The organism is Holophagales bacterium (genome assembly GCA_016719485.1).
Taxonomy (GTDB): Bacteria; Acidobacteriota; Thermoanaerobaculia; order UBA5066; family UBA5066; genus UBA5066.
Genome location: JADJZB010000023.1, coordinates 114863 through 230205, shown reverse-complemented (window position 1 = coordinate 230205; position 115343 = coordinate 114863). Strand labels below are relative to the sequence as shown.

The window sequence follows — 115343 nt, the reverse complement described above, 5'->3', positions numbered from 1 at the left end:
GTCGCCTCGCTGCCGCTCTGGTTCGCGCGGGGCTTCCGGGAGTCGGCCGGCTTCCTCTTCCGCGAGGACCTCGACTGGATCCCCTCCCTCGGCGTGAGGTACTCCCTCGGCGTCGACGGGATCGCGGCGCTGCTGATCCTCCTGACGACGCTCCTGTCGGTCATCTCGATCTACAGCTCGTACACCGCGGTGAAGACGCGGGAGAAGGAGTACTACGTCTTCCTCCTCCTCCTCGAGACGGGAATGATCGGGGTCTTCTGCGCCCTCGACTTCTTCCTCTTCTACGTCTTCTGGGAGGTCATGCTCGTCCCGATGTACTTCCTCATCGGGGTGTGGGGCGGACCGCGCAAGCTCTACGCGGCGATCAAGTTCTTCCTGTACACCCTCTTCGGGTCGGTGATCATGCTCCTGGCGATCATCGCCCTCTACTTCTTCAACACGACCGGCTTCCTCGGCTGGAAGGGTCTCGGCAACGCCCCGTCGTTCGACATCCTCCACTTCCACGAGATCGCGCCCCTGATCCCCGCGGACCTCTCGCTCTGGCTCTTCTGGGCCTTCTTCCTCGGCTTCGCGATCAAGGTCCCGATGTTCCCGTTCCACACGTGGCTGCCCGACGCGCACGTCGAGGCCCCCACGGCCGGCTCGGTCATCCTCGCCGGCGTCCTCCTCAAGATGGGGACGTACGGGTTCCTGCGCTTCTCGCTCCCGATCTGCCCGTCGGCGTCGGCCACCTCGTGGGTTCAGATGACCGTGGTCGTGCTGTCGATCGTCGGCATCATCTACGGCTCGATGGTCGCGATGGTCCAGAAGGACATGAAGAAGCTGGTCGCGTACTCGTCCGTGGCGCACCTCGGCTTCGTGATGCTCGGACTCTTCGCGTTCAACAACGCGGGGATGCAGGGCGGCGTGATCCAGTCGATCAACCACGGCCTCTCGACGGGCGGGCTCTTCCTCCTCGTCGGGATCATCTACGAGCGCCGCCACACGCGGCAGATCGCCGACTTCGGCGGGATCTCGCAGGTCATGCCGATCTACGCGACGCTCTTCATGATCGTCCTCCTCGCGTCGATCGGTCTGCCGCTCCTGAACGGCTTCGTGGGCGAGTTCACGATCCTCGTGGGCGCGTTCCTGGCCGACTGGAAGTGGGCGCTCTTCGCGAGCCTCGGCGTCGTCCTCGGCGCGGCCTACATGCTCTGGCTCTACCAGCGCGTCTTCTTCGGCGAGCTGAAACACGAGGAGAACAAGGCTCTGCAGGACGTGAACCTCCGCGAGATCCTCACCCTCGTTCCTCTCATCGTGGCGTGCGTGTGGATCGGCGTCTACCCGAAGCCCTTCTTCGCGATGACGGCGCCCGCCTCGGCGAAGATCGTCGCGGCCGTCGAGAAGGCGCGCGGCGGAGGAGAGGTGCGGATGGCCGACTCCGTTGCCGTGCCGGTCCCCGCGGGCGTCGTTCCCGCGGCTGTCGCCCCGGCGGCCGTCGTCAAGGGGAACTGAACCGTGGCCCTCCCGTTCCCGCTCTCGGACCTGCTGGTCATCCTGCCCGAGCTCGTCCTGACCGAGCTCGCGCTCGGGATCCTCCTCTGGGCGACGGTGGTCAAGCGGGAGAAGGAGAGGGTGCTCGCGTGGGCGTCGCTCGCGTCGCTCGCGATCACGGCAGCCCTCATCCCGGTCGCGGTCCACGTCGCAGGCTCGCTCCCGCGCGCCGCCTTCGGCGGGATGTTCACGCTCGACGGCTTCGGGATCTTCTTCAAGGTCCTGACGCTCGTGGCGGCCGCCGTGACGATCCTCTTCTCGCTCCGTTTCGTCGGGACGTCACCCTACCCGGGCGGCGAGTACTACGCCCTCCTCCTCCTCACGACGGTCGGCATGCTCTTCATGGCGTCGGGGACGCACCTCGTGTCGATCTACATCGCCCTCGAGCTGATGGCGCTCTCGCAGTACGTCCTGGCGGGCTACTTCAAGCGCGAGACGAAGTCGATCGAGGCCGCGGCGAAGTACTTCGTCCTCGGCGCCTTCTCGTCGGGCGTCCTCCTCTACGGCCTCTCCCTGGTCTACGGGGCCACGGGGACGCTCAGCCTCGCCGGCGTCTCCACGGCGCTCGAGACGTCGCCCCGCTCGGGCCTGCTGATGGTCGGCGTCGTCCTCACGGCGAGCGGCATGCTCTTCAAGATCGCCTCGGCGCCGTTCCACGTCTGGGCGCCCGACGTGTACGAGGGGGCCCCGACACCGGTCTCGGCCTTCTTCGCCGTCGGCCCGAAGATCGCGGCCTACGCGATCTTCGCCCGCATCTTCTTCGCCGGCTTCGGCCCCCGCGCCGACGACTGGGCGCCGATCCTGGCGGCGTCGGCCGCCCTGACGATGGTCGTCGGGAACGTCGGCGCCCTGATGCAGAAGAACGTGAAGCGTCTCCTCGGCTACTCCTCCATCGGGCACGCCGGCTACGCCCTCCTCGGTCTCCTCGCCTACAAGGCCGGGGGCGCCGCCGGCCAGCCGGATTCGTTCGGCCTCTGGGCGGTCATGATCTACCTCTCCGCCTACCTCCTGATGACGTTCGGGGCCTTCGGCCTCGTCGTCCTCCTTGAGGCGAAGGGCTACGCAAGCGAGAGCGTCGACGACTTCAACGGCCTCTGGAAGAGAAACCCCTTCGCCGCCGGGGCGATGGTGGTCTTCCTCCTCTCCCTCGCCGGCATTCCACCGACGGCGGGGTTCGTCGGGAAGTACTTCCTCTTCTCGGCGGCCATCAAGGCGGGCTGGCCGGTCCTCGCCCTGCTCGGCGTCCTCATGTCGGCCGTTTCGCTCTTCTATTACTTCCGGATCGTGCGGGCGATGTATTTCGTGGAAGGGGAGGGCGAGCTGCACTGGCGCGAGGAGCCCGCGGTCGCCGTCGCGGTCGGGCTCTGCTTCGTCGGGACGCTCGCCATCGGCGTGATGCCGCAGCCTCTCGTGGCGCTCGCCAAGGCCTGCCTCCTCCCGTAAGGAGACCATGCCCGAGCCGGGGAGGACGCCTGATCCGAACGTCCGCCTCCTCGGCGACGTCCTGAGCTTCGGCTGGGTCCTCCCCGCCTGCCTCGCGGCGGGCGGGGGCCTGGGCTGGCTCCTCGACCGGTGGCTCGGGAGCTTCCCGGCGGCGACGGCCGTCTTCGGGCTCCTCGGCTTCCTGGGGGCGCTCCGGCAGCTTCTCCGCGAGGCGGACGCCCTGGAAGGCCGCCGGAAGCCGCCGGCCGGGCCCGCGGGGGGACCCCGCGGAGCGGGATCGTGAGCCTGGCCATTCCCGCCGCGGAAAGGCGGGTCTTCCGCGCGGCGACGGCCGCAGCCCTCCTCGGTGCCCTGCTCCTCGGGACCTTCGGAATGTTCCGTGAGGCCGCCGCCTTGACGGCTGGAGCAGCCGTGGCTATCGTCTCGGGCCTCTGGTTGTCGGACGTGGCCGGGAAACTGCTCGTTCCCCGTCCACGGGCGGCCACCCGGTACGACTGGAAGTTCGTGGTTCGCGCCCTGCTCCGCTATGCCTTCGTGGGCCTCGCGGCGTTCGGTTCGGTCCTCGCCTTCCAGGGCGAGGTCCCGTGGCTGCTCGGAGGGTTCTCCGCGGTCGTCCTCGGGGTTCTCGTCGAGGGGTTCCGGGGAGTCGCGGCCGGCCGGTCCGAACCAGGAGAAGAGGAAGACGGAACGACTCCCCGGGGGTGAGATGCAGCACCATTACTCGATCCTGTTTGGCCCGGTCAACGCGCTGCTGACGAAGATATTCGGCTCGCCGGAGAATGCCCCGTCGTGGTGGCTGCACGGTGTCACGATCGGCGGAGTCCACATCGGCGGGATCGCGCCGGTCGACCACGCCACCGGTGCGGCGGCCGGATGGGTGCCGGACCACGTGATCATGGCCTTCCTCGTCTTCCTCGTCTTCGCGATCGCGCTGCCGATCTTCGCGAGGAAGTACCGGAGCGACGTGCCGGCCGGGACCCAGAACGTCCTCGAGGTCTTCGTCGAGTTCCTCAGGGGCCTCATCAAGGAGAACATCCCCCACAGCGGCGAGAAGTACCTGCCCGTGGTCGGGGCGTTCTTCTTCTTCATCGCGGCGTCCAATCTCATCGGACAGATCTTCGTCCTGCAGCCGCCGACGTCGAGCCTGAACACGACGTTCGCCCTGTCGCTCTCCTGCCTCGTCTTCTTCAACGGTGCCGGGGTGAGGGCGCACGGGCTGATGGGCTATCTCAAGACGTTCGCGGGACCGAGCGCGGCGCTCGCGATCCTCGTCTTCCCGATCGAGATGATCGGGAACCTGGCGCGGGGACTCTCCCTGGCGATGCGTCTCTTCGGGAACATCTACGGCGAGCACACGGCGACGAACCAGTTCGTGCAGCTCGTGCCGCTCCTCGTTCCGATGCCGATGAACGCGCTCGGGATCTTCGGATCCTTCCTCCAGGCCTACGTCTTCACCCTGCTGACCACCGTCTACATCGGGGGCGCCATCGCCCACGAGCACTGATCCGCACTTCACCGAACCCGAAAGGAGCCCGAACGAAATGATCAAGAAGCTTCTCCCCGCCGCCGCGGTCGTCGGCCTCGCCCTCCTGCTCCCGAACCTCGCCCTCGCGCAGGAGGCCGCCAAGGCCACCGGCGGCGGCGTGGGCTGGGGCCACCTCTCAGCCGCCCTCGTCCTCGCCATCGGCGCGGCCGCCGGAGCCACGGCCCAGGGCCGCACGGCCGTCGCGGCCTGCGACGGCATGGCGCGCAATCCCGGCGCCGCCGGACAGATCCGCGGCATCGCCTTCCTCGGCCTCGTCCTCATCGAGTCGCTCGTCATCTACACGCTCGTCATCGCCTTCCTCCTCTACGGGAAGTGACCCGGCGGGCCCTCGAGGCCCGGACCGAGCAAGGCCCCGGCGGTGCGCCGGGGCCTTGCCGTTCCCCAGGGAATCCGGAGGGCCCCTTCGAGCGTTGAGGTACTGATGGCCCTCTTTCGCTTCCGTCTCAGCCCGGCGCCGAAGGCTTGGGATTTTCGCTCGGGGGACCTGCCGTACGCGGACGCCCTTTTCGGCACCGCCCTGCGCCTGACCCGGAATCGGCAGGACGCCGAGGACCTCCTGCAGGAGACCTACCTCCGGGCCTACTCCCACTACGACGGCTTCCGGGAAGGGACGAACCTCAAGGCCTGGCTTTTCCGGATCCTCAAGAACGGGTTCATCAACGGGTACAGGCAACGCAAGGCGGGCCCCCGCGAGGTCGATCTCGAGAGGGGCGGAGCGTCCTTCGAGTCCGCCCTCGAGGACGTCACCCCGCCGGCGCCGACGCCCGAGGACGACCTGCTCGACCGGACTCTCGACGGCGATGTCGCCCGGGCGCTCGGGTCTCTTTCGGAGGACTTCCGGATCGTCGTCGAGCTCGTCGACCTCCAGGACTTCTCGTACCGCGAGGTGGCCGACATCCTCGAGATCCCTCTCGGTACCGTGATGTCCCGCCTCTATCGAGGCCGCAGGCTCCTCGAGGAGGCTCTCCTCTCGTACGGGCGTCGCAGGGGCTACTTCGGCGCCGGCGTGACGCCAGGACGGACCCGGCTCGCCACGAAGACCGGCGGCAGCGAGTCGCGCGACACGACGGAATACCGCGTCCGGCGCCGACGTTAGTTTCCGCAGGAGCGCCCTTCCGGGCCCGCCACCATGGACTGCGAAGCCGCCGAACCCCTCATCGAAGCGCTCTGTGACGACGAGCTCGACGTCGCAGCCGCGGCGAGCCTTCTCGCGCATCTCGAAAGCTGTGCCGGATGTGCGTCCCTTCGCCGGGAGGTGGAGACGCGGAAGGCCGCCGTGCAGGAAGCCCGGCCGATCGACCGGCTTCCGGACGAGGTGAGGGCCCGGCTCGTCAGGCAGGTGGGGCGTAAGGCGCCTTCGCGGCGGAAGGCGTCCTGGGCCGTCTCGACGGGGCTGGCTGCGCTGGGCCTCGTCGCCGGCGGCGTCGCGGGAGGTTTCGTCCTGAGGCACGTTCCGCCCCGGCCACCGGCCCTCGCCGACCTGCCCGTCGTCCGGGAGGTGGCGGGAGAGGTCTTCTGCCTGCGCTGCGCCCTCGCCAGCCTCTTTCCCGACACGCCGGTCCTGGACCAGCGGCACCTGCCCGTCCTCCGGACCGACGAGGGAGAGGTGATCACCCTCCTCGACGGGCCGGTCACCGAGGCCGCTCTCGCGAGGAAGGGTTGCGCGGGCCGGCGGGTCGTCCTCACGGTGCGGCTCTACCCGGTGCAGGAGATTGCCGAGGTCCTGTCGGTTCGCGCGGTCGGCCCTTCCTCCGTGCCGCCGCCCCGCGACGCCGTGACCGCGGCGGCAGCGCGCGTGGCCGCCGCGCCGCGCTGATCGGGCTGGTCTAGACTGGGCGGCGTGGTGCAAGAGGAGACCGGCCGCCTCGTCCTGACGCTCTCCCTGGCGGCCGGAGGCGTTGCCTTCACCGCCGGAGCCGCCGCGTCGCTCGCCGCGGCCTGGGCGGCCTCGGGTTTCGGCAGCCCCCTGGAACGGGTCGTCGTTCTCGACGTCGGCATCGCGGCCTCGGCCGTCGCGGGCCTCGTCGCGGGGGCTCTCGTCGCGGTCCTTTCGCAGCGGCCCGTCGTCCGCCTCTCGCGTGCTCTCGACGCGGCCCGCCAGATGGCCGAAGGAGACTTCGCCTCCAGAGCCCCGGAGGGAAGCGATCTCGCCGGCCGGGTCGGACGATTCCTGAACGCCGTCACGGGACGGGGCGCACAGCTGCTTTCCTCGGTGAAGCGCGAGCACGTCCAGCTGAACCGCCAGGTCTCGGTCCTGCGCGCCGCGTCGATCCGCAACCGCGAACGCGCCGCTCAGGAGCGGACGCGGCTCGCGAGCGCCGCGTCCGCCGTCGGAGGGCTCGACGTCACGATCCGCGCCATCGCGGAGAGCGTCGAGACGCTCGCCGCCGGCTCGGAGGAGACTGCCGCGGCCGTCGCCGAGGTGGATGGCTCCCTCACGCAGCTCCTGGCGCGTTCCGAGGGCCTCCTGTCCGGCTCGACCGAAGGGGCCGACGCGGCGATCTCGCTCGCCGAGGGCGCCGCCGTCCTCGACGGGACTCTCAGCGCGCTCGCGAAGAGGGCCGAGGAGCTCGCGGAGGCCTCGATTCGCAGCGAGAAGGCGCTCGAGAGCGTCCTCGGCTCGGCGCGCGAGGCGACGGGGCACGCGGCCCACGTCGCGACGGAGGCGCGGTCGGGCCGGGCCATCGTGGAGGAGGCGCGGGACTCCGTGGCGGCGATCCGCGTCTCGGCCGGTACGGTCCGGGAAGCGGTCGGGCGGGTCGAATCCCGGTCGAAGGAGGTGGGGAGGATCCTCGAGATGATCGAGGACATCGCCCGCCAGACGAACCTCCTCGCCCTGAACGCCTCGTTCCTGGCGACCCGGGCGGGGGAGCACGGCCGCGGGTTCTCGGTCGTCGCCACCGAGATCCGGCGCCTGTCGGAGCGGACCTCCGAGGGCGCCCGCGGGATCGGCGCCCACGTCTCGGGGATGCGGGACGAGGTGGACGCCGCCCTGGCTGCCGCGGACGAGGAAGGGCGCCTCGTAAAGCGAGGGGTCGAGACGGCGACGCGGGCCGGGTCCGCGCTCGCGTCCATCGAGGCCGCTGCGGCGCAGGCCGAGGAAGCGGTCTCGGCGATCCGCGAAGTCTCGAGGGCCCAGGCGGCCACGGTGGCGGGCACCGCCGCCTCCGTCGCCGAGGTGCGCGAGGGGCTCCGGGCGCTCGCCGAAGAGGGCCGGCGAAACACCCGGGAGGCCGAGCGGATCCGCGAGCTCGTCGGCCGCGTTCGCGACCTCGCCGGGTTCGTCGAGAGGACGGTCCAGGAGCAGAAGGGGGCCGCCGGACAGATCGCCGTCGCGGCCGAGCGATCGGTCGGCCTGATGCGCGACATCCAGGACGCCGTCGGGCGCCAGACCGCCGACAGCCACCGCCTCCTGTCTCTTCTCGCGGAAGTCGAGGGGATGAGCCACGAGACGCTGGCCTCGGCGTCCTCCGTCGACGACGCCACGGCCGCGCTCGAGACGCTCGCAGGCTCGCTCGAGGACGAGGTCGGGCGCTTCCGGGTCGACGTGGAGCTGCGCGCCTCTTGACGCTCTCCCGGGTCCTCGCGTTCCGCGCGGCCGGCGTGGCCTGCGCGGCCGACCCTGCGGACGTCGAGAGGATCCTGCGGCCGGGCCGGCTCCTCCCGGCGCCCGGCGCGCCCGACTGGATCGCCGGTCTCGTCGCGGGGCCCCGGGGACTCCTGGCCGTCATCGACGTCGGCCGTCGCCTCTTTCCGTCGCTTTCGGGAAGTCCCCCGCGGGACCTCCTCGCCGGGACTTTCGACGGCGTTCCCGCCGCCCTGGGCGCGGACGAGGTGGAGGGGATCCTGCCTGTGACTGCGGACGAAGTGCCGCCGCCGGAAGGCCTCTCTCCCGGCGTAGCGGCGTGCCTGAAGGGGGTCGTCGTCGCCGGGGGCGAGCGCCGTCTCCTCCTCGACGTCCGCCGCCTCGTGGCGGGAGACGTCGAGGTCGCCAGGGTCGTCGAGGTCGTGGAAGCCGCGACGCGCGCGGCGGGTCAGATCGGGAGCGTGTCGGCGGAGCGGCGCGACCAGTCGTCGTAGAGGAGCCCCAGGACGACGACGTCGTGCCTCTGGCCGTGCGCGAAGACCCGGCTCTTCAGGACCCCCTCCTCGACGAATCCGAGGCGCCTCATGACGGCCCGGGCTGCGGTATTCCCCGCCGCCACGAATGCCTCGATCCGGAGGAGCCCGCGGTGGAGGAAGAGGTAGGAGACGAGGGCCCTGTGGGCGTCCGTCCCGAAGCCCTTGCCCCGTTCGGCCGGCTCGAGGATCGTGGCGGAGATCCGGGCGACGCGTGAGTGAAGGTCCACCTCGTCGACGCCGGCGAGGCCGACGCGCCGCCCGGCGCGATCCTCGATGACGAGACGGGTGAAGTCCTCCGCGAGGAGTCCGTCCTGCTCGAACCGGCGCCGGAGGCTCTCGGCCTCACCGATGAAAAACGGCTCGAACTCCCCGAATGCCGAGGGCTTGCCACAGGCGGTGACGATCCAGTCGAGGTCCTCGGACCGCGCGGGACGGAGGCGGACGACGGCCCCCGCGAGCACTACATCCTCTCCGGAATCGGGACGCCGAGGACGCCGAGGACGTCGTCGAGCGTGGACTGGACGAGCTGGATCGCCGCGCGCCGGGTCCTCCGGCTCTCGTCGTTCTCGGCCTGGAGGATCGGGTGCGTGTGGTAGAGGTGGTGGAACGCCGTGCAGACGGCGAGAGCGTGCCGGACCAGCAGCGAGACCTCGAGCGTCTCGGCCGCCTTCTCGAACGTCTCCAGCGTGCGCCCGCAGGTCCTCACGACGTCCCAGAGACCGTCGTCGAAGTGGGCGGCGTCGAGGGTGGCGACGGAGGCGGCCTCGGCCTCGTCGAGGCGGCCCGGGAAGCCCTTCTCCTCGAGCTTCTTGAAGATGTTCGCGGTTCTCACGGCGGCGTACTGCAGGTACGGCCCCGTGTCCCCTTCGAAGGCGAGGGCGTCGTCGAAGTCGAAGGCGATGACCTTGTTCCGCGAGAAACGGGTCATGTAGACGCGGAGGGCGCCGATGGCGATCGCCTCGGCGCGGGAGAGATCGACGGGGGCTCCCGGCTCGCGGGCGAGGATCTGCTCGAGCGCCTTCTCGACGAGGCGTTCGACGAGGTCGTCGGCCTTGACGCCGAGCCCCTTGCGCCCGGACATCTCGAGGTAGGCCTTGCCCCGGTCCTCGTCGGAGAGAACGACGCCGAGCGCCTCGGCGGATCCCGGGGTCAGTGCGACCATCTCGTAGGCGAAGTGGACCGAGCGGTCGGCCCCGTCGGCGAACCCGGCGCGCCGGACGGCCTCCTTGACGACCTTCTGCGGGTACGACTGCCTCACGTCGATGACGTTGATGACCGCGTCGCCGCTCCCGTACCGGCCCTTCGCCTCCGGGTCGGCCCCTTCGGCGTCGGGGCGCGTCCGGTAGAGGGGCGTCACGCCGTCGGAGGCGACGAACTCCGGCCCGCCGAACGGCGTGACGTACGGCGTCACCTCGTACTCGAAGTCGATCCCGAGGACGCCGAGCTTCCAGAGCTGGTACGCGACGTCCTTTCCGGTGTAGGTCACGGTGCCGTTCGACCGGACGAGGACCTTGTCGGCGTCCTCCATCCCCTCGAAGTCCTTCGCCCCCTCGAGCTTCATGACCCAGCAGCCGGCGTTCTTGCCCTCGGTCTCGAGCTGGGTGGCGCCGGCCGCCTTGAGGAGCTCGAACGCCCTCGCCCAGAACTGGCGCCCGAGGATGTCGCTCTCGCGCGGAAGGAGGTCGTAGGAGACGCCGATCCGCTCCATCGTCTTCAGGTGGCAGCGGACGACCGCCTCGGCGAGGCGGGCAGCGAGCGCCGCCGTCGCGTGCTCCTCCTCGGACATCTCGTGCCCGAGGGCGGCGCCTTCGATGGCGTGAAGAGTGCCCTTCCGCCTCTCCTCGAGGGACGGGTCCGCGGCGTAGCTGCGCGTGACGAGGGCATAGAGGTCCCAGGTCAGGTCGCCGAGCCGCCGGGCGCTCACGCCGGGCGCGTCGTCGGGAAAGGCGGCGAGGATCTCGCGGATCTCCCCGGCGAGGCCGGCCGCTCTCTGGGGCTCGGCGAGGTCGCCGGGGTGCTCGAGACCGACGACGACGTCGGCCACCTGTACTCCGGTGTCGTCGAGGTAGTTCTGGACCTCGACGCGCCTGCCGAGCCGGCGGAAGACGTGGACGAGGACGTCGCCGAGGACGGCGTTCCTGAGGTGCCCGATGTGGGCGGCCTTGTTCGGGTTGATGTTCGTGTGCTCGACGATGACCTTTCCGGCAGCCCCCGCCACCGCCGGGGGCGCGACGAGCATCGCGGCGAGGGCCTTCGGGCGGTCGAGGAAGAGGTTCACGTAGCCGCCCCCTTCGACGGTGCGCCGCGCGACGATCGGCGGGAGCACGAGCGCCGGGGCGAGCTCCTCGGCGATCTTCCGCGGGGGGCGCCGGAGGACCTTGGCCAGCTCGAAGGCGATCGGCAGCGCGAGGTCGCCGTGCTCGACCTTCGGGGGGGTCTCGATGACGAAACGCGGGGGCTCGACGCCCCAGAGGCGGCGGCAGGCGTCCTCGACGGCGGCTTCGACTTCTCTCTTCAGACCAGGGATCACGGCAACCTCGCTCGGAAGCGTTCGGGAGGGAACGCGCGCGGGCCAGCCCGCGCACAACCCTCTATTTTCGCACGCCGCCCCTCCCGGCTAACATCGCACCGTGGAAACGCTCATCCGTCGCGAGATCCTCGTGAACGCCGAGCCGGCCCGCGTCTTCGGCGCATTCACGGACGTCGGGGAGCTGCTGTCCTGGTTCGCTGACGGCGCCGTCGTCGGGCGCCGGGCCGGAGGCAACTGGGCGATGGGCTGGTACGCCGACGAGGCGTCGGACGAGGGCTACCACGTCCTGGGCACCCTCGACGTCTACGAGCCCCCAACCCGCCTCGTCGTTCGCGACCTCACGTTCTCCACGCCGGAAGGGGACCGGTGGGAGGGCATGGCGCTCTCGGTGACCTTCACGGCCGAGGGCGCAGGGACGCGCGTGACGGTGGTTCAGGACGGGATGGGGCACGGGGCGTCGTGGGATGGTTACGTCGCCGGGCTCGGACCCGGCTGGGAGAGATCTCTGGCCGACCTGCGCGCCTGGCTCGAGGAGGGCCGGAAGCTCCCCGGGCGATGACGCCCGACGCGCCGGGACCGGTCCGTCGACTCGACGCGGGCGCGCCGGCGGCGGCCGGAAGGCGATGCGCGGGGTATTCTCTGACGCGCTTCCCATGAACGCCCGTCCCGCCGTCCTCGCCGCTCTCCTCGCCGGCGCTCTCGCCGCCTCCGGTTGCCGCTCGAGCTCGCCGGGAACGGCGCTGCAGCTCTCGCCGGAACGCTGGCGAGCGGCCGTAGCCGCCCGGGGCGTCGACCCGGGAGACGTGCCGATGCCGATGTACGTCTCTCCCGAGATCCGCCTGGTCGCAGAGCAGCTCGCCGGCCCGGGAGACGACCGCGAGCGCCTGAGGCGCCTGCAGGCCGCGCTCCTCGACCGCAAGAGCTATGCCTTCGAGTACGACACGATCGCCACCTTTACCGCCTCCGAGGCGTTCGCCGCGAGGCGGGGCAACTGCGTGTCGTTCACGAACCTGTTCATCGCCTTCGGCCGCGCAATGGGGATCCCGCTCCAGGCGGGGCTCGTCTTTCGCCGGGCGCGGAGCGAGCGCGAGGGCGACCTCGTCATGGTCTACAACCACATGGTCGCGGTCCACCCGAAGGGGCGCACCAACACCGTCTACGACTTCTACATGACGCGCGACGGGACTCCCGTCGACCTGCGGCTCATCGACGACATCGCCGTCGCCGCCATCTCTGCGAGCAACCGGGGGGTCGAGGCGCTCCGTGCGGCCGACCTCGAGAAGGCTCACGTGCTCCTGGAACGCGCGACGAAGCTCGACCCCACCCTCCCCGACCTGCTCTCGAACCTCGGCATCGTGAAGTGGCGCCAGGGGGACACGGACGGGGCGCTCGCCACCTTCCGCCAGGGGCTGGCGATCGACCCGCACCGACCGGCGCTCCTCCACAACCTGGCGGCCCTCTACATCGAGCAGGGGCGCCGGACCGAAGCGCGCGCCGCTCTCGCCGCCGCCAGCACCCGCGACGCGTCTTCCTACCTCTTCGTCGTCCAGGGGGACCTCGAGCTCGCCGGGGGGAATCCGAAGGAGGCCCTGAAGGCCTATCGCCGGGCGCACCGGGAGAACCCGAAGCTCGTCGAGCCGCTTCTCGGGATCGCACGGACCGAGAGGGCGCTCGGAAACGACGCGGCGGCCCGCCGGGCCCTCCGGAAGGCCGAGAAGCTCCGCCCGGACGACGCGCAGGTGCGCTCGCTCCTCGAGGGGCCCTGATCCGAAGCCCCAGAACCCGGAACGCGTAGGTGGCCCCCCTCTGGGGTATAGTTCCAAGGATGCGCCGGTTCCGGCGAACTCCCCCCGAAAGGACCACGCGGATGAGAAAGCTGCGGCTTCTTGCGACCCTCGTCCCGCTCGTGGCGCTCGCTTTCCCCGCGGCCGCCCAGCTGGAGAAATTCAAGGATTGGGACAAGTCTCCCGAGTTCACCCTCTACGCCACCGAGGACGAGCAGAACGCCTGGAAGGGCGTGAAGTCCGACGAGGAGGCGCAGAAGTTCTACAACCTCTTCTGGGGCAAGCGTCACCCCAACTACCAGACGACCGCCCAGAACGTCTTCCGCGCCCGGTTCGACGCCCTCGTGGCGAAGGCCGACGAGCTCTTCCCGCTCGGGAAGCCGGGTGAAAAGCGGTTCCGGCGGGGGGCGCTGACCGAGCGCGGGAGGGTGCTCATCCTCCTCGGGCCGCCCAAGGCGATGGCCTCGAAGGTCCAGTCCGCGCTCGCGGCGCCCGGGGGCATGGGGTCCGAGGAAGGCGAGGGCCGGTTGCTCGGCGCGGGTGGAAGCGGGACGACGGTCCTGACCCAGTTCCAGTACGAAAAGGAACAGCTCCCGGAGTGGGCCGGCCTGAAGTCGCTCGTCCTGACCTTCACGACGGACCAGACGGTGCTGTCCGAGTCGGTCGACAAGCCCTCGGACGTGAAGAAGGTCCAGAAGAAGGCGGTCGCGGCGGCCCTCGTCAACCCGAAGATGACCGAGCCGCCCGTCTACAAGACGCGCGAGGAGCACGAGGCCGAGCAGAAGGCCGCGGCGGAAGCCGCGGCCGAGGCGCTCAAGGGCCCGGTCCTCTCGGCGCCGGTTCGCGCGTCGCTCGAGGCGCTCATCGGCAAGGAGCCGCACGGAGACCTCGGGACCCTCGCGCTCGCGTTCGGCGACAAGGCGACCCAGCTGATGATCCAGCTCGCCGTCCCGGGTGCCGTCGTGGCGTCCGCAGCCCCGGCCGCTCCGGCCGATCCGGCCGCTCCGGCAGCCGCTCCCGCCCCGGCGATGAAGGTCGCCGTCCTCGTCAAGGGCAAGGACGGCAAGGACGCGGCCCGCCGCGAGGAGGCCGCCGTCCTCCAGAAGTCGAAGGGCGACTTCTTCGTCGACTACGCCCTTCGGGTGGAGCCCGGCGACTACGACGTCGCCATGGTTCTCCTCGACGCCTCCGGCGCGGAGAAAGTCTCGGCCCACCGGCCCGTGACCGTTCCGGCCCTCCCGGCCGAGCTCGGAGTCTCGCAGCTCCTCCTCGCGTACAACGACATGCCCTTCGACGGCGCCAAGGGCGACGAGCCTTTCGTCTTCTCCGCACGCAAGTTCGTCCTCCGGGGCGACAACAAGCTCCTGAAGACCGACGGGCTCGCCTACGTGGCGCGGCTCTACAACCCCGCTGTCGACCCCGCGACGAGAAAGCTGAACCTGCGGCGGTCGATCTCGATCAAGCCCAAGAGCGGCTCTACGATCGACGTCCCCCAGCCCCCTGACGAGCCGATGGCCGTTCCGGAGCAGCAGGGGATGTCGACCGCTCTCGTGCTCGACCTGGCGGGTGCCATCGTCGACGTCAATCTCGGAGACTACTTCCGCCCGGGTGAATACACCCTGATCCTCAAGGTTACCGACGTGGTGGCTGGCAAGACCGTCGAGGCGAGGGCCCCCTTCACCCTCCTCGCCCCGCCGCCGACTGCGGCTCCGGCGGCCAAGGGCCCGGCGCCGAAGGCTCCGGCACCGAAGAAGTAAGCCCTTCACGGGTTCCGAAAGACAGGAAGGCCCCGGCGTGCGCCGGGGCCTTTTCGTCGATGGGACGGACCGGGAGGTCCGTTACTCGACCCGGAGATCGACGGAGGTGAGCGCCATGCGGCCGGAGGCGACGTCCCGGACGCTCGCCACGAACCGGATGTTGCCCTTGGCGGTCTTGAGCTGGCTGCGGTGGACGAACGCCTGGCCGCGGGCCTTCTCCCAGTCCCCGGCCGGAATCGTCACGATCACCTTCTCGGGCTTGATCGTCGACCTCGCGCCCGTGTCCTCGGCGGCGGCAAGCGTCACCTCGACGACGGCCTTCCTCGCTCCGCCCTCGTCCCGGAACGTCAGCTCCGCCATCGGAACCTCGACCTGCCAGGGCGCCACGCGGCGGCCCGGCCCGCCCTTGCTCTCGAGGGCGCCGATCCGGAGCGTCGCCGCGAAGTCGCCGATCGCACCGGGGGTCAGCAGTGCCATCTCCACGCGGTCGATCGCGGCCTCGTCGGCCGTCTTGGCCCCGAAGCCGGTCCGCGCCCGCACGACGACGCCCGGGCGGGACGTGCGCACCTCGACCTTCCGGGTGCTCTTGCCGGGAACTCCGCCGAGAGTGACACCCACGGAGTAGTAGCTGCTCGCTTCCCGGTAGACGCGGTCGAGATCGGCGCGGAAGACGTTACGGTTCTCCACGAGCGAACCGCCCGTGTCGCTCGAAAGGGCCACCATGGAGTCGCGGAAGTTCTGCGTGCGAAAGAAGGGGTTCACGGCCGGCGGCAGGGACTGGGAGGCGTCCCCCTCGGCCACGAGCCCCTTGGCGTCGAAGACCTGGATGGTGATTCCGGAGCTGTTGGCCCGCGCGAGGACCTTTCCGAGGTCGTCGCCGATGTCCTGTTCGAACTGGGTGAGGGAGGACGGCCCGTACGCCTGGCTCAGCGTCTGCCCGGGGTACCACTCGTAGCCGTTCGTCACCAGCAGGAGTGTCCGCTTGCCGGAGCGTGCCGCGAGGGCGGAGACGCTGCGCGCGAGCTCGGCGAGGGCGGCCCTCTCCCGCGTGGCGGCCTGGGCCGACCAGCTCCGGAGGATCGACCCGCGCGACCGGGGGCTGGAGAGTCTCAGCTCCTGGATCGTCTGCCTGTACTGCGCGTCCCACGAGAGCCCCGCGGGGGACGCCTTCTCGAGGCGCGAGAGGCCTCCCAGGAGGTCTTCCTTGCTGTTCGTGAAGGGGACGAGAACGCGCGTCGAGCCGGTGTACGAGACGATGGAGGCCCGGTCGGAAGGGGAGAGGCGGAGGACGAAATCGCGCAGGCCCTCGATGACGGAGACCCGCTGCTGCGGAAGAAGGCGATCGTCGTCGAAGTAGACGAGGAACTGCCGCGGGACGTACGTCTCCCCGCCATCGGCCTTCAGCGTGTCGAGGACGAGGTCGGGGGAGGCGGTCGCCAGGTCCGGGCCGTGAACCTCCCCGGCCTCGATGCGTGCGAAGTAGTCGATCGGAACCGGCTTGCCGTCGACCCTCACGACGAAGTCCTCCTTCGTCAGGTCGGTCACCGGTCGGCCGTCCTTCGTCGCGACGACGTCGAGGTCCATGGCCGTGACCTCGACGGCGGCGCGCACACCCGTCGTGAGGGGTGCGGGAGGGGCGTCCGCGCCGCCCGCGAGGCCGGCAGGCCCGAGGAGGAGCGCGAGAACGAACGGGAGGAAGCGTGTACGGGCAAACATGAGTGACCTCCGTTGAAAAGTACGGTGCGGCACGGACCGCGGATCAGAGCCCGAGAACGTCGCGAAGCGCCGCGGCATCCTCCGCGATCTTCTCGGCCAGGCGGTCGTCCACGGCGAGGGAGGAGTAACGGTCGGCGAGCTCCGGGTCTTCGCTCGTCCATTCCCGTCCGACCTGCTCGGCAGCGACCATCTGCTTCGCGAAAAAGACCAGTTGCTCGGCGACGGGACTTCGGCTCGAGACCAGACCGCTCGAGCCGAGGACGTCGGCGAACGGCGCGGGGAGATTCACCTTCCGTGCCAGCACCCGCCCGCACGTGGGGCGGAACCAGGAGAGCGCGGCGGCGCGGAAGGGACCGGGCTCGAAGTCCTCGGCGAGGAGCAGCTTGAGCAGCTCGTAGCTGCCGAGAGGCTCGAGAAGCGCGAGAGTCCACGCGACGCCGGGGTCCTCTCCGGTGGCCGGCGCCACGTGGGAGGCGGCCACTGCAGTGGACACCGCGGCCCGCCGGAGGGCCCTCTCGAGACGCTCCCGCGTCGAGATGGTGGGGGCCTCCTCGGCGGAGAGGAGCTCGAGGAGCCTGCGCAGCGCTCCCGGGCCGATCGCGGCGACCGCGTCGTGGACCGTCGACAGGAGACCCCTCGCGGGAGTGCGCAGCGCGTTTCCGAGGAACAGGACGTCGAGCGTGAGGAACGGGTCGGCCGCGGCGAGGCGGACGACCTCCTCTCCCTCGGCGCCGGCCGCGAGCGCGGCGCGACAGCGTTCCGCGGTGTCGGCGAACAGCGGAAACGGGCGGAACGGTTGCCCGAGCGTGAAGGCGACCTTCTCGGAGAGTCGCCCGAAGACGACGAAACGGTCCCTCCAGACGGCGGCGGACGGGTGCTCGAGCCCGAGCCCCTCCGAGACGGAGAAAAACGCGAGCGCGACGGCCTGCGGGGAGAAGTCCATCTCCGCCTCCCGGGGCTCGCCCGCGGCTTTCCTGGCCGGCGGGCGGGTGCGGGCCGTGTCGTCGATCGAGCGCGCTCCCTCGAGGGCGAGGACCTGGCCCCTCAGGGAGAGCTGGATGCGAAGGAAGTCCTCCGTTGCGACGGAAGGGTCGTAGACGAAGTCGGCACCCCTCCAATGAAAAAGGTCCAGGAGGATCTGGAGCGCGAGCTGCTCGACTGCGGCGGCGAGCTCCTCTCGCGGAAGGAGCCCGCAATCGAGGACGAGCCGCGTCAGGCTTCGCCCCGTCAGGAAGCTGTCGGCGAGGACCTCGTAGACGGCCGGCTCGGGGAGGATCCCTCGCGACGCCAGGTACGTGCCGAGGCGCTCGTCGGGGCGAAGTGAGGACACGAAGACGATCGCGCCGTCCTTCAGGTCGATCGTCCGCCGGTCTTCCCCGCGCGAGATGGTGACCCGCCCGGAGAGCCGGTTGATCTCGAGCCACTGAAGGAGGTCGGCGAGCGAGAAGGTATCGAGTGTACCGTTGAGCGTTTTCGGCACCGCTTCTGCAAGTGTGACACGAAGCGCCGGATGGAGCGCGGCGGAGAAGACCCGGGATGCGGCGCGAGGCCAATGGAGAAGGTGTCTCGCGGGGTGTCCGATCGGAGCTTTTCAAACTAGCATTGGGGCATGTCCACCACGAAGACCGACGCCGTCACCACCTCGGGGATCCCTGTCCGCGCCTCCTACGCCCCGGGAGACGTTCCCGCGGGCTGGGACCCCGGTGCACCCGGCGCGTTTCCGTACACGCGGAGCGCGCAGGCCGGCGGCTACCGCAAGAAGCTCTGGACCATGCGGCAGTACGCCGGGTTCTCCACCGCGAAGGACTCGAACGCGCGCTACCGCTACCTCCTCGCCCAGGGGCAGACCGGCCTTTCCGTCGCCTTCGACCTCCCGACCCAGATCGGCTTCGACTCCGATCACGCGCTCGCCCGCGGCGAGGTGGGGCGCGTCGGCGTCGCCATCGATTCGATCGAGGACATGGAGACGCTCCTCGACGGCATCCCGCTGGACGAGGTGTCGATCTCGATGACGATCAACGCCACGGCGTCGATTCTCCTCGGCTTCCTCCTGGCCGTCGCGCGGCGCCGCGGAACGGACTGGAAGAGCCTCACGGGAACGATCCAGAACGACATCCTGAAGGAGTACGCCGCGCGGGGAACCTACGCCTTTCCGCCGAAGCCGTCGATGCGCCTCATCACCGACATCTTCGGCTTCTGTGCGCAGGACGTCCCGCGCTGGAACACCATCTCCATCTCGGGGTACCACATCCGCGAGGCCGGCTCGACCGCGGTGCAGGAGGTCGCGTTCACGCTCGCCGACGGCGTCGAGTACCTCTCGGCGGCGGTGAAGGCGGGTCTCGACGCGAAGGCGATCGCGCCGCGGCTCACCTTCTTCTTCAACGTCCACAACGACTTCCTCGAGGAGATCGCGAAGTTCCGCGCGGCCCGCACGCTCTGGGCGCGGCTCCTGAAGGACCGCTTCGGCATCGACGACCCGCGCGCGCAGGCCCTCCGGTTCCACGCGCAGACCGCGGGCTCGACGCTGACGGCGCAGCAGCCCGACGTGAACGTCGTCCGCGTCGCCATCCAGGCGCTCGCGGCCGTCCTCGGAGGGACGCAGTCGCTCCACACGAACTCACGCGACGAGGCGCTCGCCCTCCCGACGGCCGACGCGGCCCGCCTCGCGCTGCGCACCCAGCAGGTCATCGCCTACGAGACGGGCGTCGCCCGCGTGACGGACCCCTTCGGCGGCTCCTGGGCCGTCGAGGCGATGACGGCGGAGATCGTCGAGCGCGCCTCCGCGCTCATCTCCCGGATCGACGAGATGGGAGGCGCCCTGGCCGCCATCGAGGCGGGGTACTTCCAGCGCGAGATTCAGGAGGCGGCCTACCAGGCGCAGAAGGCGATCGAGTCGAAGGAATCCGTCGTCGTCGGCGTGAACGAGTTCACGGTCGAAGAAGAGACCCAGATCCCGACGATGTCCATCGACCCGCAGGTCGAGCCCGAACAGGTCGCCCGCCTGGCGGCCTTCCGGGCCCGGCGGGACGAGGCCAGGGCCAGCCGCCTCTGCGCGGAACTCGTCGCCGCGGCGAAGGAAGGGCGGAACCTTATGCCCCCGATCATCGAGGCGGTCGACGGAAACGTCACCCTCGGGGAGGTCGTCGAGTCGCTCAGAACGGTCTTCGGCGACCACCGGGACACCGTGGGGCTCTGAGGCCGGGGTGGAGGCGTCCGGGCGTTCCTGAGAGGGCACCCGGACGGCTCCCTCGAGGCCCGGAATCCGGTCGGCCGGAGACCTCCATGTCGGGCAAAACCGCTGCCACAAACGACCCCCACCTGTGTAATTCGTTTCGGGCCGCTCGGAATGCGGCTTTACGCCGTCCTTACAACTCTCGAAATGTATCAAGTGTATGCAGCGTAATGACTTGTCGCGGATGCACCTTTCGGGGTGCATTCCGTGCGGAGTCCGCTCGGAATGCGGCTTCGCAGGGTTTTAGACAGGCGAATCCACAGGCTTTTGCACAATGTTACTGGGAAAGGCGATAAGCCATTCCGATGGAACGCCTTCTGTTTCGTCAGGCCTCTTCCTCGGGGAACGGAAGGTTGCCGTCGACCTCCGGAACGCCCGGGTCGAAGCAACGCCGGCAGCGCGCCTCGTAGAGGCCAGCCGCGCCAACGACGACCCTTTCCGTCGAGGCAACGAGCCTCTGGGTCCGGCTCGCCGGGCCGCCGCACAGAACGCAGATCGCTCGCGTCTTGACGACTTCCTCCGCGAGGGCCATGAGTGTCGGCATCGGGTCGAATGGGCGGCCGAGGTAGTCCTGGTCCAGACCGGCGACGACGACTCTCTTGCCGAGATCGGCGAGCCGGCTGGCGACCTCGACGATCCCCGCGTCGAAGAACTGCGCCTCGTCGATCCCGACGACCTCGGTCCGGTCGTCCGTCCTTGCGAGGACTTCGGCCGACGTCGCCACGGCGAGGGCCGTCAGGCGCATTCCGGTGTGCGACACGACCTCCACCTCGGAGAACCGGTCGTCCAGCTTCGGCTTGAAGACCTGGACGCGTCGGCGGGCGATCTTCGCGCGGGTGACGCGGCGGATCAGCTCCTCCGACTTCCCCGAGAACATCGATCCGCAGATCACCTCGATGGAGCCACTGCCGGGGAGCGTCATCGTCCACTCCTTCTGGTCGTCGTCGGGGAACTGGGGGCCGGGGTCTTCGAGCCCGTCCGACTCTTCGCGCCGGAAGCCCCACGGCCGGCCCGCGCGGTCGCGGTCACCCCCGCCTTCGGGCAGAGATCGGCGAGGAAGCAGGAGTCGCAGCGCGGCGAGCGCGAGGAGCAGACGCGCCGGCCGTGGAGGATCAGGGCGTGGCCGGCGAAGACCCACGTCTCGCGCGGGAGGAGGGCGTTCAGGTCGCTCTCCACTTTCACCGGGTCGGCGTGGCGCGACCAGCCCAGCCGGCGCGCCAGGCGGCCGACGTGCGTGTCGACGACGACTCCGTCAGGGGTTCCCCAGGCGTTGCCGAGAACGACGTTCGCGGTCTTGCGGCCGACCCCCGGCAGGGCGTGGAGAGCGTCCATCGTTCTCGGGACGTGGCCGCCGTGCGCCTCGACGATGGCCCGGCAGGCGCCGCGGATCGAGCGCGCCTTGGCGTTGAAGAACCCGGTCGAGCGGATCAGCTCTTCCAGCTCGCTTCCCGCGCCGGCCATCGCTTCGGGCGTCGGGAAGCGGCGGAAGAGCGCCGGCGTGACGCCGTTCACGCGCGCATCGGTGCATTGCGCGGAGAGGATCGTCGAGATCAGCAGCTGGAACGCGTCGGCGTGCTCGAGCGAGCAGTCGGCTCCGGGGTACGCGTCGCGAAGGCGCGCGAGGACGTCGACGGCGGGCGCGGGACGCGCCTTCGGGCGGGCGGGCATGGCCGGCGGAGGATACCGCCGAGCGGACGCCGCGGGCTTCTTGATTCCCGACCGTCGCGATGGAAGACTGCGCCGCTCGTGAGACTGACGCGCGTTTCCGTCCTCCTGCTGCTCCTCCTCCTCGCCGGTCCGGCCGGCGCCGTCGATCGAGTCGCCATCACCGTACTCCAGACGTCGGACCTCCATGCGAACCTCCTGCCCTGGGACTACGCGCGCGGCGCCGAGGGGGCGTGGGGGCTCGCGCGGGTGGCGACGAGGATCCGGGAGATCCGGAAGACGGCGCCGAACGTCCTCCTCCTCGACGGCGGGGACACGATCCAGGGAGCCCCGACGGGATGGCTCGAGGCGCGTCGCCCTGCCGGAGGCCCGCATTTCGTGGCCGCCGCGATGAGCGCCCTGGGATACGACGCGATGGCCGTGGGGAACCACGAGTTCAATTTCGGGATGGACGTCCTGCGCCGCGCGCAGCGGGACTCGTCGTTCCCGTGGGTCTCCGCGAACACGAGGAACGAGGCGGACGGCAGCGCCGCCTTTCCGGAGTACCTCGTCAAGGAGCTCGACGGGATTCGCGTGGGCGTCCTGGGCCTGACGACGCCGAACATCCCGGGCTGGGAGCCGCTCGCGAACCGGCCCGGCCTGAAGTGGGAGGACCCCGTCGCGACGGCGGGCCGCCTCGTTCCTCTCCTGCGGGGGCGGGAGCGCTGCGACGTCGTCGTCGTCCTGCTCCACGGAGGGCTCGAGATCGACCTGGCGACGGGCGAGCCGAACGGAACCGCGCACGAGAACCGGGCCGCCGCCCTCGCGCGGGACGTGCCGGGAGTCGACCTCATCCTCATGGGACACACCCATCGCCGGCTCCCGCTGACCCGCGTCCACGGCGTGCCGGTCATACAGCCCGGACGCTGGGGCGAGGCGCTCGCGCGCGTCGACCTCGTCGTCGAGCGGTCCGGGGGGAAGTCGACGATCGTCGAGGCGAACGGCACACTCCTCCCCTCCGACGCCTCCGTCGCGATCGACCCGGAGGTCGCGGCGATCGCCCGCGCCCCGCACGAGCGCGCCCTCTCGTACCTCGGCGAGGCGCTCGCGACCGCGTCCGGGCCATTTCCTGGGGGGCGCGCACGCCTCGAGGACACCGCACTCCTCGACCTGGTCAACGAGACGCAGCTCGAGGTCACGGGCGCGGACCTGTCGCTCACGTCCCTCCTCCCGTTCCGCTTCGATGGCTGGGAGGCGGGACCGGTCACGGTGAGGCAGGTCTACGCGCTCTACCCCTACGAGAACCAGCTCGTCGTCCTCGAGGTCGACGGGGCGCGTCTGAGATCGATCCTGGAGCACGCCGCCAGCTACTACGGGACGGTCGACTGGCGGGACGGCCGGCTCGTCATCACGCCCCGGGCCGGGATGACGCCCTACAACTTCGACGTCCTGCAGGGCGCGTCCTACCGCGTCGACCCGACGGCCCCGGTCGGCAGCCGTGTCCGGGAGCTGCGGTTCAAGGGGCGGGACGTGACGGACGGCGATCTCTTCAGTCTCGCCGTCAACAGCTACCGGGCACAGGGCTCGGGAGGGTACACGGCGCTGAAAGGGGCAAAGCTCCTTCGGAGCTACAACGACGAGGTCCGCGAGCTCCTCGTCGAAAGGCTGAGGAAGGCCGGGACGATCCAGCCCCGGACGGACCGCAACTGGTTCCTCGCGCCCGAGACGGCGTGGGCTCCCGTTCCTCCCCCGGTTGCGGTCCCCGCCGTGCCGGCGGGCACGCGATAGCGGGTCGTCCGCGGGCGCAAGAAAGCCCCTTCCGGAAGGAAGGGGCTTGCGGACGGTCGAACGCGCCGGCCTGCTCTGGGCTCAGTTGGGGACGATGTAGGGCACGATGGCGTCCGCGTCTCCGGTCTTCCTGTCCTGCCTCACGAGAGTCGCGAAGACCGGTTGCGAGCCCTCTGCAGGCACGACCTCGAGACGCCCGACCAGGGTCGCGAAACCCGCGACAGTGTAGAAGGCCGAGGGGACCCGGACGACCTCCTTGGGCCCGACGGCCAGAGAGAGGGGCGTTCCGGCCGCGACCCCTGCGGCGTCGAAGGCCCGGACGGTCACGGTCGCCGGAGCATCCGTCGGGTTCGTGACCTGCAGCTCGGACTCCAGGACGTCCCAGCCCGCGTCCGCGGCCTGGATGAAGACCCCGCGGGAGCCCGCCGCGGGCGCAGCATCGCCGAGCAGCCCGGGAAGGCCGTAGCCGTGACGGCCGCCGCCGGCATCCTCGGCCGTCACCCGCGCGAACGCAAAGACGGGTGGGTCGGAAGCGATGTCCATGCTTCCCGCAACGCCGGTCAGGCCGAATGCCTCCTTGACGACGTCGGTCAGTGTGACGACCTTTCCTGCCGGGACCGTGAGCGTCACGGAAGGAGCCGGGGCGGCGAGCGGGCTTTCCGACGCGAGGCGCGCCGCGCGGAAGCCGATGGTGACCGTCGCATCGGCCGTGGCCCCGTTGAAGAGCTGCAGGTCGGTCCTCGAGCTCGCGCCGAGCGTACCGCCGCCCCGCTCGGCGCCGAGGATCCACTGGAACTGCGCCGTGCTCCGCGGGCCGAAGAACGGAAGGTCGACCGGATCGCCCGAGGCCGAGTCGATGGCGGTTCCGAAGGGGAGAACCTTCCCCGTCGTGACGCTGAAGACGACGCGCGCAGACGGCGAGGGCGGGATGCCGAAGGCGTCGAAGATCGTCGAGCCCTGCAGGTGGTATCCCGCGGGCCAGTCGTAGGCGAACGGGCCTCCGACGAGCTTTCCGGACGCGTCGACGATCGAGACGGTCCCCGTCCCGGCCTCGACGACGAAGAGTCCGGCATTCGTGCGCTGGCCCGCGGCGTCGTGAGGCGTGACGAGGAAGCCCGTCTCGCCCGTGCCGATGGCCTGGCCTCCCTTGACGGTGTTCCGCGCGAACCCGTAAGTCCCGCCGTCCGAGCGGGTCCGGTAGACGCGGATCCACGAGTAGAAGTCGGCGAACTTCGTCGCGGTGGCAGCCGAGGTGAAGCGGAGGGCGCCCGACGTGTCCGTGCCGCCCATGACGGTCCCGATCGGGTCGTCCTGGGAGACGAGCTTCCCGGCGCCCACGGTGAGGGTCGTCGTGGGCGACAGGCCCACGATCCAGTCGGTCGGCAGGAGCCGCACGTTGACGATCGCGTCGACGGTGGCGCCCGCCGTGTCGGCCGTCCCGCGGTTCCAGGCGACGGTCTGCGTCGCCCATCGCCTTCCGTCCCTCCCGCCGATCGAGGCCGCGGCCGGGTAGAGGTGGTCGTCCACCGTCACCGGAAGGGGCGGCAGGACCTCGACGATCTCGCCCGGGCCGCCGACGAGGAAGCGCTTCCTCCTCTCGTCGACGACGAGCGCGTAAGCCGCGCCGCCGACGGCGGGGTACCGTGCGAGGCCGGGGATGCCGGCACCTTCGACGACGACGGGGTTACCGGGGGAGACGTCCAGCTCGATCGTGACGAGCGTGGTCTTCACCGGATTGACGGTCTCGGTCGTGCTCGTGAGGGGGATCTCGACGGGCTCGAGCGTCTTCGTGTCCGCAGGTGTGACGCCGCGGGGGTCGAAGACCCCGACCTCGCCCCCCTGCTGCTCGGTGTAGGCGATCCTGTCCTTGTAGACCTTCAGGTCGAAAGGCAGGACGAAGACGCCGACGTTGAACGTCTTCAGCTCGGCGGTCGCGGGGTCGAAACGTGCCAGCTGCGAGGCGTTGTAGAGGGAGATCCAGAGGGCGCCGTCCGGGCCCCGGATGATCTTGGAGGGCTGCGAGAAGGCATTCGGGAGTATCCAGCGCGTGGCCGTCGCGCCGTCCGGAGAGAACCGGAGGAGGTTGCCGCGCAGGAAGTCCGCGCTCCATATCGACCCGTCGGAGTCGAGAAACGGGTACGTGAGGCTGGAGATCGGTTTCTCCAGATCGGTCGAACGCCTGTAGACGAACGTGCCGGTCGCCGGGAAGAACGTCGTGAGTGTGCCGTTCGTCTCCGGGAGCCACAGCGTCCCGTCGGCCTTCTTCACGAAGGCGGTGGGCCGTCGCGCCGCGTCGGGCCACTCCGTGAGCTCTGCGGTGGCGGGATCGAAGCGGGAGACCTTGAAGCCTCCGAGCTGGGCAACCCAGAAGGTCCCGTCGGGCTCCTTCAGGAGGTGGCCCGGCGCCGCGTCGCGCGGCATCGTCCACTTCCTGACCTTCTTCTCGTCCCCGGAGATCCGGGCGATGACGTTCTCGCCCGCCGACGCGGTCCAGATCGTGCCGTCGTCCTCGAGGATCAGGTTGGAGGCATCGTAGCGGCCGCCGTTCGGGATGCCGAGACTGCCGGCCGCTGCCGGCATCGGTACGGCCGGAGTCAGGGTCGGGGTGGGCGTGGGAGTCGGCGTGGGAGTCGGCGTCTCGGTCGGCGTCGGCGTCGGGGTGGGCGTCTGGGCCAACACCGTGCCCGGGAACGTGGCCGTGGCGACGGCGAGCGCGGCAAGCCGGAAGAATCGTGTCACGCGGCGCATTCTACCGGCAGGGATGCACGATCCGTTCCTGTGCCCCGACGGGCCTATCATGGCCGCCATGGCGCCCGCCGTGACGGTCCGTGAGCGCCTGGCCGCGCTGACGGCGAAGGGCTCGCTCGCGCGCGAGGAGGGGGAGAAGGTCCGCTGCCTCGCCTGCGGGCACCGATGCCTCCTCGGAGAGGGGAAGGAAGGGGTCTGCCGCGTCCGGTTCGTGAGGGACGGAGAGCTCCGGGTCCCATGGGGATACGTGGCGTCTTTGGCGGCCGATCCGATCGAGAAGAAGCCGTTCTTTCACGTCCGCCCGGGTGCAAGCGCGCTCTCCTTCGGGATGCTCGGTTGCGATTTCAAGTGCCCGTTCTGCCAGAACTGGGAGATCAGCCAGACGGTGCGCGACCCGCGGGCCGACGCCTGGGCGAGAGAGCGCCCCGCGACCCCGGAAGACATCGTGGCCTCCGCCCTGGCCGAGGGCGCCGCGATGGTGACCTCGACCTACAACGAGCCCCTCATCACGGCCGAGTGGGCGGGGGCGGTCTTCGCCCGGGCGCACGAGGCCGGCCTGCTGACGAGCTTCGTCTCGAACGGGAACGCGACGCCAGAGGTGCTCGACTTCCTCCGGCCCGTCGTCGACGCGTACAAGGTCGACCTGAAGGGCATGAGCGAGGAGGGCTACCGGAGGGTCGGGGGGCGGCTCTCCGTCGTTCTCGAAGCGCTGTCGGGCCTCGTTCAGAGAGGTTTCTGGGTCGAGGTCGTGACGCTCGTCGTCCCCGGTCACAACGATTCGGACGCGGAACTGCGGGACGCGGCCCGCTTCCTCCGCTCGCTCTCTCCCGACCTGCCCTGGCACGTCACGGCGTTCCATCCCGACTACCGGATGGCCGACACGCCCCCGACTCCGGTTCGCACGCTCCTCAGGGCGGCGGACATAGGCCGTGAAGAGGGGCTCCGGTACGTCTACACGGGGAACCTGCCGGGCCAGGTCGGAAGCGGCGAGGCGACGTTCTGTCCGGCGTGCCGGGAGACCCTCGTCGAAAGGCGCGGTTTTCGGGTCCGGGAGTGCCGGATCGGCGCGGACGGCGCCTGCCCGGCGTGTCACGCGCCGGTTCCCGGCCTCTGGGCCCCCGGTGTCACGAACCTGCCTGAGCGCACCGGACCGCCTCCCCTGCCGGGGAAGCCCTGAGAAGGTCGCATTGACGGCGGATTCGATTCGGGATTAGCATGTGGGTTGTCTGGTCCGGCGCGGCGCGGCCCCGCAGAAGCGGGAGGCGCGAACGGGGCGCCGGGCGAGGGAGACGCGAGGATCACGACCCGCCCTCCCCCTCGGACCTGAAATGGCATGGTGCCGTTCGCCTGGGCCGCAGTGCCCGCGCGGGCGACCCACAGGAATCGGAGCGGCCACGGATGGCCCGTTCCGGAGGTCAGCTTGGACGAGTTCGATCCGAAAGAGCGCGAAGAAGCGGTTCTGCCGCCCATCGAGAACACCGCCGTCGAGGACTTCCCTGAGGGCCCCGACGACGAGGGGGACGGTGCGGGAGATGGCGACGGCGACGCCGAGGCCTCTCCCGTCGAGGGAACCGACGCTCCCGGTGAGCCCTCCCGCCGCCGGCGGCGCCGCCGACGGCGGCGCGGCAGGACCAAGGGCCCGGCGGGTGCGGACGCGCCGGCGGGAGCCGAGCCCTCGAGCGAGGGTGCCCCGCGCCGCGAGAGTGCTCCGCAGGCGGCGCCCGCGGTCACGATCCGAGGTCTCGTCAAGCTCCACGGCGACCATTCGGGCCTCGTCGTTTCGTCGGAGACCTTCTACGCCGAAAAGGGGGATCCGTTCCTCCCGAAGTACCTCGTCGAGGCGGAAGACCTCGAGGACGGACTCCTCATCGAGGCCGAGGCGGTCGCCCGCGGACCCAAGGGGCCGATGGTCCAGAAGATCGTCTCGATCGAAGGGATGACACCTGCCGAGTACCGGGCGAGGTACATCCAGTTCCACAAGGGAGTCTCCATCGACCCGAACCGCCGGCTGAGGATGGAGACGGGGCCCGACGAGAACTCGGGACGCGTCCTCGACCTCGTCGTTCCGATCGGCCGCGGACAGCGCTGCCTCATCGTCGCCCCGCCGAAGGCCGGAAAGACGTTCCTCCTCAAGACGATGGCGAACGCCATCGCCAAGAACGACCCCGACGTCGTCCTCCTCATGCTCCTCGTCGACGAGCGGCCCGAGGAAGTGACCGACATGCAGCGGTCGATCACCGGGCAGGTCATCGCGTCCTCGGCCGACATGACCGCCGCCCACCACATCGCCGTCGCCGAGGCGACGTTCGAGAGGGCCAAGCGGCTCGTCGAGATCGGCAAGGACGTCGTCATCTTCTGCGACTCGCTGACGCGGATGAGCCGCGCCTACAACAACGAGCAGCGCGGGAGCGGCAAGATCCTCTCCGGGGGCATCGACGCGCGGACGATGGAGAAGCCGCGGCGCTTCTTCGGTGGCGCCCGCAACCACGAGGACGGCGGCTCGCTGACGATCGTCGCGACGTGTCTCGTCGACACCGGCAGCCGGATGGACGACGTCATCTTCGAGGAGTTCAAGGGGACGGGGAACTGCGAGATCATCCTCGACCGCGGGCTCTTCGACCGGCGCATCTTCCCGTGCATCAACATCCCGGCCTCCGGGACGCGCAAGGAAGAGAAGCTCTACACGGCCGACGAGCTGCCGAAGATCCACAAGCTCCGCCGCGCCCTCGCCTCGGTCAAGCCGATCGACGCGATGGACCTCCTCCTCTCGAAGCTGACGCGGACGAAGCTGAACGCCGAGTTCCTCAAGTCGATCGCCTGACGCCTGCGTCCGGGGATCGCGCGAAACGGGGGCCGCGAGGCCCCCGTTTCCGTTCGAGAACGGGTCAGCGCTCGAACTCGGGCTCGGGAAGGAAGAAGTCCGTGAGCCTGCGCATGACCACCCGGCTCTCCTCGATGTGCAGGAAGCGCGAGGCCTCGGGAATGACCGCGAGCTCGGCTCCCGGGATGCCGGCGGCGATCGCTTTCGCGCAGCGGACCCGGTCGTCCTGGTCGCGCTCGCCGACGAGGACGAACGTGCGGGCGGAGACGGCGCCGAGGCGGCCCGCGAGGGCGGCCCCGGCGCGCGGGATCCGGTCGAGGCGGCCGGGGCTCTGCGGGTAGCGCCGGAAGATGTCCTCGATCCGCTCGAAGATCCCTTCCCGTTCGCGGGCCGCGTCGAAGATCGCCGAGGGAAAGAGCTTCTCGTCGAGCGCCTTCGTGACGTCGGCTCTCAGCGCGGCCCGGAGGTCGGCCGCCACCACCGCGGCCTCGGGGCTGAGGGAGAAACCCTCGAGCGACGGCGCCATGAGCGCGAGCGACCCGGTCCGGCCGGGGTTCCTGAGGGCGAACTCCAGTGCGACCTCGGCCCCTTCGTCGTGCGCCAGGAAGTGGGTCTTCTCGATCGAGAACCAGTCGAGGAGGGCGAGGATGTCGTCGGCTTCCTCGTGGAGCGGGACGGGGCCGTCGGTCGGCGGCGTCGTCCGGCCGCAGCCGCGCCGGTCGAGTCGTGCCGCCCGGAACCCCGACGCCAGCCCGGTCGCGGGAGCTTCCATGATGTCGGCGCTGGCGAGAGCCCCGTGCAGGAGGAGGACGAACTCTCCCTCGCCCCCGACCTCGTAGTAGAACCGCTGACCCCGGACTCCGGCGTACGGCATGGCACTCCTCCCGGTGGAGGAATGATAAGCCGCAGGAAGGGGCCGTCAGGGGACGACGGGCGTCGCAGCGGACGCGGCGGGACGGCGCCGGCGACGGCGCTTCCTGCGGGCCGGGTCGCCCGGGGCCGCAGGGGAATCGGCGACGCCGAAGCCTTCCTCCGGGATCTCGAGCCCGAACGCCTCGCGCGTCCAGAAGTCGACGGGTCCCTCCGCTGCCACAGCGGACGACTCCGGCGTCTCTTCCCGAGGTTCCGTCGCCAGGACCGGCGCGGGAACGACAGCCGCATCGACCGCGGCGGGCGAAGGCGCCGGAGGAGGCAGGGGGGGCGCGGGAGGCGGCGGAGGTAGCGCTCCCGGCGGTTCGGGCTGCAGTGTGGCCGCGGGGCGCGGGGCCTGTGGCGGCCGTGGGGCTCGGGAAGGGGGCGGAGGAGGGGCCGGCGGTGCCGGGATCTCCGGGACCTCGTCTTCGTCGCGGACGTCGGGCGCCGCGTGACGGGGCCCGCCCGAGATCCGGACCGGCTCGCGCAGGGGCGGCGGTCGCCGGGTGAAGAGCGCGTCTTCGGCGTGCTCGACGGGGATCTTCATCCCGATCAGCTTCTCGATCGACGAAAGGGACTGGACGTAGTCCTCGCAGGCCAGGGAGATCGCCCGGCCCGAGTGGCCCGCTCGCGCGGTCCGGCCGATCCGGTGGACGTAGTCCTCCGGGTCCATCGGGAGATCCACGTTGATGACGTGCGTGACGCCATCGATGTGGAGGCCGCGGGAGGCGACGTCGGTCGCGACGAGGATCGGGAGCCTGCCGGCCTTGAAGTCGGCGAGGATCTTCAGCCGCCTGGCCTGGGGGATGTCGCCCGAGATCGCCCCGCAGCGGAACCCGTGCCGTTCGAGACGGTCGACGAGCCTCTCGGCGAAGCGCTTCGTGTTGACGAAGAGCATCGTCCGCGTCGCGTCGCCTTCCCGCTTGAGGATGCCGACGAGGAGGGAGAGCTTCTCCGCGTTCCCGACGTGGAAGAGGCTCTGGACGACGCGGTCCGCCGTCACCCTCTCGGAAGCGATCTCGATCCGCTCGGCCTCGTTCATGTGCTCCCAGGCGAGCTCCATGACGCGCCAGGAGAGGGTCGCCGAGAACATCATCGAGCGGCGGCGCCTGGGAGGCGGGCAGCGCCGGAGGATGCGGAGCAGGTCGGGGAGGAAGCCGAGGTCGAAGAGGCGGTCGCACTCGTCGATGACGAGGCACTCCACCGAGCCGAAGGACGTCGCGCCCTGCCCCTCGTAGTCGAGCAGTCGTCCCGGGGTCCCGATCAGGATGTCGCAACCGTCCCGGAGCAGGGTCCGCTGCCGGGCGTAGTCGAGGCCGCCGTAGACGGTCACGATGCGGGGCTTGACGAACTGCGAGAGGAGGAGGGCGTCGTGCTCGATCTGGACGGCCAGCTCGCGCGTCGGGGCGACGATGAGGGCGCGGGGGGCCCCCGGCTTTCGCGTCGCGGGAGACGGCGCCTCGAGAAGCCGGGTGAGGATGGAGACGAGGTACGCCGCCGTCTTTCCGGTGCCGGTCTGAGCCTGGGCGGCCACGTCCCGGCCGGCCAGCAGCAGGGGGAGGGTCGCGGCCTGGACGGGCGTCGCACGGACGAATCCGCAGGCGGCAATGCCTGCCCGGACGGCATGCGGGAGGGGCAGGTCGGAGAAGAAGACGTCGCTGAGGTAGTCGCCGGTGCCCGGCGGAGAAGAGGACATCCGGAGGGATTGTAGCCCGTGCCCTCCCGCCGCCCCATGAAAGGTGCCTTTCCGCGGCCCTCCGGGGTGTCCGGGAGAGGCGCGACTACAATCCGCCGCCATGAAGGCGTCTCTTCGCGCCCCCCTGGCGCTGCTTCTCGCGACGTTCACCCTCCCCGCGGCGGCCCAGTCGGCCCGGCCCGCCCCCACCGCCCGCTCCGGTTCCGGCGGCGCCGTCGTCGGCACGAGCCCGCAGGCGCCACCGGGCGCGGTCAAGGCGCAGATCCAGAATGCGCGGGACCTCGACGGAGTTTCGAAGGACCCGTGGCAGATGGAGCGGCTCGGCGTCGCCGCCGTCGAGAAGAAGGAGCTCGGCAAGGCCCGGGAGTTCTTCGAGGAGTCGTGGAAGCTGGGAGAGCTCCCGACGGCGCCCTACAACCTCGCCTGCCTCGACGCGCGCGAGGGGAAGGCCGACGCGGCGTTCCGTCAGCTCGACCGCGCCATCGCGGCCGGATTCGACGAGGAGGCGACTCTCGCGAAGGACTCCGATCTCGCTTCGCTGAGGAACAGGCCGGAGTTCGCCCGGATCGTCGCAGGAGCGAGGAAGAACCGGGCCGCGGGAGACGCCGCGGTCGTCTCGGAGGGGCTCTTCGTCTCCCCCGGGGGGGCGCCGAAGGCGATCCTGATCCTCCTCCACGAGGTCAACTCCGATCCGATGTCCGTCGCCGGCCCGTTCATGGGCGAGGCGAAGGCCCGGGGTCTCCTGGTGGCCGCTCCGCGCGGACCGACCCGTTCGGGAATGAAGCGTTTCGGCTGGGGCTCCCCCGACCGCGCCCTCGACGCCCTGAAGCGCGCGGTGGGCGAATCGCGTCGCCGGGCGGGGAACGTTCCGATTCCGGTCATCGTCGTCGGCGCGGGCCGGGGGGGCAAGCTGGGCCTCGAGGTCGCGGCGAGGACTCCAGGCCTTTTCTCGGCGGTCGGTTCGATCGGCGGGATCTTCGACCCGGGCCCGGGAGGCGCAGCGTCCGTCACGGGGCTCAGGGGTGTTCCAGTTTTTCTCGGAGTCGCGTCGGGGGCTCCTCCCGAGCTCTACAAGGCGATGCAGCGCGGCCGGGAGAACATGGAGAAGCTGGGCGTCAAGCTGAAGTGGGGCGAGTGGCCCGGTTCCGGCGAGGGGCTCCCGACGAATGCCGCCGCTGCGGCCAGGGACATCCTGGACGCGCTGGTCCCCGGCCGGAAATCCTCCGCCGCGACGGCTCCGGGAAAGAGCAGCCGGTAGGAGTGCTCCCTCAGGAGGCCGGGCCGATGGCCTCCACGATTTTCAGGAGATCCCCCTCGGGGTCGAGCACCAGCGAAACGGCCGGTGCTCCGCCGGGCGCAGCGAGGGTGAACGTCTGCAGCGCACTCGTCACGTCGACGACGGCCGTCGTCGCGGCCGAGGTGGCGGAGAAGACGCGGAGGACGAGCGGAAAACGGTAGTGGGGCGCGTCTCCTGCCTCCGTCGCCGGGTGGACGACGGTGTGCCCCTGGGTCTGCCGGACCGTCACCTCCACCTTTCCGCCGGCGACGTTGCGCCAGGAGGCGCGAAGGACGGGCCGGTACGGCGTCTCGACCCACTGATCGAAGAACTGCTTCAGGTCCCGGCCCGAGAGCTCCTCGAAGACGGCGCGGAGGTCGTCGCGCGTCGCGTTGCCCCGCTCGTGGCGCCTCCGGTACTCGCGTACGGCGGTGAAGAACGTCTCCTCGCCGACGACGCGGCGGAGCATGTGGAGGACCCAGGCGCCCTTCTCGTAGATGGCGCCCGTGAATCGGAACGGGTCGTCGGCGGGAGCGACCACCCTGGGCCCGAGCTGGCCGGCGTAGAGGCCGTCGTCGTAGCGCGTCGTCAGGAGGCGCCCGGGGGCGAGGGACGACGTGCGCTCGTAATAGAGGACTTCGGAGTAGGTGGCGAACCCCTCGTTGAGCCAGATGTCGTCCCACGTCCGCATCGTCACCTCGTCGCCCCACCACTGGTGGGCCGCCTCGTGGACGAGGAGACTCGTCAGGTCGCGCGAGGGATTTCCGAGGAGCGAGGCGCCGATGAGGGTGATCGTCGGGTGCTCCATTCCTCCCGAGAAGCTCCCTTCGGCGATCCCGTACTTCGTGTCGAGGTACGGATACTCGCCGAAGAGGGAGGAAAGGACCTCGAGGTGCCCGACCATGGAGAGTACCCGGCCCCGGTTGATGGCGGCGTGTTCGGGGACGACGTAGCCGACGACGGGCATCGTCCGCGTGCCGTCGAGGGATCGGTACTCGGCCACGATCGTCTCGAAGCGCGCGACGGCGACGGAGACGAGGTAGGTCGGGATCGGCTGGAGGAGCCTCCACGTCCACGTCACCTTCCCGGGCTCGGCCGCCGGCGCGGAGGCGCCGAGGCCTGCCGAGGCGGCGACGTAGCCCTCGGGGACGGTCACGGCGACCGTCGTCACGGCCTTGTCGGCCGGGTCGTCGACACACGGCCAGAACGTCCGGGCGTCGAAAGGCTCGGCGAGGGAGGAGACGGATGGACCGCTCGAAGGAGCCGTCCAGAAGGAGAGCGCCCCGCCCGCGAGCGGCGTACCGCCCCAGCGGACCACGAGCGTCGTCCGCTCCTCGGAGCCGAGCGGCGGGTCGAGCGGGATCCGGAGGACGTCGGCGGACGCGGAGTAGGAGCCGAGCGGCCGGCCGTCGCGTTCGACGGACCGCACCGTCATCGCGTCGTCGAGGTCCAGCCGGACCTCGGAAAGGCCGCTCCGGAGCGAGGAGAGCCGGACGGTGACCCGCCCCTCGACGGCGACGACGGACGGGTCCAGGTCGAGCGCGAGATCGTACGTGAGGACGTCGTAGCCCCGCCCGGCACCCTCCGGGGCGAGCGGCTCGCGGCCGGTGGAGGCGCGAGCGAGGACAGACCCGAGCCCCCGCGCCCGCTTGAAGCGGCCCTCCTCGTGCTCCGCACGCGCCGGCAGGAGGCGGACCTCGCGCTCCGGCAGGGCGCGGGCGACGAAACCGGCCGCGCCGAGAAGGGCCGCGAGAAGGAGCGTCTTGGCTACGGGGAGGTGGCGCATGGGGCCTCCGGGGTCAGAGCGTGGGAGCGAGCTCCTCGGCGCGGGTGATCCGCTCGCCGAGCCCGACCCCGTCACGCCAGGAGCCCGTGACGACGAGGCGCGGGCGTTCGCTCCCGGCGTTGATCGCGGCGAGGTCCTGTGCGAGGAGGTCGAGGGTCGCGTGGTGGCCGACGGGGAGGCGCGGAAGGGCGGCGGGCCACTTCAGGACGCGCTCGTGGACGCGCGGACCGATCGCGGGGTGGAGCATGCGCACCTCGGCCTCGGCCACCTTCAGGAGGTCGCCTTCCGTCAGGTCGGGAGCGGAGGGGTCGAGCGCGCCCCCGAAGAACGAGGTCGTCAGCGCGAAGCCCTCCGGCACGCGCTGCGGGAAAAGCGAGGAAAGGTAGAGGACCCCGAGCGACCTGAACCCCTCTCCGCGCGGGACCAGGACGCCGAACCCGCGCGGGGCCGCCTTCGCGAGCTCGGGGCGGAAAGCCTGGAGGACGACGGCGAGGCGCGAGTAGGTCACGGACGAGAGGCGGGACGCCGACCGTGGCAGGCGCGTCTCGAGGAGCGACGCGAAGCTCCTGGCGTCGAGCGTCGAGACGAGCGTGTCGGCTGGATAGACCGTACCGTCGGCGATCTGGACCCTCCAGACGCCGCCACCGTCCTCGCCGTCGCATGGCCCCTCGATCCCGAGGATCTCGGCGTTCAGCTCGACCCTCACCCCGGCGCGCTGGCTCCTCGCAGCCAGCCGCTCGGCAAGAGTCGCGAGGCCGGAACGGAAATTGATGGTCCTCGAGGTCGACCTCGGGCGGGGCGACCCCGGTCCCTTCAGGAAGTCGCGCACGACGCTTCCCGACCGCGACTCCGCCTCCCACAGACGCGGGAAGGCGCTCCTCGCCGAGAGGGTCTTCGGGTCGTCGGCCCAGACTCCGGATGCGACCGGCTCGCCGACGAAACGCGCAAAGCCGGTACCGAACCGGCGGGAGAAGAAGTCGTGGACCGACTCGTCGTCGAGCTCGGCGGAACGCGGGGCGACGAACGGCTCCTTCAGGGCGCGCAACTTCGCTCCGAACGGGATTGCCGTCGAGAGGAGTCCCGCGGGGCCGGGGGAGACCGCCCGGGCCCTGCCGCCCCTCACGATCCAGCGAGGGGTCCGCGGGTCGGCGACGAGGACCTCGTCGTCCAGGTCGAGGCTGGTGACGAGGCGTTCGGCGGCGGGTGTCGTCCGGAGCGTGTGCGGACCCGCCTCCAGGACGAACCCTTCCTCGCGCAGCGTCCGGAGGCTCCCGCCGGGCTGCGGCCCTTCCTCGAGGACGAGGATGTCGTCTCCGGGCGCCGGATTCTGGTTCCTCAGGAAGGCGAGCGAGAGGCCGCTCGTCCCGCCGCCCAGGATGACGATCCTCCTCAACGATCTCCCAGCCCGAGAAGGGCCTTCCGGCTGATGTCGGCGAGCGCCCCGATGAAGGCGGGGTGGTCGTTCAGCCCGTCCACGGCGGCGTAGGTCGGGATGCCGAGGGCCCGGGCCTCGTCGGCGAAGAGCATCCGGATCTCGTAGAGCGTCTCGACGTGGTCGGAGACGAACGCGACGGGGCAGACGAGAACCTGCTTCGCCCCTTCGCGGGCGAGGTCGGCGAGGATCTGGTTCGTCGAGGGGCCCAGCCAGGCGATCGGGCCGAGCTTCGACTGATACCCGAGGCGCGAGCGGAAGCGCCGGCCGAGGCGCTCGTCGATCAGCGCGCACGTCGCCTCGATCTGCTTCGGGTAGGGGTCCTTCCGCTTCTCGATCGTCGAGACGGGGAGCGAGTGCGCCGAGTAGAGAAGGACGGTGGCGCCGGGATCGGGATCGGGGAGGAGGGCCGCCGCCGCCTCGATCCGCGCGGCGTGGGCGTCGAGGAAGCGGGGCTCGGAATACCAGGCGTCGGGGGCGTTCACCCGCGCGGGGCTCCACCCCATCTTCTCGAGCGACTCGTCCACCCGCGCGAAGGAGCCCTTCGTCGTCGTGACGGAGTACTGCGGGTAGAGCGGCAGGACGAAGAGGCGCGTCACGCCGGCGGCGCGGAGCTGGGGAAGGACGTCCTCCACCAGCGGGTCGCTGCACGTCATGGCCGAGCGGACGATGGGCGGCTCCCCGGGCCAGGTCGGGCCGAGCTCCGCCTCGAGAAGCATCGCCGACTTCTCCGTCCAGCAGCGGATCGGCGACCAGCCGATCTTCTCGTAGGTCTTCGCCGACTCGGGCGCGCGCGTCGTCGCGATCGTCCAGGCGATCGCCTTCCGGAGCGGGGCGAACGGGATGCCGAGGACCTCCGGGTCGGCGAAGAGGCGGTACAGGAAGCCCTTCAGCTCCTCCCGCTTCGTCGGTCCGCCGAGCTGGACGAGGAGGATCCCGGTCTTGCCGGCGGACATCAGAGCGTCCGGGAGAAGATCTTCGGCTGGTCGGCCGGCCGCTTCAGGAGGTACGGGTCGAAGAGCATCGCCACGTTCCGGATGAAGATCCGCCCGAGGGCCGTCACGCGGATCTCGTCGGTCCGCGGCTCGACGAGGCCGTCCTCGACGAAGGAGGGGAGGGCGGCGACCTCGCGCGCGAACGTCTCGTCGAAGGAGGCGAGGCCGAACAGCTCCTCCACCTCGCGCTTCTTGATGACGCAGTGGCAGAGGAGGTTCGTGATGACGGTCCTGCGGAGGTGGTCTTCCTCCGTCAGGCGCCAGCCCTTGATCGTCGACGGGCGCCCCTCGACGCAGGCGGCGTGGTACGCGGCGTAGTCCTTCGTGTTCTGGACGTAGACGTCGTCGATCTGCGCGATGGCCGAGACGCCGAGGGCGTAGAGGTCGACGCCCGCATGCGTCGTGTAGCCCTGGAAATTGCGCCAGAGGGTCCGGTCGTCCTGCGCCCGGGCGATCTCGTCGTGAGGCAGGGCGAAGTGGTCCATCCCGATGTAGACGTACCCCGCCGCCGAGAAGCGCTCGATCCCCGAGACGAAGATCGCGAACTTCTCCGTCCCCTCCGGGAGGTGCGCGGCGAGGACGCGCTGCGGCTTCTTCAGCCAGGGGACGTGGGCGTAGGAGTAGACCGCGAGCCGGTCGGGGCGGAGCGTGAGGACCTGGTCGACGCTCTTTGCGAAGCCCTCGAGCGTCTGGCCGGGAAGGCCGTAGATCAGGTCGAGGTTCAGCGACTCGTAGCCGAGGCCCCGGGCGGCGTCGACGAGCGCCTTCGTCATCTCGAAGGGCTGGACCCGGTTCACGAGCTCCTGGACCTCGGGGTCGAAGTCCTGCACTCCCATCGAGACCCGGTTCCAGCCGTGGCGGCGGAGGACGGCGAGGTGCTCGGCCGTCGTGACCCGGGGGTCGACCTCGACGGAGATCTCGGCTCCCGGCGCCGGCCGGAAGGCGTCGACGAGGTGGGCCGCGAGGGCGTCGGCCTGCTTCGGCGTCAGGTAGGTCGGCGTCCCGCCTCCCCAGTGGAGCTGGACGACGGGGCGGGAGCGGTCGACGCGGGCGGCGAGGAGGTCGATCTCGCGGTGGAGGTCGGCGAGGTACCCCTCGACCTCCCCGCGCTCCTCGCCCTGCCGTTCGGGCTTCGGGACGACCTTCATGAAGCAGCCGCAGAACCAGCACTGCTCGTCGCAGAAGGGGAGGTGGACGTAGAGGGAGATCGGACGATTCGCGGCGTTCGCCCTCTCGCAGGCGGCCTCGAAATCGGCGGGGCCGATCGCGTCGGTCCACTCCGGCGCGGTGGGGTACGAGGTGTAGCGGGGCCCCTGGACGTTGTACTTCTCCAGGAGCTCCGTCGTCATCGGCAGCGTTTCGCCACGCAGGCGGATCGGGATCGGCGGCACGGCGCGGAGATTACACGTGAAGGCCCCGGGGCGCGGAGCGTCTGCCTCGCCACCGCCCGGGCCGCCGCGGCCTAGAATGGCGGCACGGCGATCCTGGCGCCGCGAAAGGTGTGGTGCGATGACGGACGAGAGCCGCCCGCCCTTCTCCTGGGTCAGCCTGCCGAAGCCGCTCGTGGAGGAAGACGCCGCGCGGGAACGCGTGATGGCCCTCTGCAATCCGGAGATCCTGGCCACGGCCTTCCAGCCCGTCTTCAGGGCGCGGACGGGCGAGCTCGAGGGGTGCGAGGCCCTCCTCAGGCTCCCGCCCGGAAGCGGCTTCCCCGGGCCCTACGAGGCGTTCACGGAGGCCATACGCCTGGGGCTCGCCCCCGAGCTGGAAGTCGCGGCCACGGCCCGGGTCTTCAGGGACGCCGAGCCGTTCGCGGGCCAGTACCTGATCTTCCTCAACGTTCTCGCGCCGTTTCTCACCGACCCCCGGCTGGGTGTCTCCTGGCTCGTGGAGAGAGTCGTGTCGCACGGACGGCAGCCGTCCCGGGTCATTCTCGAGCTGCCCGAGATCAGCAGGATCGCCGATTTCCAGGCGTTCGCCCGGGCACTGGAGCCGTACCGGCGCGAAGGCTTCCGGGTCGCGATCGACGATTTCGGTGCCGGGTACACGAACCTCCGGATGATCACGGACATCGCTCCCGATTTCGTCAAGCTCGACCGGGTGTTCATCGAGAACATCTTCGTCCACGCCCGGAAGCGAATCCTGGTCGAGTCGGTCGTGTCACTCTGTCACCGGATCAACTGCAGCGTCGTCGCGGAAGGGATCGAGACGGCCGAGGATCTCGAGACCTGTCTCGGGGCGGGAGTCGACTTCCTCCAGGGCTACCTTCTCGCCCGTCCGGGGCCGCCCGAGGAGGCGTTCCTCGCCGAAGACCTGACCGTCGATTCGGTCCGGGGTGCCCACGCGCGTGGAGAGACCGGCGCCGCCATCACCCAGGGGCCAACGCTCTCCTCCGACGCGCCGCTGTCGGCTGCCAACGCCTGCTTCCGTTCCGATCCCGATCTCGACGTCATCCCGATTCTCCTTTCGGGACGCGCCATCGGCCTGCTCGGCCGGGCGCGCGCGACGGCCTTCCCGTTCCTTTCGGGAACCTCGGAATCCGACCCCGTCGCCTCCGCGGTCGCGGATACCACCTGGGATCAGGTGGACGAAACGACTCCGCTCGAGCAGGTCGCGGCGTTCCTCGCAAAGCGGCCGCGGGCCAGCCGCTTCGAGCCGATCGTCGTGACCGGACCGGGAAGGGCCTACAGAGGGCTCGTGAGGTTCGACGACCTGCTGACGCTTTTCGCCCGGCTCCACATCGAGAATGGCCTGGAAACCCACCCCCTGACCGACCTCCCGGGACGAGGACGGCTGGAGGCCGAGGTCGACCGGCGGCTGGCCCGGCGGGTGCCATTCGGGCTGGCGCGCCTGAACCTGCTGAGATTCCGGCCCTTCAACGACAGGTACGGTTTCCTCCGCGGCGACAAGCTCCTCGCACACGTGGGGGCCATTCTCAGGACGCTCTCCTACGAGGAGCCGGGTTCCTTCCTCGCTCACTACGGGGCCGACGATTTCAGTCTGCTGATGTCGCCCGAACGGGCCTCCGAGATCGTCCTTCGAGCCGTGCAGGGACTCGAATCGACGATCGACGATTTCTACGATTCCGAGGATCTCGCGGCCGGAGGGCTCGTCGGCCGCGATTCGAGGGGAGGACCCGCCGTCGTCGGCCGTGCGGAGCTCGTTGCGGGGATCGCGGTGTGGGGCGGTGCGAACACACCGACGATGCGCGTCATCGCCGCGGAAGCCGAGAAGGCCCTGCGCGAGGCGCGGCGGGGAGGGGTCCCGCAGCCTGTGATCCGGGCCGTGGGTCCTCCGGCCGAACCCGCCCCGGCCTCGAGAAGGGTGGACAAGCCTCCCGAGACACAGACCAGCCTGCCCAAGCCGTTTCGCTGACCCGGGTCCCGAAGGTCAGCCCTTCCTGGCGGCCTCCACGAACGCGGCGACGTTCTCGGGAGGGGTCGGGGGAAGGATGCCGTGGCCGAGGTTGACGATGTGGCCGCCGGGGCCGGCGGCCGCTTTCGCCGCGCCGACGGCGGCGCGGACGTCGTCGGGCGCGCCGAGCAGGACGCCCGGATCGACGTTCCCCTGGAGGGCCTTGCCGCGGGCGCGGGTGCGGGCCTCGTCGAGCGGGAGCTTCCAGTCGACCGAGATGACGTCGGCGTCCATGCGCGCGTAGGAATCGATCAGGTGCGCCGAGCCCGAGGCGAAGTGGATGACGGGAACCTCGCCCCGCTTCGGCAGCCGCGCGAGCAGGCGCTCGGTCGCCGGCCGCGCGAACCGGTCGTAGTCGGCGCGCGAGAGCTCACCGGCCCACGAGTCGAAGACCTGGACGACGTCGGCGCCCGCTTCGATCTGGGCCGCGAGGTAGTCGCCGACCGCGTCGGCGAGCTTGGCCATCAGCGCTTCGAGGACTTTCGGCTCTCGCCACATCATCGTCTTCGTGTTCTGGAAGGACTTGCTCCCGCCGCCCTCGATCGCGTACGTGGCGAGCGTCCAGGGGGCGCCGCAGAAGCCGATGACGGCCGCGCGGCCCGCGACTTCCTTCTTCAGCTCGCGCAGGATCGCCGGTACGAACCCGGTGCCGACGGTCGGGTCGAAGCCGCGGAGGGCCTCGACCTGGGCGGCGGTCCGGATCGGCGTCGGGAGCTTCGGGCCCCCTTCGTCGAGCCTCACCTCGATTCCCATCGGCGGGAGAGGGATGAGGATGTCGGAGAAGAGAATGACCCCGTCCATCCCGAAGCGCCGGAACGGCTGCATCGAGACCTCGACGGCCGAAGGGACGTCGGCGCAGAGGTCGAGGAACGCGAGGCGCTTGCGCACCTCGCGGTACTCGGGCAGGTAACGGCCGGCCTGGCGCATGAGCCAGACGGGCGGCAGGTCGACGGGACGGCCGAAGGCGGCGTCTACGAAGCGCTGGCGGGAGGGGCCGGGTTCGGACATGGCGCGCGAGGTTAGCATCGGCCCTTCATGGCCACACCGATCCCCCCGAACACCGCTCCCTTCACTCCCGCCGAGGTCGCCAGGGTCGCGGGCGGCATGCTCGTGCGCGATGGCCGGCCCTTCGTCGGGGTCTCGACCGACACCCGGACGATCACGTCCGGGTCCCTCTACGTCGCACTCCGGGGAGAGAGCTTCGACGGCCACCGCTTCCTGCCTCAGGCGGCCGCCTCCGGGGCCGGCGGCGTCCTCATCTCCGCGGCGGGCGACCTGCCGCCTTCGGGCGCGGTGGTCCGCGTCGCCGACACCCGCGCCGCCCTCGGTGCGCTGGGCCGGCATCACCGCGACCGCTGGGCGGCCATCGGGAACCGCAGGGTCGTCGCCGTCGGCGGCTCGGCGGGGAAGACGACGACGACGCGGGCCATCGCGGCGCTCCTGGACGTCCTTCGTCCGGGCGAGGTCCATGCGACGCCCGGCAACCTGAACAACGACATCGGCCTGCCGATGACGCTCCTCCTCCTCGACGAGCACCACCACCTCGCCGTCGTGGAGATCGGCACGAGCCACCGGGGCGAGATCTCGAAGCTGGCGGCGATCGCCCGGCCCGACGTCGGCGTCCTGACCCTCATCGCCCCCGAGCACACGGAAGGGATCGGAAGTCTCGAGGACGTGGCCGAAGAGGAGGGGGACCTTTTCGCCGCGCTCCCGCTCGAAGGGTGCGCCGTGGGCAACGGCGACGACCCGCGCGTCGTGGCGCAGATCGAGCGATCCCCGGCGGCCCGCCGCATCCTGTACGGCTTCGGAGAGACCTGCACCCTGCGCGCCCTCTCGCGCGAGCCCCTGGGCCTCGCCGGGAGCCGCGTCCGGGTCGCCTTCGACGGCGGCGAGGCCGTGGACTACGAGGTCCCGCTTCCCGGCGAGGCGGGAACACTGGCCGCTCTCGCGGCGCTCGCCGCGGTCCGGGCCCTCCTCGACGTCGCCGCACCGCCGGCTGCGCTGCGCGAGGCGCTCCAGGTCGTCGGCCGGGTCCGCGACGGACGGTTCGCCGTGGAGACCCTCGCGGACGGGACGGTCCTCCTCGACGACACCTACAACTCGAACACCGGCTCGGCGCGGTCTTCGCTGAAGACCGCCCGCGAGCTGGCCGACGCGTTGGACCGCCGCCTGGTCGTCGTCCTCGGCGAGATGCGCGAGATGGGACCCCTCGCCGCAGAGGAGCACGAGGAGGTGGCGCGCGCGGCCGTTGCGGCGCGTCCGGCCGCGCTCGTCGCCGTCAACGGCGAGGCGGAGCGGTTCGCCGTCGCGGCCGCCGGCGCCGGCATCGCCGCGTCCTTCTTCCCCTCCGGGGAGGAGGCGGTCCCCCACGTCCTGGACCTGGTCCGGGCCGGAGACGTCGTCCTGGTCAAAGCGTCGCGCGGCGTGCGCCTCGAGACGGTCGCTTCCGCGCTCCGATCGGCCCGATAGACTCGCCACCGGAGGTCGCACGATGGGAACGCCGCTCGTCGGAATCGTCATGGGGAGCGCCTCGGACTACGAGACGCTCGCAAAGGCGGAAGGAATCCTCTTCGAGTTCGACGTCCCGTACGAGATCTCGGTCGTCAGTGCGCACCGGATGCCCGAGGAGATGTACGACTACGCGAGGTCGGCGGCCGGCAGGGGCCTGAAGGTCCTCATCGCGGGGGCGGGGGGAGCCGCCCACCTGCCCGGCATGGTCTCGGCGCTCACGACCCTGCCCGTCCTCGGCGTACCGGTCCAAAGCAGCGCCCTCTCCGGCCTCGACAGCCTCCTCTCCATCGTGCAGATGCCCGCGGGCGTGCCGACGGCGACCTTCGCCATCGGGCCCGCGGGGGCGACGAACGCGGGCCTGTTCGCCGTGAAGATCCTCGCGCTCTCCGACCCGGGCCTGGCCGCGAAGCTCGCCGCGCATCGCGAGACGCTCCGGGGGAAGGCGCGCGAGGGAAACCTGGAGATCCAGGGGCGGCGCCTCCGGAGGACCTCCTGACGACCGTCGGCATCCTCGGCGGAGGCCAGCTCGGCGCGATGCTGGCTCCCGCGCTCCAGGACCTCGGGGCGGACGTCCACGTCTACGACCCCGACCCGAACGCCCCGGCCCTGCGCCGGGCGGCGCGCGCCGTGAGCGGGTCGTGGCGCGACGTGCCGCGCCTTCAGGAGTTCTTCGACGCCTGCGACGTCGTGACGTACGAGTTCGAGAACGTGGAGACCGAGGGGCTGGTGCAGCTTTCCGGCCTCGACAAGCTCCTCCCGTCGCTCCGGGTCCTCCGGACGACGCAGAACCGGGCGCTCGAGAAGGAGTTCCTGCGCACGCACGGGCTTCCGCACGTCGCTTTCGTCGACGGGACGGCCACGGACGGGCTCGCCGCGGCGGCGCTCGGCTTCGGCTTCCCTTCGATCCTCAAGACGGCCCGCGGGGGCTACGACGGCAAGGGTCAATGGAAGCTCTCCTCGCCCGCCGACCTCGAGGCCCTTCTCTCGACCCCCGCCCGCGCGACGCTGGACGCCTCCGGCTGGGTCCTCGAGGAGCCGATCGAGATCGTTCTCGAGACGAGCGCCATCGTCGCCCGCGAGAGGAGCGGCGACGAGGTCGTCTTCCCGCTCTTCGAGAACGAGCACCGGGACCACGTCCTCGACGTCACCCTCGTTCCGGCCCGTCTCCCCGACGACCTCGAGGCGGAGGCGAAGGCGGTGGCGCTGGCGGCCGCCCGCGCCCTCGGCGTGACCGGGCTCCTGACGACCGAGCTCTTCGTCGGCCGCTCCGCCCGCTCACGCCCCGGGGAGGTCCGCGTCTTCACGAACGAGTTCGCGCCGCGCCCCCACAACTCCGGGCACGTCACGCGCAAAGCCTGCACCTTCAGTCAGTTCGAAGCCCTGGCGCGAATCCTCCTCGGGATCCCGCTCGTACCGCCCCGGCTCGTCTCCGCGGGCGCCTTCTGCATGGCGAACCTCCTCGGCGAGGTCTGGGAGGCGCAGGGAACGACCGGGTCGCTCGACCTCGGGGCGTGGGAAGGAAACCCCGGTCTCCTCGAGGTCGTGCTCTACGGCAAGACGGGCGTGGGAACGAAGCGGAAGATGGGGCACCTGACCGTCCGGGGGGGGGACGCGGAGGAGGCGATCTCCTCGGCGCGGGCGCTGCGCGAGGCGATCTCCCGGACGGGCCCCGCCGGTCCGTATAATCAGCGGTTCGGATGTTCGGTACCGGCCTCGCCAACGCCCTCTTCGGCCTCCTCGCCCTCCTCTGCTACGCGGGAGCGACGGTCCTCTACGTCGTCTGGCTCCGCCACCCGCACGTCTCCGCGGGAAGGATGGCGACGGTTCTCGCCGGCCTCGGGGCCACCTTCAACTTCGGGTTCCTCTACGTCCGTTCCGTCGCGCTGAAGACGGTTCCCTACGGCGATCTCCTCGGCTCGATGGCCCTCTTCGGCCTCTTCCTGGCGGCCATGAGCCTCATCCTCGAGGCCCGGCACCACGACCGGTCCCTCGGGCCGTTCCTCATGCCGGTCTCGCTCTTCTTCCTCCTCCTCTCCTTCGTCGTCCCGGGAGGCGGAGAGGTTCGCCCGGAGCTTCGTGGCTCGGTCTTCGCGTTCCACGTCACGCTGAACATGCTGAGCTATTCGGCCTTCGCCGTGGCGTGCGCCCTCTCGCTCCTCTACCTCGTCCTCGGGCGGCGGCTGAGGAGCAAGCGGCACATCCTGAACGGCCCCGTTTCGCGGTTCCCCTCCCTGAGCTACCTCGAGAGGGCCGCGCGCACCTCCATCGGCGTCGGCGTCGTCTCGATGGCGGCCGGGCTGACGATGGGGTTCCTCTGGGCGTACCGCGTCTGGCACGAGCAGCACCCCGAGTGGCTCCTGGACGCGAAGATCTGGGGTGCGGGCGGGACCTTCGCCTTCTACCTCTGGATCTTCGTGAGGGCCCACCGCGGCGCCTCCCCCGTGACGACGGCCAGGCTCGCCGTCGCCGGTTTCATCCTCGTCCTCCTCTCCTACACCGCCGTCAACCTCTTCTTCTCGAAGGTCCACTCGTTCACCTGATGCCTCCCGAGATCGTCTTCGTCGGCTGGAACCACCAGGGGTCGGACCTCGACCTCAGGGCCCGGCTCGCCTTCACGCCCGAGACGGCACGAGAGGCGCTGGAGGGGCTCTTCCGCGAGCGGATCCTGACCGAAGGGGCCGTCGTCTCCACGTGCAACCGGGCCGAGATCTACGGCGTCAGCGAGGTGCCCGACAGCTTCGAGGCCCTCGCGGGCTTCTTCTCGCGCTTCCACTCCGTCGACGGCGCCGTCCTGCGCGAGAAGGCGCTCTCCGGGCGCGGCGAGGCGACGGTGCGACACCTCTTCCGGGTCGCCTCGGGCCTCGACTCCATGGTCCTCGGCGAGGCGCAGATCCTCGGGCAGATCCGCGAGGCCCACCGCCGCGCCGCCGAGGCGGGGACGGCGCGCGCCGTCACGGGGCGGCTCTTCCAGTCGGCGCTCGAATGCGGCAAGAGGGTCCGCACGGAGACGTCGCTCGGGGCGCGCCCCGTCTCCGTCCCCGGCATCGCCCTCGGCCTCGTCGGGCGCATCTTCGAGTCGATCGCCGAGTGCAAGGTCCTTCTCCTCGGCGCGGGCGAGACGGTCGAGCTGACGGCCCGCCTCCTCGCCGACGACGGCGTGAAGCAGATCCTCTTCGCGAACCGCTCGGCCGAGAAGGCCAAGGCGCTCGCGACCCACTTCCACGGCTGGACGGTGCCGTGGGAGGAACGGGCCAAGGCGTTCGCCGACGTCGACATCGTCCTGTCGGCCACGGGCGCCACGGAGCCGGTCGTCACCGCGGCGATGCTCAAGCCCGTTCTGGGCCGCGGCCGCAGGCGGGGGCCGCTCCTCATCCTCGACCTCGCCGTCCCGCGCGACATCGAGCCGACGGTGGACGGGCTGGCCGACGTCTACCGGTACGACATGGACGCCCTCGGCGAGCTCGCCTGCGACAACGCCAAGGACCGGATGACCGACGTCCCCCACGCCGAGCGGATCGTCGAGGATTCCACCCAGAAGTTCCTCGGCTGGCTCGCGGGTCTCTCTCACGTCGACACCCTCAAGACGCTCCGCGAGCGGTTCGAGAAGGCGCGGCGCGACGAGATCGAGCGCTACTCCGGCAAGCTCTCGCGCCTCTCGCCCGAGGACCGCGCGGTCGTCGAGCGGATGACCGAGACGCTCCTCCACAAGATCCTCCACAACCCGACGATGGGCCTGAAGGAAGGGGACGCCTCCGAGCGACTCACCCGCGCGGCCGTCGTGAGGGCCCTCTTCAAGCTCGACGACGGGGAGTAACGCGGCCCGCATGCGGCGCCGCCGGGGCCGCCCCACGAAGGAAGGACGACGATGAGCGACGGACGACCCCTGCGGATGGGGACGCGCGCGAGCCTCCTGGCCCGGACGCAGTCCGGGCACGTGGCCGCCGCGCTGACGAAGGCGACGGGCCGGGCGGTCGAGGAGGTCCTCGTGAGGACCGAAGGGGACCAGCTGTCGACCGAGGGGCGGATTCCGTCCGCGGGCGACTCCGTCGGCGTCTTCGTGCGCGCGCTCGACGACGCCCTCCGGCGGGACGAGATCGACTTCGCCGTCCACTCGCTCAAGGACGTCCCGACCGAGTACGCCGACGACCTCCTCATGGCGGCCGTTCCGGCGCGGGCGGACGTGAGGGACGCCCTCGTCGTCGCCTCGCGGCATCCGGCCCGCACCGTGCAGGAGCTCCCGCAGGGGGCGAAGGTCGCGACGGCGAGCCCGCGGCGAGTCGCGCAGCTCCTGCGGCTGCGGCCGGACCTCGAGACGCTCACGATGGCCGGAAATGTCGACACGCGCCTGCGCCGCCTCGAGGAAGGGCGCGCCGACGCCCTCATCCTCGCCTGCGCCGGCCTCGACCGGCTCTCGTTCGGCGATCGGATCACGCTGCGCATCCCTCTCGACGAGCTGCTTTCGGCCCCCGCGCAGGGAGCGCTCGGCATCTCGTGCCGGAGGGGCGACGCCGACGCCGCGGCCGCGATCGCGACGCTCGACGACCCGCTCGCGAGCGCTGCCGCGGCCGCCGAGCGGAGCCTCCTCCACGCCCTGCGCGCCGGGTGCCGCGCTCCCGTCGCCGCGCTCGCGACCCCGGGCGAGGAGGGGACGCTCGTCCTCCGTGCCCGGGTCCTCGCTCTCGACGGTTCGGAGATGCTCGAGGACGAGGCGACGGGGCCGGCCACGGACCCCGGAGGGCTGGGACGCCTCCTCGCCGACCGGCTTCTCTCCCGCGGGGCCCAGCGTCTCGTCACGGAGGCCCGCGCGGCGGCGAGATGAGCAGGGTGCTCCTCCTGCGGCCCGCCGGCGAGCCGGTGCCGGGCGCCGATCTCCTCGTCACGCACCGGATCGTCCCGGCCCCGTTCGGGATCGCGGCGACGCGCACCTTCGACCCCGACGGCGCGATCCTCGTCGTCTCCTCGCGAGCGGCCGTCGACGTCCTGGCCGGTGCGGGGGCTGCCGAGCGGCTCCGGTCGTTCCGCCTCGTCCTGACGGCCGGCGCCGGAACGGCGACGGCCCTCGAGGAAGCGGGTGTGAGGGACCCCGTCACGCCGGTCCCTCCCGGGGCCGTCGGCATCCTCGCGGAGCTCGCGCGCCGCGGCGAGAGCGGCCGCCTCCTCTGGCCCCGCGGTTCCGACGCCGACGACGCCGCGGTGGACGAGCTTCTCGGCCGCGGCTTCGACGTCACCGCCCCCGTCGTCTACCTGAAAGAGCCGCTCACCGCGCTCGACGGGGAGCGCCTGCGCGCCTTCCGGGCCGGGGAATACGACGCCCTCGCCATCGGCTCCCTCGCCGCGCTCGACGTCTTTCTCGACGCCCTCGGCGCCGAGGGCCCGGCGGACCTTCCGCCGGTAAGATTCGGCGTCGTCGGCCCGGAGACCGCACGGCTTCTCGTCGCGCGCGGCTTCCCCGCGCCCGCCGTCCCGAGGAGGCCCCTCCTCACCGACCTGATCGCGCTCCTCGCGCTCCCCAAGGAGGCCTGACCATGGCGTTCCCCCTCCACCGCTACCGCCGCCTGCGCCTGACCGAGTCGCTCCGGGCGATGGTCCGCGAGACGACCCTCGACCCGGCCGACTTCATCGCCCCGATGTTCGTCGTCCCGGGCGAGGGGATCCGCCAGCCGATCCCGTCGATGCCGGGCATCGACCGCGTCTCGCCCGACCTCGCGGCGAAGGACGCCGCCGAGCTCGCCGCGCGCGGCGTCCTCTCGGTCATCCTCTTCGGCATTCCCGACCACAAGGACGCCGTCGGCTCCTCCTCGGCCGACCTCCTCGGGCCGGTCTGCCGGGCCGTCGGGGAGATCAAGAAGGCGAGCCCGAAGACGGTCGTCATCACCGACGTCTGCCTCTGCGAGTACACCGACCACGGGCACTGCGGCGTCATCGTGAACGAGGGGGTCGACAACGACGGGACCCTCCCGATCCTCGCCGCGGAAGCGCTCGCCCACGCGAAGGCCGGCGCCGACATCGTCGCACCGAGCGACATGATGGACGGCCGCGTGCGGGCGATCCGCGACGCGCTCGACGGGAACGGGTTCAAGAGCGTCCCGGTCCTCGCCTACGCGGCCAAGTACGCGAGCGGCTTCTACGGCCCGTTCCGCGACGCGGCCGAATCGACGCCCGCGTTCGGCGACCGGCGCGCCTACCAGATGGACCCCGCGAACGTCCGCGAGGCGGTGAAGGAGATCCTCTCCGACGTCGCGGAAGGCGCCGACATGGTCATGGTCAAGCCGGCCCTCTCCTACCTCGACGTCGTCCGCGCGGCGAAGGAAGCCACGAACGTCCCGCTCGCCACCTACAACGTCTCGGGCGAGTACGCGATGGTGAAGGCCGCCGCCGAGCGGGGCTGGATCGACGGCAAGCGCGTGACCCTCGAGATCCTCACCTCGATGAAGCGCGCGGGCGCCGACCTGATCCTGACCTACCACGCGAAGGAGGCTGCCGAGTGGCTGCAAGGAAACTGAGGCGGAAGGCGGCCGCGCCGCCCCCCCCGAAAAAGAAGACGCCGAAGAAGCCCGCCGCCCCCCGCCGCCGCCGTGTCCGCCGGACGACCGAGTCGGACCGGCTCTACGCCCGCGCGAAGGCGAAGATGCCGGGCGGCGTCAGCTCGCCCGTCCGCTCGTTCAAGTCGGTCGGCGCGACGCCGTTCTTCGTGAAGAAGGCGAAGGGGTCGGTCATCGTCGACGCCGACGGCAACCGCTACGTCGACTACGTCATGTCGTACGGCCCGCACCTCTTCGGGCACATGCCGAAGGCGGTGCTCTCCGCGATCCGCAAGGCGCTCCCCCGCGGCACCTCCTACGGCGCACCGTGCCGCGCCGAGGTGGAGCTCGCCGAGCGCGTCAGCCGCCTCGTCCCGTCGATGGAGAAGGTCCGCTTCGTCTCCTCGGGGACCGAGGCCGCGATGAGCGCGGTCCGCCTCGCGCGGGCGATCACGGGGCGCGACCTCGTCCTGAAGTTCGCGGGCTGCTACCACGGCCACGCGGACTCCTTCCTCGTCGCCGCCGGGTCGGGCGTCGCCACGCTCGGCATTCCCGGCTCGCCGGGCGTCCCGGCCGACCTCGCGAAAGCGACGCTCACGGCGACCTACAACGACCTCGCGTCGGTCGAGGCGCTGTTCGAGAAGTACCCGGGTCAGATCGCCGTGATCGCCGTCGAGCCCGTCGCCGCGAACATGGGCGTCGTCCTTCCGCAGCCCGGCTTCCTCGAAGGGCTGCGCAAGATCGCCGACCGCGAGAAGGCGATGCTCCTCTTCGACGAGGTCATCAGCGGCTTCCGGCTCGCCCGGGGCGGCGCGCAGGAGATCTTCGGCGTCAAGCCCGACCTGACCTGTCTCGGGAAGATCCTCGGCGGCGGCCTCCCGGTCGGCGCCTACGGCGGCCGGGCCGACCTGATGGCCTACGTCGCCCCCGACGGCCCCGTCTACCAGGCGGGGACCCTCTCCGGGAACCCGCTCGCCATGGCGGCCGGAATCGCCATGCTCGACTCCCTCACGCCCGCGGCCTACGCGAAGCTCGAGAAGACCGCGGCGAGGCTCGAGAAGGGGATGTGGAAGGTCGCGAAAGACCTCGGCGTCGCCGATCGCCTCACGCTGAACCGGATCGGCTCCATCCTGACCCTCTTCTTCAACGCGGGTCCCATCGCGAACTTCGAGGACGTGAAGAAGAGCGACGGCCCCGCGTTCACGCGCTGGTTCCACGGCCTCCTCAAGCGCGGCGTCTTCATCGCGCCGGCGGCGTTCGAGGCGATGTTCGTCTCGACGGCGCACACGGAAAAGGACCTGGAAAGGACCCTCGTGGCGCACCGCGAGGCGCTGAAGGAGGCCTTCGCGGAGATTTGACGACGGCGGGCGGCCGGGGTTTGCTCCGGCCGCCCCGTCGCCGCGAGGGGGAACGTGAACGGTCTCGCCCAGCAGCTCGTCCGCTACGGCGTCCTCCTCGTCGCGGGGAACGTGTTCCTGGAGCAGCTCGGCCTGCCGATTCCCGCGATGCCCCTCTTCATCGTCGCCGGGGCGCTCGTCGCCCAGGGGCGGCTTTCGGGGCCGACGCTCCTCTTCGCCGTCATCGGGGCGGCCCTCCTCGCCGACACCCTCTGGTTCTTCCTCGGGCGGAAGTACGGCTGGCACATCCTCCGGTTTCTCTGCGGCCTCTCCCTCTCGGCCGACACCTGCGTGAGGAAGACCTCCTCGGCTTACGACCGCTTCGGCCTCAGGGCCCTCCTCTTCGCGAAGTTCGTCCCCGGGCTCTCGGCCGTCTCCGTGCCCGTGGCCGGCGCGCTCAAGGCCCCTTTTCTCCGCTTCCTCGGCTACGACGCGGCGGGAACCCTCATCTGGGCCGGGACCGGAATCGGCCTCGGGGTCGTCTTCCACGCGCAGGTCGACGCCGTCCTCGACCTGCTCCGGCGCTTCGGAAGCGGGGCGGTCGGCCTCCTCGCCGCCGGCCTCGCGCTCTACCTCGCCATCCGACTCTGGCGCCGGCAGCAGACGCTCGCGGCGCTCCGGATGGCGCGCCTGACACCGCAGACGCTCGCCGCCCGCCTCCTCGCGGGAGACGAGTCCCTCGTCGTCGTGGACGTTCGGCACCGTCTCTCCCGCAGGGACGACCCGCGCAAGGTCCCGGGAGCTCTCGTCGCCGATCTCGGCGAGCTCGACGCGAAGCTGAGCGACATTCCCGTCGGGAAGGACGTCGCTCTCTACTGCACGTGACGGAGTGAAGCGTCGGCGGCCCGTGTGGCACGCCTCCTCCTCGACCGCGGGTACCGGAACGTGCGTCCCCTCGAGGGCGGCTTCGACGCGTGGATCGAGGCCGGCCTCCCGACGGAACCGCTCGACGAGGTCGTGTAACCCCGGCTCGGCCTGGAACGCGCGCCCGCTCCCCGTCTCTTCCGAGTCTAATACACGTATCCGTGCCAGGCATGAATACGTGTAGTTTCGGGTCCTTCCGCTCGGAGTCGGGGTCAGGTCCGGAATCACGAATCGCCGGCTGACGGGGATCGCACTGCCGGCGACTGGAGTCCGAGATCCCGGAGGCGGGACAATCCCGCCCATGACGGATCCGAAGCCCGAGATCGCCATCCAGGGGCTCGTCGATCGCGAGACGGACGCCTGGAACCGCCAGGATGCGGAAGCCCTCGTCTCCCTTTTCCACCCCGACATGGTCTGGCCCTGGCCGCCGGACGCGACGGCGCACGACCCGGCGCTCTGGGTCTTCCCGCTGGGGCGGTTCGACCGGGACCGCTGGAAGAGAGGGTGGGAGGAGCTCTTCCGCGACTACGAGCTCGTCCACAACCGGCGAACGACCGTCCGGATCGCCGTCTCCGAGGAAGGGGACGGCGGGTTCGCCGTGGTCGACGTCGACACCCTCTGGCGGCACCGCGTGACACGTGAGCCGTTCCCGTGGAAGGGGCGCGCGTGCAAGGGATACTCGAAGGTCGGCGAGCGGTGGTTCCTCATCCTGCACACGGGCCTCCTCGAGTATGGCCCCGCGGGTCCGGGCGCCTGATCCCGGCCGCCGTACCCTCGGCCCCATGGCATTGAGCGCGTTCGACGATCCTGTCCACGCCCCCGGGCCTGCCGGGGTCCGCCGCTGCCTGGGCGGGGCCGCCCCTCTCTGGGCTGACCTCGTCGCGCACGTCGCAGGAACCTGTCCGCCGCTCGAGGAAGTGTGGAGCTTCGCGGGCGCGAAGTTTGGATGGTCGCTTCGCCTGAAGAGAGCCGAGCGCGTCCTCGTCTATCTGACGCCCCAGGACGGGCGTTTCCTCGTCGGTCTCGTTCTCGGGGAGAACGCGGTCGCCGCGGCATCGGAGAAAGGCCTCCCACCCGCCGTCCTCGCGCTTCTCGACGCGGCGCCACGCTACGCGGAGGGGCGGGGAATCCGCCTCACGATCGAGCCCGGGGACGACCTCGACGCCGTTCGGCACCTCGTGGCCCTGAAGGCCGAGGTCGTGCCGAAGGGGCGGGGGAACGCGAAAGCCCCGGCGCGGCCTCGCGGCGGGACGAAACCCGCGAAGTGAAAGCAGCGAGGCCCGTCGCCCGCCCTGCCATCGGTCAGCGCGATGACACCTCGCGGCGTCGCGGGCAGGCGACGAGGTGGTCGTTCACGACGCCCACGGCCTGCAGGTACGCATAGACGATCGTCGGTCCGACGAAACGGAAACCGCGCTTCAGGAGGTCCTTCGAGATCCGCTCGGCCAGGGGCGTCCTTGCCGGGACCTCCCGCATCTCCCGAAAGGTGCCCTGGACCGGCTTGCCGTCCACGTACCGCCACAGCCAGCTGGAAAAGCTCCCTTCCTCGGACTGCAGGGCGAGGAACGCCTTCGCGTTGCCGATCGCCGATCCGACCTTGAGCCGGTTGCGGACGATGCCCGGGTTCCCGAGGAGGAGCTCGACGTCCCCGGGGCCGAAACCTGCCACCTTCGCCGGGTCGAAGCCGGCAAAAGACTTCCGGTAGCCTTCCCGCTTCCTCAGGATCGTGATCCAGGAGAGGCCGGCCTGCGCACCCTCGAGAACGAGCATCTCGAAGAGGTGCCGGTCGTCGTGAGAAGGGACTCCCCATTCCTCGTCGTGGTAGGCGACAGAGAGCGGATCGGTTCCCGCCCAGGGGCATCGGAGGCTCTCGGACATGCGCGAGATGATGACATCCGGGGCAGCGTGGGACGCGGCCGGCTCGGCTCACTACGGTCTGATGAGCGTCGCACCCGGTCCGGAGCTCTCCGCGGGGCCTTTCCCGCGTCTTCTCTTCGGTCGGCTCTTCCGGTGCATCCTCGCGGCCCTCCTGGCGGGCTCCGCCATCCTCCTCGGCGGCTGAAGAAGCCGGCGAGGCCCGGTTTCAGGCGAGCGCCTCCTGGAGGAGGGCGGCGAGGGCGTCGTACTCCGAGCGGGTGTTGTAGAGCTGGGCCGAGACGCGGATGAGCTTTCCTCCGGGGCAGGGCCAGGGAAACAGCCACGTCTCGACGCCGCGCGCGCGGAACGCGTTCATGAGGCCTTCGTGGGACGAGCGTCCGGCAGGGGAGCCGGGCGCCGGGACCGGCAGCGGGACGGACGCGATCGACCCGATCATCGAACCGGGTACGGGCGTCGCGACGCCCAGGGCCGCGCAGAGGATCTCGCGCGCCTCGAGCGCGAGAGCGTGGTTTCTCGACATCACCTCGGGCCAGCCGCCCGGCAGGAGCGTTCCGAGGAAGGCGATCGCTGCCGGAATCGAGAGCCAGGGCGTCGGGTCGCAGGTACCGGTCCAGTCGAACTCGGCCCGGAAGCGCGCACCGGCGTCGGCCGCCGAGTATCCGTGGCTGATCGTCGTCGGATGGACCGAGGCCTGAAGGTCGCGCCGGACGTGGAGGAACGCGGACCCTTTCGGCGCGCAGAGCCATTTGTGGGCATTCCCCGTGTAGAAAGCCGCGCCGAGACGGTCGAGATCGAGGGGGACCATGCCGGGGGCGTGCGCCCCGTCGACGAGCGTCTCGATGCCCCGCTCCCTCAGCCGGGCGACGAGGCGCCCGACCGGAAAGACGATCGCTGTCGGGCTCGTGACGTGATCGAAGAGGGCCAGGCGCGTCCGGGGCGTCACCGCGTCGAGCACCGCGGCGACGACGTCGTCCTCCCCCGCGACGGGGAACGGGACGGTGGCCTCGACGACGCAGGCCCCGGTCCGCGACGCGACGTATTCCATCGCCCTGCGGCAGGCGGGATAGACGTGAGACGTGGTGAGGAGCTCGTCGCCTGCTCGAAACTCGAGCGAGCGCAGGACCGCGTTGACGCCTGCCGTGGCGTTCGGGACGAACGCGAGGTCGTCCGGGTCGGCGTTGAGGAAGGAACCGAGCGTGCCCCGCGCCTCGGCGAGCCGGGCCGGGAGCCGCCTCCAGAGAAAGTCGACCGGCTCCCGCTCCATCTCTGCCCGCAGCTCAGCCTGCCGCTCGAGGACGGCCACAGGGCATGCACCGAACGAACCGTGGTTGAGGTACGCGACGGCGGGGTCGAGAGGCCAGAGCGCCGCGAAGGGGCTTCGAGGGAACGACCCCTCCGCCGGTTCGCCCCCCAGGCCGATCCCGTCGCCGGGCGTCACGCCAGCCCGTACCGCTCGAGGCGGGTGTAGAGCTGCGCGCGGGTGAGGCCGAGGAGCTTCGCCGCGCGACTCCGGTTGTTCTTCGACTGCTCGAGCGCCTGGGCCACGAGCGTCTTCTCCAGCGCGTCGAGGTCGAGGCCGCCGGGCGGCAGCTCCACGGCCGCCGCCGAGGCGACGCGCGACGCGTCGTTGCGGGCAACGGCGATCGGGAGGTGCTCCGCCTGGACGAGACCGCCCTCGGAGAGGATCACGGCCCGTTCCAGGGCGTTGCGCAGCTCCCGGACGTTTCCGGGCCAGGAGTAGCCGAGCAGGAGCTCCCGGGCGTCCCGCGAGACGCCCGGCGCCGGCCTGCCGACGTTCTTCGAGAGGTCCTCGAGGAAGCGCTCGGTCAGCAGGAGGACGTCCTCGGGCCTCTCCCTGAGCGGAGGGAGGTGGATCTCGAAGACCGAGAGCCGGTAGAAGAGGTCCTCCCGGAAGTCGCCGCGCGCGATGGCGGCGTGGAGGTCGCGGTTCGTGGCGGCGACGAGCCTCACGTCGGCCTTCAGCACCTTCGCCCCGCCGAGACGCTGGAACTCCCTCGCCTCGAGGACCCGGAGGAGCTTGGCCTGGACGAGCGGGCTCGTCTCGCCCGCTTCGTCGAGGAAGAGCGTTCCGCCCGCGGCCTGCTCGAGCCGGCCCGGGCGCGAAGCGTAGGCCCCGGTGAAGGCGCCCTTCTCGTATCCGAACAGCTCCGATTCGAGAAGCTGCTCCGGAAGGGCCGCGCAGTTCAGCGCGACGAACGGGCCGGCGCTCCTCGCCGACGCCCGGTGGATGGCGCGCGCGACCACTTCCTTCCCGGTTCCCGACTCGCCCGTCAGGAGGACGGTCGTCTCCGTCGGCGCGACCTTGGAGGCGTGGACCAGGATGGCCCGCCAGGCGGGCGACGCACCGACGATCCGGCCGAACCCGTCTCGAGACTCCAGCTCGTCGGAGAGCGCCTGGACGCGGGCTTCGAGCCGGGACGCCTCCCGCCGGGCTTCCTCCTCCCTTTTCGCGGACTCGACGAGCCTCTGGTGGGAGAAGGCGAGCGCGACCTGGTCGGCGACGCGCGCGGCCAGCTCCACGTCGTCGTCGCCGTACCGCCCCGTCGCCGTCGCGTGGAAGGAGAGGGCCCCGACGACTTTCCCCTCGAGCCGCACGGGGACCCTCAGGCTCGAGCGGAGTCCGGCGCCGAGCAGGATGGCCCGGCGCGCCGAATCGGGAGGGAGATCGGTCTCGGCGTCCCTCACGATCTGGAACCCGAGCTCCATCTGCGCCCGCTCGGACTCCGGGATCGGATAGCTCTCGGGGGCCCAGGAGCGGTCGCCCGCGACGGCCCAGAGCCGGTTCTCGGTCCTGTCGTCGGAGAGGAGGCCGAGGGTCATCTTGTCGTGGGGCACGACGCGAAGGGCGATTGCCGAGACCTGGTCGAAGACCTCGCGGACGTCGAGCGCGCGCGCGAGTGCGGGGCCGAGAGCCTCGAGCTCGCGATGCCGGCGCAGCCGTTCCCTCTCCTCGTCGGCGAGTCGCTCGTGCTCGAGCGCGGCGGAGAGGATGTCGGCGATCGCGCCCGCGGTCTCCTCGTCGGCGCTCGAGAACCGTGACGCCGTCTTCGCCGAGAGCCAGAGACTGCCGATCGGGACGCAGCCGCGGACGATCGGCGCCACGAGAAGTGAGCGCGTGCCGGAGTCGAGCGCGTCCCGGTCGGCGCGCAGGTACGGGTCGAGGACGGCGCGGGCGTCGTCGATCCTCCGCGCTCCCGCGGCCGAAGGCCAGAGGTGGTCCGAGATCTCGCTCCTCTCGTAGCGCCATGGGCGGCCTTCCGGGACCCCGGGGGTCGCCGTCCCCCACGACAGGAGCGCTGGACCGTCGACGATCCTCACGACGCCCGCCGCGTCGAACGGCAGGACGCGGCGCGCCGCGCCTGCGACGCGCACGAAAACGTCGGGCAGGGAGAGCGTCTCTGCGACGATCCGCGCGATCTCGGTCAGGACACCGACGAGCGGGTCGGCCGCGCGCGCGGCGGAAGAGGGACTGTTCGGCACGGAAGGGGGATTCTAACGGGCGACTCCCTTAGACTCCCGGAGCCATGAATCCCGTTCGCGAGCTCGCAGAGCGCGTCCTCGCGGGGACCCCGCCGGCCATCGCCCGGGCGATCACCTGGGCCGAGACCGCGGACCCGCGATTTCCCGAACTCCTCTCCATACTCTGGCCCCGCACGGGCCGCGCCCGGGTCATCGGCCTGACAGGCTCTCCCGGCGCCGGCAAGTCGACCCTGACCGCGGTTCTCGCCAAGGCGGCCCGCGCCGAGGGCCGCAAGGTCGGCATCGTCGCCGTCGACCCCTCCTCGCCCTTCACCGGGGGCGCGATCCTGGGCGACCGGATCCGGATGCAGGACCTCTACACCGACCCCGGAGTGATGATCCGGTCGATGGCCACCCGCGGCCACCTCGGCGGCCTCTCGCGCGCCACCGCCGACGCCGTCGACGTCCTCGACGCGGCCGGCTTCGACGACGTCCTCGTCGAGACGGTGGGCGTCGGGCAGGACGAGGTGGAGGTCTTCCGGCTCGCCGAGACCTGCGTCGTTCTCCTGACGCCGGGCATGGGGGACGACATCCAGGCGATCAAGGCGGGCCTGATGGAGGTCGCCGACGTCTTCGTGGTCAACAAGGCCGACCGCGACGGCGCCGACCGGACCGTCGGGGAGGTCCTCCAGATGCTCGAGCTGGGCGAGCACGGGGCGTGGATCCCGCCGGTGGTCAAGACGGTCGCGCGGACGGGCGACGGCGTCGCCGGGCTGCGCGCCGAGCTGGACAGGCACAGGGAGTTCCTCTCCGGCCCTGAGGGGGCCTCCCGCCGCCGGGGCAGGACCGTCCGGCGGATCGAGACGATCGTCCAGGAGAGGCTTCTCGCAGAGCTGCACGGCCTCTCCGGGAGCGAGGCCTCCATGTCCTCGTGGGCGGGCCGGATCGAGGCGCGGAGCGAGGACCCGTTCCGGGCCGCGCAGGCCCTCCTCGAGACTCTGCGGAAGAACGGCGCGGCGCTCGCGCCGACCGGGGGAAAGATGAAGATCTCGCACATCGGCCTCGCCGTGTCGTCCGTCGACGGCGGCGGCGCGTTCTGGGACATCGTCGGGCTCCTCGAAGAGCACCGCGAGGAGGTCGCCTCGCAGAAGGTGATCACCTCGTTCCGGCCCGTCGGCGAGTCGGCCCTCGAGCTCCTCGAGCCGACGTCGCCGGAAAGCCCCATCGCGAAGTTCCTCGAGAAGAAGGGGCCCGGCATCCACCACCTCTGCCTCGAGGTCCCCGACGTCGCGGCGGCGCTCGCGAAGCTGAAGGCCGCGGGGGTGAGGCTCGTCAACGAGACCCCGTTCGAAGGGGCGCACGGCTGCCTCGTGGCGTTCGTCCACCCGGCGTCGACCGGCGGCGTTCTCCTCGAGCTGTCGCAGCCCGGGCACTGACCGGGAGGGGCGGGCCGCCCCCTTCACTTCGTCGCGGGGACCTCGGGGATCTCCGTGCCGCGGACGTAGCGGTCGAAGAACGGAGTCCAGTCCTTCCCCGTCACCGCCTCGAGGACCTCCTCGACGCGCCGGGTCGTGCCGACCTGTCCCCCGAGAGTTGACTGGACCGTGGCGAGGAAGGTGAGGAACGCCTCGTCGCCGATCTCCCGGTGGATCGCCGCCAGGACGAGCGGGCCCTTGGCGTAGAGGAGCGCCGACCGGAGGCGCTCGGCCTGGATCTGGTCGTTCTTCGCCCGCAAACGGTGGGCGAGGAGGATCGGGACCGAGTCCCTGGTCTCGCCCGCGCGGGTCCGCCAGAGATTGAGGTAGAGGTCGTAGGCCTGCATCCCGGCCGCCCTGCGGATGAAGAACGCCGAGCAGTACTCGGCGAACGACTCCGAGAGCCACTGTTCCGAGAGGGAGGGCATCCTCACTCCGTGGCCCCACCACTGGTGGGCGAGCTCGTGGGCGAAGCGCTCGTTCACGCCGGCGGCGGAGCGCCGGTAGGCTCCTTTTCCCATCGGGTTGAAGGCCTCTCCGGTGATGAGGAGGAGGCCGGCCGGCGCCTGTCCCATTCCCCACGACGCCAGCTCGACGATCGTCAGCTCCCTCACCGGCATCTTCCCGAGGAAGACCTCGTAGAAGCCGGTCGTGGCGAAGCCGAGGTCGAGGAGGCTCCGGAAGGCCGTGGGGTTTCGCCCGCCGTGCGAGGCGACGCGGAGCGTCACGCCGTCCTTCGTCTCCTCCTCCCAGTCGTAGGCGCCCGCGAGGATCGTCAGGAACTGGACGGGCCTGTCGAGCCGCGTCTCGAGGACGTGAAAGTCTCCCTCAACGGCGCGGCGGACGGTCACTCCCGGTGCCATCGGCTTGAACGGCTTCTTCACCTTCACCGTCATCCGCGCGGTGAACGCCTGCGCGGCGAGGCCGGGGAGCGGAAACCACGGTGCCGTTCCGAGGACCCAGTAGTTGTTGTCGAGGGGGCGGACGAGGAGCCCCCCCTCGATCTCGAACCGCACCCGGACGACCTTGCCCTCCGGCACGGGCTCGGCGAGGGCGACGGCGATCTGGTCGCCCCGATGGTCGAAGTGGAGGGGTCGGCCGTCCTCGCCGAAGACCCCCGTGACCCGGACCGGACGTTCCTGTATCCGCTGGCGTCGCCGCCGGGAGCTCCAGGACATCTCCGTCTCGATGACGCTCGCCCCGGTCCGGACCTCGGCGGCGTCGAGGAGGTCGAGCAGCAGGGTGCCGAGGGCTCCCCGCCGGGCCTCGAACGACTCCGTCACCGAGATGGCCGCGTCGGTCCGGTCGGAGGCGGTGAGGGTGAGGTCGACGTGCGTCAGGACGGCGCGCGGGGCGGGCGGATCGAAGAGGTCGCCCGCGACGGGCTGCTCGGCGAGGACGATGGGCCAGGAGCTGTCGTCTCCGAGGCGGACGCGGCTCGGGATGCGGCCGCTCGTCGAGAGGCGCTCGCTCCCGGCTTCGAGGGCGTCGTGGACGAAGACGAGGTCTTCCTTGCCGCCGCTCGCCTCGGCTCTCACGAGCGGGCGGGACGGCGCGTCGCGCCGCTGCGCGGCGAGGAGATGGGCGAACGGGGGCTCCTCGATCTTCTCGAAGCGCACCCGGTGCCTGTCGAGCGCGGCGGCGAGAGAGGGTCCCGTCGCCTCGCCAGGGATCGGAGGGAGCTCGGCCCCCGGGGCGAGCCAGAGAAGCGTCTGGAAGGAGTCCTTCACGACGAGGCCCGCGTCGCCGTTCGACGGCGAGAGCCCGGTGTTCTTCTTCACCGCGTACCGGACGGCCGGGTGCTCGCGCGGGTCGCGGGCGACGTACTCCAACGTCCCCTTTCCGGTGACGAAGATTCCGGCCGGGGTTCCGTCCGCGCCGGTGACGAGGGCGGCCGAGCCCTCGGCGACGAGGGCGGTGCCGGCGCCGATCGAGAGCCTGAAGTCCCGGACGGGGTGGCTCGCGGACCCCACCGAGAGCTCGTCCGCCGCCAGGAACGGGTTCGGGGGGGGCGTGGGTCCTTCGGCGCGTGCGCAATGCGACGCGGTGAGAAACCCCGCGAGGGCGAGGCACGCGAGTGCCCGGGAGAGGTCCATGCCGGGATTGTCCCCTGCCCGGGCGAAACGCCTACTTCGAGAGGGTGACCGAGACCGTCTCGCCCGCTTCGACGCGCGCCGTGAGCGTCACGGCGTCCTCGGCGGCGGAGCCGCGTTTCATCAGGAACCCGCGGAGGGCCTCGGCGTTGTCGAAGAAATTCGTCCGCTTCTCGGCCTTGTTGAAGGCCGCGAACGCGTAGGGCGCCCCCTCCGGTCCCTTCCTCAGCTGCCAGACGAGCTCGGCCACGAAACCTCCTACTGGAGCGGCCCCTCGGGCCGTCCCGTCTCGAGGAGAAGGACGTCGCGGACGTCTTTCCCCACCATTTCGAAGAACCTCTCGTGATACGCGGCGACCGTCCCGATCCGGGCGTCCTCGAACACCTTCTCGACGCGGTGGAGCGGGAGGAAGAGCGTCGCGGGCCCGAGCTCCGCCTCCGAGCCCGCCCGGCACTGGCGTGCCCAGTCGTCGAAGAGGGTGACGTCGATTCCGCGGACCGTCACGCCGGCCGGTCCGAGCGCTCGCAGGAGGCCCCAGTACTTCTCCTTCGGCGAGTGCAGGTGGACCAGGACGAGCGTGCCGGCCTCCACGTCGCTCCTCAGGAGAGAGCCGCGGAGGGCGGCTTCCCCGGCTCGTGTCGCGTCAGGCTCACGGTGGGCTCAGAGCTGCACGTTCGCGACGAAGAACCTCGCCGGGGGAACGGTGCCGTTCAGGAGGCTGTCGGCCGCCTCGGGAGTGATGAGGAACCGCCCGGCGTTCTCGCCGGCGCTCGTCGCCATGAAGAGCTCCACCTGCTCGACGAGCCTGCCGGCCGTCCGCGCCTCCTTCAGGCCGCGGGCCGTTCCGACGAGCGCTCCGAAGACGACCGTCTCGTTGTCGGTGACGGCCTGGACACGGATCGTCCCTGCTCCGGCCTGCGTGATGCGCGCGCCGCGGACCGCGGCCGACTGGTAGGCCCGCAGGAAGGCGTCCTGGGTCACGGGGTCGAGGACGTTTCCCGGAACGGGATTCATCGCGCGCTCGGAATCCCTCTGGGCCGAGCGCGCGGGGCTCTGCGGGCTCGAGGGGTCGCCCGGATTGACGGCGGGGACGGGCGTGGGGACCGGGATGTCCGACCTCTTGGTCTGCCGGATGAACTCCGACAGGGAGGGGGACTTGGCGCTCTCCTCCGATTCCTTTTTCATCGGAGCGGGATCGCCGAGGATGTAGGCGTCCCGGTAGTTCTCCTTGTTCGCCTGCTCGGTCTTCGCCGGGTCCACTTCGGCGACCGCGATCATCTTCCGGGCGCCGAGCTTGTCCTTGAAGATGAAGTTCCGGCCCTGCTCGACCGGCTTCTCGGCCGCCTCGATGCGCGTGCCGTCCTTCAGGATGATCAGGTACGCCGGGGCGGGGAGTGCCGCCAGGAGCGCCCCCGCGAGGGCCAGGCCCGAGAGGGAAAAGGTGCGCCGGATCGCCATGGGAGCCTCCTTGCCGTGCCGGGGAGTCCCGGTACGCCACGATGAAGTATAAACAGCGGCTGCGGAGGACGAGACACCGTGTTGATCGTCATGGACAGGAGCGCCACCCCGGCCGACGTCGACCGGGTGGTCGAAACCGCCGGGAGGATGGGGCTGAAGGCCCACCCGATACCGGGTGAGCAGCGGACCGCCGTCGGGATCACCGGGAACCGGGGAACGGTCGAGCCGACCGCTTTCGAGGACCTTCCCGGGGTCCTCGAGGTCATCAAGGTCTCGCATCCCTACAAGCTCGTCTCCCGCGAGTTCCACCCCGACGACACGATCGTCTCGATCGGGGGTGTCCCGGTCGGGGGGACCCGGCTCGCGATCATCGCCGGACCGTGTGCCGTCGAGTCGCTCGAGCAGACGGTGACGATCGCCCGGGAGGTCAAGGCGCGCGGCGCCCATCTGCTGCGGGGCGGGGCTTACAAGCCGCGAACCTCCCCCTTACGCCTTCCAGGGGCTCGGCGAGGAGGGGCTGAAGATCCTCGCGGCGGCCCGCGAGGAGACGGGGCTCCCCGTCGTCACCGAGGCGCTCGACACCTCCTCGATCGACATCGTGGCGAAATACGCCGACTGCCTGCAGATCGGCGCCCGGAACATGCAGAACTTCGAGCTGCTGAAGGCGGCGGGGCGGATCGGCAAGCCGGTTCTCCTGAAGCGCGGCATGTCGGCGACGCTCGAGGAGTTCCTCCTCGCCGCCGAGTACGTCCTCTCCGAGGGGAACCCGAACGTCGTCCTCTGCGAGCGGGGCGTGAGGACCTTCAGCGACTTCACGCGGAACACGCTCGATCTCTCGATCGTCCCGGCCGTCGAGCGGCTCTCTCACCTGCCGATCCTCGTCGACCCGTCGCACGGTACGGGGCGGCGGCACAAGGTTGCCCCGATGTCGCTCGCGTCGATCGCGGCGGGCGCGGACGGAGTCGCCATCGAGGTCCACCACCAGCCCGAGCGGGCGCTCTCCGACGGCCCCCAGGCGCTGACGCCGCCGATGTTCTCCGACCTCATGGCGCGCCTCGCGCCGATCGCGGCTGCGGTGGGCCGGACGCTGTGACGGACGTTCCCGCGGTCCTCGTCCTGGAGGACGGCCGCACCTTCGAGGGCGAAGCGTTCGGCGCCCCGGGGACGGCGTTCGGGGAGGTCGTCTTCAACACGGCGATGTCCGGGTACGAGGAGACGCTGACGGACCCCTCTTACCGGGGCCAGATCGTCGTCATGACGGGTTCTCACATCGGGAACACCGGCATGAACGGCGAAGACGCCGAGTCGGACCGGATCCAGGTCGCGGGGTTCGCGGCCCGCCACTTCCCGGAGCGTTTCTCGAACCAGCGCGGGAAGCAGTCGCTCGGCGAGGCGCTTCGCGAGGCGGGGACGGTCTCCATCCAGGGTCTCGACACGCGGGCCCTCGTGAGGCACCTGCGTTCGCTCGGGGCGATGCGCGGAGGCGTCTCGACGGAGCACCTCGACGCGGCAGGCCGGGCGCGGCTTCTCGCCAGGGTCCTCGAGCAGCCCCCGATGACCGGGGCGGCCCTCGCGCTCGAGGTCGGGACGCGGGCGCCGTACGCCTGGGCCGCTCACGCATCGGGCCGGCCGCGCGTCGCGGCCCTCGACTACGGCATCAAGCGGAACATCCTCAGGAACCTCGCACGCCGCGGCCTCGACGTCACCGTCTTCCCGGCGACGACGCCCGCCGCGGAGCTCACCGGCTTCGACGGTTACTTCCTCTCCAACGGCCCGGGCGACCCGGCGGCGCTCCCCGCGTGCGTCTCGACGATCCGGACGCTCGTCGAGACGGGGAAGCCGCTCTTCGGCATTTGCCTCGGGCACCAGCTCCTCGGCCTCGCCCTCGGGGCGCGGACGTTCAAGCTGAAGTTCGGCCACCGGGGCGTGAACCACCCGGTGAAGGACGTCGCGACCGGGGCGGTCTCCATCACGTCGCAGAACCACGGCTTCGCGGTCGACCCCCTCTCGCTCCCGGCCGGCCTCCAGCTGACCCACGTCAACCTCAACGACGGGACGTGCGAGGGCTTCCGGCTCGAGGGGCGCCCGGTCTTCGCGGTGCAGTACCACCCGGAGTCGGCCCCCGGCCCGCACGACTCCGACCCTCTGTTCGACGAATTCGCGCGCGCTCTCGGAGCCGCCCGGGCGGCGTGAACGTTCCCCTCTTCCTCGCCCGCAGGTTCCTCTCGGGGCGGCGGGGCGGCCTCCTCGGAACGGTGTCCTCCCTGGCGCTGGCCGGCGTCGCGCTCGGCACGGCCGCCCTCGTCGTCGCGATGGGGCTGATGTCGGGCTACCGGGGCGAGCTGATCGAGAAGCTCGCCGGGACGAACGCCGAGGTCCTCGTCCTGCCGGGAGCCGACGCCGAGGACGCGGCCACGCGCGCGGCGCTGGAGAAGGTCCCCGGAGTCACTTCGGTCGCCCGGACGGCCTTCGCTCCGGGACTCCTCCTGGGCGCGAAAGTGCCCGGGGGCGTCGATGCCGTCGTGAAGGGACTCGACGTCCCGGCGGGACTCGCCACCACGCGCCTCCTCGGGAGGGATCCCTCGCTCGCCACGAAGATGGCCCCTCCCGCCGCCGGGCAGCCGGTGCCCGTCCTTCTCGGCTCCGGGCTCGCCGCGCGGCTCGGGGCGCTGGAAGGGGAGAGAATCGTCCTGGAGACGGCCTCGCTCTCGCTGGCCCGCGGCCTCGCGCCTCCCCGACGGACGCCGCTCGTCGTGGCGGGGATCGTGACGACGGGATTCTCGGAAGTGGACGAAGGGTGGGCGGTCGTCCCGATCGCCGCCTTCGACCGGTTCGCGCCGCCCGACGCGCGCAACGGCGTCTGGGAGCTGAAGCTCACCGACCCGGGCCGGCCCGACGCGGCCGTCGCGGCGGCACGCGAGGCGATGGGCGCCGGGGCCACCGTCCTCGACTGGAAAACGCTCAACGGCGACCTCTTCCGCGCGCTCCTCGTCCAGCAGACGCTGCTCTTCGTCGTCCTCGCCCTCATCGTCGCTGTGGCGGCGGGAACGGTCGTTTCCTCGGTCGTCGTCCTCGTCGCGCAGAAGACGCGCGAGATCGGGGTCCTCGCGGCCATCGGAGCCGGCCCGCGGACGGTGTCGCGGACGTTCCGCCTCGCGGGGCTCGCCGTCGGGGGCGCAGGGGTCCTCCTCGGGACCCTCACGGGGGTCGCGGCCTGCGCACTCCTGACGGCGACGAAGGCCGTCCGTTTCCCGGCCGAGATCGCCCGCGTCTACTACATCTCCTGGATGCCGTTCCGGCCCGAGCCGCGCGACGTCCTCGCCATCGCCGTCACCGGCCTCCTCCTCGTCCTGGCCGCCGCGGCCTTCCCGGCCCGCCGCGCCTCCCGCCTCGCCCCTGCCGACGCCCTCCGCTACGAGTAGGGGACCGGCCACGGACGGTGACGGCTCGTCGTGGCACGGCTGTTGCTCGTTAGGGTCCTGTTCAGTCGTGCTGCCGTAGCATCTGAACCGGTCGAAAACCGAGAAGGAGAAGACGAAATGAGGAAGACCACGGGTACCGTCATCGCCGCCGTCGCGGCCCTGGCCCTGGGCAGCTCCGCCCTCGCGACGATGGAGATCCAGAAGGAATACAAGGCGAAGGACGCGAAGGCCAGCTGCGCCTCCTGCCACGTCGACAAGATGCCGAAGAAGGACAAGCACGAAATGAACGACTTCGGCAAGAAGGTCCTCGAAGCCAAGGGCAAGGACGGGAAGATCGACTGGGCGAAGGTCCCGGCCGCCAAGTAGTCCGCGGACGGGGACGAGCGTCGCCGAGCCCGGAGCTCGGTGCCACCGGAGCTCGGTGCCAGGCGTGCAATCGTGTATTGTTGAAAACAATACACGATTGCACGCCTGGCACCGTGGGGGTTGGCACCGTGGGAGTGAACACACGGGTCCGGGGCGTCGGCCCGGCCGCAACCCTGTGACACGACGGCGGAGTGCGGCGCGTCGGGATCGCGCGTCAGTCGTAGATGATGAAACCCGGGTCCCAGCCTGGCCCGTAGACGCCGGCCCACCAGCGCGACTGGTTCATCTCGTAGTAGACCCCGAGCGAGGTGTAGGGGAGGCGGACGTAGGAGAGGACGCCGAGCAGGGCGGAGCCCCACCAGCGGTCGTCGGGCACGCCGGCGGCCCGCAGGATCTCGGCGAGGTCGAGGCCGACCTCGAGTCCGATGTTCCGTTCCCGGGCCCATTCGGGGGAGTAGCGATAGCCGCGCGCGCCGTAAGCGAGCGATACGAGAAGGAAGCGGGCGGGGCCCGGCTTCGCCTGGACGCGGGGCAGGAGGCCAGCCAGCTTCAGGTCGAGCGTGTAGATCTCCCTGGCGTAGTCGGTCCCGTATCCCCCGTAGCGGCAGCAGGGGGGCGGAATCGTCGAAGGCACGAAACCGATCCTCATCCCGACCGTGTCGCGCAACCCGAGGCGGCTCACCTGGCTGCTCGCCACGGCGCCGACGACGTTCATCGCGGCGTCCTCCCAGGATGCGCCGTACTGCGAGAAGCCGTCGCCGGCCTCGACGAGGGCGCCCGCCAGCGATGCGACGGAGACGGACAGCAGGCGGGCCTCGGAGCCGGTCCGTCCGACCCCGCGGTAGGCGCTCTCGAGCAGGTGCTGCGACGCCCAGCCGCCGAAGATGTGCGAGGCCTTGTCCGCCCCGCCCGCGTACGTCGTCGGCCCGAACCAGCGCTCGCGGGTGAAGACGAAGCGGCTCGAAGGCTCGTCGCGCCACCAGGCGAAGTAGCCGAGGAGAGGCGTCACGACGAGGACACCCGTCGTGATCCAGGCGCTCTTCGCGTCGAAGAGAGGCCGGTGAGGGGGGGGGCGATGAGCGGTGGAGGCGCGGGCTCCCCGGAGAAGACCTCCCCGGGCTCGCCGAGCGTGAAGCCTTCGGCGACGACGAGGTGGGGTGGAAGAACGACGACGGCGGCCAGGAGGGCCGCCGCACGGACGAGCTTCGTCACCGGCGGATTCTAGGGCCGGCGGCCCGCCCTCGCCGTGGTGGAGTAAACTACATGGCTCGACTGAGTTCGATCAGGAGGAAGAAGACATGAAGAAGACCACGACCGCGATCGTCGCCACCCTCGCCGCCCTCGCCCTCGGCAGCTCCGCCCTCGCCACGATGGAGCTCCAGAAGGAGTACAAGGCCAAGGACGCGAAGGCCAACTGCGCCTCCTGCCACACCGAGAAGATGCCGAAGAAAGACAAGGCCGACCTGAACGACCTCGGCAAGAAGGTCAAGGACGCCAAGGGCGCCGACGGCAAGATCGACTGGACGAAGGTCCCGGCCCCGGCCGCCAAGTAAGCAGCGGACGACGCTCCGTCGTCGAAGCGCCCCCGGGCACCCTGCCCGGGGGCGTTGCTCTTCCGGCCGCCCGGGCGCGCCCCTGGTCGGCTGGAAACGCTCGCGCCCGCCCCGTACGCTTAGAATGACCGGCCCATGCCTCCGCTTCGGATCGCCCTCGCCGCAGACCACGGCGGCTTCGACCTCAAGGAGCGGCTGAAGGAGCACCTGCGATCGCAGGGGCACGACGTCGCCGATCTCGGGACGACCGGGAAGGACCCGGTCGACTACCCCGTCTTCGCGCGGGCGGCCGCGCTCCGCGTGGCGCAGGGAGAGGCCGACTTCGGAATCGTCGTCGACGGGGCCGGGATCGGCTCCGCGATGGCGGCGAACAAGGTGCCCGGCATCCTGGCCGCGACGTGCAACACCGAGACGCTCGCCAGGAACGCCCGCGAGCACAATGACGCGAGCCTCCTCGCCCTCGGGGCGGGACAGGTCGACGCGGAGACGGCGCAGCGGATCGTCGACGTCTTCCTGACGACGGCGTGCACGGCCGAGCGGCACCTGAAGAGGGTCGCGATGATCCGCGAGATGGAGAAGGAGAAGGGAATGACGGACCTGTCCGCGGAGGACATCGAGCGGATCGCCGCGAAGGTGAAGGAGATGCTCGGCAAGGGCGGCCCGGCGTCGCCCGCCGCGGCGGCGCCCCTGACGCCGGAGCAGGTGGCGCAGCTGATCGACCACACGCTCCTGAAGCCCGACGCCATGGCCACCGACGTCGAGAAGCTCTGCGCCGAGGCGCGGCAGCACGGCTTCTTCTCGGTCTGCGTGAACCCGGTTTTCGTTCCGCAGGTGAAGCGGCTCCTGCAGGGCTGCGCCGTGAAGGTCTGCTGCGTCGTCGGATTCCCCCTGGGGGCGCAGGACTCGCAGATCAAGCTCCTCGAGGCCCGCAAGGCGATCCGCGAAGGGGCCCAGGAAGTCGACATGGTCATCAACGTCGGCGCCCTCAAGGGGCGTAACGACGCGCTCGTCCTGAAGGACATCCGGGGCGTCGTCGAGGCGTGCAAGGACGGCCGGGCCCTCTCGAAGGTCATCCTCGAGACCTCCCTCCTGACGGACGAGGAGAAGGTGAGGGCCTGCGAGCTCTCGATGAAGGCGGGAGCCGACTACGTGAAGACGTCGACCGGCTTCTCGTCGGGCGGAGCGACCGCCGAGGACGTCGCGCTCATGGCCCGGACCGTCGCGCCGAAGAGGCTCGGCGTGAAGGCCTCCGGCGGCGTCCGGACGCTGGCCGACCTCCTGAAGATGGTGAAAGCCGGGGCGACGCGCGTCGGCGCCTCCGCCAGCGTGAAGATCCTGGAAGAGGCCCGCGCGGCCGCGGGGAAGTGAGGAGAGGGATGGGAGAGCTCCGCTGCTACTGCTTCATCGACAAACTCCAGCCGCAGTTCGCCTCCTTCCTCGGCACGGTCGCGCAGGGGTTCCTGCCGGTGCCGGGGCAGGCGGCGCTCTTCGTGGAGGTCGCCCCCGGAATGGACATCATGAAGGTGACCGACGTCGCCCTGAAGGCGACCGACGTCAAGCCCGGCATGATGATCATCGAGCGGCTCTACGGAATGCTCGAGGTCCACTCCGACTCGCAGGCCGACGTGAGGCAGGCCGGGGCGGCGATCCTCGCGGCGCTCGACCTGAAGGAGGAGGACCGGATCAAGCCCGAGATCACCTCGAGCCAGGTGATCCGGAACATCTCCGACTACCACTCCCAGCTCATCAACCGGACGCGGCACGGTGACATGATCGTGCCGGGGGAGACGCTCTACGTCCTCGAGTGCGCGCCGGCCGGCTACGCCGCCATCGCCGCGAACGAGGCGGAGAAGGCGGCCAACATCAAGGTCCTCGAGGTGCGCGCGTTCGGGAGCTTCGGGCGCGTCTACCTCGGCGGCGAGGAGAAGGACGTCGACGTCGCCTGGCGCGCCGCCGAGGAAGCCCTCCGGACGATCTCCGGCCGCGTGCCGAAGCGGGGCCGGGAGTAACACGGGACCAACGCTGGAACGAAACGCGGTAACGCGACGGATCGCCGCCGTGCGACGATCCGAGGAGAGGAAAGAGCCATGACCGAAGCCCTCGGGATGATCGAGACGAGGTCCTTCCCCGCGGTCGTCGAGGCCGCCGATGCCGCCGTCAAGGCCGCCAAGGTGGAGCTGGTGGCGTACGAGAAGACGGGCGGCGGCTACGTGACCGTCGTCGTCCGCGGCGACGTCGCGGCCGTGAAGGCCGCCTGCGACGCGGCGCAGCTGGCCGGCGGCCGGGTCGGCGAGATGGTCGCCGTCCACGTCATCGCCCGCCCGCATGCGAACGTCGACGCCGTCCTGCCGCTGGGCCGCAAGCCCGCCGCAGACGCGAAGTAGCCCCTCGGACACGCGAGAGCCATGCAGCTCGCGAAGGTCGTCGGGAGCGTCGTGGCGACGCGGAAGGAAGAGAGCCTCTCCGGGCTGAAGCTCCTTCTCGTCCGCCCGGTGGACGAGGAGGGGCGCGAGGGGCCGACCGTCCTCGTCGCCGCCGACGCGGTCGGCGCGGGACCGGAAGAGCTCGTCCTCATCGCCTCCGGCAGCTCCGCCCGGCAGACGATCGCCACCGACAAGCGGCCCGTGGACGCCGTCGTCATGGCCATCGTCGACTCGTGGGACGTCGGCGGCGCCGTGAAGTACAGGAAGTGACGTGGCCCAGCGTCTGACGGAAGCCGAGATCGAGGCGATCGCCCGGCGCATCGTGTCGGACCTCGACGGGAAGCCGGGGGACGGCGCGGGACCGGGCGGCGCTGGGGCGACCGCGGCGTCCGCCGCCGGAGCCGCCGGAACCTCCGGAACGATGGGGATCCACCCCACGGTGAACGCCGCCGTCGAGGCGGCGCGCAAGGCTCAGCCTCGCTTCGCCGCCCTCCCCCTGAAGGTGCGCGCGAGGGTCATCGAGGCGATCCGGGCCACGATGCGCGAGAACGGCGCGGCCCTCGCAAAGGCGGCCCGGGAGGAGACCGGCCTGGGCCGCACCGAGGACAAGGTCGTCAAGAACGCCCTCGTCACCGAGCGGACTCCCGGCCTCGAGGACCTCGCCCCGTCGGCCGTGACGGGCGACCACGGACTCGCGCTCGTGGAGCCGGCGCCGTTCGGCGTCATCGGCGCCATCACGCCGTGCACGAACCCGACCTCGACGATCATCTGCAACGCGATCGGGATGCTCGCGGCGGGCAACGCGGTCGTCTTCTCGGTCCACCCGCTCGCGAAGTCGTGCTCGATGCAGACGATCGCTCTCATCAACAAGGCGATCGTCTCGGCGGGCGGGCCGCCCGACGTCGTCACGGGCATCTCCACGCCGTCCATCGAGTCGGCGCAGGAGGTGATGAAGCACCCGGGCATCCGCCTCCTCGTCGTGACGGGTGGCGGCGCGGTCGTCAAGGCGGCGATGGCGAGCGGCAAGCGCGCCATCTGCGCCGGGCCGGGGAATCCGCCGGTCGTCGTCGACGAGACGGCCGACCTCGGCAAGGCGGGGCGCGACATCGTCCTCGGCGGCTCGACCGACAACAACGTCATCTGCGTCGACGAGAAGGAAGTCCTCGTCGTGGCGAAGGTGGCCGACGAGCTGATCCGCTCGATGGTCGCCGCAGGCGCCGTCCTGATCGGGAAGGACCGGCTCCGCGACCTCGAGAAGGCCATCTTCACGAAGATGGCCGGGCCGCGGGAGCATGCGCACGTCGACAAGGACCTCATCGGCAAGAACGCGAACGTCATCCTCTCGAAGATGGGAATCTCGGCGCCCGATTCCGTTCGCATGGTCGTCGTCGAGGTCGACCAGGACCACCCGCTCCTCTGGACGGAGCAGATGATGCCGGTGATGCCGGTCTGCCGCGTCCCGAGCGTCGACGCCGCGATCGACCTCGCGGTCCCCGTCGAGGGGCACAACCGGCACACGTTCGTGATGCACTCGAAGAACCTCGACGCGCTCTCGCGGATGGCAAAGGAGTGCGACGCGTCGATCTTCGTCAAGAACGGCCGGTCGCAGGCCGGCCTCGGCCTCGACGGCGAGGGGTCCTGCTCCTTCACGATCGCGAGCCCGACGGGCGAGGGGCTCACCGGCCCCCGCAGCTTCTCGCGCTGGCGCCGCTGCGTCCTCGTCGACAACTTCCGGATCACGTAGATGGCCATGCACTCCGTGCACCATGAAGCTCGAAGGTCGCGTCCCGCGACCTTTCCACGGGGACGATGAAGCGCGCCCCCGCCCTCGCCGTCGTCGACTTCGCCCAGGTTCCCGCGGGCCTCGACGCGACCGACGCGATGCTCAAGAAGGCCCCCGTCGCGTTCTTCCGCTCGGGAACGGTCACGCGCGGGCGCTACCTCACGCTCCTCGGCGGTACGCCCGCCTCCGTCGAGGAGGCGCTCGCCGAAGGGCTCGCGCGCGCCGGAGGGCACGTTCTCGACCACCTGTTCCTCGCCGACGTCCACCCGCGCCTCCTCGACGCGCTCGAGGGGCGGCACGGCGACGACGGGACGGGCGCGCTCCTCGTCCTCGAGACGGCAACCGCCTCGTCGGTCGTCCTCGCCTGCGAAAAGGCGCTGAAGGGGACGCTCGTCGACCTCGTCGAGGTCCGCCTCGCCGACGCCGGCCTCGCCGGCAAGGGGCTCGCCCTCTTTCGCGGCGACCTGCACGAGCTCGACGCGGCGATCGACCTCGTGAGGGCCGTCCTTCCGCCGGCGGCGGGACTCTCGCACCGCATCCTCGCGCGGCCTCACGACGCGCTCGCGCGCGAGAACGCGCTGGGAACCGCCTTCGCGTCGAGCCGTTTCGTCGACCTCGGCGGCGAGGAGGCTTCCTGATGCTCCTCGGTCGGGTGATCGGCCGCGTCGTCCCCTGCGTCGTCACGCCCGGACTGGAAGGCGTTCCGATGCTCCTCCTCCAGCCGCTCGGCAAGGACGGCGCGCCGAAGGGGAAGACCCTCGTCGCCGCCGACCCGACCCGGATGGCGGGCGAGGGCGAGCTCGTGGCCTACGAAGGGGGCCGCGAAGCGGCGCTCCTCCTCGATCCCTCGTTCGTGCCGGTCGATCACGCGGTCGTCGCCATCGTCGACGCGCTCCACCTGACGTCGGAGGAAGAGTCGTGATCACCGGCCGCGTCCTCGGCGACATCACGGCGACGATCCGGCATCCCTTCTACGAGGGGAAGAGACTGCTCGTGGTGGCGCGCACCGGAGCGGACGGCGCCGAGACAGGTGACTACGTCATCGCCCTCGACGCGATCGGCGTCGGCCCCGGAGACCCGGTCCTCGTCCTCGACGAGGGGACCGGCGCGCGGCAGGTCGTCGGTGTGCCGACCGCTCCCGTCCGGACGGTCATCGTCGGGTACCTCGACCGCGTCGACCTCGCCTGACGTGGACCGCGTCCCGCCCATCCCGCCGGTTCTCCCGCCGCCCCCGCCCCCGCCTCCGGCGCCGATCGCTCCGCCCATGCCCGTCGCGCATCCCGTCTCGGAGCCTGCCGTCCTCCGCTGGTACCGCGTCTACCTCGGCGCCATGGCGGCGATCTACCTCGCGTGCGTCGTCGGCGGCATCCTCCTCCTGAGCTTCCACGAGGAGATCGCGGACTGGCCGCCGAAGGACGAGCCGTGGACGATCCTCGTCTACGGCGTCGTCCTCCTCGTCATCGGGTCGATCCTCCTCGCGGCCTACGTGGCGGCTTTCTTCCTGCCGAGGCAGCCGTGGGCCTGGATCGCCCACCTCGTCCTCATCGCCATCGGCCTCACGAGCTGCTGCACGATCCCGGCGTCCGTCCCCCTCCTCGTCGCCTGGCTGAAACCCGACCTTCGCGCCTGGTTCGGCCGCCCCCCGGCCTGACCCCTCGCCTCGCCCGATCGACGTCGCCCCCGAACGGTGCCACCCCCGAACGGTGCCAGGCGTGAAATCGTGTATTGTTGGTCCATGACACGCCCACCGCGCCTCGACGCCGCCGGAACCGTGACGCACGTCGTCGCTCGCGGGAACGAGCGGCGCCCCCTCTTCCGCGACGACGCCGACCGCGAGAGGTACCTCGACCTCCTCGCCGAGGCCTGCGGCAAGCACGCCGCCCGCGTGCTCGCGTACTGCCTCATGCCGAATCACGTGCACCTCGCGATGCAAACCGGATCCGTGCCCGTCTCTCGCGTCGTGCACGACGTCCACTCGCGGTACGCCCTCTACTTCAATCGCCGCCACGACCGCTCGGGGCACCTCTTCCAGGGGCGGTTCCAGGGCCTGCTCGTCGAGAAGGACACCTACCTGCTCGAGGTCGTCCGCTACATTCACCGGAACCCGGTGAAGGCGCGGCTCGCAGGGCGACCGGAGGACTTCGCCTGGTCGAGCCACAAGGCGTACCTCGGTGGTTCGACGCCGCCGTGGCTGGCGGTGGGGGAGGCGCTCTCGCTGCTCGCAGGAGGTCGCCCGAAGGCGCGGCGCCTCTTCCAGGAGTTCGTCGCGGGCACCGCTGCCGGTCGTTACGACCCCGACGACGCGCGCCTCGGCGCCGTCGTGGGGGGCGACGACTTCGTTCGCGCAGCGCTCGCGGTGGCGGGGAGGTCCGATCTCGTGAGGCGGACGCTCACCGTGGAGGCGATCGCGCAGGCGGTCGCCGCCCGGGAGGGCGTGGATGTGAACGAGCTGTCCGGGCCAGGACGGTCGAGGTCGCACTCACGGATCCGGAGCCTCTGCGCCCTGCTCGGTCGGGACGCGGGCCAGATCTCCCTCGCGAGGACGGCCCGTTTTTTCCGGCGCGATCCGTCGACCATGTCGCGCGACGTGGCCCGCTTCGAGCGCCGCCTCGCCGAGGACCCCGAGGAAGCGCGGCGCTACGACGAAGTGCGGGGACAGCTGACGGCCTGAAGACGAAGGGCGATAACCTTTCCACTCTCAACAATACACGATTTCACGCCTGGCACCGGACGGGGGGACGGGGAGACGGACGCGGGGGGTGTGAGAGGATCGGCAGGTGCGGAGCCTGCTGTTCTTCGATCTGGACGACACGCTGCTCGACCACACGGGGGCCGAGGCAGAGGCCCAGCGCGAGACGTTCTCGGCGTTCGGAATGCTCTTCGGCGGCGTGGCGTTCGCGGAGTGGCTCGCGGCGTACCGGGGGGCGAACGCGCGCCTCTGGGCGGCGTACGGGCGGGCGGAGATCGGCCGCGAGGAGCTGCACCGCCGGCGGTTCGCCGACCCGCTCGCGGCGTTCGGCCTCGACCGAACCGCGGCGGAGGAGGTGGGCGCCGCCTACCTCGAACGGTACCGTCGGGCGTGGCGGCTGAACGACGGAGCCGAGGAGCTCCTCGCCGCCGCGGCGGATCAGGGCGAGGCGGGGATCCTGTCGAACGGCTTCCGCGAGCTGCAGCGCGCCAAGATCGCCCGCTTCGGCCTCGAGCGATGGGTCCGTCACGTCGTCCTCTCCGAGGAGGTCGGTGCGATGAAGCCGGCGCGGGCGATCTTCGACGCTGCCGTTCGCGCGGCCTGCGGCGAGGGGGCCGCGGACGGCCGCCGGAAGCTCTACCTCGGGGATCACTTCGAGGCGGACGTCGTGGGTGCCCGGCGTGCCGGCTGGTTTCCGGTGCTCTACAACCCCGGCCGCTCCCCTCTTCCCGGTCCGGTCCTCCACGTCGCGCGCCTCACGGACGCCATCCCGCTCCTGGCGTAGCGCACGCGGCTCAGTTCCCGAAGCGCGCCAGGCGAACCACCTTCTCCACGACGGACGCGAGGAGGCGGGGCACCCCGGGAGACCCGGGCGCCGACATCGCCTCGGCGACCTCGAGCGCCATCCGCGGCTTGCCGTGGGCCTTCAGGGCGCGCTCGATGATGGCGCCGGGGGGAATCCGCCGCCGTCCGAAGAGGGAAGGCAGGACTCCGGCCCGTGCCGCGGCAGACCGGTAGACGTGCGCGTAGCCGGAGCCCCAGAGGTGGTGCTCCACGTCCCGCTCGCGAAAGCCGGTGACGCGCTCGCGGTCGGGCTCCCCGGCGAGGAACGAGCGGGCGGCGCGCACGTAGTGCCGTCCGGCGTCGTCCCCGTCGGCGAGGAGGTGCCACTGGATTCCCAGCCCGCGGGCCATCTTCACGAGAGGCGCGATACCGCACTGCGCGAACTCCACGCACCGGACCCCCTCGGCGGGAAAGTCGAGCCCGACGAGCCGGGCCACCTCGGGAAGAAGCCACGACTCGGTCTCCCCCTCCACGAGGAGCCAGCAGCGGGCGAAGACGGACGAGGCCCGGTTGACGCGTATGTGGTAGCCCACGCGCCGCATCTCGTCGACGGTGAGCGCTCCGTCGGGGACGCCGTGGACGGCGACTCCGCCGGCGCTGCGCACGAGCCGGCGGATCGCGTGGAGCGGCACCGACGCCAGGAGGTCGCCCGAGTTCGTGGTCAGGACCTTCTGGCCGGGCACGCGGTCGATGAGCCGGAAGATCCGCGCGGCCAGGATGGGGTGAAGGTGCGCTTCGGCCTCTTCGATCAGGACGAGAGGCTCGGCGCCGCTCTCGACCGGTGAACCGTTCTCGGCGTCGAGGACCGCCCCCAGGAGCATCAGCAGGGCCAGGCTCTGCATCCCCGTTCCCTCCCGCGCCTCGGCGCGAAGGGGATCGGCCGCACCGAGCCCCACGGGCGTCGCCGCGCGCAGCTCGGTCGCGCTCCCTGGCGCACGGGCCGGGAGCATGAGCCGCTCGCTCCAGCGTCCCGCGAGGGCGCGAGCGGCCTCGAGCGGCTCGCGCAGCTCGTCGGGGTGCGGCCGCCACGAGCCCGAGAACTTCCGGTACGCGGTCTCGACGGTTCGCCGCAGCTTCCGCGTGACCTCGCCCTCCGCCGCCTCGGCGACGCGCCCGGGCTCGGACACCCCGGACGCCGGGCCGGCGCCGGAGGCCTCCGGCGACTCAGCCGATGCGGGCCGCGCCGGCCGCCCGAAGCGGACGCGCAGGACGGGGTGCCGGCGCCGGAATGCCTCGAAGGCCCCGGGGTCGTCCGGGTGGAGGTTTCGGCCCTCGCGATCGACCAGGCGCGCGACCGCGGGGGACGGAGAGCCGTCGGCCGTCCGCAGGGCGGAGATCTCGGCCACCGCGTCCCGCCCGCCGCTCTCGAGGAAGGCGAATCGCAGGGAGATCCTCTCCACGGGTGCGGCGCCGGGGCCGCTCGGGACGTGAAAATCGAGCGGTCCGAAGAACGGCACGTTCGCGCGGTGCGCGAGGGCGAGCTCGAGCGCGTCGAGGACGCTCGTCTTTCCGCAGGAGTTCTCGCCGATGAGGGCCGTGGTGTCGTCCAGGTCCAGCGTCATGCGCCGGATCCCCCGGAAGCCCTCGATCTCGATGCGGCTGAGCGGCACGGTCTCGAACGTCCCTCCGAAGGAGTGTAGGGCCTCGGGACGATGCCGGCGTCTTCAGATCCTCGCGTCGTGCGATGCGAGCCGCTTGGCCAGGAACAGGCGCCGAGGGTCGGTGTACCCGGCCGCACGGTAGAGCTCCCGTGCGGCGCCGTTCTCTACCGAGACCTCGATCCGTACGGCGCCCGCACCCTCCCGGGCCGCCTCACCTTCGACGAAGTCGAGGGTTGCGGCCGCCACGCCCCGTCCGCGAAAGGCCGGCAGGACGAAGAGCTCGTCCAGCAGCAGAAACCGTCCTCCCTGCTCGGTGCTGAAGCCCCAGGTCCCCATCGCGTAGCCGGCGACGGTCTCCTCGACGGAGGCGAGCCAGACGCGTCCGAGGGCCGGGTCGGCGAAGAGGCTCTCGAGCGCCGCGCGGATCGCGGCCGTGTCGAACGGTATCCGCTCGTGGGCCCACAGCGCCTCCATCATCGGGAGGAAGGTGCCCTCGTCCGAGATCGACGCGGCGCGGAAGGAGACGCGCATGGTCCGGGTCGCTCCCTATCTCGAGAGGAGCTCCTTGTCGTACTTCGCGCGGATCGTCGCGGGGCCGATCTGGGCGACGATCGACCGGAGCGAGCCCGAAGCGTCGGCCGCGGCGCCTCCACGAATGAACAGTCGGAGCCGCATGGCACCGGTCGGGTCATCCGTCAGGCGGATCTCGGCCTCGACGCCTGCGAGAGCCGGCAGCGGCTGACCCGAGGCGTCGGTCGCCGTGACGATCCGGGCGCCCGGGATGCCGGAGACGTTCACGGGTTTCCGGAATTTGAAGACGACGTTCAGGCCCTGTCCATCCCCGGTCGGGAAAAAGCCGATGATGTTCGCGTCGAGGAGGCGTCGCTCTTCGGCGCCGAGCTTGGCGGAGCGGCTGACCGGCTTCCTCGGTTCGGGGACGGAGGTGGGCAGCGTGGCGTCGGCCCCGGACCCGGACGGGAGCGGGCCGGAGGCGACGGGAGGCACGGGGTCGAGCGTGGCCGGAGAGGTCGACGGCATGTTCGGTTTGACGTAGAACTCCCACCCGGCCCACGCCCCCGTTCCGAGGACCGCCAGGACGAAGAGCGTGATGAGCACGACGTTGCGTTTCCGCCTGGCCTCGGCGCGCTGCCTCGTACGGATCGACTCCGTATCGCGCTTCACGGACCGCGAGCGGTTCTCGGTCCCGAAAACGGGGTGTACCGGTGACCGGGAGATCCCCCGGCTCTCGCTCATGACCTGGATCTGCTCGTCGTACCCCGCCTGCTCCAGCCAGTCGGGGACCTGGGAGGCGGGAGCGGCGGCGCGGGCCGGAGCAGCCGCCGGGGGCGGCGTGGCGGCCCCGCCGATCCTCCCGTCGGCGCCGACGCGCGACGCGGAGGAAGGGGCCTTCGTCTCGGCCTCCGTGAACGGGTACGCTCCGTCGTCGAAGAGGCCGGTGGCGGCCGTCGCTCCGCCGGGCCGGTTGCCCGAGGGAGAGGGGGTCCCGCCGAGGCCCCCCGGCGAGCCGGCGGAGCCCGAGAGCGACTTCTTCGTCTCCGTCGAAGGGAGGGTCGACACGACCTCGGGATCTGGCACGAGCCCGGCCTTCTCGGCCTCGGCCTGCGCCGCGACGAGGGCGTCGATGATCTCCTCGTAGCCCTGCGGCCGGTCGTCGGACTTCTTGGCGAGCATCTTCACGATGAGCGCCTGGAGCGACGCGGGGATCGGCGGGTTTCCCTCGGGCACGGAGAAGTCGACCGGGGTGCGGTTCTCCTGCGCCATGACCCACTCGAGGTAGTTCCGCGAGTTCTGTACGTTGATCGGCCGGCGCTTCGTCAGGAGGCGGAAGAAGATGACGCCGAGCGAGTAGATGTCGCTCCGGAAGTCGATGTGCCCGAACGTGAGGAGCTCGTGGGAGGCGTACGCGAGCTTGCCGAGAAACTCGCCCGTCTGCGTCAGCTCGCCGCCGCTCCCTTCCTGGAGGACCTTCGCCACGCCGAAGTCGAGGATCTTCACGAGGCGGCGGTCGTCCTGGATCGTGACGAAGATGTTGTTCGGCGAGAGGTCGCGGTGGAGGATGTTCCGTTCCTTCAGGTAGGCGAGGCCCATCGCGGCCTGCACCATCATCGGGATGAGCTCGTGGAACGGCCGCCCCTCGAACGCGCCGAAGTCGACGCCCTTGAGGTACTCCATGACGATCGTCGGGAGCCCCTCGCGCGAGCGGGTGATCTCGTAGCAGCGGACGATGTTCCGGTGATTGAGCGACGCCAGGATCTGGTTCTCTTTCATGAACCGGGCCTGGAGCTCGGGGTCCGTGAGGCTCCTCGACATCACCTTTGCCGCGACGGGCAGGTGCGTCCGGCGGTCCTCCGCGAGGAAGACGATGCCCATCCCTCCCTCGCCGAGGACGCGGGAGATGACGAAGTGGTCGAACTCGGGGGGCCTGAGAAGAACGCTCAAATCGGAACCGTTCCGCGCATTGTACGGGCTATCTCCCTCCGCGGATCGCGTTCGGAGCCGGTGCTCGTCGCCTCTCGGCCGGCACCCGGATCAGGCCCCCTTCTGCCACAGGGCGAAGGCGGCGCCCGCCGGGTCGCGGAGGACGGCCCCCCCCCCCCCCCCCCCCCCCCCCCCCCCCCCCCCCCCCCCCCCCCCCCCCCCCCCCCCCCGCGCGGCCGCCCCCCGCGCCCCCCCGCCGGGGCCGGCGCCGGCGCGCCGGGGCGCGGCGCCGCCGCCGGCCGCCGACCACCCCCGGCCGTTCACGCGGCGCCGCCTCTCGCCGCCTTCCACGCGGCGTAGAGCTGCGGCGCCGCGTCGACGAAGCCCGCGTGTCGCGGGGTCCAGCCCAGGCGGTGGACGGCCTTCCAGGAGTCGACGTGCTGGTTGAGCGCGAGGCACGTGGCGAAGGGGCCCATCGACGCGACGGCCTGCTCCACCGGTACGTGCTCGACGCGCCCTTCGGCGCCGGCCGCGAGGCTGGCCGCCGTGGCGCACTCGTTGACGGTGGCGCGGCTCCGGTCGGTGGCGTTGAGCACCTCGCCGCCGAGCCCGGCCTCGGCGGCCCGCACGTAGAGGTCGGCCAGGTCGTCGCGGTGAACCATCGCCCAGCGGTTCGTCCCGTCGCCTACGACCCGTGCGGCGCCGCCCCTGGCGGCGCTCTCGAACCACGAGGACGTGAGGCTGCCCGCGCCGCCGTAGACGCATCCTGGGCGGATCACGACCGTCCGGAAGCCGCCGCCGTTCCAGGAGAGGACAGCGGCGTCGACCGCGGGACGGGGCGCCACGAACGTGGGCGGGTCGAGCGGCGCCGACTCGTCGATGGCGCCGTCACCGGTGTCGCCGTAGACCCAGACGCCGCTCGTGGAGACGAGGACCCTGCCGACCCGGTCCCGCCCGGCGTCGCGGAGCGCGCCCAGGGCGGCGCGGTGGAGGTCCCAGGACCGGTCGGAATACTCCACCGCGCAGTGGACGAGAACCGAACAGCGCTCGGCGGCAGGGCGCCAGCCGTCCGGTTCTTCCATCGTTCCGTGAACCGGAACGACCTCGGCGCCCTCGAGGAGGAGTTCCTTTCCGGGGGTCCGGACGAGACCGTACGTTTCGTGCCCCGCACGGGCGAAGGCCGCGGCGACCGCCGAACCGATGAAGCCCGTGGCTCCTGTGACGAAGACTTTCATGGAGACCTCCTCCGGGGAACGCCCCGGATGATAGGCCGCGCCCCCCGTCAGCGGGCGGAGGGGGCGGGGCCGGCGAAGCCGCGGACCGCGTGGGGGCTGTAGGGGGCTTCGAGCGCGCCGGTCTCCTCGGCGGTCAGCGAGAGATCGAGCGCGGCGAGAGCCTCGTCGAGGTGCGCGAGCTTCGTCGCTCCGACGATCGGCGCCGTCACGCCGGGCCGGCCGAGGAGCCACGCCAGGGCGACGCGGGCCATCGGGACGCCCCGTGCGGCCGCCACCGAACGCGTCGCCGCGACGACGTCGGCGTCCCTCGGATGGTCGTACAGCTGCCGGGCATAGTCGTCCGAGGCGGCGCGGGGCGTCGACGCGCTGTCGGCGGGCGTCGCACGCGTCCCGGCGAGGAGACCGCGGGCCAGCGGCGACCACGGAAGGACGCCGATCCCCTCCTCGATGCAGAGGGGGAGCATCTCCCGCTCTTCCTCCCGGTAGAGGAGGTTGTAGTGGTTCTGCATGGAGACGAAACGCGTCAGGCCCGCCCGGTCGGCCGTCGCGAGCGCCTTCTGGAATCGCCACGCCTCGCCCGAGCTGGCGCCGAGGTAGCGGACCTTGCCCTGCAGGACGAGGAGATCGAGAGCTTCCAGCGTTTCCGCCAGCGGCGTCGACGGGTCGAAGCGATGGATCTGGTAGAGGTCGATCGTCTCGACGCCCAGCCTCTTCAGGCTCGCCTCGCACGCCTGGACGACGTGCTTCCTCGAGAGCCCTCCCATGTTCGGACCTGAGCCCATCGGGAAATGGACCTTCGTGGCGATGACGAGCTCCTCGCGGCGGCCCATCTCGGCCAGCAGGCGGCCGGTGACCTCCTCGCTCACGCCCAGCGAGTACATGTCGGCCGTGTCGAAGAGGTTGATCCCCGCCTCGAGGGCGCGCCGGAAGAACGGGCGCGCCTCTTCCTCGGGCAGGACCCACGGCCGCCACCTCGGGTCGCCGTAGCTCATGCAACCGAGCGCCAGCCGCGAGACGACGAGGCCTGTCCGGCCGAGGGTCGTGTACTTCAGGGTGCGCTCCTCAATCGGGGTCGATGCGGGGAAGGGCCGCAGGCCCGGGTGGGGGCTGAGGAGGGGCGCAGTGCGCCGCTCCTCAGTCGGGGTCGATATTGGTTACGAAGATGACCTTGCCCCCCTGGAACTGCTTCAGGGTGACGGCCTTGAGCGGGTCGTGTGAACCACCCTTGAAGACGGTCTTCCCGGTGACGCCGTCGAACGACACGATCTTGGAGAACGCGTCCCGCACGGCTTCGCGGTCGTTCCCCGTGGCCGTCTCCAGGGCCTGCTTGAGGAGTCTCATCGTGTCGTAGGTGAGGGCGGCTCCGTCGTCCGGGACCTCCTTGGCGTACCGCTGCTCGAAGGCGGCGCGGAAGATACCGACCTTGTCCTCCATCGCGTCGGGGTTGTAGTGGGCGCCGAAGAACGCGCCCTCGAGCTCGGCTGCGTTCTTCAGGAGCTCGGGGTTTCCCCAGGTGTCGCTCCCGAGGAACGGCGCCTTCACTCCGGCGGCGCGGGCCTGCCGGACCTGCTCGGGCACCTCGCTGTAGTAGCTCGGGAGGAAGACGAGGTCGGGCGCCGATTCGGCGATCCGCTTCCACTGGCCGGAGAGGTCCTTCTCCCCCGCGGCGTAGGACTCGAAGGCGACGACCTGCCCGGAGCGCGCCTCGATCTCCTTCTTCATCAGCTCGGCCTGGCTCTTCGGTGCTTCTGAAGAGGAGTTGAAGAGGATGGCGATCTTCGTCGCCTTGATGTAGCCGGACGCGAACTTCGCGAGGGCTTTGCCCTGGAACGCGTCGGTGAAGCAGGCCCGGTAGACCCACTTCCGCGGCGCGCCGGCGTCGTCCATCGTGACCCGCGGGGCCGAACCCCAGGGCGTGATGAGAAGCGTCTTCGCCTCCTCCGCCACCTGCGCGGCCGGAACGGCGCCGAGGCTCGCGTTCGGACCGACGATCGCGAGGACCTTCTCCTGCTCGATGAGGCGCCTGGCGGCCTCGGCGGCCGGCTGGGCCGCTCCCTGGCTGTCCTCGATCACGAGGCGGAGGAGGTGCTTGGTCCCGGCGACCTCGACGCCGCCGGCGTCGTTGATCTCGGCGACCGCGAGCTCCGCGGCCTTCTTGCACGAGTCGCCGACGGCAGGGGATGTCGCCGGTCAGCTCGGCGATCACACCGATCTTGATGTCGGGGCCGCTCTTCTTGCAGGCCGCCTGGGTGAAGAGCACGCCGCCGAGGGTCCCGGCGAGGAGGAGTGTCGACGCTTTGAAAGCAAAGTCCCGCTTCATAACCGGTAAGCGTATTTCCGGAGGGGGGGGCTGGTCAAACGCCGATCCGTTCTAAAATCCAAGTTTCGCCCCCGAGGAGGGGCGGCGCGCGCTCGACGGACGTCCGGAAGGAGCCTCGCGGGAGGTGCCCGGAGCGGTCCCGCCGCCGCCAGGGGAAAGCTGTCGCCGGAGGACCCATGCCGTTCAACCTGAAGAACCGTCACTTCCTGACGATCCACGACTTCACCCCGAAGGAAGTCCTCTACCTCCTCGACCTGGCGCGGGACCTGAAGCGCGCCAAGTACGCGGGGGTCGAGACGCGGCGCCTCTCCGGGAAGAACGTCGCCCTCATCTTCGAGAAGGACTCGACCCGCACCCGCTGCGCGTTCGAGGTCGCCTGCCACGACCAGGGGGCGAGCGTGACCTACCTCGGCCCCTCCGGCTCCCAGATCGGCAAGAAGGAGTCGATGAGGGACACGGCGCGGGTCCTCGGCCGGATGTACGACGCCATCGAGTACCGCGGCTTCGGGCAGGCGATCGTCGAGGAGCTGGCGAGGTGGGCGGGCGTCCCGGTCTACAACGGCCTGACCGACGAGTTCCACCCGACCCAGATCCTCGCGGACCTCCTGACGATGCGCGAGCACAGCGAGAAGCCGCTCTCGCAGGTCTCCTACGCCTACCTCGGCGACGCGCGGAACAACATGGGGAACACCCTCATGCTCGGCGGCGCCCTCATGGGGATGGACGTGCGTCTCGGCGCGCCGAAGCACCTCTGGCCCGTCGACGAGCTCGTCGCGAAGGCGAACGAGCTGGCCGCCGCCTCCGGCGGAAAGGTCACGCTCACCGAGGACCCGAAGGCCGCCGTTCGCGGCGTCGACTTCGTCCACACGGACGTCTGGGTCTCGATGGGCGAGCCCGACTCGGTCTGGGCCGAGCGGATCAAGCTCCTCCTGCCGTACCAGGTCAACGCGGCGCTGATGGCCGCGACGGGGAACCCGAAGGCGAAGTTCCTCCACTGCCTCCCGGCCTTCCACAACCGCGAGACGAAGATCGGCGAAGACATCTTCAGGAAGTTCGGGATCGAGGCGATGGAGGTCTCCGACGACGTCTTCGAGTCGCCGGCCTCCGTCGTCTTCGACCAGGCCGAGAACCGCCTCCACACCATCAAGGCCGTCCTCGTGGCGACGCTCGCGGGCTAGGGGAGAAGAATGCGCGTCGTCGTCGCCCTGGGCGGGAACGCCCTCCTGAAGCGCGGGGAGCCGATGACGGCGGAGAACCAGCGGGCCAACGTGAAGCGGGCCTGCGAGGCGCTCGCGCCGGTCGCCAACGACAACGAGATCGTCATCTCGCACGGGAACGGCCCGCAGGTGGGGCTCATCGCCCTCCAGCAGTCGGCCTACGCGGGCGTCGAGCCGTACCCGCTCGACGTCCTCGGCGCCCAGACGGAGGGGATGATCGGCTACGTCATCGAGCAGGAGATGGGGAACCTCCTCCCGTTCGAGCGTCCCTTCGCCACGATCCTTTCGATGACCGAGGTCGACCCCGCGGACCCGGCCTTCCGGAACCCGACGAAGCCGATCGGTCCCGTCTACGGCAAGGACGACGCCGACCGGATGTCGTCCGAGAAGGGCTGGGTCTTCAAGGCGGACGGCGACGGCTTCCGCCGCGTCGTCCCGTCGCCGCGGCCGAAGCGGATCTTCGAGATCCGCCCGGTGAAGTGGCTCCTCGAGAAGGGGACGGTCGTCATCTTCGCGGGCGGCGGCGGCATCCCGACGATGTACGGGCCCGACCGGAAGCTCTGCGGTATCGAGGCCGTCATCGACAAGGACCTCGCCTCCTCGCTCCTGGCCCGCGAGGTCGAAGCCGACGCGTTCGTCATGGCGACCGACGCCGATGCCGTCTACGTCGGCTGGGGAACCCCCGAGGCGCGGGCGCTGAAGACGATCTCTGCGGCAGAGCTGAAGAACTACTCCTTCCCGGCCGGCTCGATGGGGCCGAAGGTCCAGGCCGCCTGCGAGTTCGCGGAGGCGACCGGGAAGGACGCCTGCATCGGCGCCCTCGAGGACACGGCCCGGATGCTCCGCGGCGAGGCCGGAACGACGGTCGTGAAGGACGCCGTCGCGACGGAGTACTGGCCGAGGAAGTGCTGACCGCGCGCGCCGCGCTCCTCCTCTCCCTCGGCTTTGCCGCCTGCAGCTCCGCACCGCGCGCGACGGTCCTCTACGTCACGGACGCCCACGAGATCGCGCCGGTCGTCGACCGGCGCGGCGATCGCGGCGGCGTGGCCCGGCTGAAGACGGCCGTCGATCGCCTGAAGAAGGGGAGCCCCGGGGCGATTCTCGTCTTCGGTGGAGACCTCGCAGGCGGGACCCTCTTCGGCGGCGTCTTCCGCGGCGAGCCGATGGTCGACGCCCTCGGCCGCGCCGGCGTCGGCCTCGCGTCGTTCGGCCAGCACGACTTCGACTTCGGCGCCGCCCACGCGAGGGCGCTCGTCGCGCGTTCCGCATTCCCATGGCTCACGTCGAACCTGGTGGACCGGGAGGGGCGGCCGTTCGCAGGGTTGCCGACGCGGAAGCTCCTCAGGGTCGGGGGTCTCTCCGTCGGATTCGTCGGCCTGACGGACGACTTCGGGACGACGACGCAGGAGGGGAGCGTCGAGCAGACCGGCCTCGTCGAGGCGGCCGCGCGCGAGACGGCGGCGCTCCGGCGGGAGGGGGCCGAGGCCGTCGTCGTGCTGACGCAGGCGGGATTCGAAGCGAACCGGCGGATCCTCCTCGAGGTGCCCGGCGTCGACGCGGTCCTGACCGAGGAGGAGTCGGAGACGGTGTCGGTCGTCCGCTGGGTCGGAGGCCGGCCGGTCGCCGCGCCGTGCGGAAACCTCGGCTCCGTCGTCGAGCTCGTTCTCGAGAGGACGGGCGGGCACCTCTCCGCGCGCGTCGGCGCGCACCCGGTCGACGCCTCCGTCACCCCCGACCCGGATCTCGCGCGTGACGAGAAGGTGTGGATGGCGAAGCTCGAGGAGCTGCTCGCGGCCCCGATCGGCTGCCTCGCCGAGCCGCTCGACAACCTCGGGAGCCTCGAGCGGGAGACGGGCCTCGGTGACCTCGTCGCCGACGCGTTCCGCGAGACGGCGGGCGCGGACGCCGCGCTCGTTCTCGGCTCGAGCCTCCGGGCGCCGCTCCCTTCCGGCCCCCTCACGCGCCGGCACGCGATGGCCGTCCTGCCGTTCGGAAACCGCGTCGTCACCGTGGAGCTGTCGGGTGCGTCGCTTCGCTCGGCGCTCGAACGGGCACTCGCTTCGGCGGGTCGGCGCACCGGGGGCCTGCTTCAGGTCTCGGGGCTCGCCCTCGTCGTCGACCTGTCGGCTCCCGAGAGGTCGAGGCTCGTCGAGGCCCGCGTCGGCGACGCCCCGCTGCGTGACGACGCGTCGTACCGCGTGGCCGTCTCGAGCCACCTCGCTTCCGGGGGCGACGGTCACGTCGAGATCGCGGCGGCAGTCCGCTCCGCGGGGGGCCGCGCCTCACGGCTCGACGCAGACGCGCTCGCGGAGCACCTGGGACGTCTTTCGGCGGCAGGTCCCGTCCTTGCGCCGCCGGCCGGCCGGATCACGATCCGCACGGCGCGCTGAGAGCCGGGCGCCCACGGCGCGTCACCGGGACGAAGGAAGGCCCGGGCACGGGCCCGGGCCTTCTTCGAAGCGTCGCGACGTGGCTCCGGGGACACTGTCCCCGGACGGCCTCAGTACCGGTAGTGGTCGGGCTTGTACGGCCCCTCGGCCGGAACGCCGAGGTACGTGGCCTGCTTCGGGGTCAGCTGGGTCAGCTTCACGCCGAGGTGGCCCAGGTGAAGGCGGGCGACCTCCTCGTCGAGCTTCTTCGGGAGGACGTAGACCTTCTTGCCGTACTCGCCGGCATTCTTCGCGAGGGCGATCTGGGCCATGACCTGGTTGGTGAAGGAGGACGACATGACGAAGCTCGGGTGGCCCGTGGCGCAGCCGAGGTTCATGAGGCGTCCCTCGGCCAGGATCATGACGGAGTGCCCGTCGGGGAAGCGGAACTCGTCGTACTGCGGCTTGATGTTGATCCGCTCGACGCCGGGGAACTTCTTCAGCCCGGCCATGTCGATCTCGTTGTCGAAGTGGCCGATGTTGCCGACGATCGCCTTGTCCTTCATCTTCGCCATGTGGTCGACCGTGATGACGTCGAGGTTCCCGCTCGCGGTGATGAAGACGTCGGCGGTCGCGACGACGTCCTCGATCGTCTTCACCTCGTAGCCCTGCATGGCGGCCTGGAGGGCGCAGATCGGGTCGATCTCGGTGACGATGACGCGGCAGCCCTGCCCGCGCAGCGCCTCGGCGCACCCCTTGCCCACCTCGCCGAAGCCCAGGACGACCGCGACCTTGCCGCCGAGCATGACGTCCGTGGCGCGGTTCAGGCCGTCGACGACGGAGTGGCGGCAGCCGTAGACGTTGTCGAACTTCGACTTCGTCACGGAGTCGTTCACGTTGATGGCGGGGAAGAGGAGCGCCCCGTCCTTCTCCATCTGGTAGAGGCGGTGGACGCCGGTCGTCGTCTCCTCGGAGACGCCGCGAATCTCCTTCGCGATCCGCGAGAAGACCTTCCCGTCCTTGCCGAGCTCCTTGCGGATCAGGTCGAGGATGACGCCCCACTCCTCGGGGTCGTTCTTCGGGTCGAAGGCCGGCACCTTGCCTGCGAGCTCGAACTCGAGCCCCTTGTGCACGAGCATCGTGGCGTCGCCTCCGTCGTCGACGATCAGGGTCGGCCCGCTTCCGTCGGGCCACTCGATCGCCTCGCGCGTGCACCACCAGTACTCCTCGAGCGTCTCGCCCTTCCAGGCGAAGACGGGCGTCCCCTTCGGGCTCGCGGGCGTCCCGCCCTCCTCCGGGCGGCCGACGACGACCGCGGCGGCCGCGTGGTCCTGCGTCGAGAAGATGTTGCAGGAGACCCACCGGACGTCGGCGCCGAGGTCGGCGAGCGTCTCGATGAGGACCGCCGTCTGGATGGTCATGTGGAGGCTCCCCATGACCCGCTCGCCGGCCAGCGGCTTCTCGGCCTTGTAGCGGGCGCGGAGCGCCATCAGGCCGGGCATCTCCTGCTCGGCGAGGCGAATTTCCTTTCGTCCGGCCTCGGCGAGCGAGAGGTCGGCGACCTTGAAGGCCGGGCGGGAGACGGAGAGGGCTGCGATTGCGGGATCCAGGACGGTGCTCATGCTGCTCCTTGGCCGCTGCGGGGCGGAGGGTTCCGTCAATCCCGGCAGCCGTTCGTGTTACGGGAATCGTGCCGGGCCGGATGGCCGGCCGGAACGTTCAACCCTCAAGTGTCCCAACCAATGGTGCCCGATGTCAAAACGTCCCTCTCCCGGGACGATCGGAAGGGCGTCCGGCTTTCGGCTCCCGTGCGCGTCAGTCCGGGCCCCCGGGCTCGTCCCGGTCCGTGGTCGCGGCCACGAGAAGGGACAGGACAGCCGGATCCCAGCGTCCACGGGTGGTCTCTTCCTCCAGGACCTGGATCGCGGAGAGGTCGTCCCGGACGCTGCGGTAGGGCCGGGAAGAGGTCATCGCGTCGAAAGCGTCGGCGATCGAGACCAGCTGGACGGGCAGCGTCAGCTCCGCGCCCCGGAGTCCGTCCGGGTAGCCCGAGCCGTCGATCCGTTCGTGGTGCCGGAGGACGAAGGGGAGGTAAGGCTCGAGAGCCGGGACCTCGCGCAGGAGCGCGAAGCCGATGACCGGATGCGATTTCATGACGGCGAACTCGCTCTCGGTGAGCGGCTCGCGCTTGAACAGGATTCCGTCGGGGATGGCGACCGTTCCGAAGTCGTGCAGGATCCCGCCGACGCGGATCCGTTCGATCTCGGCGGCCGACAGTCCGGCGAGGCGGGCGAGGTCGGCACCCAGCCGGCCGACACGCGCCGAGTGCTCGATCCGGTGCGGCTCCCGGGCCTCGACGGCCCCGAGGATCCCCGCGAGCGCCACGGTGGTCTTGCGGGACTCGTCCCGGCTGCGTGCCGCAGCGAGGAGCGTGCGGAAGCGGGCGCGCACGAGCGCTTCGGGTGCCGGCCAGGAGAGGACGTCGTCCGCTCCGGCCTTCAGGGCGGCCGTGGCCGCCGGTCCCGGCGCAACGACGGCGACGACCGCGAGCGCGGCCGTTCTCGCGTCCTCCTTCACGGCCCGGACGCGGGCCGCGCCGCCTCCGCCGAGGCCGCTCACGGCGACGACGTGCAAACCGGAGCCGCCGGCCGCTTCGGCGAGCTCGGCGATCGTCGCCGCCACCATCACGGGCATCCGAAGGCGCTCGAACGCCAGGGCCAGCATCGCCGCGCGCTGCACGTCAGGCTCGAGAAGGAGGATCCTGGGCGACGCCACGGGAGCACGATAGCGCGACTCGCGCCGCAGGAGGCTAGACTCGCCGGCGATGGCCTTGACCGGACCTGCGACGGCCTTCGCGGTCGGGCGCTCCCCCGCGTGGTGTCAGTTCGTCGAGCGAGCCTCCCGCGTCGCTCCGCTCGGGGTCACGGTCCTGATCCGGGGAGAGACAGGTTCGGGCAAGGAGATCGCCGCCAAGCTCATCGTGGCGACCGGAAAGAGAGCGGACGCCCCGTTCGTCGCCGTCAACTGCGCAGCCCTCCCCGATACGCTCGTCGAGAGCGAGCTCTTCGGACACTCGCGAGGGTCGTTCAGCGGGGCCACGGAGGCCCGGCGCGGGCTCTTCGAAGAGGCGCACCGGGGGACGATCTTCCTCGACGAGATCGGTGCGCTCCCGCTCGCCGCGCAGGCCAAGCTCCTCCGAGTCCTGGAGGACGCACGGGTTCGCCGGGTGGGGGAGAACCGTGTCACGGACGTGGACGTGAGGGTCATCGCGGCCACGAGCCTCGACCTCGAGGCGGCCATCGCCCGGCGCGAGTTCCGGGAGGACCTCTATTTTCGGCTGTCGGCGATCGAGCTGGTCATGCCCCCGCTCCGCGAGCGCGTCGAGGACATCCCGCTCCTTGCGGCGCATTTTCTGAGGAGGCTGGAAGAGCAGGGCGGGCCTTCGCGGAAGCTCTCGGCAGGCGCTCTCGAGCTGCTGATGCGGTACCCGTTCCCGGGCAACGTCCGGGAGCTCAAGCACGCCGTCGAGCAGGCGGCCGTTTTTGCGGACGGTGCCGAGCTCGAGCCCACGGATTTTTCGGCTCTCTGGGCTCGCGCCCAGATGATCCCCTCGAAGGAGGACGCAAGGACGGGCCGGACCCCGGTGGATGACGCGACGCCGGAGAGGCTCGAGGAAGCGCTGAAGCGAACGGGGGGAAGCCGTCTCGAGGCCGCCCGGCTCCTCGGGATCAGCCGCTCCTCGCTCTACCGCATCCTGCGCCGCATGCCGCCGGCCGACGCGCCCGTGCCGGGCTGAGAGCGCGACGGCCCGCGCAGAATGTAGAACGTAGACCAGACCCCCCTTTGAGCGAGACCCCTCTCAGCGGCGGCGGGCGAGGACGCGCCGGAGCGCGGCGACGACGTCGAGGACGTCGTCCTCGGTCATGCCGGGCCAGAGGGGGAGCGACATGAGGTTGTCCGTCGCGCGCGTGGCGTGGGGGAGGCCGTCCTTCGGGAGCCCTTCCGGGTGCTTCGCAAAGTAGTCGCGGTAGAAGGAGAAGCCGAAGAGCCCTTGCCAGTGGAGGCCCGTTCCGACGTTTTCGGCCTTCAGCGCGGCCATCAGCTCCTCGCGTGTGAACCCGGTCTTCTCGGGCCGGTTGCGCAGGACGAAGAGGTTCCAGCAGTGCTCGCGCGCGGCGTCGCCGTCGGCCGGGAGCTGCACCTCGGGGACGTCGACGAGGAGCGAAAGGTAGAGGCGGGCGAGCGAGCCGCGGCGGGCGGCAAACCCGTCCAGCTTCTTCAGCTGGTGAAGGCCGACGGCGGCCTGGACGTCCATGAAGTTCGACTTGCGGCCCGGCATCGGGACGTCGTAGAGGGGCGAGCCCTCGGCGAAGGGCGTCCCCTCGCCGCGGGCGATGCCGTGGAAACGCTGGAGCTTCAGGTAGGCCGCGTGCCGCGGATCGTGGAAGGCGACGGCTCCCCCCTCGATCGTCGTCATGTTCTTGTTCGGGTGAAAGCTGTAGACCGAGAAGACGGAGCGTGGGTCGGAGCCGATGCGCCGCCCGGCGTATCGGGCGCCCATCGTGTGGGCGGCGTCCTCGATCACGGCCAGGCCGTGGCGCGCGGCGACCTCCCAGATCCGGTCCATCCGGCAGGGGAGGCCGCCGTAGTGGACCGGGACGATGGCCTTCGTGCGCGGCGTGATCCGCTCCTCGATCCTCTCCGCGTCGAGGTTCATCGTGTCGGGCTCGACGTCGACGAGGATCGGGACGGCCCCTCTGAGGACGACGTTCGAGACCGTGCAGACGAACGTGTGCGCGGTCGTGATCACCTCGTCGCCCGGCCCGATGTCGAGCGCCCCGAGCGCCATCTCGAGACCGGTCGTCGCGTTGAGGAGGACGAGGCAGTGAGGCACCGCGTTGAAGACCTTCAGGGCTTCCTCGAAGCGCGCCGTCTTCGGCCCCGTCGTCAGCCAGCCGGAACGGAGGGTGTCGACGACCTCGGCGATCTCCTCCTCGCCGATCATCGGGCGGGAGAAGGGGAGGAAGGTCTCGCGGCGAGGACGGTCCTTCATGCGCGCACTCTGCCACGCACGGGGCACGGACGGGAGCGGGACGGGCGGGCGCGTCGAGCCAAACGGCAACGGCGTCCGGGCCGGCCCGGACCGGCACGGCCCGGCTAAGATGGCCTTCCGCGAAGGCGGCCGCCTCGCGCTGAGGCGGGCATCGCAGGGAGGTCCCCGGCGCATGAGCGTTGCCGTCCCCCAGAAGTGGCTCGCCGACATGGAGCGTCGGCACCTCGCGGAGCTCTCGTTTCCCGAGGTGAGGAAGGGGCTCCAGGCGCTTTCGTCCCTCTACGTCGAGCGGCGCGGGCGTATCGGCACCGGCGCCGCGTTCGACGGGGCGGGAAAGAGGGCCGCGTTCGCGCTCTTCTTCGGGCCGCTCCACTTCCTCGTCGTGCGGGAGATCGTCGACGCTCTGGGGGCCGCCGCGTCGCCCCTCACGCGGATCCTCGACCTCGGCTGCGGGACCGGTCCCGCCGGCGCCGCGTGGGCGCTCGCCGCGGGCGGCCTGCCCGAGGTCTCCGGCGTCGAGCGCAGCGGGTGGGCCGTGCAGGAGGCCCGCGAGACCTTTCGGGCTCTCGGGTTGCGCGGCCGGGCCACCGCGGGAGAGCTTCTTCGCGAGCGACTGCCGGGGAGCGGCGCCGGGATCGTCCTGGGCTGGGCCGTCAACGAGCTCGCCGACGCCGCGAGAGAGGAGCTCCGGGCGCGCCTTCTCGACGCCGCGGCGCGCGGGGCACGCGTTCTCGTCGTGGAGCCGATCGCCGCACGCCCCGTCCCGTGGTGGGCGGACTGGGCGAAAGCGTTCGTGGAGGCGGGCGGGAGGGACGATCTCTGGCGTTTCCCGTCGTCGCTCCCACCGGTGCTCGCCCTCCTCGACAAGGCGTCGGGTCTCGACCACCGGGTCCTGACGGCGCGTTCGCTCTGGCTCCCGGGCGCCGGCTGACGCGGCCCCTCCCCCGGCACCGGCCAGCCGCGCAGCGCGCAGCGCCGTCTCAGGGGCCGGCGGGAGGGAGGACCCGGCCCGCCATCATCCCGAGGCGGCGGGCCGCCTCGTCCGACAGAGTGCCGAAGCGGATCCTCACGCCCGTGCCCCGGCCCGCCGGACCGAGGACCCGCGCGAGGACCTCGAGACCGCCGGGAAGCGTCAGCCGGACCTCGTCGCGCGGGGCGAGCGTGCCGGCCGTCTCCACGGCCGCCTCCCACCGGCCGACGGCCCTGAGGAGGCCGGCCGTGATCCGAAGCGCCGGTTCTTCCTCGGCGAGGCGCTCGATCTCGATGGCCACCGGTGTGTCGAGGAGCGTGAGGGTGTCGGACGCGGGGACGAGGCGCGCCTCACCCACGCCGAGCACCTCGACGATGGAGACGGGGTCCCGGACGCCCTTGGCCTGCACGGTGAAGCGGGCCCCGATGGAAACCTCGTCGCCCGCGGCGCGGAGGGTCTCCTCCGAGGCGAGGATCTGCCCTCCGAGCGTGAAGCCCTGGATGCGCGAGGCGAGGTTGATGGTGGCCCCGACGACGCCGTACTTCGCCCGTCTCTCCGACCCGATGTTGCCGACGACGACCTCGCCGGTGTGGATACCGATGCCCATTCCCATCTCCGGCAGGGAGAGCTCGCGGGCGCGGGCGTTCACGCCCTCCATCGCCTGCTGCATCTCGACGGCGCACGCCAGCGCGCGCCGGGCGTCGTCCGCCCGGGAGAGCGGCGCCCCGAAGAGCGCCAGGAGGGCGTCGCCGATGAACTCGTCGATCGTCCCCCCGTGCTTGAGGACGATCTCCGACATCGCGCCGAGGTGCAGGTTGAGCAGCGCCACCACGCTCTCCGGCGGAATCCGTTCGGCCGTCGCCGTGAATCCCCGAAGGTCCGTCATGACGACCGTCACGACCCGTCTCTCACCCCCGAGCCGGAGTCCGTCGGGCGTCTCGAGGAGCTGCTCGACGACGGCATCCGACAGGTAGCGGCCGAAGACCCGGGTGATGAAGTTGTTCCGGATCTCCAGGGCCGCCTTCTGCTCCGAGAGCTCCGAGATGAGGCGCCCCTTCTCGACGATGACCGAGAGCTGGCCCGCAATCCTCTGATACGCGTCGACGTGGGCGTCCCGGTACGTGTCCCGGTGGCGCGAGGAGAAGAACATGAAGCCGATGGGCACCCCGTTGGCGACGAGCGGGCAGGTCAGCGACGAGCGAACCCCCTCGGCCACCACCAGCCTCGTCGACTCCGACGAGGGCTTCGACTCGAGGTAGGCCTCGAGGTCGTTGAGGATCCTCGGGCGGCCGGTTTCGAGGATCGACTGGAGGCTGCTCCCCTGGAGGGGCGCGGCGTAGCCCCGTCCGAGCCGGAGCCCACCGAGGTCGCTCCGGGCCCACCGTGCGCGAACGATCGTTCCGCTCTCCTCGAGAAGCGAGAACCCGATCCGGTCGTAGGGAAAGATCTCTCTCGCTTCCCGGAAGAAGTCTTCGAGGACGTCGTCGAGGAGGAGGCCCGCATTGATTCGCGCCGTGATGGCGTCGAGCTCGGCGACCTCGCGCCAGCGCCGTTCGAGCGCCGACGAGAGGTCGTTGAGGGCGGCCCCGAGCCGCGCGACCTGGTCGCCCGATCCCGCTTCGGGGACGCGGACGCCGAACCGCCCGTCGCGGAGCGCTTCCGCGGCCTCGATGAAGCGCGGAATCCTGTCATCCGACCCTGTCGACGCCATCCGAGCCCCTGCCTTTCGTCCGTTCCGAGGTCGCGATTCTAGGGCAGGCCGCGATGCAGGCCCCGCCAGTCCGGAGCCTCGGCTGGCACGACATGGAATATCCTCGTCTCTCGCGGCGCCAGGCGGAGGTTCACGAATGGCGTTGAAGCAAGAGACGAGGGACGCACCGGTGCCGTCCGCTACGGGCGTGGGGCCTTCCCGGTCCGAGGTGGCGTTCGTCGTCCTCGCCCTGCTCCTCCTGGCGATTCTCCTCGCGGTCTTCTGGGCGAAGCAGGAGCGGGCGGCCCTGAAGGAGTGGTCGGTTCTTCTCTCGGCGACGGCGGACGAGCAGGAGGCCGCGATCGGGTCCTTCCTCGAGCAGAAGGCGGCCGACGCGGCGGTTTTCGCGTCGTTCCCGTCCGTGGTCGGCGCCGTGGACCCCGAGCTGCGCGGGACCGTCGACGCGGGGCACCTCGAATCGGTCCTCGAGAAGGGGCGCCTCGGCTGGAAGAGCCGTTCGATCGCCCTCCTGGGATTCGATCTCGGCTCGCGCGTCCACACGGGCGAGGAGCTCCCGGCCGGGTTGAGTGCGCTCCTTTCACGGGGAGAGGCCCGGGCTCGGATCGGTCTCGTCGAGTCCTCCGCCGGACTGCGAATCGTGGTGGCATCGCCGGTCCGAGGCCACGGGGCCGGCGGGCCGCTCGGCTGGGTCGTTCTCGTCGAGGACCCGGAAGCGGTCCTCTGGAAGCTCCTTTCCCGCGGGGTGGCCGGCTCCCGGACGCGCGAGTCCCTGCTCGTCGGACGGGAGCGCGGCGAGCTCGCGTTTCTCTCCCCGCTCCGGCACCTTCGCGGAGGTGAGCGTCCGGGCCGGACATTCCTGAGGGAGGACGCGCTCGCCGCCCGGCACGCGCTCGACGGCCCGGACGGCTTCGGGGAGTTTCGCGACTACCGCGGTGAGCGGGTCTTCGCCGCGGTTCGCCGGATCGAAGCGGCCGGATGGGGACTCGTCGTCAAGGTCGACCGGGCAGAGGCCCTTTCCGGCCTCGTGAAGGAACGCGCGTGGAGCGCGTTCGCCGTCCTGTGCCTGGGCCTCGCCCTCGCCGCCGTTCTCTGGTCGGTCCGGTCGGCCGAGCGGCTGCGCGTCGCCTCCCAGCTCCAGAAGAGGGACGAACGGCACCGCGAGGTGCTGCAGCAGGTGCGCGACGCCGTCCTCTGGGTCGAACCCGGCAGCGGCCGGATCCTCGAGGCGAACCGCGCCGCGGAGGAGCTGTGGGGCTACCCCCGCCCGGAGCTCCTCGCGAAGTCGGTCTTCGACCTGCTGCCCGAAGAAGACCTCGAGGCCGGGCGCCAGCGCCTGGCGATGCTCCGCCAGGGTGGGGCCCTCTTCCGGGGCCGGCACCGCAGGAAGGACGGCTCGCTGTTCCCGGTCGAGGTCTCCTCGCGCGGTTTCGTCCTCGAAGGCGACGAGGTCGTCGTGTCGGTCGTCCGCGACGTCTCCGAGAGCGAAGCGGCCGTCGATCGGATCCGGTTCCTCAACCGGATCCTCCGAACCATCAGCGCCGTCGACCAGATCCTCGTCGAAGAGCACGACCGGAAGGCCCTCCTGCAGCGGGCATGCGAGGAAATCGTCGCCTCGGGAGGTTTCGCGTTCGCCTGGTTCGGTGTCGAGGGAGACCACGGCGTGGTCATGCCGGCGGCCGCGGCGGGCAGGGTCGAAGGCTATTTCGAGGAGGTGACGGTCCGGACAGACGACTCCCCTCTCGGGAGAGGGCCCGTGGGCACGGCCCTTCGCGAGGGGCGGACCGTCGTCGTGGACGACTGGGAGACGGACCCTCTGCTCGAGCCGTGGCGGGAAGCGGGAAGGCGGCGGGGCTACCGGTCGAGCGCGGCCTGCCCGGTCCGCTCCGGGGAGGCGATCTGCGGTGTGCTCGCGCTCTACGCGGCCGAGCCGCGTGCCTTCGTGCCCGACGTGGTCCTGCTCCTCGAGGAGCTCGCGGGAGACCTCGGGCTCTCCCTGGGCCTGATCGAAGCCGACGCGAAGCGGCGCGCGGCGGAAGGAGCCCTTGCCGCGAGCGAGGCCCGCTATCGGCAGCTCTTCGAGGACAACCCCGCCCCCATGTGGGTCTTCGACGTCGAGAGCCTTCGCTTCCTCGCGGTCAACGACGCGGCGGTCAGCCTCTACGGCTTCTCGCGGGAGGAGTTCCTCGCGAGGACTCTCCGGGACATCCGGCCGGTCGAGGACGTCGCCGCCCTCGAGCGGGACGTCCTCGTGCCCCGGGACGGTGCGAGTCGGTCCGGTCCATGGCGTCACCTCAGGAAGGACGGTTCCTCGCTCCTGGTCGAGATCCTCAGCCACGACGTCTCGTTCGAGGGCCGGGCGGCGCGGCTCGTCCTCGCCAGCGACGTCACGGACCGGTTGCACGCCGAAGAGAAGACGCGGGCCTTCTTCGACTCGGGAATGGCCGGGGCGATCTTCGGCGACGTCCACGGGAACGTCCTCGCCGCCAACGACGAGTACCTCCGGATCGTCGGGTACACGCGGGAGGACCTCGAGACCGGACGCCTTCGCTGGAGCGACATCACGCCGCCCGAGTGGCTCCCGCGCGACGCGGAGGGGATCGCGGAGGCGAAGGCGCGCGGCGTCTGCAGCCCCTACGAAAAGGAGTACGTCCGCAAGGACGGGACGCGCGTCCCGGTCCTCGTCGGCTACGCGCTCGTCGGCGCGGCGCGCGAGGAATCGGTGGCCTTCATCCTGGACCAGACCGAGCGCAGGAAGATCCAGGAAGAGGTCCGCCGGCTGAATGCGGAGCTCGAGCAGAGGGTCGAGACCCGGACCGCCGAGCTGGTGGCCAAGACGAAGGAGCTGGAGGCCTTCGCCTACTCTGTCTCCCACGACCTGCGGGCCCCCCTCAGGGCCATCGACGGGTTCTCGAGGATGATCGAGGAGGAAGAGGGAGAGAGGCTCGACGCGGAGGGGCGGCGCCTCGTCGGGGTCGTCCGCGAGAACGCCCGGAGGATGGCGCGGCTCATCGACGACCTGCTCGCGTTCTCCCGCGCGGGCCGGCACGAGCTGCGAAAGACCCGGGTCGACGTGGGCTCCCTGGTGCGGTCGGTCCTCGGAGAGGCTCTCCCACGGGAACAGATGGAGGCGTGTGACCTGACGATCGGAGACCTGCCCGACGTCCAGGCCGACCCCGCGCTCCTCCGGCAGGTCTTCGTCAATCTCCTCTCGAACGCCGTCAAGTTCACCGCAACCCGGTCTCGCCGCCGCATCGAGGTCTCGGGGCGTCGCGATGGGGGACGGGTGTTCTACGATGTGTCCGACAACGGAGTCGGCTTCGACATGCGCTACGCGGGAAAGCTCTTCGGCGTGTTCCAGAGGCTGCACGGGCGGGAGTTCGAGGGGACGGGCGTCGGCCTGGCGCTCGTCGAGCGGATCGTCGCGCGACACGACGGGACGATCCGCGCCGAGGCGGAACCGGAAAGGGGGGCGAGATTCACGATCTCGCTCCCGGATGGAGTGAGATCAGAATGACGGCGACCGAGAGTCCCGACCTTCTCCTCGTCGAGGACAACCCCGACGACGTCGAGCTGACCCTCCGGGCGTTCAAGCGGGCCCGCCTCGCGAATCCGGTCACCGTCGTGCGGGACGGCGTCGAGGCCCTCGCTTTCCTCTTTCCAGAGGAAGGAGTGGCCCGCGCCATTCTCCCCCGCGTCGTCCTGCTCGACCTGAAGCTCCCGAGGGTGAACGGGCTCGAGGTCCTGGCGCGCATCCGGGCGAACGAGCGGACGAAGCGGCTGCCCGTCGTCGTCCTCACCTCCTCGAGGGAGGAGCCCGACATCCAGAAGGCCTACGAGCTCGGGGTGAACAGCTACATCGTCAAGCCGGTGGAGTTCGAGAAGTTCGCGGCCGTGGTGGGCGACGCGGGCCTCTACTGGCTCGTCCTGAACCAGCCGGCGGTGTGAGGCCGGAATGACGACCGCCGGTACCCCCGAGCCGCTCCACCTCCGCGTCCTCGTCCTCGAGGACGTCCCCTCCGACGCCGAGCTCGTGATCCGCGAGCTGCGCCGCTCGGGGATCACCGCGGACTGGACGCGCGTCGAGACGGAGGCCGCATTTCGCTCGGAGCTCGTCCGGCTGGACCCCGAGATCGTCCTGGCCGACTTCTCGCTCCCGGGCTGGAACGGGATGGCGGCCCTCGCGGTCGTCAGGACGGAGCGGCCCGAGCTGCCGTTCATCATCGTCACCGGGGCGATCGACGAGGAGACCGCCGCGGACAGCATCAAGGCCGGGGCCGACGACTACGTCCTCAAGGAACGCCTTTCGCGGCTTCCGCACGCGGTCCGCTCCGCCCGGGAAGCCTGGGCGACGCGCGTCGCCCGACGCGAGGCGGAACGGGAGCTGCGGCTGCGGAACTCGGCGCTCGAGGCGGCGGCGGACGGGATCGTGATCACCGATGCGGAGGGGGCGATCGTCTGGGCGAACCCGGCCTTCACGGAGATGACGGGCTACTCCCTCGAGGAGCTGCGTGGGCAGAACCCGAGGGTCCTCCGGTCGGGAGTACAGCGCGAAGGCTTCTACCGCCACATGTGGGAGACGATCAAGGGCGGCGGGGTCTGGCGGGGCGAGCTCTACAACCGGCGGAAGGACGCCTCGCTCTATGTCGAGGAGATGGCGATCACCCCCGTGAGGGGTGATGGCGGGGCGATCACCCACTTCATCGCCATCAAGCAGGACGTCACGCAGCGGAAGAAGCAGGACGAGGTCATCCAGAGCCTGGCGACGCGAGACGTCCTCACAGGGCTTCCCAACCAGGCCGTCCTCCGGGAGGACATCGAGCGGATCGTCGGGGCCGGGGCCGGTGCTCCATCCGGGACCGTCATCATGCTCGACGTCGACCGTTTTGCGCTCCTCAACGACGCGCTCGGGCACCCGGCCGGCGACCGGCTCCTCGTCGGGCTCGCCGAGCGGCTTTCCACGGTGCTTCCCGCCGAGGCGACCCTCTACCGGTTCGGGGGCGACGAGTTCGCGGTCCTCCTCCCGCACGTGGCGCTTCCCGACGCGGAGGCGATTGCCGAGACGCTCCGCCGGTCGGTCGACGGGATGCGGTTCACGTCCGAAGGGGTCGTTTTCGACGTGACGGCGAGCCTGGGGCTCGCGCCCGTCGAGCCGTCGAGGCCGGCCGCGGCAACCCTCTCGCTCGCCGACGCCGCCCTCCACATGGCCAAGGAAGCGGGGCGGAACCGCTGGGTCTCCTGTGCCGACGACACGGCTGGCCGTCGCTCCATGGACGACCTCGGACGGTGGGCCGCCCGGGTGAAGGACGCCATTCGGAACGGGAAGCTCCAGCTCCTCGCCCAGAAGATCGTCTCGCTCGCGACCGGCAGGGTCGATCACGAGGAGATCCTCGTCCGGCTCGTCGACGAGAACGGGGCGCTCATCGCGCCGGGGGCCTTTCTCACCGCCGCAGAGAGGTTCGGCCTGATGCCGGCGCTCGACCGGTGGGTCGTGACCCGGTCCATCGCCCTGCTTTCGGCCTCGCCGGGCCGGTGCCTCTTCGTGAACCTCTCGGGGACGAGCCTCGGCGACCGGACGCTCCTCGCCGAGATCGAGGCGCTCGTCGTCGCGAGCGCCCTGCCGCCCGGAGCCCTGACCTTCGAGATCACCGAGACCGCGGCCATCGCCGACATCGCGGGCCTCCAGCTCTGGGCCCGGCGCCTGAAGGAGCTCGGCTGCGGCTTCGCCCTCGACGATTTCGGGACCGGCTTCTCCTCGTTCGCCTACCTGCAGGCCCTCCCCGTCGACCTCGTCAAGATCGACGGCTCGTTCGTGCGCGACCTCGACGCGAACCCCACGAACAGGGCCCTCGTCGGCGCGATGGTGGCGATCTCCCACGCGCTCGGGAAGACCGTCGTCGCCGAGATGGTCGAGCGGGGGACCGTGGCCGACATCCTCCGCGACCTCGGCGTCGAGTACGGGCAGGGGTGGTTCTGGGGAAAACCGGAGCGGGCCGAACGGAGCTGACGCCCGGCCCGTCCCGGCACCGGGCAGGCCCCGGGCGCCGTTCAGCCGGGCGGCAGCGCGACGACCGAGAGCCAGAACGACGGGATGGCCTTGACGATCTTGGCGAACTCCTCGGCGCCGACGGGCTTGACGACGTAGCAGTTCGCATGGAGGTCGTAGGCGCGGACGAGGTCCTCCTCCGCGCTGGAGCCGCTCAGGATCACGACCGGGATCCTCCGCAGGTCCGGGTCCGACTTGAGCTCCGCGAGGACCTCCCGTCCGTCCATTCGCGGGAGGTTCAGGTCGAGGAGGATCAGGTCGGGGCGCGACGCCGATGCGTGCTTCCCCCGCCGCCGGAGGTAGTCCAGCGCCTCGACGCCGTCCTCAACGGTGTCGAGCTCCACGAGGACCTTGCTGTCCTTCAGGGCGAGCCGGGTCAGGAGGACGTCCCCCTCGTTGTCTTCGACCATCAGGATGCGTGCGGGTTTCATGCGGCGCCCTCCTCTCGATCGAGAAGCGTGAAGTAGATCGTCGTTCCCTGACCGGGCTCGGACGCGATCCAGATCCGTCCCCCGTGCCCCTCCACGATCTTCTTGCAGACGGCGAGGCCGATGCCGGTCCCGATGTGCGCGGCCGGGGCGTGGAGGCGTTGGAAGATCCTGAAGATGCGGTCGAAGTAGCGCCGTTCGATGCCGACACCGTTGTCCTCGACGGAGAAGAGCCACTCCCCGCCCTCGCGCCGGGCTGCGATCCGCACGAGGGGCGGCACGCCGCGGCGGTACTCGAGAGCGTTGCCGACGAGGTGCCGGAAGAGCGTGACGAGCTGGCGCGCGTCGCCGAGAACCGTCGGGAGCGGCTCGCGCGAGACCTCCGCCCCGATGCGGGCGATCGTCTCCTGGAGCTCCTCGAGAGCTTCGTCGAGGCACCTCGAGGTGTCGGTGGGAGCGAAGCCCGGGCCGCCATCGCCCACCCGGGCGAACGACAGGAGGTCCTGGATGAGCCTCTGCATCTGCCGGGCGTTCTCGGAGGCGATCCGGATGTAGGTGTCGGCGTCCTCTCCCAGCTTGCCGCGGTAATCCTGCGCGAGGCGCTCCACGAAGGAGGCGACCATCCGGAGCGGCTGCTGGAGGTCGTGGCTCGCGACGTAGGCGAACTGCTCGAGGTCCCGGTTCGACCGCATCAGCTCCTCGGCCGTCCGGCCGAGCTCGGCGGTGCGCGCCGCGACGAGCGCCTCGAGGTGGTCGCGGTGCTCCTGCAGCTCCCTCATCGCCTTTCGGTGGAGGGTGTCCTCGAACACGGTCGACCGGCTCATCAGATAGGTCCCGTCCGCGTCGATGACCGCGGTCGCGCTCAGGATGACGTGAAGAAGAGACCCATCCGCCCGGATCATGTCGAAGAGGAGGTCCTTGACCCAGCCCCGTTCCTTGAAGCCGGGGAAGTTCGCCCGGAAGACCTCCAGGCTCTCCGGGGTGAGGAGCTCCGTGAACTTCTTGCGTCCGACGATCTCCTCCCGCGCGTAACCGAGCCATGCGAGCTCTGTCGCGTTGATCCGGAGGAACGTCCCGTCCGCGTCGAGGGAGTGGTACCCGCAGGGGGCGTTGTCGTAGAGGTCGAGGATCTCCGCCGCCGTGCGCTGCCGCTCCTCCTCGGCCTCGCGGCGGGCCGTGACGTCGACGACGTGCGTCACGAGGTAGAGGGCCTTTCCCTCCCCGTCGCGCAGGAGACTCGTCGAGACGTCGGCCCGGACGACGCGGCCATCCCTGGCCAGGTAGCGCTTCTCGATCCGCCCGGACGAGGACGGGCCGTCGACGAGGCGCCGCACCATCTCCCAGCTCGCATCGACGTCGTCCGGGTGCGTCAGCGATTTCCAGTCGGAGTCGGCGAGCTCGTCGAGGGTATAGCCGAGCATCGTGGAGAACGCCCGGTTGACCCGGATGAGGTGCCCGGCCGGGGCGGTCACCGCCATGCCGATCGGGGAGCTGTCGAAGGCGGCGAGCGACCAGTCGGCAGCCATGGGCAGCGTCGGACGGGAGTGGGGCGAGCCCGGGGCGCCATCCGAGGTGCCTGTCGCAGCAGCCGGATGCCCTGGCTTCGACATAGAGGCCACACTCCCGAGCTGGAACCGGGCGGCGTTCGTGAGACGCCTCGAGGAACCTGCAAGCTTCTTCGTCAGGTATCAGGTGCCGCAGCGCGCCCGATTCCCGCAATCGGTAATTCTGTCACCGATCCAGGGCGGCCCGTCGACCATCCAGGCCAACGGTGGCGCGCGCCGGCCCGAGGGTGAACCAGAACGTCGCCCCTTCCCCAGGGCGGCCCGCGGCTCCGACCCTCCCGCCGTGGCGCTCCACGATCCTCTTGACGAGCGCGAGGCCGATGCCCGTCCCTTCGAACTCGTTGGGACCGTGCAGCCGCTGGAAGACGCCGAAGAGCTTGTGTGCGTACTCGGGATCGAACCCCACCCCGTTGTCCTCGACCGTGAGCTCTGGACCGTCCCCGCCTCCCCGGACCCCGATCCGGACCGTCGCGCCGGGGCGTCCCGCGCTGAACTTGATGGCGTTGGAGAGGAGGTTCTCGACGACGATCCGGACGAGCCCCTCGTCTCCCGTGACGGCCGGCAGGTCGGCGACCAGGACGTCGACGCCGGCGCGCGCCGCCTCGGCGGCCCTGTCGGCGACGACGGCCCCCACGAGCCCGTTGAGGTCGATCGGGACCGACTTCATGCCGGTGCGGCTCGCCCGGGAGAAAGCGAGGAGGTCGTCGATGAGGAGCCCCATGCGACGGGAGCTCGATCGCACGCGATCGAGGAGCCGCTTCCCCTCCTCGTCGAGAGCTTCGCTGTGGTCACTCTGGAGGATCGCCGTGAAGCCGTCGACGGCCCGGACGGGCGCCCTGAGGTCGTGCGCGACGGAGTACGAGAACGCCTCCATCTCCCGGACGGCGGATTCGAGCTCGGCGGTCCGGGCGTGAACGCGGCTCTCGAGCTCGGCGTTCAGCGCGCGGACCTTCTCCGCCTCCGCCTCGAACAGCGCCGTCTCCCGAGCGAGCTCCCGCGTGCGCGTGTCGACCTGGTGCCGCAGCGAACGGGACCAGAGGAACGAGCCGGCCAGGAGGACCAGGAGCGGGGCGACGATCGCCCCGAACCACCTCGCGAAGGTCGCGATCCCGGGCTTGCCCTCGTACGGGCCGAGCCATCGTTTCCGGATGGCCCGGTATTCGCCCGTCTTCCCGATCGCGGCCAGGCCTTCGGACATGGAGGAGAGGAGGCCCGAGCTCGCGGGGAGCGACGCGTAGCAGTATTCCGCCGAGAGGACGGGCCTCTCGGCCAGCCGGAGGCCCTTCCACCCGTGTTTCTCGATCCAGAAGAGGGCCGGCATCGTCGCGACGAGCGCGCAGTCGTGCTTTCCCGAAGCGAGGAGGCCGAGCGCCTCCTCCTGCGTCGCGACGCGGACGAGATGGTCGCCGAGCCCTCTCTCGATGGCCAGGTCCTCCATCACGTCTCCCGCCATGACCAGAATGCTCCGTCCGGAGAGGGACGCCAGGTCGGCGGGAACGGGAGCGCCCTTTCGCACCGCGATCGTGTGAGCGACCGTGGTGTGCGGCGGGGAGAAGTCGAAGACTTCGTCCCTCTCGACGGAATAGAACATCCCCTCGACGAGGTCGATCTCGCCGTTCTCGAGGCCCTTCCGGATCTCCTTCCACCGGCCCAGCCGGATCTCGACCTCGATCCCGGCGTGCCGGGCGATGGCGCGCGTGAGATCGACGTTGAGGCCCGTGGGCTGACCGTTGCCGTCCAGAAACTCGTAGGGGGGATAGTCCGCGTCCCCGCCGACGACGATCCTCCTTCCGGGGCGTTCCCGGGCCTCGACGGGACCGAACCACTTCGCCTGGAGCCGCCGGAACGTGCCGTCGGCGATGACGATGGCGAGGCCTTCGTTCAGGTCCGACAGGAGCTCGCGATCGCCCTTTCTCACCGCGAAGCAGAACTGCTGCGAGAAGTCGTCGAGGGGTTTCCCGACGGTTTTCAAGCCGTCGATCCTGGCGCTCCACATGAGTTGCAGCGCCAGGAGCTGTTGAATGACCACGGCGTCGTGCCGCCCCGCCGCCAGCTCCCGCAGCGCGGTCTCGAACGAAGGGAGGGGAACGATCTCGGCTCCGAGATTCGCGCGCTGAAGGTACTCCTCCGCGTTGTCACCTTTCAGGACGGCGACCTTCCGGCCCTTCAGGTCCTCCGGACCCCGGATCCGGTCGTCGTCGCGGCGGACGACGATGGTCCCGTGCATGGTGAGGTACGGGAACGTGAAATCGTAGACGGCCTCCCGCTCCGGTGTCCTGCCGACGAGGGGCAGCGCCTGGATCCGGCCCTCGGCCAGGTCCCGCTTGAGCCCGTCCCACACCCCCGTCCGAAAGGTGACGTCGCGGCCCACCGCGCGCGCGGCGGCCCGGAGGAGCTCTACCGAAAACCCGTCGGCCTGGTCCTTCCCCGCTGCGACGCAGTAGGGCGGGTAGTCGTTCTCGCAGCCGGCGAGAAACGGTGGGTGCGCAGGCGCTTCCGCCGGCGCGGCCCGCGCGGACGCCCCCGCCGCGCCGATGGACGCGATCGAAAAGAACCACGCCAGGCAACGGCCGGCCGATCGTCGCGTGGTGATCTCCCTTCCCCGTCGAACAGAACCATGGTAGCGCGTCGTGCCCACCGCCGTGCCCGAACGGTACTCGCGGCGGATGAGCGCGAGGAGGGCGATCGCGTCGCGGCGGACGCGGCTTTCCCTTCGGCCTGTCAGGTCTTCGCGGAGGGCTTCCGGCCGGCTGACTTGCGGGCGGGCTTCGGCGCCGGTTCCTCCGACTCTTCGGGTCCGTCCGGGGCGGCGGGACCGGCGGGAGCGTCCTGGACCCGCTCGACGACGAGCGTGAGCTTGGCGACGAGCGCGGCGAGCGCCCCGATCGCGGCCCAGACGGGGACGAAGACGGCCCCCGCGATTCCCAGGACGAGCGGGATCTCGAGAAGCGTCACCCCTTTCGCGTTGCGGATGACGATGCGCCTCACGTTCCCCTGGTGGATGAGCTCCTTGACCGTCGCGAGGAGCTTCTCGCCCGTCACCTCGACTTCCTCGACGCGAACCTTCGGACCTTTCATGGGATGCCTCCGCTCACTCATACGGGGCCGGACGGCCGAGGGTTCGACGGAGGGCCTATTTTGCCCGCGCCGGCTGGACGGCGGCGGCGAACGAGAGCTTCGGGTTCGTCTTCTTCGCCCGCTCGAAGTGCCACTCGCTCTCGAAGAGGACGAGGGGGCGACCTTCGCCGTCGGCGAGGAGCTCGGTGTGGCCCGGGTCGTCGAAGTCGCGCGGGACGAACCCCTCGGTCTCGATCCAGCGGGCGATCTGGTGCGGGAGGCGGACGAACGAGACCTCTGCGGCGTACTCGGCGCGCAGCCGGTGCTGGATCACCTCGAACTGGAGCGCGCCGACGGCGCCGAGGATCGGGTCGCGCTCGAGGCGGACCGGGTCGTAGAAGACCTGGACGGCCCCTTCCTCCGAGAGCTGGTCGAGCCCCTTCTTCAGCTGCTTCCTCTTCATCGGGTCGAGGAGGACGACGCGCGAGAAGAGCTCGGGGGAGAAGCGGGGAATCCCGGCGTACTCGACGACGGGGCCCTCGCAGATCGTGTCGCCGATCCGGAGCGAGCCGGAATCCCAGAGGCCGAGGACGTCGCCCGCCCACGCTTCTTCGACGAGCGTCCGCTCCTGGGCCAGGAACTGGAGCGGCTTGTTCAGCTTCAACGGCTTGCCGGAGCGCGCGTTGCGCACCTCCATGCCGCGCGTGAACCTGCCCGAGCAGACGCGGACGAAGGCGACGCGGTCGCGGTGCGCCGGGTCCATGTTCGCCTGGATCTTGAAGACGAAGCCGGAGAAGAAGGGGTGGGAGGGCTCGACGATCCCGGCCGAGGAGTCGCGCGGCGCCGGTGCCGGAGCCAGCTCGAGGAAGCGGGCGAGGAAGGGCTCGACGCCGAAATCGTTCAGGGCGCTCCCGAAGAAGACGGGAGTCAGCTCGCCCGCCAGGAAGAGCTGCTGGTCGAACGGCATCCCGGCCGCATCGAGCATCGCCAGCTCCTCGACGAGGCGGGCGTGGGCCTCGGCTCCGAGCTCGCCCGCGAGGGCGGGGTCGGCCAGGTCGAAGGTCTCGGCGGCGAGCCTGGCCCCCTTCGTCTCGCCCCGCTCGTAGCGGAGGAGCTGCTTGTGCCAGCGGTCGTACACGCCCTGGAAATCCGTCCCGGAGCCGATGGGCCAGGAGGCGGGGGAGCAGGGGATGCCGAGGACCTTCTCCACCTCGTCCATCAGGTCGAACGGGTCGCGCCCGGCCCGGTCCAGCTTGTTGACGAACGTGACGATCGGGATCTTCCGGAGGCGGCAGACCTTGAAGAGCTTCACGGTCTGCGGCTCGACCCCCTTGGCGGCGTCGATGAGCATGACGGCGCTGTCGGCGGCGGCGAGGGTCCGGTAGGTGTCCTCGCTGAAGTCGTTGTGGCCCGGGGTGTCGAGGAGGTTCACGTGGCACCCGGCGTACGTGAACTGCATGACGCTCGTCGTGATGGAGATGCCGCGCTCCTTCTCCACCTCCATCCAGTCGCTCGTGGCGTGGCGGGTCGCCTTGCGCGACTTCACCGACCCGGCGAGGTGGATGGCGCCGCCATAGAGAAGGAGCTTCTCCGTCAGCGTCGTCTTGCCGGCGTCGGGGTGGCTGATGATCGCGAAGGTGCGGCGGCGGGCGATCTCGGCCGCGAGGGAGTGGTGCGGGTCGGTCATGCTGTTTCCCGTGCGGTCCTGGGGCCGGCTCGGGTGGCGGAATGTAGCACTCGGGGCCGGAGGGCCGTCGGGCAGCGGCCCGGCCGGCTCAGGCGACCCGGACGACGGTCTTGCCGGTGGCGTGACCCGCCGAGAGGTCCGAGAGCGCCCAGGCGGCCTGGTCGAGCGGGACGACCTTCCCCACGACGGGCTTCAGCCTCCCCTCCTCCACCCATCTCACGAGCTGGGCGAGGTCCTCTCCGCGCGGCTTCAGCATCACCCACCGGCAACGCTTCCGGAAGCCGAACGGAGCGCGGATGGAGGCGCCGAGCGACGCGAGGAACGGCCCGGCGCCGGGAAGCGTCGTGACGTAGACCCCCTCGCGCGCGAGGACCCGGGAGCACTCACCGAACGTCCGGTTCGGGACGACGTCGAAGACGACGTCCCACTCGTCGCGGGCCTTCGCGAAGTCGGCCTTCCGGTAGTCGACGAGGGCGTCGGCACCGAGGTGAACGAGCGCCTCGAGCTTCGCCGCGCTCGCGACCGCCGTCACGTGTGCGCCGAGGATCTTCCCGATCTGGACCGCGAACGTCCCGACGCCCCCGCCGGCGCCGTTCACGAGAAGGCGCTGCCCCGGACGGAGTCCCGCCGCGTCGCGGAGCGCCTGGAGGGCGGTCTGCCCCGCCGCGGGCACGGCGGCGGCCTCCTCGAAAGACAGCCCCGCGGGCTTCTTCGCGACGTGAAGCGCCGAGACGGCCAGCTTTTCCGCGACGGCCCCGGCGGAGGGGCCGGTCGAGACGAGGACCTCCTCGCCGACGCGGAAGCCGGAGACGCGGGAGTCCATCGCGTCGACGACGCCGGCGGCTTCCCAGCCGGGGACGAACGGCTTCTTCGGAAAGACGAGGAAGGGGAACTTCCCCTCGACGATCTTCCAGTCGGCGGGGTTGAGCGCGGCCGCGACGACCCGGACGACGAGCTGCCCCGGGCCGGGACGCGGGTCGAAGACCTTCTTCACGACGCCGTCGCGCGGGTCGCCGTGCCGTTCGTAGCAGAGGGCTCTCACCGCTTCACTTCCAGTGCCCCCGGACCCACTCCTCGGTTTCGGGGAGGCCTCCCTGCATGACGAGGTAGCCGTTGTGCGGCTCGCGCGGGGTGATCTCGTGGGCGATCGGCGTCGTCATCATCCGCATCACCTCGGCGTGGTCGTCCGTGTGGCCGAGGACCCAGGAGAGCTTCATGAGCGCCGTCTCGGGAATCATGTTGTCGAGGGGGACGATGCCGATGTCCATCAGGTCGCGCCCGGTGTCGTAGACGTACATCTGGGCGAATCCCCAGATCGTCTGGACGGCCATGACGACGTGGACGTTCGCCTCGGCAGCCCGCTTCAGCGCGGGGTAGAGCGGCTTGTTGACGTGCCCGAGGCCCGTCCCCGCGATGACGATCCCCCTGTAGCCCTTCTCGACGAGGGCGTCGACGAGGTCGGGCTTCATGCCGGGGTAGTAGTAGAGGATCGTCGTCCGGTCGTCGTAGACCGGGTCGATGACGGGGACGCGCGTCTTGTCGCGCCTCCGGAAATCGTCGTTCAGGATGGTGAACGAGGTCGGGCTCACCATGGCGAGCGGGATGTCTCCGATCGTCCGGAACGTCGAGCGGTAGGAGCTGTGCATCTTCCGGCAGCGCGTTCCCCTGTGGAGGAGGCCGTAGCGGTCGGACGTCGGCCCGAACATGCAGATCATGACCTCGGCGATGTCGGAATAGGCCGCGGTCCTCACGGAGTGGATCAGGTTCAGCGCCGCGTCGGAGGACGGGCGGTCCGACGAGCGCTGCGAGCCGACGAGGACGATCGGCACGGGGCTGTTCTGGACCATGAACGAGAGGATCGCCGCCGTGTGCCCCATCGTGTCGGTGCCGTGGCCGATGACGATGCCGTCGGCGCCGGCGGCGATCTCCTCGCCGATCGCGTTGGCGAGGACGATGTAGTTCTCCATCGCCATGTTCTCGGAGAAGACCCCGAAGATCTTCTTCGTCGTCAGGTTGCAGATGTCGGCCAGCTCCGGCACGGCGCCGTAGAGCTCGCCCGGCGTGAAGGCGGGGATGACGGCGCCCGTCCGGTAGTCGAGCCGCGAGGCGATCGTCCCGCCCGTCCCGAGGAGCGTCACCTTCGGCAGCGTCGGCCGCGAGGGGAACGCCTTCTCGGGGATCTTGTACTTGGCTTCCTTGTACCCGACCTCGATCACGTCCACGAGGCGGTCGACGTGGAGGCCGACGTTGTAGCCGGTCTTCAGCTTCATCACGACGTGGAGGTCGTCGAACGACTCGCTCCTCGGGAGGATGACTCCCTCGAAGACCGAGCCGGCGTCGTTCGTCGCGCGCACGTCGCTCCAGACCTTCACGTCGAACCTGATCAGGACCTCGCGCGCGTGGCCCTTGTAGCCCTTGAGGGGGTCGTTCATCTCGTTCACGCGCGCACCTCCGGTCCCCTGGCGGCAGCGGAGGTGACGGCGGCCTCGACCACCGCGGCCGGGACCCGGCCGAGGAGGCCCGGCATGAGTCCCGCGAAGGCGAGGCGGCGGACGAGGTCCGCGTCGTCCTTCCGGTACGCCTTTTCCGCGGCGGCGGCGAAGGCCGCGGGAATCCCCGCGCGCCAGGCAGGGGGTTCCTTCCCGAGGGCCCGCTCGGCGAGGAGGGCGCCCACGGGGCGCGCCGGCTGGGCCGCGACGGCGAGGACGATGAGCTCCCACGCCTGCTTCAGGACGGGCGTCTCCACGAAGGCGCGCAGCAGCTCGGCCCAGCGTTCCTCCCCGATGGCGTCGACGGGGACGGAGGCCCGGCGCAGCCCCTTCAGCCTCTCGCCGAAGAGGAACGCGACGTCGCGAACCGGTGCGCCCGTCTCCTGTGCGAGGCGATCGACGAGGGCGGCGCCGCCGCGGCGGATCAGGAAGTGCGCCGTCGACACAGGGACGCCCACGGCGGTGTAGCGTCTCTCGCGATCCCAGGGGCGCTCGGCCAGCGTTGCCTTCAGGCGAGCAACCCGTTCGCGCGTGACGCGCGTCGGCGGGCTGTCGGTGTCGGGATACATCCGGTCGGGGCCGGGGAGGATCCGCTCGAAGTCGGTCGACCCGTCGACGAACGGCTGCCGGGTCTCGTTCGGGACCCCCTGCGTCGCGTCGACGTAACGGAGGCGGATCTCCTCGCAGGCGGTGACGGTGTCTTCCTCCGGGCCCCAGACGACGACGATCGCGTCGTCCGGGCCGCAGCGCAGGCGCCCGCGGAGGCGCTTGAGCTCGGAGCGGGTGCCGCGCGCGTCGGGCCACGCCTCGGAGTGGAGGAGGTTCGGGATCTGGTCGAGCCCGGCGATGACGCGGACCCGCCCCGCGAGCTCGTGCGCGAAGACGTGCTCGGGCTGCGTGGGCCAGGAGAGCGTCCCGGCGAGGCCCGGGAGGCGCGCCGCGCGGACCCGGTACGGCCCCTTCCCGAGCTCGAAGCCGGGGCGCATCTTCTCCGTCTCGACCCAGCGCTCCCACGCCGCGGGGCTGAGGTACGGGATCTCGGTCCCGTCGAAGAGCTGCGTCACGTCCTGCGACTCGACGCGGAGCGAGGCGGCATCCGTGAAGCCGCGGCGGTGGAGCTCGTCCCGGAGCTTGAGGAGGTTCACCTGCCGCCACGCCTCTCCGTGGACGAGGCGCGGCGCCCAGCCCGCCTTCGGGACCCCCTTGATCTCGACGCGGCGTCCTCCGCGGACGGAGACGTTCACGTCCTGGCGCGAGGCGCCGAGCCCGGTGCGGACGTGCCCCGTCGACCGGCAGACGCGCCCGACGAGGAGGATCGCCTCCTCGACCTCTTCGGGCGTCCGGAGGTCGGGTCCCGTGACGGTCTCGATGAGCGGCATCCCGAGCCGGTCGGCCCTCCAGACGATGCAGTGCCCCCGGTCGCGCACCTCGCGGCAGGAATCCTCTTCGACGGTCACCTGGGTGACCGAGAGCGTCCGCCCGCGGAACGGGATCTTCCCGTTCACGCCGACGACGGCCGTCCGCTGGAAGCCGGTCGGGATCGAGCCGTCGAGGTACTGCTTCCGCGCGATGTGGACCTCGTCGACGATGTCGCAGCCGAGCATCAGGCACTGCTCGATGGCGACGTCGATCGCCTGCTGGTTCACGAGGAACGGGGGCGTGTCGTCCATCTCGTAGGTGCAGACGTTCTTCACGTTGAGGAGGTAGACGATGTTCTTCTTCGTCTTGAACTCCATCAGCGCGGTGCCGTCGTACTCGCCGAGCTCCGAGAGGGTCGGCCGCATGTGCCGGAGGACCGTCCCGTCGTGGGTCTCGGTGTAGAGCCCCGCCGGGCAGCGGCAGAAGAGCTTCGTCGGGGTCAGGAGCTGCTGGTGGACCTCCAGTCCGCAGACGAAGCCCACCTCAGCGTAATCGAGGGTTGGAAGCACCGGCCCCCCTTCCCGCTCGCGGGCGGCAAGGCCCGCGGCGAACGGAGCATCTTAGCCCCGCGAAGGCTCGCCCGGCCGGCCCGCACCGTGGGAAGGGGCACAGCCGGGGCGCCGGAGGAGTGATCGGGGGAAGAGTTCGTCCGCCCCCGGCCAACGCCGGAAGAAGTAAGATGCCACGGCCAATGTGTTCACCCGCCAGATGACGAAAAGTCACCGGCTTTCTTGAAGGAGTTGCCATATGAAGCGTTCCGTCGTTCTCGCGGGGGCCGCCGCCCTTGCTCTCGCCGTCGCCACGTCCGCCTCCGCGGCCGAGGTCAAGCTCGCCGGGGTGACCTTCCCCGAGGGCAAGAAGATCTCCGTTCCGTTCACCCGGACCGCGATCGCCCCGAAGGCTGCCACCCTCGAAGGCACGATGCGGATGGAGAAGGGGCAGGTCGACGTCAAGCTCTCGTGGAAGATGATGGAGCCCGCGGTCATGTTCGCCGGGAACATCACGACCTACAACGTCTGGGCGGTCACCGTTGACGGCCGGCCCGAGAACCTCGGCGAGCTCCAGGTCCGGGAGAAGAAGTCGGGCGAGGGCAGCTTCCGCACCGGGAAGGTGACCTTCGCGATCATGGTGACGGCCGACGTCCTGCCCGGCACGGTCATTCCGAGCGAGCTCGTCCTCTTCACGTCGGGGAAGGTCGACCCGACGAAGGCGAAGAGCGAGGAGTTCTCGGTCGAGACCTCGAGCATGATCGGGGAGTTCACGCGGCCCGGCAACCCGTCGATCGCCGACCTGACCTACGCGGCGAAGGGATCGGAGCCGATCGAGCTGCAGCAGGCCGACAAGGCGTACAACCTGGCCGTCGAGCTGAAGGCCGAGACCGTCGCCGCCAAGGAGATGGAAACCGCCAAGACCCAGCTCGCGCAGGCGCGCAACTCGGTCAAGGGCGGCTCGTCCAAGGCCGTCGTCGACTACTCGAGGCGCGCCCTCGACAGCTCCGGCACGGCCGTGCGCCTCAAGGTCCAGCAGATCCTCGACGAGCGCCTCGCGGCCGAAGCTGCGAGGGTGCGTGCCGCCGAGGAGAGGAAGCGCCAGGAGCTCGAGGCCGCGAAGGCCCAGGCTGCCGCGGCCGAGGCCGAGAAGGCGCGCATGGCGGCCGAGGTGGCCCGCCTGAAGGCCGAGCAGGAGCAGCTGAAGGGCAGCATCCGCGACGCCGTCGGGCAGTACATGCAGGTCGAGGAGACGGCCCGCGGTCTCGTCGTCAACATGGCCGACATCCTGTTCGACGTGAACAAGTACACCCTCAAGAAGGACCCCGAGCTCGCCCTGGCCAAGGTTTCGGCCATCCTCGCGGTCTTCCCGAAGGTCCAGGTCCGCGCCGAGGGCTTCACGGACACGTCGGGCAAGGAAGAGCTCAACATGAAGCTGTCAGCCGAGCGCGCCCGCACGGTCGCCGACTTCCTGGCCGCGCAGGGCGTCGCCGCCGAGCGCCTCACGCACGCCGGCTACGGCCCGGCGAACCCCGTCGGCGACAACGCCACGGCCGAGGGCCGCGCGAAGAACCGGCGCGTCGAGCTGATCCTGAACCAGGGCCCCGTGACGGCCACGCCCGGCGGAACGGTCGCCCCGGAGCGCCCGGCCAAGAAGGCGGCGAAGCCCGCCGCCAAGCCGGCCGCCAAGTAATCCCGGCTCTCTCTACAGGTTTTCCAGCAACGACGAACGGGGCCGCGACAGCGGCCCCGTTCTCATTTGTTCGCCTGGCACGGGTCTCCGTCCCTCGGCAGCAGACGAGGAGAGGAGACCGGAGAGACGCCCCTCGACTTCGTCGTGCCGCACCAGTCGCGGACGGGAGGGATATCCCGCCCTGCCGGGGGCCTGAGCTCGCGCGGCCCCCCCCCCCCCCCCCCCCCCCCCCGCCCCCGGGTCGTGCATGGCCCGCGCGCGCGACCCGCATCGGCCCCACTGCGCGGGCCGCCGGGGCGAGCGCAAACTCCTCGCTTCGCTCGTCGGACACGTGCGCTCGCCTGATCCGGCGGCCTGCTCGTGGAGCCGTGCGGGGCCCCGCACGTGCTCACGTGGCGCTCGCGGGACACCCCTCCCGCCCGCTTCAGAACCCGGCAAGGCGAACACCCTGAAGGGGGTTTCGCGGCCAGCGGCCAGGGTCAATGGGGTCAGGTCTTGATTTTCTGTTATAGCGAGCGCAGAGTGTAGAGCGTAGACCAGACCCCGCGACCCGCGGTTGAAGCTCGCCGGCCGCGGGTGGGGTGGTACGTCTCGCGAGCCGACCTCGAGCACGCACGGGGACCCGCTCGAGCTCGCGAGGAGCGGGCGGGGATCAGGCCCGCGCGCGTGTTTGAGAACGATGCCCCCCCGCGGCCCCGGCCGGGGGGGGGGGGCGCGGGCCCCCCCCCCCCCCCCGGGGGGGGGGTCGCGCGGGCCCCCGCCCGGCCGCAGCGAGCCCGGAAGGCGGGCGCGCGCAGCGGCGGCCGTGAGACGTACCGCCCCGCACGCGGCCCCCTGTCGAAGCGACGTGACGGTGAAGCTGGAACTTCCCCGCTCCCGCGGTTTCCCGGCTTCTCCCGCGTCAGAGAGAGTCTGGAAGGACGCGGCCGCGCGTCGGGGGGGAGCGGAGGTGCCGCCACCTCCGCCCCCGGTTCCGATCCGATCCGGGCTCGATGCGGACTAGAACTTCGCGACGAGGGCCGCGATGAAGGCCGTGTCGGTCTTGTCGAGCGTGACGACGGCGGGCCGCGTCTTGTGGTCGAGAAGGTAGGCGAGCTTCAGCTCGAGGATCTTCGAGATGGAGGTCGTGAAGCCGACGTCGAAGTGGTAGTAGGCGTCGCCGGTGTCGTTCGACTTCCAGAGTCCCGAAGCCTTCTGCGTGAAGGAGACGGTGGGCGAGATCTTCCAGGAGAACGCCTCGCCCGCGCGGTAGGCGCCGCTCGAGGTGGCGTCCTGCCCCTCGAACTTCTCGAACGCGCCGCCGAAGCCGGCGGATGCTTCGAGCGTGACGGTGTCCGTCTTGACGAGCTTGTAGCCGGCGCCGGCGTTCGGCGAGACGATGTAGTCGACCTGGGCGATGGCGTCGCTCAGGTAGGCGACTTCTCCGTAGACGAAGAAGCGGTCCGTGAAGGAGTACTCGTCGCGGGCGAAGGCCGTGAGCTTGTCGGAGGTCGTCTCCCCGTCCGCGTCGCTCCGGAGGTAGAGGCCTCCGAACTTCAGGACGTTCTTCGTCTTCGGGTCGTACTTGAGGTCGAAGCCGACGTTGTAGCTGTTCGCGTCGCTGTTGCCGGAGCTCATCGAGAGGCCTGCGCCGAAGCTGCCGTGCCAGCCCGGCTTCGGTTCGTCGGCGGCGGTGGCGCTGAGAGTGGCGGCGAGAAGGGCCGCGAGGGGAAGGGTGAGCTGGAGCTGTTTCTTCAAGCCCTGAGTCCTTTCACTGCTTCTTCAGGAGGTCGCGGATCTCGACGAGGAGCTTCTCCTCGTTCGAGGGCTCGGGCGGGGCGGCCGGGGCAGCGGGCGCCTCGCGCTTCAGCCTGTTGATCTGCTTGATGACCATGAAGATCGCGAAGGCGATGATGAAGAACTCGAACGCGGTGTTGATGAAGACGCCGTAGTTCAGCGTCGCGAGCCCTTTCGCCTTCGCGTCGGCGAGTGAGGCGACCGGCGTCCCCGAGAGGTTCAGGAACAGGTTCGCGAAGTCGACCTTTCCGAGAAGCAGTCCGATGGGCGGCATGATGATGTCCGCGACGAGGCTGTTCACGATCTTGCCGAACGCCCCGCCGATGACGACGCCGACGGCCATGTCGATCACGTTTCCCTTGATCGCGAATTCCTTGAATTCCTTGAGCATTGGTACTCCTGTTCTGCCTCGGGCTGCGACGTTCCCGGGCGCGCCCCTCATCATCTACGCGCGACCGGAGGCGTGTGAGCGGCGAGAGCCCGTGTAATTTAGCATCGGATCCGTGGAACGTGCGGAAAACGCTTGGGGGGAACGCATGGCAGAGTCCGTTCGGAACGTGGACCAGGGCCGGCGCCGGCTCGTGGGGCTGCTCGCGGGGGCGGGCGCGGGAGCGGCCGTCTTCGGTCGGGCGCTCTCGGCGCTCGCGGCGGGCGGGACGAAGGTGACCGCCGAGATGGTGAAGCAGGCGGAGTGGGTCTCGGGCGTGGCGTTCTCCGACGAGGAGCGGGCCCTCATGCTCGAGGACCTGAACGAGACCGCCGAGGGGATCGCGGCGCTGCGCGAGGTCGTCCTCGACAACGCCGTCCCCCCCGCGTTCACGTTCGGGCCGAACCCGGGCGCGCCCAAGCCGG

General features: G+C 70.9%; 100 protein-coding genes and 2 pseudogenes (2 of these 102 running past the window's edge). 59 read left to right on the top strand and 43 right to left on the bottom strand.

Going from position 1 to position 115343, the window contains the following annotated elements:
* From IPN03_16645 to IPN03_16600, 10 genes are all read left to right on the top strand, one after another.
* Window positions 1–1494, top strand: the 3' portion of a protein-coding gene (locus IPN03_16645; GenBank protein ID MBK9375301.1) for an NADH-quinone oxidoreductase subunit M. 132 nt of this gene lie to the left of the window's left edge; only the last 1494 of its 1626 coding nucleotides appear in the window; the start codon falls outside the window, past its left edge; its stop codon occupies window positions 1492–1494.
* A gap of 3 nt (window positions 1495–1497) precedes the next feature.
* Complete coding sequence (locus IPN03_16640; GenBank protein ID MBK9375300.1) at window positions 1498–2976, top strand: NADH-quinone oxidoreductase subunit N; 1479 nt, start codon at window positions 1498–1500, stop codon at window positions 2974–2976.
* Between the two features lie 7 nt (window positions 2977–2983).
* Window positions 2984–3259 carry an AtpZ/AtpI family protein gene (locus tag IPN03_16635; GenBank protein ID MBK9375299.1) on the top strand — a complete coding sequence of 92 codons (276 nt, stop codon included), beginning with the start codon at window positions 2984–2986 and terminating at the stop codon, window positions 3257–3259.
* On the top strand, window positions 3256–3681 hold the full coding sequence (locus tag IPN03_16630) for a hypothetical protein (GenBank protein MBK9375298.1): 426 nt from the start codon (window positions 3256–3258) through the stop codon (window positions 3679–3681). Before IPN03_16635 ends, IPN03_16630 begins: the two co-directional genes overlap by 4 nt.
* Window position 3682: 1 nt before the next feature.
* Window positions 3683–4480 carry a F0F1 ATP synthase subunit A gene (atpB, locus tag IPN03_16625; protein ID MBK9375297.1) on the top strand — a complete coding sequence of 266 codons (798 nt, stop codon included), beginning with the start codon at window positions 3683–3685 and terminating at the stop codon, window positions 4478–4480.
* A 40-nt stretch (window positions 4481–4520) separates the two neighbouring features.
* The gene (locus tag IPN03_16620) at window positions 4521–4838 is read left to right on the top strand and encodes an ATP synthase F0 subunit C (protein ID MBK9375296.1); all 318 of its coding nucleotides are present in this window, start codon (window positions 4521–4523) and stop codon (window positions 4836–4838) included.
* 105 nt (window positions 4839–4943) lie between these two features.
* Window positions 4944–5618, top strand: coding sequence for a sigma-70 family RNA polymerase sigma factor (locus IPN03_16615; GenBank protein MBK9375295.1), 675 nt, complete (start codon window positions 4944–4946; stop codon window positions 5616–5618).
* Between the two features lie 33 nt (window positions 5619–5651).
* The gene (locus IPN03_16610; GenBank protein ID MBK9375294.1) at window positions 5652–6338 is read left to right on the top strand and encodes a hypothetical protein; all 687 of its coding nucleotides are present in this window, start codon (window positions 5652–5654) and stop codon (window positions 6336–6338) included.
* 24 nt (window positions 6339–6362) lie between these two features.
* Window positions 6363–8090, top strand: coding sequence for a hypothetical protein (locus IPN03_16605; GenBank protein ID MBK9375293.1), 1728 nt, complete (start codon window positions 6363–6365; stop codon window positions 8088–8090).
* Window positions 8087–8602, top strand: coding sequence for a chemotaxis protein CheW (locus IPN03_16600; protein MBK9375292.1), 516 nt, complete (start codon window positions 8087–8089; stop codon window positions 8600–8602). Before IPN03_16605 ends, IPN03_16600 begins: the two co-directional genes overlap by 4 nt.
* On the opposite strand, the gene IPN03_16595 is transcribed toward IPN03_16600, so the two are convergent.
* Both IPN03_16595 and argS read right to left on the bottom strand, forming a co-directional pair.
* Window positions 8557–9105, bottom strand: a complete 549-nt coding sequence (locus tag IPN03_16595) for a GNAT family N-acetyltransferase (protein ID MBK9375291.1) — start codon at window positions 9103–9105, stop codon at window positions 8557–8559. The genes IPN03_16600 and IPN03_16595 overlap by 46 nt on opposite strands.
* Window positions 9105–11174, bottom strand: coding sequence for an arginine--tRNA ligase (gene argS / locus IPN03_16590; GenBank protein ID MBK9375290.1), 2070 nt, complete (start codon window positions 11172–11174; stop codon window positions 9105–9107). The genes IPN03_16595 and argS overlap by 1 nt, the downstream gene beginning before the upstream one ends.
* A 100-nt stretch (window positions 11175–11274) precedes the next feature.
* Here argS and IPN03_16585 point away from each other — a divergent pair, with 100 nt between their 5' ends.
* The 3 genes from IPN03_16585 to IPN03_16575 all read left to right on the top strand — a co-directional run bounded on the left by IPN03_16585 (window position 11275) and on the right by IPN03_16575 (window position 14715).
* Window positions 11275–11733 (top strand): SRPBCC domain-containing protein, encoded by a 459-nt coding sequence (locus IPN03_16585; GenBank protein ID MBK9375289.1) that lies wholly within the window; start codon window positions 11275–11277, stop codon window positions 11731–11733.
* Window positions 11734–11827: 94 nt separating this feature from the next.
* On the top strand, window positions 11828–12940 hold the full coding sequence (locus IPN03_16580) for a tetratricopeptide repeat protein (GenBank protein MBK9375288.1): 1113 nt from the start codon (window positions 11828–11830) through the stop codon (window positions 12938–12940).
* Between the two features lie 101 nt (window positions 12941–13041).
* Complete coding sequence (locus IPN03_16575; GenBank protein ID MBK9375287.1) at window positions 13042–14715, top strand: GWxTD domain-containing protein; 1674 nt, start codon at window positions 13042–13044, stop codon at window positions 14713–14715.
* An 81-nt stretch (window positions 14716–14796) separates the two neighbouring features.
* Here the strand turns inward: IPN03_16575 and IPN03_16570 are convergent, their stop codons facing one another.
* Complete coding sequence (locus tag IPN03_16570) at window positions 14797–16431, bottom strand: VWA domain-containing protein (protein ID MBK9375286.1); 1635 nt, start codon at window positions 16429–16431, stop codon at window positions 14797–14799.
* 43 nt (window positions 16432–16474) lie between these two features.
* A complete protein-coding gene (locus tag IPN03_16565; GenBank protein ID MBK9375285.1) occupies window positions 16475–17911 on the bottom strand; it encodes a DUF4388 domain-containing protein in 1437 nt (478 codons plus the stop codon).
* A gap of 129 nt (window positions 17912–18040) precedes the next feature.
* On the opposite strand from IPN03_16565, the gene IPN03_16560 reads away from it, so the two are divergent.
* Window positions 18041–19627: a methylmalonyl-CoA mutase gene (locus IPN03_16560; GenBank protein MBK9375284.1), complete on the top strand. Its 1587-nt coding sequence runs from the start codon at window positions 18041–18043 to the stop codon at window positions 19625–19627.
* A gap of 361 nt (window positions 19628–19988) precedes the next feature.
* On the opposite strand, the gene IPN03_16555 is transcribed toward IPN03_16560, so the two are convergent.
* Both IPN03_16555 and nth read right to left on the bottom strand, forming a co-directional pair.
* Window positions 19989–20585 carry a thymidine kinase gene (locus tag IPN03_16555; protein ID MBK9375283.1) on the bottom strand — a complete coding sequence of 199 codons (597 nt, stop codon included), beginning with the start codon at window positions 20583–20585 and terminating at the stop codon, window positions 19989–19991.
* The gene (gene nth, locus IPN03_16550; protein ID MBK9375282.1) at window positions 20582–21331 is read right to left on the bottom strand and encodes an endonuclease III; all 750 of its coding nucleotides are present in this window, start codon (window positions 21329–21331) and stop codon (window positions 20582–20584) included. Before nth ends, IPN03_16555 begins: the two co-directional genes overlap by 4 nt.
* A gap of 78 nt (window positions 21332–21409) precedes the next feature.
* On the opposite strand from nth, the gene IPN03_16545 reads away from it, so the two are divergent.
* Entirely contained in the window at window positions 21410–23095 is a 1686-nt protein-coding gene (locus IPN03_16545) for a bifunctional metallophosphatase/5'-nucleotidase (GenBank protein MBK9375281.1), read from the top strand.
* 81 nt (window positions 23096–23176) lie between these two features.
* Here IPN03_16545 and IPN03_16540 read toward each other — a convergent pair whose 3' ends face one another.
* Window positions 23177–25834: a hypothetical protein gene (locus IPN03_16540; protein MBK9375280.1), complete on the bottom strand. Its 2658-nt coding sequence runs from the start codon at window positions 25832–25834 to the stop codon at window positions 23177–23179.
* 67 nt (window positions 25835–25901) lie between these two features.
* On the opposite strand from IPN03_16540, the gene amrS reads away from it, so the two are divergent.
* Together amrS and rho are read left to right on the top strand one after the other, a co-directional pair.
* A complete protein-coding gene (amrS, locus tag IPN03_16535) occupies window positions 25902–27020 on the top strand; it encodes an AmmeMemoRadiSam system radical SAM enzyme (protein MBK9375279.1) in 1119 nt (372 codons plus the stop codon).
* A 243-nt stretch (window positions 27021–27263) separates the two neighbouring features.
* A complete protein-coding gene (rho, locus tag IPN03_16530) occupies window positions 27264–28664 on the top strand; it encodes a transcription termination factor Rho (GenBank protein ID MBK9375278.1) in 1401 nt (466 codons plus the stop codon).
* 64 nt (window positions 28665–28728) lie between these two features.
* Here the strand turns inward: rho and IPN03_16525 are convergent, their stop codons facing one another.
* Both IPN03_16525 and IPN03_16520 read right to left on the bottom strand, forming a co-directional pair.
* A complete protein-coding gene (locus IPN03_16525; protein MBK9375277.1) occupies window positions 28729–29538 on the bottom strand; it encodes an alpha/beta hydrolase in 810 nt (269 codons plus the stop codon).
* 45 nt (window positions 29539–29583) lie between these two features.
* Entirely contained in the window at window positions 29584–31272 is a 1689-nt protein-coding gene (locus tag IPN03_16520; GenBank protein MBK9375276.1) for a DEAD/DEAH box helicase, read from the bottom strand.
* Window positions 31273–31372: 100 nt separating this feature from the next.
* Here IPN03_16520 and IPN03_16515 point away from each other — a divergent pair, with 100 nt between their 5' ends.
* Window positions 31373–32530 (top strand): hypothetical protein, encoded by a 1158-nt coding sequence (locus tag IPN03_16515; GenBank protein ID MBK9375275.1) that lies wholly within the window; start codon window positions 31373–31375, stop codon window positions 32528–32530.
* Between the two features lie 10 nt (window positions 32531–32540).
* Here the strand turns inward: IPN03_16515 and IPN03_16510 are convergent, their stop codons facing one another.
* From IPN03_16510 to hemN, 4 genes are read right to left on the bottom strand one after another with little or no spacing between them, the layout of a single operon-like run.
* The gene (locus IPN03_16510; GenBank protein ID MBK9375274.1) at window positions 32541–34334 is read right to left on the bottom strand and encodes a hypothetical protein; all 1794 of its coding nucleotides are present in this window, start codon (window positions 34332–34334) and stop codon (window positions 32541–32543) included.
* Window positions 34335–34347: 13 nt separating this feature from the next.
* A complete protein-coding gene (gene hemG, locus IPN03_16505) occupies window positions 34348–35727 on the bottom strand; it encodes a protoporphyrinogen oxidase (protein ID MBK9375273.1) in 1380 nt (459 codons plus the stop codon).
* Window positions 35724–36722: a ferrochelatase gene (hemH, locus tag IPN03_16500; GenBank protein MBK9375272.1), complete on the bottom strand. Its 999-nt coding sequence runs from the start codon at window positions 36720–36722 to the stop codon at window positions 35724–35726. Before hemH ends, hemG begins: the two co-directional genes overlap by 4 nt.
* Window positions 36722–38116 (bottom strand): oxygen-independent coproporphyrinogen III oxidase, encoded by a 1395-nt coding sequence (hemN, locus tag IPN03_16495; protein MBK9375271.1) that lies wholly within the window; start codon window positions 38114–38116, stop codon window positions 36722–36724. The genes hemH and hemN overlap by 1 nt, the downstream gene beginning before the upstream one ends.
* 154 nt (window positions 38117–38270) lie before the next feature.
* On the opposite strand from hemN, the gene IPN03_16490 reads away from it, so the two are divergent.
* On the top strand, window positions 38271–40136 hold the full coding sequence (locus IPN03_16490; protein ID MBK9375270.1) for a GGDEF domain-containing protein: 1866 nt from the start codon (window positions 38271–38273) through the stop codon (window positions 40134–40136).
* Window positions 40137–40151: 15 nt separating this feature from the next.
* Here IPN03_16490 and hemE read toward each other — a convergent pair whose 3' ends face one another.
* Window positions 40152–41183, bottom strand: coding sequence for a uroporphyrinogen decarboxylase (hemE, locus tag IPN03_16485; GenBank protein ID MBK9375269.1), 1032 nt, complete (start codon window positions 41181–41183; stop codon window positions 40152–40154).
* 27 nt (window positions 41184–41210) lie between these two features.
* Between hemE and IPN03_16480 the strand changes: the two genes are divergently transcribed.
* The 12 genes from IPN03_16480 to IPN03_16425 all read left to right on the top strand — a co-directional run bounded on the left by IPN03_16480 (window position 41211) and on the right by IPN03_16425 (window position 52736).
* Entirely contained in the window at window positions 41211–42644 is a 1434-nt protein-coding gene (locus IPN03_16480; protein ID MBK9375268.1) for a UDP-N-acetylmuramoyl-tripeptide--D-alanyl-D-alanine ligase, read from the top strand.
* Window positions 42645–42666: 22 nt separating this feature from the next.
* On the top strand, window positions 42667–43182 hold the full coding sequence (purE, locus tag IPN03_16475; GenBank protein MBK9375267.1) for a 5-(carboxyamino)imidazole ribonucleotide mutase: 516 nt from the start codon (window positions 42667–42669) through the stop codon (window positions 43180–43182).
* 38 nt (window positions 43183–43220) lie between these two features.
* Window positions 43221–44573: an ATP-grasp domain-containing protein gene (locus IPN03_16470; protein ID MBK9375266.1), complete on the top strand. Its 1353-nt coding sequence runs from the start codon at window positions 43221–43223 to the stop codon at window positions 44571–44573.
* Window positions 44501–45226 carry a cytochrome c biogenesis protein CcsA gene (ccsA, locus tag IPN03_16465; protein ID MBK9375265.1) on the top strand — a complete coding sequence of 242 codons (726 nt, stop codon included), beginning with the start codon at window positions 44501–44503 and terminating at the stop codon, window positions 45224–45226. Before IPN03_16470 ends, ccsA begins: the two co-directional genes overlap by 73 nt.
* The gene (locus tag IPN03_16460) at window positions 45226–46500 is read left to right on the top strand and encodes a glutamyl-tRNA reductase (GenBank protein MBK9375264.1); all 1275 of its coding nucleotides are present in this window, start codon (window positions 45226–45228) and stop codon (window positions 46498–46500) included. The genes ccsA and IPN03_16460 overlap by 1 nt, the downstream gene beginning before the upstream one ends.
* Window positions 46501–46551: 51 nt before the next feature.
* Complete coding sequence (hemC, locus tag IPN03_16455; protein MBK9375263.1) at window positions 46552–47505, top strand: hydroxymethylbilane synthase; 954 nt, start codon at window positions 46552–46554, stop codon at window positions 47503–47505.
* Window positions 47502–48209, top strand: coding sequence for a uroporphyrinogen-III synthase (locus tag IPN03_16450; protein ID MBK9375262.1), 708 nt, complete (start codon window positions 47502–47504; stop codon window positions 48207–48209). The genes hemC and IPN03_16450 overlap by 4 nt, the downstream gene beginning before the upstream one ends.
* A 2-nt stretch (window positions 48210–48211) precedes the next feature.
* Window positions 48212–49189 (top strand): porphobilinogen synthase, encoded by a 978-nt coding sequence (hemB, locus tag IPN03_16445; protein MBK9375261.1) that lies wholly within the window; start codon window positions 48212–48214, stop codon window positions 49187–49189.
* 125 nt (window positions 49190–49314) lie between these two features.
* A complete protein-coding gene (gene hemL / locus IPN03_16440; GenBank protein ID MBK9375260.1) occupies window positions 49315–50565 on the top strand; it encodes a glutamate-1-semialdehyde 2,1-aminomutase in 1251 nt (416 codons plus the stop codon).
* A 54-nt stretch (window positions 50566–50619) separates the two neighbouring features.
* Complete coding sequence (locus tag IPN03_16435) at window positions 50620–51429, top strand: VTT domain-containing protein (GenBank protein ID MBK9375259.1); 810 nt, start codon at window positions 50620–50622, stop codon at window positions 51427–51429.
* Between the two features lie 340 nt (window positions 51430–51769).
* Window positions 51770–52225, top strand: coding sequence for a nuclear transport factor 2 family protein (locus IPN03_16430; protein ID MBK9375258.1), 456 nt, complete (start codon window positions 51770–51772; stop codon window positions 52223–52225).
* A 25-nt stretch (window positions 52226–52250) separates the two neighbouring features.
* Window positions 52251–52736 carry a DUF3788 family protein gene (locus IPN03_16425; GenBank protein MBK9375257.1) on the top strand — a complete coding sequence of 162 codons (486 nt, stop codon included), beginning with the start codon at window positions 52251–52253 and terminating at the stop codon, window positions 52734–52736.
* Between the two features lie 34 nt (window positions 52737–52770).
* Here IPN03_16425 and IPN03_16420 read toward each other — a convergent pair whose 3' ends face one another.
* Window positions 52771–53346 carry a DNA-3-methyladenine glycosylase I gene (locus IPN03_16420; GenBank protein ID MBK9375256.1) on the bottom strand — a complete coding sequence of 192 codons (576 nt, stop codon included), beginning with the start codon at window positions 53344–53346 and terminating at the stop codon, window positions 52771–52773.
* Here IPN03_16420 and IPN03_16415 point away from each other — a divergent pair.
* Window positions 53345–53530, top strand: coding sequence for a hypothetical protein (locus IPN03_16415; GenBank protein MBK9375255.1), 186 nt, complete (start codon window positions 53345–53347; stop codon window positions 53528–53530). The genes IPN03_16420 and IPN03_16415 overlap by 2 nt on opposite strands.
* Before the next feature lie 21 nt (window positions 53531–53551).
* Here the strand turns inward: IPN03_16415 and IPN03_16410 are convergent, their stop codons facing one another.
* Complete coding sequence (locus IPN03_16410) at window positions 53552–54760, bottom strand: aminotransferase class V-fold PLP-dependent enzyme (protein ID MBK9375254.1); 1209 nt, start codon at window positions 54758–54760, stop codon at window positions 53552–53554.
* 20 nt (window positions 54761–54780) lie between these two features.
* Entirely contained in the window at window positions 54781–56847 is a 2067-nt protein-coding gene (locus IPN03_16405) for a sigma 54-interacting transcriptional regulator (GenBank protein ID MBK9375253.1), read from the bottom strand.
* Between the two features lie 44 nt (window positions 56848–56891).
* On the opposite strand from IPN03_16405, the gene meaB reads away from it, so the two are divergent.
* Window positions 56892–58262, top strand: coding sequence for a methylmalonyl Co-A mutase-associated GTPase MeaB (gene meaB / locus IPN03_16400; protein ID MBK9375252.1), 1371 nt, complete (start codon window positions 56892–56894; stop codon window positions 58260–58262).
* A 23-nt stretch (window positions 58263–58285) separates the two neighbouring features.
* On the opposite strand, the gene IPN03_16395 is transcribed toward meaB, so the two are convergent.
* The 4 genes from IPN03_16395 to IPN03_16380 form a co-directional block, all read right to left on the bottom strand.
* The gene (locus tag IPN03_16395; GenBank protein MBK9375251.1) at window positions 58286–60397 is read right to left on the bottom strand and encodes a hypothetical protein; all 2112 of its coding nucleotides are present in this window, start codon (window positions 60395–60397) and stop codon (window positions 58286–58288) included.
* 31 nt (window positions 60398–60428) lie between these two features.
* Complete coding sequence (locus IPN03_16390) at window positions 60429–60644, bottom strand: hypothetical protein (protein ID MBK9375250.1); 216 nt, start codon at window positions 60642–60644, stop codon at window positions 60429–60431.
* 8 nt (window positions 60645–60652) lie between these two features.
* The gene (locus IPN03_16385; protein ID MBK9375249.1) at window positions 60653–60985 is read right to left on the bottom strand and encodes a hypothetical protein; all 333 of its coding nucleotides are present in this window, start codon (window positions 60983–60985) and stop codon (window positions 60653–60655) included.
* Window positions 60986–61054: 69 nt separating this feature from the next.
* Window positions 61055–61852: a hypothetical protein gene (locus IPN03_16380; GenBank protein MBK9375248.1), complete on the bottom strand. Its 798-nt coding sequence runs from the start codon at window positions 61850–61852 to the stop codon at window positions 61055–61057.
* A gap of 90 nt (window positions 61853–61942) precedes the next feature.
* On the opposite strand from IPN03_16380, the pseudogene aroF reads away from it, so the two are divergent.
* The 4 genes and pseudogenes from aroF (at window position 61943) to IPN03_16360 (ending at window position 65640) form a co-directional block, all read left to right on the top strand.
* A pseudogene (gene aroF / locus IPN03_16375) lies at window positions 61943–62945 on the top strand (3-deoxy-7-phosphoheptulonate synthase).
* Window positions 62942–64045, top strand: coding sequence for a glutamine-hydrolyzing carbamoyl-phosphate synthase small subunit (gene carA / locus IPN03_16370; protein ID MBK9375247.1), 1104 nt, complete (start codon window positions 62942–62944; stop codon window positions 64043–64045). The pseudogene aroF and the gene carA overlap by 4 nt, the downstream one beginning before the upstream one ends.
* A complete protein-coding gene (locus tag IPN03_16365) occupies window positions 64042–65274 on the top strand; it encodes an ABC transporter permease (GenBank protein ID MBK9375246.1) in 1233 nt (410 codons plus the stop codon). Before carA ends, IPN03_16365 begins: the two co-directional genes overlap by 4 nt.
* Before the next feature lie 117 nt (window positions 65275–65391).
* Window positions 65392–65640: a hypothetical protein gene (locus IPN03_16360; protein MBK9375245.1), complete on the top strand. Its 249-nt coding sequence runs from the start codon at window positions 65392–65394 to the stop codon at window positions 65638–65640.
* A 214-nt stretch (window positions 65641–65854) separates the two neighbouring features.
* Here IPN03_16360 and IPN03_16355 read toward each other — a convergent pair whose 3' ends face one another.
* Entirely contained in the window at window positions 65855–66649 is a 795-nt protein-coding gene (locus IPN03_16355; GenBank protein MBK9375244.1) for a DUF2279 domain-containing protein, read from the bottom strand.
* The gene (locus IPN03_16350; GenBank protein MBK9375243.1) at window positions 66646–66852 is read right to left on the bottom strand and encodes a hypothetical protein; all 207 of its coding nucleotides are present in this window, start codon (window positions 66850–66852) and stop codon (window positions 66646–66648) included. The genes IPN03_16355 and IPN03_16350 overlap by 4 nt, the downstream gene beginning before the upstream one ends.
* 86 nt (window positions 66853–66938) lie before the next feature.
* On the opposite strand from IPN03_16350, the gene IPN03_16345 reads away from it, so the two are divergent.
* The 12 genes from IPN03_16345 to IPN03_16290 all read left to right on the top strand — a co-directional run bounded on the left by IPN03_16345 (window position 66939) and on the right by IPN03_16290 (window position 74872).
* Complete coding sequence (locus tag IPN03_16345; protein MBK9375242.1) at window positions 66939–67193, top strand: hypothetical protein; 255 nt, start codon at window positions 66939–66941, stop codon at window positions 67191–67193.
* A gap of 135 nt (window positions 67194–67328) precedes the next feature.
* A complete protein-coding gene (gene deoC, locus IPN03_16340) occupies window positions 67329–68561 on the top strand; it encodes a deoxyribose-phosphate aldolase (GenBank protein ID MBK9375241.1) in 1233 nt (410 codons plus the stop codon).
* 8 nt (window positions 68562–68569) lie between these two features.
* Entirely contained in the window at window positions 68570–69202 is a 633-nt protein-coding gene (locus tag IPN03_16335) for a hypothetical protein (GenBank protein MBK9375240.1), read from the top strand.
* Window positions 69203–69280: 78 nt separating this feature from the next.
* Window positions 69281–69577: a BMC domain-containing protein gene (locus IPN03_16330; GenBank protein ID MBK9375239.1), complete on the top strand. Its 297-nt coding sequence runs from the start codon at window positions 69281–69283 to the stop codon at window positions 69575–69577.
* Window positions 69578–69598: 21 nt separating this feature from the next.
* Window positions 69599–69886 (top strand): EutN/CcmL family microcompartment protein, encoded by a 288-nt coding sequence (locus tag IPN03_16325; protein MBK9375238.1) that lies wholly within the window; start codon window positions 69599–69601, stop codon window positions 69884–69886.
* A gap of 13 nt (window positions 69887–69899) precedes the next feature.
* A complete protein-coding gene (locus IPN03_16320; protein ID MBK9375237.1) occupies window positions 69900–71360 on the top strand; it encodes an aldehyde dehydrogenase EutE in 1461 nt (486 codons plus the stop codon).
* Window positions 71361–71425: 65 nt separating this feature from the next.
* A complete protein-coding gene (locus IPN03_16315; GenBank protein MBK9375236.1) occupies window positions 71426–72037 on the top strand; it encodes a BMC domain-containing protein in 612 nt (203 codons plus the stop codon).
* Window positions 72037–72321 (top strand): EutN/CcmL family microcompartment protein, encoded by a 285-nt coding sequence (locus IPN03_16310; protein MBK9375235.1) that lies wholly within the window; start codon window positions 72037–72039, stop codon window positions 72319–72321. The genes IPN03_16315 and IPN03_16310 overlap by 1 nt, the downstream gene beginning before the upstream one ends.
* Entirely contained in the window at window positions 72318–72587 is a 270-nt protein-coding gene (locus IPN03_16305) for a EutN/CcmL family microcompartment protein (protein ID MBK9375234.1), read from the top strand. The genes IPN03_16310 and IPN03_16305 overlap by 4 nt, the downstream gene beginning before the upstream one ends.
* Before the next feature lie 76 nt (window positions 72588–72663).
* Complete coding sequence (locus IPN03_16300; protein ID MBK9375233.1) at window positions 72664–73050, top strand: hypothetical protein; 387 nt, start codon at window positions 72664–72666, stop codon at window positions 73048–73050.
* Window positions 73051–73134: 84 nt separating this feature from the next.
* On the top strand, window positions 73135–74070 hold the full coding sequence (locus tag IPN03_16295; protein ID MBK9375232.1) for a transposase: 936 nt from the start codon (window positions 73135–73137) through the stop codon (window positions 74068–74070).
* A gap of 106 nt (window positions 74071–74176) precedes the next feature.
* Window positions 74177–74872 (top strand): HAD-IA family hydrolase, encoded by a 696-nt coding sequence (locus IPN03_16290; protein MBK9375231.1) that lies wholly within the window; start codon window positions 74177–74179, stop codon window positions 74870–74872.
* A 10-nt stretch (window positions 74873–74882) separates the two neighbouring features.
* Here IPN03_16290 and IPN03_16285 read toward each other — a convergent pair whose 3' ends face one another.
* The 6 genes and pseudogenes from IPN03_16285 to IPN03_16260 all read right to left on the bottom strand — a co-directional run bounded on the left by IPN03_16285 (window position 74883) and on the right by IPN03_16260 (window position 82381).
* Window positions 74883–76541 carry a DUF2813 domain-containing protein gene (locus IPN03_16285; protein MBK9375230.1) on the bottom strand — a complete coding sequence of 553 codons (1659 nt, stop codon included), beginning with the start codon at window positions 76539–76541 and terminating at the stop codon, window positions 74883–74885.
* A gap of 54 nt (window positions 76542–76595) precedes the next feature.
* On the bottom strand, window positions 76596–77063 hold the full coding sequence (locus IPN03_16280; GenBank protein ID MBK9375229.1) for a GNAT family N-acetyltransferase: 468 nt from the start codon (window positions 77061–77063) through the stop codon (window positions 76596–76598).
* A 15-nt stretch (window positions 77064–77078) separates the two neighbouring features.
* Window positions 77079–78992 (bottom strand): serine/threonine protein kinase, encoded by a 1914-nt coding sequence (locus IPN03_16275; GenBank protein ID MBK9375228.1) that lies wholly within the window; start codon window positions 78990–78992, stop codon window positions 77079–77081.
* A gap of 299 nt (window positions 78993–79291) precedes the next feature.
* Window positions 79292–80206 (bottom strand): NAD-dependent epimerase/dehydratase family protein, encoded by a 915-nt coding sequence (locus tag IPN03_16270; protein MBK9375227.1) that lies wholly within the window; start codon window positions 80204–80206, stop codon window positions 79292–79294.
* A 47-nt stretch (window positions 80207–80253) separates the two neighbouring features.
* Window positions 80254–81258 (bottom strand): aldo/keto reductase, encoded by a 1005-nt coding sequence (locus tag IPN03_16265; GenBank protein ID MBK9375226.1) that lies wholly within the window; start codon window positions 81256–81258, stop codon window positions 80254–80256.
* Between the two features lie 82 nt (window positions 81259–81340).
* Window positions 81341–82381: pseudogene (locus IPN03_16260) on the bottom strand (ABC transporter substrate-binding protein).
* A 321-nt stretch (window positions 82382–82702) separates the two neighbouring features.
* Between IPN03_16260 and argF the strand changes: the two are divergent.
* From argF to IPN03_16245, 3 genes are read left to right on the top strand one after another with little or no spacing between them, the layout of a single operon-like run.
* Window positions 82703–83704, top strand: a complete 1002-nt coding sequence (argF, locus tag IPN03_16255; protein MBK9375225.1) for an ornithine carbamoyltransferase — start codon at window positions 82703–82705, stop codon at window positions 83702–83704.
* Between the two features lie 9 nt (window positions 83705–83713).
* Complete coding sequence (gene arcC, locus IPN03_16250) at window positions 83714–84655, top strand: carbamate kinase (protein MBK9375224.1); 942 nt, start codon at window positions 83714–83716, stop codon at window positions 84653–84655.
* Complete coding sequence (locus IPN03_16245) at window positions 84649–86133, top strand: bifunctional metallophosphatase/5'-nucleotidase (GenBank protein ID MBK9375223.1); 1485 nt, start codon at window positions 84649–84651, stop codon at window positions 86131–86133. The genes arcC and IPN03_16245 overlap by 7 nt, the downstream gene beginning before the upstream one ends.
* A gap of 110 nt (window positions 86134–86243) precedes the next feature.
* On the opposite strand, the gene IPN03_16240 is transcribed toward IPN03_16245, so the two are convergent.
* Together IPN03_16240 and IPN03_16235 are read right to left on the bottom strand one after the other, a co-directional pair.
* Window positions 86244–87734, bottom strand: coding sequence for an adenosylhomocysteinase (locus tag IPN03_16240; GenBank protein MBK9375222.1), 1491 nt, complete (start codon window positions 87732–87734; stop codon window positions 86244–86246).
* Window positions 87735–87927: 193 nt separating this feature from the next.
* Window positions 87928–88887, bottom strand: coding sequence for an HD domain-containing protein (locus tag IPN03_16235; GenBank protein MBK9375221.1), 960 nt, complete (start codon window positions 88885–88887; stop codon window positions 87928–87930).
* 49 nt (window positions 88888–88936) lie between these two features.
* Between IPN03_16235 and IPN03_16230 the strand changes: the two genes are divergently transcribed.
* The gene (locus IPN03_16230) at window positions 88937–89908 is read left to right on the top strand and encodes a sigma-54-dependent Fis family transcriptional regulator (protein MBK9375220.1); all 972 of its coding nucleotides are present in this window, start codon (window positions 88937–88939) and stop codon (window positions 89906–89908) included.
* 63 nt (window positions 89909–89971) lie between these two features.
* Here the strand turns inward: IPN03_16230 and IPN03_16225 are convergent, their stop codons facing one another.
* Complete coding sequence (locus IPN03_16225; GenBank protein ID MBK9375219.1) at window positions 89972–91165, bottom strand: DegT/DnrJ/EryC1/StrS family aminotransferase; 1194 nt, start codon at window positions 91163–91165, stop codon at window positions 89972–89974.
* A gap of 172 nt (window positions 91166–91337) precedes the next feature.
* Here IPN03_16225 and IPN03_16220 point away from each other — a divergent pair, with 172 nt between their 5' ends.
* The gene (locus tag IPN03_16220; GenBank protein MBK9375218.1) at window positions 91338–92096 is read left to right on the top strand and encodes a methyltransferase; all 759 of its coding nucleotides are present in this window, start codon (window positions 91338–91340) and stop codon (window positions 92094–92096) included.
* Window positions 92097–92145: 49 nt separating this feature from the next.
* Here the strand turns inward: IPN03_16220 and IPN03_16215 are convergent, their stop codons facing one another.
* Window positions 92146–93285, bottom strand: a complete 1140-nt coding sequence (locus tag IPN03_16215; GenBank protein ID MBK9375217.1) for an adenylate/guanylate cyclase domain-containing protein — start codon at window positions 93283–93285, stop codon at window positions 92146–92148.
* 730 nt (window positions 93286–94015) lie between these two features.
* Here IPN03_16215 and IPN03_16210 point away from each other — a divergent pair.
* The 3 genes from IPN03_16210 to IPN03_16200 are packed head-to-tail and all read left to right on the top strand — an operon-like array spanning window position 94016 to window position 99850.
* A complete protein-coding gene (locus IPN03_16210; protein MBK9375216.1) occupies window positions 94016–97360 on the top strand; it encodes a PAS domain S-box protein in 3345 nt (1114 codons plus the stop codon).
* Window positions 97357–97791, top strand: coding sequence for a response regulator (locus tag IPN03_16205; protein MBK9375215.1), 435 nt, complete (start codon window positions 97357–97359; stop codon window positions 97789–97791). The genes IPN03_16210 and IPN03_16205 overlap by 4 nt, the downstream gene beginning before the upstream one ends.
* Before the next feature lie 7 nt (window positions 97792–97798).
* Window positions 97799–99850, top strand: a complete 2052-nt coding sequence (locus IPN03_16200; protein ID MBK9375214.1) for an EAL domain-containing protein — start codon at window positions 97799–97801, stop codon at window positions 99848–99850.
* 41 nt (window positions 99851–99891) lie between these two features.
* Here the strand turns inward: IPN03_16200 and IPN03_16195 are convergent, their stop codons facing one another.
* The 8 genes from IPN03_16195 to gatE all read right to left on the bottom strand — a co-directional run bounded on the left by IPN03_16195 (window position 99892) and on the right by gatE (window position 111016).
* Complete coding sequence (locus IPN03_16195) at window positions 99892–100320, bottom strand: response regulator (GenBank protein ID MBK9375213.1); 429 nt, start codon at window positions 100318–100320, stop codon at window positions 99892–99894.
* Window positions 100317–101843, bottom strand: a complete 1527-nt coding sequence (locus tag IPN03_16190; protein MBK9375212.1) for a PAS domain S-box protein — start codon at window positions 101841–101843, stop codon at window positions 100317–100319. The genes IPN03_16195 and IPN03_16190 overlap by 4 nt, the downstream gene beginning before the upstream one ends.
* Window positions 101844–102048: 205 nt before the next feature.
* Window positions 102049–104520: a transporter substrate-binding domain-containing protein gene (locus tag IPN03_16185; protein MBK9375211.1), complete on the bottom strand. Its 2472-nt coding sequence runs from the start codon at window positions 104518–104520 to the stop codon at window positions 102049–102051.
* A gap of 83 nt (window positions 104521–104603) precedes the next feature.
* Window positions 104604–104981, bottom strand: coding sequence for a DUF4342 domain-containing protein (locus IPN03_16180; GenBank protein MBK9375210.1), 378 nt, complete (start codon window positions 104979–104981; stop codon window positions 104604–104606).
* A gap of 34 nt (window positions 104982–105015) precedes the next feature.
* Entirely contained in the window at window positions 105016–106626 is a 1611-nt protein-coding gene (locus IPN03_16175; GenBank protein MBK9375209.1) for a peptide chain release factor 3, read from the bottom strand.
* Between the two features lie 88 nt (window positions 106627–106714).
* On the bottom strand, window positions 106715–107668 hold the full coding sequence (locus IPN03_16170) for an NAD(P)-dependent alcohol dehydrogenase (protein ID MBK9375208.1): 954 nt from the start codon (window positions 107666–107668) through the stop codon (window positions 106715–106717).
* A gap of 4 nt (window positions 107669–107672) precedes the next feature.
* Window positions 107673–109058, bottom strand: coding sequence for a Glu-tRNA(Gln) amidotransferase subunit GatD (gatD, locus tag IPN03_16165; protein MBK9375207.1), 1386 nt, complete (start codon window positions 109056–109058; stop codon window positions 107673–107675).
* 5 nt (window positions 109059–109063) lie between these two features.
* A complete protein-coding gene (gatE, locus tag IPN03_16160; GenBank protein ID MBK9375206.1) occupies window positions 109064–111016 on the bottom strand; it encodes a Glu-tRNA(Gln) amidotransferase subunit GatE in 1953 nt (650 codons plus the stop codon).
* A 265-nt stretch (window positions 111017–111281) separates the two neighbouring features.
* On the opposite strand from gatE, the gene IPN03_16155 reads away from it, so the two are divergent.
* The gene (locus IPN03_16155) at window positions 111282–112715 is read left to right on the top strand and encodes an OmpA family protein (GenBank protein MBK9375205.1); all 1434 of its coding nucleotides are present in this window, start codon (window positions 111282–111284) and stop codon (window positions 112713–112715) included.
* A gap of 999 nt (window positions 112716–113714) precedes the next feature.
* Here IPN03_16155 and IPN03_16150 read toward each other — a convergent pair.
* Window positions 113715–114452 (bottom strand): DUF481 domain-containing protein, encoded by a 738-nt coding sequence (locus IPN03_16150; protein ID MBK9375204.1) that lies wholly within the window; start codon window positions 114450–114452, stop codon window positions 113715–113717.
* A gap of 13 nt (window positions 114453–114465) precedes the next feature.
* The gene (gene mscL, locus IPN03_16145; GenBank protein ID MBK9375203.1) at window positions 114466–114882 is read right to left on the bottom strand and encodes a large-conductance mechanosensitive channel protein MscL; all 417 of its coding nucleotides are present in this window, start codon (window positions 114880–114882) and stop codon (window positions 114466–114468) included.
* A 145-nt stretch (window positions 114883–115027) separates the two neighbouring features.
* On the opposite strand from mscL, the gene IPN03_16140 reads away from it, so the two are divergent.
* Window positions 115028–115343, top strand: the start of a protein-coding gene (locus tag IPN03_16140; GenBank protein MBK9375202.1) for an amidase. Its footprint extends 1451 nt past the window's final position; 316 of the gene's 1767 nt are visible here — the first part of the coding sequence; it begins with the start codon at window positions 115028–115030; the stop codon falls past the right edge of the window.

Excerpts from the sequence above, each read along its gene's own strand:
- hemL (MBK9375260.1), top strand. The coding sequence starts at position 49,315 with ATGCCGGGCGGCGTCAGCTCGCCCGTCCGCTCGTTCAAGTCGGTCGGC.
- IPN03_16610 (MBK9375294.1), top strand. The coding sequence starts at position 5,652 with ATGGACTGCGAAGCCGCCGAACCCCTCATCGAAGCGCTCTGTGACGAC.
- IPN03_16310 (MBK9375235.1), top strand. The coding sequence starts at position 72,037 with ATGCTCCTCGGTCGGGTGATCGGCCGCGTCGTCCCCTGCGTCGTCACG.
- IPN03_16230 (MBK9375220.1), top strand. The coding sequence starts at position 88,937 with ATGGCCTTGACCGGACCTGCGACGGCCTTCGCGGTCGGGCGCTCCCCC.
- IPN03_16325 (MBK9375238.1), top strand. The coding sequence starts at position 69,599 with ATGCAGCTCGCGAAGGTCGTCGGGAGCGTCGTGGCGACGCGGAAGGAA.
- IPN03_16490 (MBK9375270.1), top strand. The coding sequence starts at position 38,271 with ATGACGGACGAGAGCCGCCCGCCCTTCTCCTGGGTCAGCCTGCCGAAG.
- hemE (MBK9375269.1), bottom strand. The coding sequence starts at position 41,183 with ATGTCCGAACCCGGCCCCTCCCGCCAGCGCTTCGTAGACGCCGCCTTC.
- IPN03_16615 (MBK9375295.1), top strand. The coding sequence starts at position 4,944 with ATGGCCCTCTTTCGCTTCCGTCTCAGCCCGGCGCCGAAGGCTTGGGAT.
- atpB (MBK9375297.1), top strand. The coding sequence starts at position 3,683 with ATGCAGCACCATTACTCGATCCTGTTTGGCCCGGTCAACGCGCTGCTG.
- arcC (MBK9375224.1), top strand. The coding sequence starts at position 83,714 with ATGCGCGTCGTCGTCGCCCTGGGCGGGAACGCCCTCCTGAAGCGCGGG.
- IPN03_16470 (MBK9375266.1), top strand. The coding sequence starts at position 43,221 with ATGCTGGCTCCCGCGCTCCAGGACCTCGGGGCGGACGTCCACGTCTAC.
- IPN03_16560 (MBK9375284.1), top strand. The coding sequence starts at position 18,041 with ATGTCCACCACGAAGACCGACGCCGTCACCACCTCGGGGATCCCTGTC.
- IPN03_16480 (MBK9375268.1), top strand. The coding sequence starts at position 41,211 with ATGGCCACACCGATCCCCCCGAACACCGCTCCCTTCACTCCCGCCGAG.
- meaB (MBK9375252.1), top strand. The coding sequence starts at position 56,892 with ATGAATCCCGTTCGCGAGCTCGCAGAGCGCGTCCTCGCGGGGACCCCG.
- amrS (MBK9375279.1), top strand. The coding sequence starts at position 25,902 with ATGGCGCCCGCCGTGACGGTCCGTGAGCGCCTGGCCGCGCTGACGGCG.
- IPN03_16240 (MBK9375222.1), bottom strand. The coding sequence starts at position 87,734 with ATGAGCACCGTCCTGGATCCCGCAATCGCAGCCCTCTCCGTCTCCCGC.
- IPN03_16415 (MBK9375255.1), top strand. The coding sequence starts at position 53,345 with ATGCGCGAGATGATGACATCCGGGGCAGCGTGGGACGCGGCCGGCTCG.
- IPN03_16360 (MBK9375245.1), top strand. The coding sequence starts at position 65,392 with ATGAGGAAGACCACGGGTACCGTCATCGCCGCCGTCGCGGCCCTGGCC.
- IPN03_16295 (MBK9375232.1), top strand. The coding sequence starts at position 73,135 with ATGACACGCCCACCGCGCCTCGACGCCGCCGGAACCGTGACGCACGTC.
- IPN03_16525 (MBK9375277.1), bottom strand. The coding sequence starts at position 29,538 with ATGCCGTACGCCGGAGTCCGGGGTCAGCGGTTCTACTACGAGGTCGGG.
- IPN03_16225 (MBK9375219.1), bottom strand. The coding sequence starts at position 91,165 with ATGAAGGACCGTCCTCGCCGCGAGACCTTCCTCCCCTTCTCCCGCCCG.
- IPN03_16555 (MBK9375283.1), bottom strand. The coding sequence starts at position 20,585 with ATGACGCTCCCCGGCAGTGGCTCCATCGAGGTGATCTGCGGATCGATG.
- deoC (MBK9375241.1), top strand. The coding sequence starts at position 67,329 with ATGCCTCCGCTTCGGATCGCCCTCGCCGCAGACCACGGCGGCTTCGAC.
- IPN03_16330 (MBK9375239.1), top strand. The coding sequence starts at position 69,281 with ATGACCGAAGCCCTCGGGATGATCGAGACGAGGTCCTTCCCCGCGGTC.
- IPN03_16190 (MBK9375212.1), bottom strand. The coding sequence starts at position 101,843 with ATGGCTGCCGACTGGTCGCTCGCCGCCTTCGACAGCTCCCCGATCGGC.
- argF (MBK9375225.1), top strand. The coding sequence starts at position 82,703 with ATGCCGTTCAACCTGAAGAACCGTCACTTCCTGACGATCCACGACTTC.
- IPN03_16520 (MBK9375276.1), bottom strand. The coding sequence starts at position 31,272 with ATGTCCTCTTCTCCGCCGGGCACCGGCGACTACCTCAGCGACGTCTTC.
- IPN03_16220 (MBK9375218.1), top strand. The coding sequence starts at position 91,338 with ATGAGCGTTGCCGTCCCCCAGAAGTGGCTCGCCGACATGGAGCGTCGG.
- IPN03_16300 (MBK9375233.1), top strand. The coding sequence starts at position 72,664 with ATGCCCGTCGCGCATCCCGTCTCGGAGCCTGCCGTCCTCCGCTGGTAC.
- IPN03_16570 (MBK9375286.1), bottom strand. The coding sequence starts at position 16,431 with ATGTTTGCCCGTACACGCTTCCTCCCGTTCGTTCTCGCGCTCCTCCTC.
- IPN03_16345 (MBK9375242.1), top strand. The coding sequence starts at position 66,939 with ATGAAGAAGACCACGACCGCGATCGTCGCCACCCTCGCCGCCCTCGCC.
- IPN03_16515 (MBK9375275.1), top strand. The coding sequence starts at position 31,373 with ATGAAGGCGTCTCTTCGCGCCCCCCTGGCGCTGCTTCTCGCGACGTTC.
- IPN03_16430 (MBK9375258.1), top strand. The coding sequence starts at position 51,770 with ATGACGGATCCGAAGCCCGAGATCGCCATCCAGGGGCTCGTCGATCGC.
- gatD (MBK9375207.1), bottom strand. The coding sequence starts at position 109,058 with ATGAACGACCCCCTCAAGGGCTACAAGGGCCACGCGCGCGAGGTCCTG.
- IPN03_16395 (MBK9375251.1), bottom strand. The coding sequence starts at position 60,397 with ATGGACCTCTCCCGGGCACTCGCGTGCCTCGCCCTCGCGGGGTTTCTC.
- IPN03_16335 (MBK9375240.1), top strand. The coding sequence starts at position 68,570 with ATGGGAGAGCTCCGCTGCTACTGCTTCATCGACAAACTCCAGCCGCAG.
- IPN03_16580 (MBK9375288.1), top strand. The coding sequence starts at position 11,828 with ATGAACGCCCGTCCCGCCGTCCTCGCCGCTCTCCTCGCCGGCGCTCTC.
- IPN03_16510 (MBK9375274.1), bottom strand. The coding sequence starts at position 34,334 with ATGCGCCACCTCCCCGTAGCCAAGACGCTCCTTCTCGCGGCCCTTCTC.
- IPN03_16315 (MBK9375236.1), top strand. The coding sequence starts at position 71,426 with ATGAAGCGCGCCCCCGCCCTCGCCGTCGTCGACTTCGCCCAGGTTCCC.
- IPN03_16635 (MBK9375299.1), top strand. The coding sequence starts at position 2,984 with ATGCCCGAGCCGGGGAGGACGCCTGATCCGAACGTCCGCCTCCTCGGC.
- purE (MBK9375267.1), top strand. The coding sequence starts at position 42,667 with ATGGGAACGCCGCTCGTCGGAATCGTCATGGGGAGCGCCTCGGACTAC.
- IPN03_16575 (MBK9375287.1), top strand. The coding sequence starts at position 13,042 with ATGAGAAAGCTGCGGCTTCTTGCGACCCTCGTCCCGCTCGTGGCGCTC.
- mscL (MBK9375203.1), bottom strand. The coding sequence starts at position 114,882 with ATGCTCAAGGAATTCAAGGAATTCGCGATCAAGGGAAACGTGATCGAC.
- IPN03_16460 (MBK9375264.1), top strand. The coding sequence starts at position 45,226 with ATGCCTCCCGAGATCGTCTTCGTCGGCTGGAACCACCAGGGGTCGGAC.
- IPN03_16280 (MBK9375229.1), bottom strand. The coding sequence starts at position 77,063 with ATGCGCGTCTCCTTCCGCGCCGCGTCGATCTCGGACGAGGGCACCTTC.
- IPN03_16175 (MBK9375209.1), bottom strand. The coding sequence starts at position 106,626 with ATGACCGACCCGCACCACTCCCTCGCGGCCGAGATCGCCCGCCGCCGC.
- IPN03_16195 (MBK9375213.1), bottom strand. The coding sequence starts at position 100,320 with ATGAAACCCGCACGCATCCTGATGGTCGAAGACAACGAGGGGGACGTC.
- hemC (MBK9375263.1), top strand. The coding sequence starts at position 46,552 with ATGAGCGACGGACGACCCCTGCGGATGGGGACGCGCGCGAGCCTCCTG.
- IPN03_16200 (MBK9375214.1), top strand. The coding sequence starts at position 97,799 with ATGACGACCGCCGGTACCCCCGAGCCGCTCCACCTCCGCGTCCTCGTC.
- ccsA (MBK9375265.1), top strand. The coding sequence starts at position 44,501 with ATGGCGACGGTTCTCGCCGGCCTCGGGGCCACCTTCAACTTCGGGTTC.
- IPN03_16215 (MBK9375217.1), bottom strand. The coding sequence starts at position 93,285 with ATGTTCTTCTCCTCGCGCCACCGGGACACGTACCGGGACGCCCACGTC.
- IPN03_16420 (MBK9375256.1), bottom strand. The coding sequence starts at position 53,346 with ATGTCCGAGAGCCTCCGATGCCCCTGGGCGGGAACCGATCCGCTCTCT.
- IPN03_16380 (MBK9375248.1), bottom strand. The coding sequence starts at position 61,852 with ATGGCGATCCGGCGCACCTTTTCCCTCTCGGGCCTGGCCCTCGCGGGG.
- hemH (MBK9375272.1), bottom strand. The coding sequence starts at position 36,722 with ATGTCCGCCGGCAAGACCGGGATCCTCCTCGTCCAGCTCGGCGGACCG.
- IPN03_16425 (MBK9375257.1), top strand. The coding sequence starts at position 52,251 with ATGGCATTGAGCGCGTTCGACGATCCTGTCCACGCCCCCGGGCCTGCC.
- nth (MBK9375282.1), bottom strand. The coding sequence starts at position 21,331 with ATGCCCGCCCGCCCGAAGGCGCGTCCCGCGCCCGCCGTCGACGTCCTC.
- IPN03_16205 (MBK9375215.1), top strand. The coding sequence starts at position 97,357 with ATGACGGCGACCGAGAGTCCCGACCTTCTCCTCGTCGAGGACAACCCC.
- IPN03_16155 (MBK9375205.1), top strand. The coding sequence starts at position 111,282 with ATGAAGCGTTCCGTCGTTCTCGCGGGGGCCGCCGCCCTTGCTCTCGCC.
- IPN03_16180 (MBK9375210.1), bottom strand. The coding sequence starts at position 104,981 with ATGAGTGAGCGGAGGCATCCCATGAAAGGTCCGAAGGTTCGCGTCGAG.
- hemB (MBK9375261.1), top strand. The coding sequence starts at position 48,212 with ATGGCGTTCCCCCTCCACCGCTACCGCCGCCTGCGCCTGACCGAGTCG.
- IPN03_16270 (MBK9375227.1), bottom strand. The coding sequence starts at position 80,206 with ATGAAAGTCTTCGTCACAGGAGCCACGGGCTTCATCGGTTCGGCGGTC.
- IPN03_16450 (MBK9375262.1), top strand. The coding sequence starts at position 47,502 with ATGAGCAGGGTGCTCCTCCTGCGGCCCGCCGGCGAGCCGGTGCCGGGC.